The organism is Pseudomonas sp. Z1-12, assembly GCF_051132015.1.
Lineage (GTDB): Bacteria > Pseudomonadota > Gammaproteobacteria > Pseudomonadales > Pseudomonadaceae > Aquipseudomonas > Aquipseudomonas zanjanensis.
The window spans coordinates 2,697,167-2,812,509 of the sequence record NZ_CP071647.1 but is presented as its reverse complement, the minus strand read 5'-3'; the positions used below and the strand labels follow the sequence as shown (position 1 = coordinate 2,812,509).

Here is a 115,343-nt window from a genome sequence, read left to right as displayed (position 1 = left end):
CACCGCTTACCACATGCCCGCGTCCTTGCTGCTGCGCGGCAATCTTGACCGTGACGTGCTCAAGGCAGTCCTCGACCGTTTGGTGGCACGTCACGAAAGCCTGCGTACAACCTTCGAACGGCATGGCGAACAACCGGTGCAAGTCATTGCCCCCGCGGACTGCGGCTTTGCGTTGGCCGAGCAGGATTTGCGTAGCCTGCCTTACGAGCAGGCCAGTCTCAGCGCATCACGCATCGGCAACAGCGAGGCCGCGGCACCGTTCGATCTACGCCAGGGACCGTTGATTCGCGGGCGCCTGCTGCGCCTGGCCGAAGACGAACACATGCTGCTCATCACCCAGCACCACATCATCTCCGACGGTTGGTCGGTGGGGGTCTTGGTCAAGGAGTTCGCTGCGCTTTACCAGGCCTTCAGTCAACACCAGGACGATCCGCTGCCCGCGCTATCGATTCAATATGCCGACTACGCCGCCTGGCAGCGCCAGATCCTACACGACGAGCGCCTGGGCCAGCAGGCCGACTTCTGGCGTGAGCACCTTGGCGGGGCACCATCGCTGCTGCCCTTGCCCTACGATCGCCCGCGTCCCGCGGTACAAAGCTACCGGGGTGGCGACGTCAAGGTGAATATCGCCCCGGCGCTGCGTGAACGCCTGGAACACTTTTGCCAGGCCCACAACGTCACCCTGTTCATGGCGTTACTCGGGGCCTGGTCGGTCCTCATGGCACGCCTGGGTAACGAATCAGACGTAGTGATCGGCGTACCGACGGCCAACCGTGGCCGCACCGAAACCGAAAACCTGATCGGTTTCTTCGTCAACACCCTGGCCTTGCGGGTAGACCTTGGGCAAAACCCGAACGTGGCGCAACTGCTGGAGCAGATCAAGCAAACCACCCTGGCGGCCCACGAGCATCAGGACATTCCTTTCGAACAAGTCATCGAAGCCTTGCAGCCACCGCGCTCCCTGAGCCACAACCCGCTGTGCCAGGTCGCTCTATCGCTGAACAATACCCCTGGCGGCGTTGAGCTGAGCCTGCCCGGCCTGACCCTGGTCCCGGTGGCCCAGGCGCATGAAACCTCGCAGTTCGACCTGATGCTGACGCTGGGCAATGACGGTGGCGCGCTGGCCGGCGTCATCGAGTACGCCAGCGACCTGTTCGACCATGGCACCGTGGAACGCTTTGCCCAACACTTCCAGACTTTGCTGGAAGCCATGGTCGAGGATGCCACTCAACCGGTGCTCGCCTTGCCGTTGCTCAGCCCGGCCCAGCGCCAGGCCTCCCCGGCGACCCTGCCGCCCACCGCCACCTTCGCCACGCAACTGCTGATCCATCAGCGCTTCGAACAGGTCGCCGCCGCACAGCCCCAAGCCACCGCCCTGGTCCTGGGCGAACGCGAACTGAGTTACCGGGCGCTCAATCGCCGCGCCAACCGCATCGCCCGTGAACTGCTCGCCCAAGGCGTGCGTCCCGATGACCGCGTGGCGATCCTGGCTCGGCGCGGAGTGGAAATGGTCTGCGCGGTGCTCGCCGTGCTCAAGGCCGGTGCCGCCTACGTGCCGCTGGATCCAGCCTACCCCAGCGAACGCCTCGGCTACCTGCTGGCCGACAGCACCCCGGTCGCCTTGCTGGCCCAGCCTGACTGCCTCGACGTGTTGCCCGAACACGCCGTGCCGGTGGTCAACCTCAAGGATTACGTCGCCGAAGACGACCTGGCGGACGAGTCCCTGGACTACAACCTCGAAGCCGGCGCCCTGGGCCTGACGCCCCGGCACCTGGCCTACGTCATCTACACCTCGGGGTCCACCGGGCTGCCCAAGGGCGTGCTGGTGGAACACGGCAATGTCGCCCGGCTGTTCGACGCCACCGCCGGCTTGTTCGACTTCGACCACAACGACGTATGGACGCTGTTCCACTCGTTTGCCTTTGACTTCTCGGTCTGGGAAATCTGGGGCGCCCTGAGCTACGGCGGCAAGCTGGTGATCGTCCCGAGCGACGTCGCCCGTTCGCCCGATGACTTCTATGCGCTGGTCTGCCAGCAGCACGTCACGATCCTGAACCAGACGCCGAGCGCCTTCCGCCAGTTCATTGAAGCCCGCGGGCGCAGCGACCAGGAACACGCCCTGCGCGAAGTGATCTTCGGCGGCGAGGCCCTGGACTTCCGCAGTCTGCGCCCCTGGACCGCACACACGGCGCTGTCACGCACCCGTCTGGTGAACATGTACGGCATCACCGAAATCACCGTGCACGCCACTTACTACCCGATCAGCCAGCTGGAAATCGACACCGGCGCGCCCAGCCTGATCGGCCCGCCACTGCCCGACCTGTGCCTGCGCATTCTCGACGAGTACCAGCAACCGGTGCCGGTGGGCGTTAATGGCGAAATCTACATCGGCGGCGCGGGCGTGGCCCGGCATTACCTGAACCGCGAGGCGCTCAATGCCGAGCGGTTCATCAGCGATCCCTACGCCGTTGAGCCCGGCGCAAGGTTGTACCGCACCGGCGACATCGCTCGCTACCGCGCCGATGGCGGCGTGGTGTACGTCGGGCGCAACGATTCGCAGATCAAGATCCGCGGCTTCCGCATCGAGCTGGGGGAAATCGAAGCGCAATTGCTCAACTGTGCCGAAGTTCGCGAAGCGTTGGTGATCGTGCGCGAAGACCAGCCCGGCGACAAACGCCTGGTGGCGTACCTGATCGCTCATGAAGGGGCGGTCCTTGAGTCTTCGGCCTTGCGCAGCCAACTGGCAAGCGTGCTGGCCGAGCATATGGTGCCCAGTGCTTTCGTGGCCCTGGCCGCCTGGCCCCTGACCACCAACGGCAAGCTCGACCGCGCCGCCCTGCCGGTACCGGACTTGTCTGCCGCCGCGAGCCAGCACTATGAAGCCCCACTGGGGGATATCGAGACGACGCTGGCCAACGCCTGGCAGACGTTGCTCGGGGTTGAGCGAGTGGGTCGTCAGGATCACTTTTTCGAACTCGGCGGTCACTCGTTCCTGGTCATCAGCCTGATCGAGCGCTTGCGGCAGGCCGGCCTGCAACTGGATGTGCGCACGGTCTTCTCCGCGCCGACACTCAAGGCCATGGCCGCCGTCCTCGCCGGTGGCAGCAACACCCAACACGTGATCCCGGCGAACCTGATCCCCGCCGACTGCACGACCATCGAGCCGCAGATGCTGCCGCTGGTGACCCTCAGCCAGGGGGAAATCGAGCAGATCGTTGCCGACGTCCCCGGTGGCGCCGGCAATGTGCAAGACATCTACCCGCTGTCATCGTTGCAGGAAGGCATCCTGTTCCACCACTTGTTGCAGTCCGAAGGCGACGCCTACCTGATGCGCACCGTGGTGACGTTCAGCCATCGCCAGGTGCTCGACGACTTCCTCGCCGCCGTGCAAGTGGTCATTGACCGTCATGACATCCTGCGCACCGCCCTGCGCTGGCACGGCCTGCCGCAACCGGTGCAAGTCGTGCATCGCCAGGCGCAACTGCCGGTCGTGACCCTGGACGTCTTCCCCGGCGAAGACGCCATGCAGACCCTCCGGGACCATACCGACACCCATCACCTGCGACTCGACTTGCAACGGGCTCCGCTGATCGCGGCGTACATCATCTACGACGAGCCCCAGGCACAATGGCTGCTGGCGTTGCTCGACCATCACCTGGTCAGCGATAACGTCACCTTGCGCCTGATCATGCTGGAAATTCAGGCGATCCTGGCCGGCCAGGCCAACAGCCTGCCGCCCTCCCAGCCTTACCGTAACTTCATCGCCCAGGCCGCCAGCGTTTCCCAGGCCGATCACGAAACCTATTTCCGCCGCTTGCTGGCCGATGTCGACGCCACCACCGCGCCTTACGGCGTGCTGGATGTCAGGGGCAACGGTGCGGGAATCAAGCGTGCCGTGAAGCACTTGAGCGACGACCTCAGCGCCCAGGTGTATCGAACGGCACGTGCTCAAGGGGTCCCGACTTCCGTGCTGTTCCATGCGGCCTGGGGCCTGGTGGTGGCGGCAACCAGCGGACGCGACGACGGGATTTTCGGCACGGTGCTGTCGGGCCGCTCCCAAGGCACCGCCGGTGCCGACCACGCATTGGGGATGTTCATCAACACCCTGCCGATGCGCATTCGCCTGCAGCAAAACACCGTCAGCGACATTGTCCGCGACGCCTACCAGCAACTCAGTGAACTGCTGACCCACGAACAGGCGTCCCTGGCCCTGGCCCAGCGTTGCAGCGCGGTGGATGCCTCGCTGCCGCTGTTCACGGTGATTCTCAACTGCCGCCATGGCGACTTGGTGAACGCATCCGGGGAAATCGCCGAAGACATGGGCGACCACGAAGGCATGCACTTCATCGCCTCCGAAACCCGCACCAATTACCCCATCGAGATTGCCGTGGCGAATGTGGGCAGCGGGTTCTCCCTGACCGCCCAATCCATCACCGGCATCGACCCGCAACGCATCGCCGCCTACCTCGCCCAGGCCGTTACCGCCTTGGTCGAAGCCCTTGAACACGCCCCGGACCGCCTCGCCAGCCAGCTGGACGTGGTGCCCGCCAGCGAGCGGCAACTGCTCCTGGAAGACTTCAACCGCAGCGCCAGCGACTTCGGCACCGCGCAACCGATCCACCACCTGTTCGAAACCCAGGTCCAGGCCAACCCCGACGCCGTGGCCCTGGTTTGCGAACAGCAACAAATGACCTATCGCCAGCTCAATCGCCGCGCCAACCACCTGGCCCGCCAGTTGCTCGCCCTCGGCATCGAACCCGACCAGCGCGTGGCCGTCTGTGCCGAGCGCAGCCTGGACATGATCGTCGGCCTGCTCGGCGTGCTCAAGGCCGGTGCCGCCTACGTGCCCATCGACCCAGCCCATCCCGCCGAGCGCATGGCCTTCATGCTGCAGGACAGCCAGCCTCGGGCGCTGTTGACCCAGTCGGCCTTGTCCTTGCCCTCCGGCGATCTGCCCCTGCTGTGGCTCGATATCCGTGAGTCGCTGCACGCGGCGGATGACGCTGGGTTTGACGTCAACCCGCAGATAGCGGGCCTGACAGCCGATCACCTGGCCTATGTAATCTACACCTCCGGCTCCACCGGCCAGTCCAAGGGTGTGATGGTCGAGCACCGTTCGGTGTTCAACTTCTGGCAAGTGCTGACCCGCACCACTCACCAGCATTGCCCGAGCCCGGCCACCGTGGCCCTGAACGCCGGGTTCTTCTTCGACATGTCGATCAAGGGCATCTCGCAACTGTTCTCTGGCCACCGGCTGGTGATCATCCCGCAACTGATCCGCGCCAGCGGCCACGAGTTGCTGGACTTCCTCGAACAGCATCAGGTGCACGCCTTCGATTCCACGCCATCGCAGCTCGACACCCTGCTCGCCGCCGGCCTGCTGGAACGCAGCAGCTACCAGCCGGTGAGCGTGCTGCTCGGTGGCGAGGCCATCAACGCCGCGACCTGGACGAAACTGCGCGACTGTCCGAGCATCCGTTTCTACAACATGTACGGCCCCACCGAATGCACGGTGGACGCCACCATCGACCTGATCCGCGACCTCGGCGAACGTCCGAGCATTGGCCGGCCGATTGCCAACGTCCAGGTGCACGTGCTCGACGCCCGCGGCGAACCGACGCCCTTGGGCGTGGCCGGTGAACTGCACATCGGCGGTGCCGGCGTGGCCCGGGGTTACCTGAACCGAGCGGAACTGAGCGCCGAGCGTTTTATTGCCGACCCGTTCAGCACCGAGCCGAACGCACGGTTGTACAAGACCGGCGACCTCGGTCGTTGGCTGGCCGACGGCACGCTGGAATACCTGGGGCGCAATGACTTCCAGGTGAAGATCCGTGGGTTCCGTATCGAGTTGGGGGAGATTGAAAACGCCCTGGTGGCCTACCCGGGTATCCGCGAGGCCGTGGTCATCGCACGGGAGGATAGCCAAGGCGATTCGGACAGCAAGCGACTGGTCGCCTATGTCTGCGGCGAACCGGTCCCGGCCGAGCAACTGCGCAGCGCGTTGTTGAGCGGCCTGCCGGAATACATGGTGCCCAGCGCCTTCGTCCACCTCGATGCCCTGCCCCTGACCGCCAACGGCAAGCTCGACCGTCGCGCCCTGCCGGCCCCCGGCCAGGATTCGCTGGCCAGCAAAACCTACGAGGCGCCCCAGGGCGACACCGAAATCGCCATTGCCGAGATCTGGAAAGGTTTGCTGCACCTGGATCAGGTCGGCCGCCATGACGGCTTCCTCGAACTCGGCGGCCACTCGCTGCTGGCGGTGCAATTGCTGTCGCGGCTGCGCCGCAAGCTGGGCGCGCGGGTTACCCTGCGCGAACTGTTCGACGCGCCGACCGTGCGAGGCCTCGCCGCCCTGGTCCAGGGCGCATCGACAACCGAGGCGACGTCAATTCCGTTGGCCAATCGCTCAGGCCGACTCCCGTTGTCCTTCTCCCAGCAGCGGTTGTGGTTCCTCGATCATCTGGATCACGCGGCAGGGGCCGCTTATCACCTGCCACTGGCCTTGCGCTTGAATGGAGCGTTGGACACAGCGGCGCTGCAAGCAACCCTCGATCGCCTGGTGGCGCGTCACGAAACCCTGCGTACCCGGTTCGAACTGGTGGACGGCGAACCGTTGCAGAAAATCGCACCCGCCGACCACGGCTTCCAGTTGGAACAGCAGGATCTGCGCGCGATTGCACCCGATGAACAGAAGGCCACGCTGGAGCACCTCGGCCGGATCAACGCTACGCAGTTGTTTGACTTGACCCTCGGGCCACTGATGCGCGGCCGCCTGGTGCAATTGGCGGATGAGGAACATGTGCTGTTCATCACCTTGCACCACATCGTTTCCGATGGCTGGTCCAACAGCGTGCTGGCCCGTGAGGTCAGTGTCCTCTACAGCGCATTCACCCAGGGCCTGAAGGATCCGTTACCGCCCCTGCCGCTGCAATACGTGGACTACGCCGCCTGGCAGCGACAGTCCCTTGAAGGCGCGGCGCTGCAGGCGCAAATCGACTTCTGGCGGCAACACCTGGAAGGCGCCCCCGCGCTGTTGAACCTACCGCTGGATCGATCGCGCCCAACGATACAAAGTTATGCTGGCGGTATCGTCAGTTGCGCATTCTCACCCTCGCTCAGTGCCGATCTGCGCGCGTTCAGCCAAGCCCAGGGCACCACGCTGTTCATGGTCTTGCTGGCCGGTTGGTCGGTGTTGATGAGCCATCTGAGCGGCCAACGCGACGTGGTGGTCGGCACACCGGTGGCCAACCGTCAGCGTCCGGAGCTGGAGACGTTGATCGGTTTCTTCGCCAACACCCTGGCGCTGAGAGTCGCCACCGAGCAAGACACTCGCGTCGACGAACTGCTGGTGCGAATCAAGGACCTGACCCTGGCCGCCTACAATCACCAGGACCTGCCTTTCGAACAGGTGGTGAGCGCCCTGCAACCGACGCGCAGCATGAGCCACAGCCCGCTGTTCCAGGTGATGTTGAGCCTGGACAACACGCCGCCGGCACCGTTGCAATTGCCTGGGCTTGCGGTGCAAACCCTGGCAAGCCCCCACAACACCACGCAGTTCGACCTGTCACTGTCCCTGATCGACAATGGCGAGCGCATCGGTGGCAGCCTGCAATACGCCAACGATCTGTTCGACATTGCCACCGTGCAGAATATCGCCGGATTGTTTGCCAAGGTCTTGGAAAACCTGGTGACCGACGCACAACAATCCATCGGCCAGTTGTTGGAGAGCACGCCGGCGCTGGTGCGCTCGGCCAATGCCGTCGTCCAGCCCGTCACCGCTGAAGACGGCCCTGCGCCGCTGCCCTACGAAGCGCCCCAGGGCGACACCGAGATCGCCATCGCGGCCCTCTGGCGGGACCTGTTCAAACAGGAGCGGATCAGCCGCCACGATGACTTTTTCAGTCTCGGCGGCATTTCGCTGATGGCGGTGCAAATGGCCTCTCGCCTGCGCAAAGTCCTGGGTAAACCGATCGCCGTGCGCGACCTGTTCGTCGAGCCGACCATTGCCGGTTTCGCCCGGACCCTCGACGGCCAGGCCCGCCCCGGAGCCCAGCGCAATCTGGTGCCGATCCGCCGTACCGGTTCCCAACGGCCGCTGTATCTGGTCCATCCGCTGGGCGGTGAAGTGCAATATGCGCGGGACCTGGCGCCGGTGCTCGATCCCCAGGTACCGGTCTATGGCTTGGCCGCCAGTGGGTTGGTGGCGGGAGAGGCACCGCTGTCCGATGTACCGGCCATTGCAACGCGTTACCTGACGGCCATCCGTCAGGTCCAGCCACAAGGTCCGTACCGGATCGCCGGTTGGTCGGCCGGGGGCCTGATCGCCTACGAAATGGCGCGTCAACTCCAGGCCGGTGGCGAGGGCGTGGAATTCCTTGGCATCATCGATGCGTCGGCCCGCCCGGATCCAGTGCCCGAACCAGCGATCAGCGAAGCGCAGTTCCTGATGGCTTGGCTGCCCGAGGGCATCGACCCTGATCTGCTCCAGCAATTGACGGCGCTGGCGGAACACACCGCCATCGAGGCGATGCTGGCGCTGTGCATGACCCATCGCCTGCTGCCGGAGGAGTTGCCCGATGACATCGACGCCACCCTGCTGCGCACTCACCTGGGCGTCGCCTATGCCACACGCCTGGCCATCGGCGCCTACGTCAGCCCGCCCAGCCCACTCAAGGTGTCGTTGTTCACCGCGAGTGAACAGCAACGCAGCGACCCGACCCTGGGCTGGCGTGGGTTGTTGCAGGATCGGGTGAGCGTGACGGCCCTGCCCGGCAACCACAACACACTGGTCAAGGCGCCCCATGTGGCCCGGTTGGGCGAGGCGATTTCCCAGGCTTTGAAAACCATTACCACGTCATAGACCACCTTGGGCTGTCCCGCGAGCGATCCGCTGGGCAGCCCAGGATGTGGAAGCCGACCCACCGTCATCGCGAGCAGGCTCGCTCCCACAGGGAATCTGGGGCGTTGGTGAGTTTTGCATTCACCACAACCCCCTTGTGGGAGCGAGCTTGCTCGCGAAGGCGGCGGCACATTCAGCATCGTCGCAAGCTGACCCACCGCTTTCGCGAGCAAGCTCGCTCCCACAGTTTTGATCTGTGGTTGACCTGGGTTTTTCTGACACAACACGAATCCTGTGGGAGCGAGCCTGCTCGCGAAGGCGGCGGCACATTCAGCATCGTCGCAAGCTGACCCACCGCTTTCGCGAGCGCTCCCACAAGGTTTCACCCCCCTGATCTGCGGGCTGGAATGTCCCCGTTTTCCGCTACAGACGTTTCCTACCTGCAACCGCTTAAATAACCCCTCAAGCTGAATCGTTTCTGTGGATGGAATCCACAGGCGATGTCCGATCGCCCGCCGGTCAGGACTGTCACCCATCGCACGATCACTCTAAAAGGGAGCCTTATGCATGTGATCATTACGGCCATCGGCTCAGCCGGTGACGTTCACCCATTTATCGGGATCGGCCGCACCCTCGCCGCGCGCGGGCATCGGATAACCTTTTGCGCCAGCGCGGTGTTCGCGCCGGTGATCGAGCGCTGCGGCTTCAAGTTCCTGCCCCTGGGCACCCGCGAGGAATATCAAGCCGTCATGGCTGACCCGGCGTTGTGGCATCCACGTACGTCACTGCCTACCCTATGGAAAACCGTCGGCGGCACGTTGCGCGAACAGTATCGGCTACTGGAACAGGCGTGCGACAACGACACCGTCATGCTGGGTTCGTTGTGGGCGTTTTCCGCCCGCCTGCTTCAGGAACGGCACGGCATCCCACTGATTACGGGCCAGGTCACACCGTTCGCCATCTGGTCGCCCCTTGCGCGCCCCGTCCATCCACCGGGAACGAACCTGCCAACCTTCGTACCGTATCCCTTGAGGCGCTTGCTGCTGGGGGTCATCGAGCACACCGTCCTCGATCGACTCATGAAGCCTGAGCTCAACGGCTTTCGCCGCGAACTGGGCTTACCCCCGGTCAAGCGCATCATCAGTCGGTGGATTTCCTCGCCTGACCGGGTGTTGGGATTGTTTGCGGACTGGTTCGCCCCGATCCAACAAGACTGGCCCGCCCAGACGGTGCTCACCGGGTTCCCGTTATTCGATGAGTCCGGCTTCGAGGCGCCAGACGCCGAGCTGGAGGACTTTTTGAGCGAGGCCCCGCCGGTGGTGTTTACCCCGGGTTCGACGACGGTCAATGCCGCACAGTATTTCGCCGCTGCGGCTCAAGCGCTGAAGTCGATCGACCGCCGAGGCGTGTTCCTGACCAGCCAGGCGGTAGACCCAAGTTTGTCCAGCGACGGCAGGATCCTGGTCAGGCCTTATGTCCCCATGAGCCGCATCCTGCCCCACACAGCGGCCCTGGTGCATCACGGCGGCGTCGGGACCACAGCCTTGGCAATCGCCGCCGGGGTGCCACAGATCGTCACGCCATTTGCCCATGACCATTTCGACAATGCAGCGCGAATGCAGCGCCTGGGGTGCGGCTTGCAAGTCTTCGCACCGGCCTGCGCCGAGTCATTGGCGACGGCCCTGGACACGGTGCTCAACAGTCATGAGGTACGCGCCAGTTGTGACCGCTACAGCCAGCTGATGCCCCCTGGCGACAGCGCTCGCGAAGCGGCAGCGCTGCAAGTGGAGGCCATTGCTCGCAGAGCCGCTACGTATCGCGTCGCGTAATCACGATTCGATGAGTGGCCTGTGGCGAGGGAGCTTGCTCCCGCTGGGCTGCGCAGCAGCCCCAAGGAAGCTGGCCACAATCAACCTGAAACACCGCGATGGCCGTTTTGGGGGCCGCTTCGCAGCCCAGCGGGAGCAAGCTCCCTCGCCACAGGATTAGCACTTTTCTCGAGTGAACAGCATCACGGCCTGACGGCATCTTTTTTCATTCGTTTCATCGGGCCACCGGATCGGCCCACGGAGAGCACCATGCCCCAGACCCTGCCCGCGTCGAACGCAGAGCGCGTACTGTATCCCCTCACCACTCCGCAACTGGACATCTGGCTGGACCAGGTGCTACACGCCGATAGCCCGCTGTACAACATCGGCGGTTATGCCCGTATCAACGGGGAGGTCGACGCCGCGCTGCTGCAGACGGCCTTCAACCAGGTCGTCAACGGCCACGATGCCCTGCGGACCCAACTCGTGCCGGGCTCGGCCGAGCACCCTCTGCCGCGCCAACGCTTCCTGGGGCCGGTAGACGTCCCGCTGGGGCTGCACGACGTGTCGGGCCATGCCAACCCGGAGGCCAGCGCATTGGCCTTGCTGCAGGCCAAGCTGCAGACCCCGTTTTCCTTTGACGATGGGCTGCTGGTGCGCGCGGACCTGGTCAAGGTCCGGGAAGACCTCCACTACTGCTTCGTCAATTGCCACCACTTGATCATCGATGGCTGGTCCTTCGCCATGATTGGCCGAACACTCAGCCAGGCCTATACCGCCCTGCACGAGCAGGCGAAAAACACGACAACGGCACCGACTTATCAAGCCTATGTCGAGCAGCAAGTCGCCAGCAAAGACTCGGTTTCGTTCCAGCGCCAGCGTCACTACTGGCTGGAGAAATACCGCACGCTGCCCGCCCCCCTGCTCGCGCCCCGTCACCCGGGTCGATTCGGCCAGCGCCTGGCGCCCAGCCAGAACCATGCCTGGCGCTTGCCGCGGGCGCTTTACAACCGCCTCGGCGGAAACGCCAAGGCCACGGGCCAGGCGACGGTCTTTCACGTCATGCTGGGGGTGTTGTACAGCTACTTTGCGCGCACCGAGCAACGGGATGAAATCGTCGTCGGCCTGCCCATCCTCAACCGCGCCAATGCCGCCCACAAGGCCACGATGGGCTTGTTCGTCGGCATGAGCCCAGTCCGCCTGAGCCTGGGCACCGACCTGAGTTTCAGCGACCTGGTCGGCAAGATTGCCCTGACGCTCAAGCAGGATTATCGCTACCAGCGCTTTCCGCTGAGCGAGCTCAACCGCGAACTCGGCTTGCAGAACCAGGGCCGGCGCCAGTTGTTCGACGTGGTGGTGTCGTACGAACAGGACCAGGACACCTGGTACGGGCCAGCGCCGGCACAACCGGTCAAGCTCAGCAATGGCTACGAACAGATCCCGCTGGCGATGCACGTGCGTGAGTCCGCGCCGGAAGACGATGTGTGGATGCACTTCATCTACAACGAGGCGTATTTCGACGCGCCGCAGATCGAAGCCTTGCAACAACGCTTCATGAACATCCTGGAAGGCGTGGCCGCTGATTTCGACGTGTCGGTCATGGCCCTCGACCCGCTGCCGCCCGCCGAGCACCAACTGCTCAAGGAGTGGAATCGCACCGCCATCGACTACCCCAAGGATGTGCTGCTCCATCAATTGATCGAAGCCAAGGTCGCCGCTCGCCCCGACGCGATCGCGGTGCGCTTCGCGGACCAGGCGCTGACCTATGACGCGTTGAATCGCCAGGCCAACCGCCTGGCCCATGCCCTGCTGGAAACCGGTGTTGGCCGCGACGATCGCGTGGCCATCTGCATGGAGCGCAGCCTGGAGATGGTGGTCGGCCTGTTGGGCATTCTCAAGGCGGGTGCCGCCTACGTGCCGCTGGACCCAGGCTATCCGGCCGACCGCTTGAGCCATATGCTCAGCGACAGCGCGCCCTGTGCGCTGATCACCAGCCAAGGCTTATTGGCCAGCCTGCCCGCCGTGACGGTGCCGGTGTTGTGCCTGGATGCCGAGCCTGAAGCACTGTCCCGACAACCGACGCACAACCCGGACGCCGCCGCGCTCGGGTTGACGCCTCGGCACCTGGCCTACGTCATCTACACCTCCGGTTCCACCGGTTTGCCCAAGGGCGTGATGAACCAGCATGACGGGGTGGTCAATCGCTTGCTCTGGGCCCGCGATGCCTATGGCGTCGATGAACACAGTCGGATCCTGCAAAAAACCCCGTTCAGTTTCGATGTGTCGGTCTGGGAGTTTTTCCTGCCATTGCTCAGCGGTGCGCAACTGATCGTCGCCGCCCCCGACGGGCACAAGGACCCGCGCTACTTGATGGACATCATGGCGAGCGCCGGCATCACGCTGCTGCATTTTGTCCCATCGATGTTGCAGGTCTTTCTCGACCAGGTGGAGCCGCAGCGCCTATCCGCGCTCCAGAAAGTCTTGTGCAGCGGCGAAGCCTTGCCCCATGCCTTGCAGAAGCGCTTTTTCGAATACTTGCCAAGGGTGCAGTTGCACAATCTTTATGGCCCCACCGAAGCGGCCATCGACGTGACGGCATGGCATTGCCGACCCGATGCGCACGACGGCATCGTACCGATCGGCCGGCCCATCGCGAATATCCAGATGCATGTTCTTGATGGGAACCTGCATCAGCTGCCGCCGGGGGTGGCCGGCGAGTTGCACATCGGTGGCATCGGCGTCGCCCGGGGCTACCTGAACCGTCCCGAACTGACGGCCGAACGGTTCATCCACGACCCCTTCCGCAGCGAGCCTGAGGCCCGGCTGTACAAGACCGGTGACCTCGGGCGTTGGTTGCCCGATGGCAGCCTCGAATACTTGGGACGCAACGATTTCCAGGTGAAAATCCGCGGCCTGCGCATCGAACTGGGCGAGATCGAAGCCCACCTGCTTGCGTGCGAAGGGGTCAAGGATGTGGTCGTGATCGCCCGCCAGGAGACCGGTGATGCGTACCTCAACGCCTATTGGGTGAGCGAGCCTGGATGCTCGCCCTCCCCGCAAGCGCTGCAGGAAACCTTGCGCCAACGGGTCCCCGACTACATGGTGCCCAGGCATCTGATGGAGCTCGAGCATTTCCCGCTGAGTGTCAACGGCAAGCTGGACCGCAAGGCCCTCCCCGAGCCTTCCGCCACCCAGGGCTGCGATACGACAGCGCCACGCACCGCCTTGGAGCAGCTGCTCGCCGAGCTGTGGCGGGACAACCTCAAGCGCTCGACGCTGGGCATCCATGACAACTACTTCATGCTCGGTGGCGACTCCCTGAAAGTCATTCACTTGCAGATCAACGCCCGTGAACAAGGCATTGCGTTGACCCTGGCGCAGGTTTACCAGTCCCCGACCATCGCGCAGTTGGCCGAGGTCCTGCAGGCTGGGCAAACATCAGCCAGCGGGCTCGAACCCTTGACCCACGTGAAGCCTTTCGCCCAGGTCCCGGCAGCGATCCGCCTGGCCAGTGAAGGCGTGTTCGATGACGTGTTTGCCGCTTCGCAGCTGCAAGTCGGGATGATTTATCACTCGATGATGCACCCGGACTCGGCGATCTATCACGACATTTTCCGCTACCGCTTGCGCCTGCCTTGGGATGCGCCGGCCTGGGAACGGGCCTGCGCCGCCTTGATCCGCCGTCATCCGGCCTTGCGTATGTCGTTCGATATCGGTCACGCCGAGGTGCCCATGGCCCGGGTGCACGCGACGGTCGAGCCTCCCGTGCAGGTCATCGATACGCGCCTGCTGAGTCCCGATGCCCGGGCCCAGGCCATTGCCGCCTACGTGGAGGAACGCAAGCGCTACCGCGAAGACTGGCATCGGGCACCGCTGTATCAGTTCTGTGTGTTCGTCGCGCAGGACGAGATCGATCTGGTCTTCAGCTTCCACCATGCGATTCTCGACGGTTGGAGCGTCGCCACCTTGATGCGCGACCTGATCACGCTCTACACCGCGGCGCCTGGCGCCGACGCACTGCCTGCCCTGACCACCACGCCGGCAGACTTCGTGGTCCTGGAGCAAGAGGCCACGGCAACGCAGACCCACCGCCGGTTCTGGCGCGAATACTTGGATGAGGCCCCCGCCGCCGCCATGACCAGCTGGATTCATGCCGTGGCGCCAGACTCGACGCCGCACCGCTCGGCTTACCGTGAACTGCCCGCCGCGGACCTGGCCCGCCTCGAAGCGTTCTGCCAGGCCCACGACCTGCCCTTGCGCGCGGTCCTGCTGACAGCCCACGGTTTCGCCCAGGCGATCATGTCCAATCAAAAGGAAGTGCTGTGTGGCGTGATCAGCCATGGCCGGCCGGAATTCGAAGATGCCGCCTCGGTCCTGGGCCTGTTCCTCAATACCCTGCCGGTACGTTTCAGCAGCCAGGGCCCGAGCTGGCTGGCGTTGATCCGGGCAACGATTGCCCAGGAGCGACAGGTGTTCCCCCACCGGCGCTACCCGTTCGCGTTGATTCACCGCGAGACCGACGTCGCCTTGAACGTGGTGTTCAACTACGTCGACTTCTATGTGCTCAAGGACCTGCTGGCCCAAGGCGAAGAGGTCCTCACCGATTGGGAAACGACGGAAGCGAGCAACTACGACCTGCTGACCACCCTGGGTCGCCACCCGGCCAACGGTTCGCTGATGTTGAAGATGGACTACCGCACCGCCCGTGTTGCCACGAGCCAGGTCGAAGCCTATGCCGATTACCTGCTGCGCACGCTGGAACTGATGATTGCCATCCCTGAGGCCAAACCAACCATTGCAGCCTGGCTGCCGCCCATCGAACGAACCACGCCCAGGGCCACGACGGCCTTGCCCCACGACAACCTGTCGAGCCTCTTGCTGGACAGTTTCGCCCGGCATGGCGAGCAGACTGCCGTGAGCCTTGGCCAGGCCTGCCTGTCCTATCGTCAATTGCAGGACGCTTGCGCTCAACTGGCGAGCTGGCTGCACCGCCACGGTATCGGCCAGGGTGATCGGGTCGCGATCATGATGCCGCGCTCGCCCGACCTGGTCGTCGCCTTGCTCGGTGTCGTGCAGGCCGGCGCCGCTTACGTGCCGATCGACCTGAGCTATCCGGACGAACGCATCCAACTGATTCTCGAAGACTCGCAACCGCGACTGGTGCTGTTCGCCGATGCCTCCGCGAGCCTGGCGATGAACCTGGCCGGCCAGGCCGATACGCGCCATTGGGACAGCGTGGTCGCCGGCTTCGACGACAACCTGGCCGGCAGTCATCAACGGGTGACCGCCATTGCCGCAGGCGTCATGGCTGAAGACAACGCCTATGTGCTCTATACCTCGGGCTCGACCGGCCGCCCCAAAGGCGTGGCCATGCCGCACCGGGCCTTGACCAATATGATCCTCTGGCAAAACCGCCAGCAGGCGCAGGATGTCGATACGCTGAAGACGCTGCAGTACGCGCCCATTTCGTTCGACGTTTCGTTCCAGGAAATTTTCTCGACCCTGTCCAGCGGGCATGAGCTGGTGATGATTGACGAAGGGCTGCGCTATGACTTCATCCGCTTGCTGAGGTTTATTGACGCGCAAGAGATCAATCGCCTGTTCCTTCCGTACGTCGCCTTCCAGGGCCTGGCCGAGATCGCCCTGCAGCTCGGTATCTACCCGGCATCGCTACGCCAGATCAATGTGGCTGGCGAGCAGCTGAAAATCACCGGCGAAATCCGTGACCTGATCGATCGCCTCGGCGACTGCCATGTCGAGAACCACTATGGCCCGACCGAGGCCCATGTGGTCACGAGCCTGCGACTTGAAGGCGCGACCGCGACCTGGCCGAGCATGCCGCCGATCGGCAAGCCTATCGACGGCGTGCGCATGCATGTCCTCGACGGGGCGGGCAACCCCTGCCCGGTCGGCGTGGTGGGCGATCTGTTCATCGAAGGGGCCGGCCTTGCCAATGGCTACTGGAATCGCCCCGACCTGACCGACGAACGCTTTATCTATCGCCAGCTCGAAGGCCAGACCCGACGCTTGTATGAAACCGGCGACATCGGTTTCTACCTGCCCGACGGCGATCTGGTGTACCAGGGCCGCAGCGATGCCCAGGTCAAGATTCGTGGCTACCGCGTCGAGCTCGGCGAGGTCGAAGTGGCCATGCTCGGCTCGGCACGGTTCAGGGCCGACATCGAGCAGGTGGCGGTCATCGACAAGCTGGCAACCGATGGCAGCCGTTACCTGGTGGGGTTCGTCCAGGCCCTGCCGGGCTGCGAGCCGGACCTGGACCAGCTCAAGGCGGAAATGCGCCTGGCACTGCCCGACTACATGGTGCCGAACACGCTGGTCAAGATCACGAAGCTGCCCATCGGACCCACGGGCAAGATCGACCGACAGCGTTTGCAGAAGATCGACGTCCAGACCACCTTGCAGCGTCCGTTCATCGGCCCGCGCAATGCCATGGAGGATCTACTGCAAGCCTACTGGCAGGAAACGTTGGACCTGGACAGCATCAGCATCCACGACAACTTCTTCGAGCTGGGCGGCAATTCGCTCAAGGCGGTACAACTGGTGGCCATGCTCGCCAGGCATCAAGGCCTGGAGCCTTCGCTGTCCGACTTCATCCAGGCGCCGACCATCGCCGAATTCGCCCAGGTGCTGCAAAAGACCGCAACCGGACACCCTGGCGCCGGCGCGCTGGTGGACTTCAAGAATGCCACGCGCCGTCCGACGTTGTTCCTCGTCCACCCCATCGGCGGACATGTGCTGTGCTATGCCGCACTGGCGCGTGTGCTCAAGGACCAGGTCCACCTGTATGCCCTGCAAGCGCCGGGTACCTGGGATGCCCGTGAACCCTTGCAATCGGTGCAGGCCCAGGCGGTGTACTACGCGGACGCCATCGAGCAGGTCGCGCCGCAAGGCCCCCTGAACATTGGCGGCTGGTCCTATGGCGGCGTCGTGGCGTATGAACTGGCGAGCGAGTTGCAGCGCCGCGGACGGCGCCTGCATAACGTGTTCCTGCTGGACACCATCGTGCGCGTCAGCCAGGGCGAGGTGCAGATTGAACGCAGCGAGTTCATGAACTGGTTCATGTGGGAACTGCTCAGCGGCGACGGCCAGAAGGAATACGCCTACCACGCCCTGGACTTCGCCGCCCTGGACGACCCTCAGGCCTTCACGGCGATCCGGCAGCACGGCATCGACCAGGGCATTTTCGATGCGAGCATCACCCTGGCGACGCTCGATCAACTGTTCCGCGTGTTCCATGCCAACTGGCAAGGGCTGCTGGACTATCGCTTCCCGCCACTGGATTTGCCTATCACGCTGTTCGCGGCGGATGTCGAACTGCCCGATGTGCTGCAAGCCCCCCACGAGTTGGTGGGCACAGCCTTCCGCGACCCGTACCGCGGCTGGCGTTCGATTGCGCCGCACGTGCAGCGCGTCGCCGTCGAGGGCGACCATCTGACCATGATGCGCGAGCCGCACATCGAGCGAGTGGGTCATTGCATCCAGTCGCGGATGGACCTGGCCCGGGCCAGGAACACCGAATCCATGGGCGCTTTGGCTTGACCATGACCGACGATCACGGGGCCGGATTGACGGCCCCGCATGACTCCTTCGCCCGGTCGTTCCGGGCTCGATACAGGTGAAACAACATGACAGTACCCAGAAAAGCCATTGTCGCCGGTGCCGGGATCGGCGGGTTGACCGCCGCCATCGCACTGCAACGAGCGGGCTGGCAGGTCAAGGTCTTCGAAGCGGCGCAGACACTGCGCACAGGTGGCACCGGCTTGTCCGTCATGGCCAATGCCATGGCGGCGTTGCACTCGATTGACGCCCATGTCCCGGTGGAACAGGCCGGCCAGGTGATCCGCGACTTCTTCTTCAAGAAACACCAGGGCGAAGCCATCACCCGCATGCCGATCCACGAGATCGGCGAACAGCTGGGGCATCCCAGCGTGAATATCCAGCGCCCGCTGTTGCTACGTGCATTGGCGCAGCAGCTCGCGCCCGACACCTTGACGACCGGGTTGCGCTGCACCGGGTATGAACCTCGCCCCGATGGCGTCACGGTGCGGTTCGAAGACGGCAGCCTGCAGGAAGCGGATCTGTTGATTGGCGCCGATGGCCTGAACTCGGTGATTCGCCAGCAGATGCTCGGCGAAACCCCAACCCGCCCATCGGGCTATGTCGCCTGGCTGGCGGTGACGCCCTTCAGCCATCCGGTCATGACCGAAGGTTACGTGGCGCATTACTGGGGCCGCGGCAAGCGCTTCGGGCTCTGCGATGTCGGCAACGGCCAGGCGTATTGGTGGGGCACCTGCAATCATGAAAACGCGGCGGACGCTGCCTTGAACATCAGCAAGCAGGAAGTGCTCGCGGCCTACGCCGGCTGGGCGCCGGAAGTCGTGGCCGCCATCGAGGCCACCCCTGAGAGCGCGCTATTGAAAATGCACGCCAGGGATCGCCATCCCGTCGAGCAATTCTGCGATGGGCACGTGGTGCTCTTGGGCGATGCGGCTCACCCCATGTTGCCCAGCCTGGGCCAAGGTGCCGCACAGGCGATCGAGGATGCCGTGGTGCTGGCCGATCGATTGGCGCGAACGCCGGACCTGCGCAACGCACTGCTGCACTACCAGGCCCATCGGCACCCCCGGGCCAACGGAATCGTCAATGCCGCGCGCTTCATGAGTGGTATCGAACAAGCCGAGTCGACACTCGCCTGCTGGGCTAGGGAATGGTATATGCGCCTGTCGCCACAGAGCAGCCTGCGTAAAAAGAACATCGACCTCCTCTCGTTCAAGCCCCGCCCATAACCTTGCAAAAACCGTCGCTAAGCAACCTGGGCGGGACGTCGCGAACCCCGCCTTGTTACCGACGGCGCCAAAGCGTCAATGACCGAAAGCGACTCCTACATAGACAAAAAACGACACGCATCGGGATAAAAATCGATAAACGAGAAGTCTTCACCATACTGGGAATCCAGAATCTGGATACTACTGTCAGATAGATCCTACATTGAGGACGGGCATCCGAGAACCGAACCGCGAACCCAACCCTTTCATTTATTTGAATATTTTCCAGACGCCTTGCTGAAAGCCAACCCTGTGGCGTGCGTCGCCAGGGAAAAAAACCTTTGACCCAACGTGTTTTTGCCCGGAGGTATCCAAAAACCGACAACCCCTGCCTGACCCGGAATGTCCCTGTTTTCCCTTACAGACTTTTCCTACATGGAAACGCTTAATAGCTCCACCGGGCTAAACCGTTTAAGTCGATAGGTTCACAAGACCGATTGACCCCCAGTATCAACTCCAGAAGAAGCTTCAGCATTTTGGAAGCGGTCGGATTTTTTCCGTCAACAATCAGCGATGCGGAGCTTTTTCGAGTAAGCAGGAAATAAGGATCATGAATCGACATGCGTGTATTGAGGGTGCAGAAAAATCGCACCTCTACGTAGAGCTAGGAAAGCTGATTTCAAGTGTCGGACACGAGAGCTTCTTGACCAACATGCACCAGATGATCGAAACAACGGTGCCTGTCAGTCGGCTCGAATTGAGTGAATGGACAGCCGACGACACCCAGTCGAATGTCCTCGATGTACAACTGTTGGGGTATGCGGGTGCGGAAAAAAACCTGCACATGCAGTCCCCCTGCCCCACGACGGCGATACAGCGCAATGATCACCCTTTGGTAAAAAGGGTACTGGAGGTGGATGACGCCCTGCTGATCCATTTGAATGCACGCATGAAGGACGAAAGAGGCAACGACTGCCTCGGCACCTCCCACCAGTGCATTCTGATTTCACGCAAGGCCAACCGTCGCTGTGTGATCTCGTTGCAACGCCCTCAGGTACAGCGCGACTTTTCCCTCCAGGAACTGTCCTTTCTGAAGTACCTTTCCGAAACGCTGCTGCCGCTGGCCGAGCGTCATGCGCACCTCAATCGCCAATGCTTCAAAACCCCTGGCAGCGCCACGAGCCATCCGCTCGATAGCGCCGAACAGACCCAGCTGCAACGTGACTTCAATGATCGATTGAGTCCCTGCGACGTCACCCTTTCCGTGCGGGAAAAAGAGGTCTGCCTGGGCCTGCTGGCCGGAGGCACCGTGCCGGAGATCGCCGAAAAGTTGCAGGTCAAGAACAGTTCCATCGAAACCTACCTCAAGCGTGCCGCCGCCAAGCTGGGCGTGAGTGGCCGGCATGGGTTGGCGAAATGGATGATCGGCTCATGACGGCTCGCCGCGCACGGCCGGCCAGAACCCGCCTGCCTGCGCCTGCGGTGCCTGGCCAGGCACCACGATGAGATAACAGGTCAATGCTTAAACTCTTGAGCCCACTGGCAGCCGCGGCATTCATGTTGGGCGGTTGTTCGCTTATCCCGGACTACCAACGTCCCGACGCACCGGTCGCCGGGCAGTATCCGCAGACCTCGGCCTACGCCCCGGCGCTGTCGGGGCCCATGGCGGCCGAACAGGGTTGGCGTGACCTGTTCCAGGATCCGGTGTTGGCGCAACTGATCGAGGGCGCCCTGGCCAACAACCGCGACTTGCGGGTAGCGGCCCTGAACGTCCAGGCTTATCAGGCGCAATATCGAATCCAGCGGGCGGACCTCCTCCCGGCGATCAGTGCCAATGGCACCGGTTCGCGTCAGCGCATGCCGGCCAGCCTCACCGGTACCGGTGAGGCCGTCACCAGCGGTTCGTATTCGGCAACACTGGGGATCAGCGCCTATGAGCTGGACCTGTTCGGGCGAATACGCAGCCTCAGTGACGAGGCGTCCCTGATTTATCTGTCCAGCGAAGAAGCCCGCCGCAGCAGCCAATTGAGCCTGGTGGCCAGCGTGGCCAGTGCCTACCTGACCTGGCGTGCCGATCAGGAACTGCTGGCGTTGACCCAGGACACGCTCCAATCCTATGAGCAAAGCCTGCGCCTGACCGAACGCAGCAACCAGGTCGGCACCGCCTCGGCCTTGAACCTGAGCCAGTCGCGAACCTCGGTGGAAGGCGCCAAGGCCAGCCTGGCCAAGTTCCAGCGCCAGGTCGCCCAGGACCTCAACAACCTCACGCTGCTGGTGGGCACTTCGGTCGCCGATGACCTGCCCGGCCGCCCACTGGCATCGGACCTGCTCAGCGAAGTACCGGCGGGCCTGCCTTCGGACTTGCTGCAACGCCGGCCGGACATCCTTGGGGCCGAGTACCTGTTGCAATCGGCCAATGCCAACATCGGCGCGGCCCGTGCCGCGTTCTTCCCGAGCATCAGCCTGACCGCCAACGCGGGCAGTTCCAGCAACGAGCTGTCCGGGCTGTTCAAGGGTGGGTCGGGCGGCTGGCTGTTTCAACCGCAGATCAACCTGCCGATTTTCAACGCCGGCAGCCTTCGGGCGAGCCTGGACTACTCGAAAATCCAGAAAGACATCCGCGTGGCGCAATACGGGAAAGCCATCCAGACCGCCTTCCAGGAAGTGTCCGACGGCCTGGCGGCACGCAAGACCTACAAAGAACAACTGATCGCCCAGCGCGACCTGGTGCAAGCCAACCAGGACTACTACCGCCTGGCGGAACGGCGCTATCGCATCGGCGTAGATAGCAGCCTGACGTTCCTCGATGCCCAACGCTCGCTGTTCAGCGCCCGGCAAAACCTGATTGTCGACCGGCTGTCGCAGCTGCTCGCCGAAGTCAACCTGTACAAGGCCCTGGGCGGGGGTTGGGTAGAACGCACAAGCAACGTGACTGTGAGGTGATTGCAGATGGGCACATTCGAACCCGGGGCACTGGTGCGCTTACGTTCGGGAGGGAAGACAATGGTGGTCAAACACGCCTCGTCCATCTCCCAGATGCCGGATACCTTGCTGCTCCTGTGCGAGTACCGGGCCAAAAATCGCCTGGTGCAGGGCTTCTACGCGACACGCGACCTGATCCCGGCCTCCAGCAATCCGGATACCGAGCGGTCGTAGGCCCGTAGCGAGGCTCCTTTTTGTGGCAAGGCTCCTTTTTGTGGCAAGGGAGCTTTTGTGGCGAGGGAGCTTGCTCCCGCTGGGCTGCGCAGCAGCCCCCAAAACAGCCATCGCGGTGTTTCAGGTTGATTGTGGCCAGCTTCCTTGGGGCTGCTTCGCAGCCCAGCGGGAGCAAGCTCCCTCGCCACAAAAGCCCTATCAGACCGTGCGCGAATACTGGACCGTCTGGTCCGCCCCCAGGTACGCGTCGAATGCCATGGCGACGTTGCGCATCATCAATTGGCCTTGGGGCAACAACACCAGCTCGCTGTCACGGATGTCCAGCAACCCGTCGCGCACCAGCTCCTGGAGCCGGTCCAGGGCATCGGCGAAGTATTCGTTGAACCGGATGCCATGGGCACTGTCGATCCGGCCGAAGTCGATGCGCCCATGGCACATGAGTTCGCTGATGACCTGGCGCCGCAGTCGGTCATCGTCGCTCAGCCGATAGCCGCGCTGCACGGGCAGCAGGCCTTGATCCAACCAGGCGTAATACTGGGAAAGCTCCTTGACGTTCTGGTTGTAGCTGTCACCCACCTTGCCGATCGACGACACCCCCAGGCCAATCAGGTCGCAATCGGCGTGGGTGGAGTAGCCCTGGAAATTGCGCTGCAGGGTACCCTGGGCGCGGGCGCGCACCAGTTCGTCATCCGGCAAGGCGAAGTGGTCCATGCCGATGTAGACATAGCCGGCTTCGGTCAAGCGATGGATGGTCAGCTCCAGCAGCTCCAGCTTGCGCTCGGGCGGCGGCATGTCTTCGGGGCGGATCATCCGCTGCGCCCGCACCCGTTGCGGCAGGTGCGCGTAGCTGTAGGCCGCGATCCGATCCGGACGCAGTGCGATGATCTTGCTCAAGGTGACGTCGAAACTGGCGATGGTCTGCAGCGGCAGGCCATAGATCAGATCGACGCTGACGGACTTGAAGCGCGCCCGGCGCGCGGCCTCCACCAGCTCGACGACCTGGGCTTCGCTTTGCACCCGATTGACCGCGATCTGCACCTGGGCGTCGAAGTCCTGGACGCCGAAGCTCAAGCGATTGAAGCCCAGCTGGCGCAGGCCTTGGATCTGCTCTGCATCGATGGTCCGTGGATCGACCTCGATGGAAAACTCGTGGGCGTCACTGTCGTCCATGTCGAACGCCTGGTGCAGGCAGTCCATCAGGTCCGCCAGTTGCTCATGGGTCAGGTAAGTCGGCGTGCCGCCACCTAAATGCAGCTGGGTCAATTTGCGCGAGCGGTCGAACAACGCCGCTTGCAGGGCTATTTCACGCTTGAGGTAAGTCAGGTATTCAGCGGCGCGATGGGTCTTGCGGGTGATGATCTTGTTGCACGCGCAGTAATAACAAAGGCTCTGGCAGAACGGAATGTGGATGTACACCGACAACGGCTTTGGCTGTGGCGCCTGGTGGCTGCGCTGGGCGGCCTGGCGGTATTCATCCATGGCAAAGGCCTGGTGGAACTGCGGGGCCGTCGGATAAGAGGTGTAGCGCGGTCCCGGGCGGTCGTATTTCTCCACCAGGGCACGATTGAAACCGGAGGCAGTTTTCATGAGGGGATCAACTTTTCAAAAGCGTGTGGGCTCGCGTCATCCGGTGCCGGGTCGAACAGGTTGCAGATCGCGTCCACATTCAAGCGCCCGGCGGGCAGGATGCCGATGAATCGGCTCGACAGTTCGATCAATCCCTGGTCATGCAACGCTTCCAGCAACGGCCAGGCGGACGCGAAGTGCTCGCGAAACACCAGGCCGAAGCGCGCCTCGATGGCTTGTATATCCAACTCCAGGTCACAGGACAGCTGTTCGGTCACGCTCGCCCTGACCTGGTCCTGCGCCTCACAACGCCAGCCACGACACACCGGCAATTGCCCGGCGTCCAGTTGCTGGCAATAGAGAAGCAGGTCGTCGGTGTTCTGTACGTACAGGTGCTCGATCTGCGTGATGGCCGACAAGCCGAAGCCCACGTGATCACAGCAACCGTGACGGGTAAAACCCTGGCAATTGCGGTGCAAGCGTCCATGTTCCTGAGCCACCGCCAGGTCATCGTCGGCCCTGACGAACTGGCCCAGGCCGATGTAGTGATAACCGGCACCGATCAACTGTTCGCAACAGATGCGCCGCATGGCGTCCTTGTCGGCTGGGCTGCAAAAGGTTCCGGCCAGCCCGGCGTTCTTCGAGCGATAACGATAAGGCGCGCGGGCGTAGTCGAAAACGTGCAACCGGTCCGGCTCCAGTTCGATCAGCGTCGCCAGTTTCAGGGCGAAACTGTCCGGTGTCTGCCAGGCGTGGCCGTAGCCCAAGTCGATGTTGATGGAGCGAAAACCAAACGTGCGTGCCGCATCGATCAATGAATGGATCGGCGCCGGGTTCTGGTAGCAATCGACCGATAGATCGCTGTCAACGCCAATGTCGGGCACGCCGATGCTGACATGGGTGAAACCCTGGTCACGGATCAGGCCCATGGTCGACCAGTCGGTGTGATGCAGGTCCACCTCGATACTGTGGTCAGCACCGTCGAACTCGCAGAAGTCGAAGCGCTTGCGCAGGTCATTCATCAGCTTCTGCAGATGGGCGATCACCGGTGTGCCGCCCGTCAGGCAAAACTGTTCGACGCGCCGCCCGGCCCCCAGGTGGCAACCGACCAAGCCCATTTCATAGGCCAGGCGTTGCAGATAGCCCTCGATCTCGCCGCATCGGCAGTCGCTGGCCAGGGGCGAACACGACGCCAGCCGCAAGCGCGAAGGCAGGTGCACCGCCAGGGACAGGGGCCGTCGTTTCTGGCGGCTGGTACGTAATCCTCGAAGCAGGTCGAGGGAGCCGATACCGGCATGGAACCTCCGCGTGCCGACCGGACAATCGAAATCAGCCACCACCGGGGCACGTCCCGAGGGTCGCTCACCGAGGGTATGGAACGGGTCGAACATGACAATCTCCGAGTGGCGGTGCGGGGCCAGTTTGCACGCCTGCGCGCCGGGGCACCTTGACCTGTATCAAGCGCCCTGCAGCCCGCCGCCAACGCTTACCAGGTGACGTAGAACATGGCCTTGGCCAGCAGCACGATCGCGACCATGTGCAGGAACACGCTGACATGGATGACGTGCACGTAGCGGGCGTTCATGCGCCCGCCCCGGAACAGCCACATCGCCCAGAGGAAATGCCCCAGCACGCTGCCCGCCAACAGGACCTTCAGGCCCAGCAGCACACCGAAGGACGATTGCAACGGCGACGACAGCGCCGGCCAGTATCGCAACCAGACCATGCCGCCGCCCGCGCCGAACAACACCAGCAGTACCCACGGCATCAACTGCCGGGCACGGCGGCTGATGCCCTGCTCCAGCAGCACCATGACCTTGGCGGGCAGTTGCTTGCGGATGTTTTCAAGAAACAGGACTTCGAAGAACACCGTGCCAATGAACACCAGCGCGGCAAACAGGTGCAAGGTCAGGAACAGCGGATAACTCATGTAGGTCCTCGACGCCCTCTTCAGCGGGGCGATGGTTTATCCGAGGTTATCCCGTAGCCCTGGAAGGGGGGTTGATGCCAATCAAGGAAACCGCCTGTCCGCCACACCACCGCCCCCACATTTTGAAGGGTGGTCGTCTGGATTTTTTTACACAGCGCGAACCCTGTGGGAGCGAGCTTGCTCTCGATAGCGGTGTATCAGTCACATCGATGCAGCTGATCCGACGCGATCGCGAGCAAGCTCGCTCCCACAGGGGGGCGTCATGCGGCCTTGAAGCGTCAACGAAACGTTACTCCTGCCCACCCCGACAATACCGCTGATCAGTTAGTCCAGCTTTTTGACACTTTCCCCGATATGCGGTCACAACTTTTGCGCTCCGCTAGGTCATAACACCGAGGTCGTCGATGGAATATTGGCGTCTACCGAGGTTAAAGCCTGATACGGAGATAAGCTCATGATTTTCAACGTACAAGATTTTGGCGCCAAAGGAGATGGCATCACCGACGACACGGCAGCCATTCAAAGTGCGATTGATGCGGCGGCCGCGGCCGGCGGAGGCCAGGTGTACATGCCGACCGGCACCTACATCGTTTCGGGGGGCGAGGAACCTTCCGATGGCTGCCTGATGCTCAAGAGCAACGTCTACCTGTACGGAGACGGCATGGGCGACACCACGGTCAAGCTGGCCGATGGTTCCGACACCAAGATCACCGGTATCATCCGCTCGGCCTATGGTGAGGAAACCCATGATTTCGGCGTGAGCAACCTCACCATCGACGGCAACCGCGACAGCACCACCGGCAAGGTCGATGGCTGGTTCAACGGCTATATTCCCGGCGAAGAAGGCTACGATTCCAACGTCACCCTCGACAGCGTCGAGATCAAGGATTGCTCCGGGTACGGTTTCGACCCCCACGAGCAGACCGTCAACATGGTCATCAAGAACAGCGTGTCCCACGGCAACGGCCTGGACGGCTTCGTCGCCGACTTCCTCAGCGACAGCACCTTCGAAAACAACATCGCCTACAACAACGACCGCCACGGTTTCAACGTCGTCACCAGCACCCACGATTTCACCCTGACCAATAACGTCGCCTACGACAACGGTGGCAATGGCATCGTGGTCCAGCGCGGCAGCGAGGACATCCCCTCCCCCAGCAACATCACCATCACGGGCGGCGAGGTGTACGGCAACGGCGCCGAAGGCGTGCTGATCAAGCTCTCCAGCGAGGTCACCGTCACCGGCGTCGATATCCATGACAACGCCAGCGCCGGGATCCGCATCTACGGCAGCAACCACGTCGAGGTCATCGACAACACGCTCAACAATAATTCCCTGGGCGGCGCCGTACCGGAAATCATCATCCAGTCCTACGACGACACCCTGGGCGTGTCCGGCAAGTACTTCAACGGCAGCGACAACCTCATCCAGGGCAACATCATCAGCGGCAGCGACCTGTCGACCTACGGTGTTGCCGAGCGCAATGAAGACGGCACCGACCGCAACGCCATCATCGCCAACACCATCAGCCACACCAGCAAGGGCGCCACGCTGGTCTACGGCGACGGCAGCTACGTCAGCGCCACGGTGCCAATGACGACCGTGCAAGGTACGGCGGGCAACGACATCCTGACGGGCACCAGCGCCAGCGAGATTTTCTATGGCGTGGCAGGCAACGACACCCTCAACGCCGGGGCCGGAAACGACATTCTGGTAGGCGGCGCGGGCATCGACAAACTCACCGGCGGCACCGGCGCCGATACGTTCCGGTTCGTCGCGCAGTCGGACAGTTACCGCAACGCGACGACAAGCTTCGATGACACCATCACCGACTTCGACGTCACCCAGGACAAGATCGACCTCGCCGGCCTCGGTTTCACCGGCCTGGGCAACGGCCGCGGCGGCACCTTGCAGGTCAGCTACAGCGCCAGCAACAACCGGACCTACATCAAGGACTTCGACGCCGATGCCAGCGGCAACCGCTTCGAGCTGATCCTCACGGGCAACCTTGCCAGCACCCTGACCGCCAACAACTTCATCTTCAACCGGGTGATCACCGGCACCAGCGGCAGCGACTCGCTGTTGGGCAGCGATGCGGCCGACACCCTGCTCGGCCTGGCGGGCAACGACAGCCTCAGTGGCGGCGCCGGCGACGACAAGCTCGACGGCGGTGCCGGCATGGACACCCTCACCGGCGGCACGGGCGCGGACACTTTTGTGTTCGCCAATCGCCTGGACAGCTACCGCAACTACAACACCGGCGGCGCCAATCTCGGCGACCTGATCACTGACTTCAACATCAGCGCCGACAAAATCGATCTCTCGGCCATGGGCTTCACCGGCCTGGGAGATGGCAAGAACAACACCGTGTACCTGGTGCTCAACAGCGCCGGCACCAAGACCTACATCAAATCCCTGGAGGCCGACGCCAACGGCAACCGCTTCGAAGTGGCCCTGGACGGTAATTACCTCAACACCCTGACCAGCGCCAACTTCGTCTTCGCCACCTCGTCGCCGACCAACCAGGCGCCCGTGCTGGCCACGCCGTTGCTGGACCAGAACGCCACCGAAAACACCCCGTTCAGCTATGTGGTGCCGGCGACCAGCTTCACCGATCCGGACAACGACAGCCTCAGCTACACCGCCAGGCTCGCCAATGGCAGCGCCCTGCCCAGTTGGCTGACCTTCGATGCGGCCACCCGCACCTTCAACGGCACGCCACCCGATACGGCATCGGGCACCTACTCGATCCAGGTCACCGCGACCGATGGCAGCAACGCCACCGTCAGCGACAGTTTTACGCTCGCCGTGCAGGACGTCCCCGCCGCCATTGTGATCAATGGCACACCGAACAACGACACGCTGACCGGCACCGCTGCCAATGAGCAACTGTTCGGTGGCGCGGGCAACGACACCCTCAATGGCGGCGCCGGCAACGATATCCTGGTCGGCGGCACCGGGGTCGACAAGCTCACCGGTGGCACGGGCGCCGATGTGTTCCGCTACACCTCCAAGCTCGACAGCTATCGCACCAGTTCCACCAGCGCCAGCGACCAGATCCTCGATTTCGACGTGGCCGCCGACAAGATCGACGTTTCCGCGCTCGGCTATACGGGCCTGGGCAACGGGCTCAACGGTACCCTGCAGGTCACCTACAGTTCGTCGACCAACCGCACCTACCTCAAGGACCTGACGGTGGATGCCAACGGCAACCGGTTCGAGATCTCCATGGCGGGCAACTTTGTCAGCAGCCTGACGGCCAGCCACTTCGTCTTCGCCGACCAAGGCACCCCCACCAATGTGGCGCCCGTGGTGGTCACCCCGCTCCTGGACCAGAACGCCAGTGAAAGCACGCCGTTCAAATACACCGTGGCGAGCAACAGCTTCAGCGACGCCAACCAGGATGTGCTGACCTACACCGCAACCCTCGCCAACGGCAACGCCCTGCCCGCCTGGCTGAGTTTCAATGCCGCCAACCTGACCTTCAGCGGCACGCCCACCAGTACCGCGGCGGGCAACTACGACGTCTTGGTCAAGGCCACCGATCCGTCAGGCGCCTCGGTCAGCGACAACTTCACGCTGGTGGTCGCCGATGCGCCCGCCAACACCATCACTGGCACCGCCAATGCCGAGACACTCAATGGCACGACGGGCGCCGACCTGATCCTCGGCCTTGGCGGCAACGACACGATCAAGGCCGGCACCGGTGCGGATATCGTCGATGGCGGTGCCGGACGCGACGCGTTGTACGGCGGTGATGGCGCCGACAGGTTCCGGTACAACAACCTGTCCGACAGCTACCGCGACTACGACACCGGTGGTGTCACGGCCACCGACACGATTTACGATTTCACAGCCGGCGTCGACAAAATCGACGTCTCCGGGTTGGGTTTTCTCGGTCTCGGCGACGGCACCAACAGCACCTTGTACATGACGCTCAACGCGGCCGGCGACAAGACCTACGTCAAGTCCGCCGAAGCCGACGCCGATGGCAATCGCTTCGAGATCGCCCTCAACGGCAACTACCTCAACACCCTTACCGCCAACGACTTCGTCTTCGCCGAGCGCGCCCAGCAGGACATTCTCTACCTGCCAACCCTGGGTCAATCCAACGCGCGCTTGCTGCGCATGAGCGAGGACGATGATCAATCCGGCACCTCGATGCTGGTCAACGACCTCAACCGCTACACCACCTATGACGTGCGCAGCCAGTTCAACGATGCCGATGGCAACGGCATCGACATCGCGGTGGGCGGCAGCACGGTCAACGGCCTGTCCACCCTCAGCGCCGAGGAACTCAAGCTGTGCTGGTGGTTGACCGACACCAACCAACCCGGCCCGGCCCTGTTGCGAGCGGTGACATTGCTGCGCGACCAGCGCACCGAACTGCAGTCGATCGATAACGTCACCATGGGCATCATCTGGGGCCAGGGTGAAGAAGCCGCCCAGGAAATCGCCCGTGCCACGGACAAGGCCGCAGCTGCGGCGGCGTACAAGGCTGCGACCTTGAAGGTGTTCGATTACCTGCATGCCCAGTTCGGCAATTTCAGCGTGTACCTGATGGAAACCGGTCATTACTCAGAGGACGCGGCCCGGGCCCGGGGTTATTCGGAAGAGAAGATCGCTGCCATCGTCGAGGGCGTCGGTTATGTCCGCGCCGCCCAGGAAGCCATGGCCGCCGAACGCGCCGACGTCAAGCTGGCGGTGGACTATACCGACCTGCCGTTGCGCTACGAAGTCGATCCACTGGTGTATCCCGATGACGTCTGGCACCTGCACGAGGAATCGGCGGAAATCGTTGGCCAACGCCTGGCGGACTACATTGCCAATGACCTCGGCTTCCAGGGCAACCCCGACGACAATAACAGCGTGCAGGACATCTTCGACAAGGGCCAGAACCAGGGCGGGATGATCGCCGGCACCGACCAGGACGACACCCTGGTGGGCAGCACGGGTAACGACACCCTGGATGGCGACTTGGGCGCCGACACCTTGACCGGTGGCGATGGCAACGACATCTACGTGGTCGACAATGCGTTCGACAGCGTGGTGGAAACCAACACCTCGACCGCGCAGATCGATACGGTGCAAGCCTCGGTCAGTTGGACGCTGGGGGCCAATCTCGAGAACCTGGTGCTCACCGGCGTGTCGGACATCGACGGCACCGGCAACGAACGGCGCAACTTCATCACCGGCAATACCGCCAACAACGTGATCGACGGCGCCGCCGGGGCCGACAGCATGAGCGGAGGCGATGGCAACGACACGTATTTTGTCGACAATGCCGACGACAGCGTGATCGAGACCAGCACCAACGCAGTGACCGGCGGGATCGACAGCGTGCACAGCAGCCTGGCGGCCTACACCTTGGGCAGTAACGTCGAGAACCTGTATGTCGATAGCCCCGGCGCCGCCAATGGCACCGGCAACGCCTTGGACAATACGTTGTTCGCCAGTGCCGGTAACAATGTCCTGGATGGACGCGATGGCATGGATACGGCGAGCTATGAACGGGCACTGTCCGGTGTGACCGTCAACCTCTCGACGTCGGCGCAGCAGAACACCGTGGGTTCCGGACTCGACACTTTGAAATTCATCGAGAACCTGGAAGGCAGCGCCTCCGCCGACACGCTGTCGGGGAACAGTGCGGCAAACGTCCTCGACGGCGGGGCCGGCAACGATACGTTGGTGGGCGGTTCGGGCGATGACCGCTTGATCGGCGGCGCAGGCACCGACAACCTCACCGGCGGCACCGGCGCAGACACCTACGCGTTTGGTGCGCTGTCGGACATGGGCGTCGGGGCTTTGCGCGATGTGATCGGTGGTTTCAAGAGTGCCGAGTTCGACAAGTTGGACCTCACCGGCCTGGACGCCAACCCACTGACCGCCGCGGTCGACGCCTTCACGTTCATCGGCAGTAACGCCTTCGACGCCAGCAATGCTACCGGCCAGTTGCGCTTCGTCGATGGCATCCTTTCCGGCAGCACCAACGCCGACGCCACCCCCGAGTTCGAATTCGAACTGGTCGGCGTCAAGGAGCTGCACGCCAGCGACTTCACCGCCTGACCCAAGCCCCCTCCGGGGGGCTTGAGCTGAAAACCCAAGACAACCACAGACCAGAACTGTGGGAGCGAGCCTGCTCGCGAAGGCGCCGGCACATCCAACAGGAATGCTGACTGACACACCGCTTTCGCGAGCAAGCCCGCTCCCACAGAAGTCGTGTTGTGCCTGAAAAACCCAGGTCAACCGCAGATCAAAACTGTGGGAGCGAGCCTGCTCGCGAAGGCGCCGGCACATCCAACAGGAATGCTGACTGACACACCGCTTTCGCGAGCAGGCTCGCTCCCACAGGAATCGTGTTGTGCCAGAAAAACCCAGCTCAACCACAGAGGCCCTGCTGTGCCAGAAAAACCCAGGTCAACCGCAGATCAAAACTGTGGGAGCGAGCTTGCTCGCGAAGGCGTCGGCACATCCAACAGGGATGCTGACTGACACGCCGTTTTCGCGAGCAGGCTCGCTCCCACAGGAATCGTGTTGTGCCAGAAAAACCCAGGGCAACCACAGAGGCCCTGCTGTGCCAGAAAAATCCAGGGCAACCACAAATCAAAACTGTGGGAGCGAGCTTGCTCGCGAAGGCGCCGGCATATCCGGCAGGGACGCTGACTGAAACACCGCTATCGCGAGCAAGCTCGCTCCCACAGGGGACGTGCTGGGCCGGAAAACCGCAGGTAACCACAGGGGTGCACAAACTTGAACCCAGGCTTGTCTAGAACAGGCTTTGCACCTGCTCCAGCACTGCGCGGTTCATCTGGCCGGTGTGGGTGTGCAGGCTCACATAGCTTTGCAGCATGTCGAGCTTGGTGTTGAGCAGGTCCCGGCGGGCCTGGAACAGTCGCTGCTGGGCGTCAAGGATATCCACCGTGGAACGCACCCCGCCCTGGAAGCCTTTTTCCGTCGAGGTCAGCGCTCGCTGGTTTGACTCCACCGCCCGCTGCATCGCCTTGCTCTTGGCGAACCCGGCGACGACGCCCAGGTAATCGGCCTCGATGTCCTCGGCCAGTTGCTGGCGCTGCACGTCGTAGTCAGACTGCGCACCCGCCAGTTGCGCTTCGGCCTTGGCCACCGAGGCCCGTACCGCCCCGCCGCGATACAGCGGAATGTCCAACTGCACGCCCACATAATAGGTGTCCTGGCGCGGGTCGAGTTCCTGGTATTGACGGGTTTCACGGCGGGTCAACTGAGTGGTCAATGACAACGTCGGATAATGACCAGCACGCTGGCTGTCGGCCTGGGCCTCGGCGACTTTCACCGCTGCCAGCCGAGCGGCCAGCTCGGGGCTGGCCTGGCGGGCAATCGCGGTCCAGTATGGCAAGTCCTGCTCCGGCGGGATCGGGCTACCGGCGGCCAGTTCCTCGCGCATCGGCAGGATGTCATCGATGGGCACACTGGCCCGCCCGGACAACGCCCGCAATGCCGCCACGCGACGGGCCTGGGCTTCGGCTTCCTGGGCCTGCACCAGGTCGAGCCGCGCCTGGGCTTCGTCGATATCGGTAATCGCCCCCTGGCCGCCCTCATAAAGCTTTTTGCTCTGGATGACCAAGCCTTGGATCGCCGCCTTCTGCTGCTGGATCAGCTTGATCTCGTTCTCGGCCCGGGCGACGTCGAAATACCCCTTCGCCACTCGGTCATACAAGGTCTGGCCGGCCACGTCGAACACCTGGGTGCCCAGTTTCCCCCGCGCCTTGCCTTCCTGGTACGCCGCCCAGCGGGCCTTGTCGTAGAGCGGTTGTTGCGCCGCCAGGGTGACGTTGTTCGCCTGGTAATCGTTGCTGTTGACGTAACTGTTGTCGTCGCCGCCGTCGGTCCGCCCGCCGTAGCCATAACGCGAGGACAGCGAGACTTGCGGATAGAGGCCGCCGCGACCGATGTCCTCCTCGTGCCGCGAGGCTTCAAAGGCGTGGGCCGCCGCTTGCACGGTCGGATCGTTGAGGCGCGAGGCATCGTAGGCTGCGGTCAGGCTCAAGCCACTCTCCGCGGCCCACACAGGACTGAGCACCACCCAACCGGTCCACAGGCTTAGCAGTACACGCACGCAAGAGCGGCAACGGTCGACCATGCTCATTCCTCCTTGAAGGCTACCAGCAAGCGTTCACGCAACGGTTTCATCAGGTAATTCATCAAGGTGCGTTCGCCCGTCACCACCGTGACATCGGCGAGCATGCCGGGGCGCACCAGCAGGCCGGCGCTTTGCAACGCGGCCACGGTGTCGGCGGGAATCTCGACCTTGGCGGAGAAGTACGGCAGGTGCGTCCGCTCGTCGATCAGTTGGTCTGCCGACACGGTCGCCACGGTGCCGGTGACCGTCGGCGTATCCACCCGTTGCAGCGCGGTGAAATGCACGTGCACCGGCAGGCCCGGGCGCAGTTTGTTAGCCATCAGCGGCTCGAAGCGGGCGGTGATCGCCATCGGCGCATCCAGCGGCACCACTTGCATCAGGGTCTGGCCAGCCTGCGCCACGCCGCCGACCGTATGAATGCTCACGTCCATCACCTGCCCGGCCACCGGTGCGCGGATCGCACCGTTGTCGACTTCGAACTGCAAGGCCCGGATCTGATCGGCATAACCGGCCGCCTCGGCCGAGACCTCGCTGAGCTGCGTCTCGGCATCGCGGCGAAACTCCTGCTGCGCCTGCAAGGCCTTGAGCCGGCTTTCGTTGATCGCCTGGCGAGTCCTGCCGACATCCCCCACGCCGGAGGCGATCTGCCCCGCCAACTGGGCCGCGTTGCGCTCGGCCTCGAACAGTTTGTTGCGCGGAACGTAGCCTTCCCGGGCCAGGTCACGCAGGCCTTCAAGCTCCTGCTGCTGAAAACGCATCTGCGCATCGTAGTTGCGCTTGACGCCTTCGTAGCCCAGCAACTGTTGCTGCAACGCCGCGACTTCGTGCTCGATGATCTGCAAGCGACTGCCCAGCTCCGCGCGACGTGTGATGAACAACTGACTCTGCAAGGCCATGGCCGCCTTCACTCGTGGCTCGTCGGCGCGCGCCAGCAACTCCGCAGGCCATTGGATCTCGGCGCTGCCCAGGCGCTCGGCAATCAGGCGCGCCTCGATGCTGCGATCATTGAGCAGCTTGCCCAGGGTCACGTCCAGTTGCGACTGCGCTTGCACCGTGTTCAGTTGCACGAGCAATTGCCCCTGGGTGACCCGGTCGCCATCGCTCACCAGCAGCTTTTCCACCACTCCGCCAACCAACGACTGCACCGCCTTGCGCTCCCCCGCCACCACCACGGTGCCGCTGCCCACCACTCCCTGGTCGAGTGGCGCCAGGCAGGCCCAGAGCAGGAAACCGCCCAGCGTCAGGACCAGGAATCCCACGCCATAACGCGCCGCACTCCCGGCATCAGTCCGAGCGCTGGGTAGTGTCGTGGTGCCGCGCACGCTCAACCCCTGCTCGCTGTAGGTCTGTGCCTCAGGGATCAGATCACGCATCGCCGCCCGCCTCCCGGACCGCGGCCGGTCGCGGCCCCGGCATCAATGCCTTGAGCACCCGGTCCCGAGGGCCGAACGCTTGTTGAGTCCCGTCCTTCAACACGAGGATGTGATCGACCACCGCCAGCACACTGGGCCGGTGCGTGATCAAGACCACGGTGCTGCCGGCCGCCTTGAGGGCACTGATGGCCTGGACCAGCGCCAGCTCGCCGGCGTCATCGAGATTGGAGTTGGGTTCATCGAGCACGATCAACGACGGCCGCCCGTAGAGCGCACGCGCCAGGCCCAGGCGTTGTTTCTGCCCACCGGACAAGCCAAGCCCGCCGGGGCCCAGCGGCGTGTCGTAGCCCTTGGGAAACCGCAGGATCATTTCGTGGATACCGGCATGCCGTCCGGCTGCAATGATCTGGTCGGCGTCCTGCTCACCGAAACGGGCGATGTTGTCGGCGACCGTGCCGTCGAACAACTCGATGTCCTGGGGCAGGTAGCCGAGGTGCGGGCCCAAGGCGTCGTGGGACCACTGGCTGATCTCGGCATCGTCCAGGCGCACCGACCCGCCCATGGCCGGCCAGACCCCGACCAGGGCACGGGCCAGCGTCGATTTGCCACTGGCACTGGGCCCGACCACGGCCAGCACGTCGCCCTTGGCGAGGCTGAAGTTGATCCCGCGCAGGATCGGTTGCGAAGCCCCCGGCGGGCCGACATACAACTGCTCCAGGCGCACCGCCCCGGTGGGCGGTGGCAACGGCATGCGCAAGCGATCACGAGGGTGCTGCGCCAACAGTTGGCTCAGGCGCTGGTAGCTCTGGCGCCCGGAATTGAATTGTTTCCACGAGCCGATGGCGATTTCCACCGGCGCCAGGGCTCGCCCCAGCAACAGCGACATCGCAATCATCATGCCCGCCGACAGTTGGCCTTCCAGTACCAGCAAGGCCCCCAGCCCGAGGGCCAGGGATTGCCCGGAAATCCGCACGAAACGCGTCGCCGAGGTGATGCGCGCACCGCGATCGCTGGCATGGGCCTGGGCGGCAATGATGCGCTGCTGCAACAGGCTCCAGCGCTGGCGCAACGGCCCGAGCATGCCCAGGGCCTGGATGACTTCAGCGTTGTGCAACGTGCTGTTGACATAGATCGACGACTGCACCCCCAGGCGATTGGCCTCGCCCAGGCGCGTACGTGTCGCCAGTTCGCCCCACAGCGCCAAGCCGATCAGCACCAGGGCGAGTACCAGCGTCAACACGCCGAACCAGGGATGAAAGATGAACGCCACCAGCAGGAAGATCGGCAGCCAGGGCGCGTCGAGCAACGCGATCAGGCCCTGCCCGGTGATCAACTGCCGCAGTGTCGCCAGGTCAGTGAGCACCTGCGCCGGGTTAGCGTTGTGTTCCCGCAGGCTGCGGGCGAAGGCGGCGTCGAAAACCCGCTCGCCCAAGGCATCGTCCAGCCCCGCGCTCATGCGAATCATCACCTCGCCGCGCACCCACTCGATCAGGGCACTGAACATGAACAGTCCCAGGGCCATCAAGGTGAGCATGAACAAGGTGGTTTCGTTACGGCTGGTGAGGACCCGGTCGTAGACCTGCATCATGTACAGCGACGGCACCAGCACCAGCAAATTGATCACGCCACTGAACAGCGCCAGGGCCCAGAACACCCGGCGGTAGCTCAATAAGGCAGCATCGATGTCATGACGCGGATCGAGTAGAAACCCCATGGGAAAAATCGCCTGCAAGAGAAAGGGTCGGTCCAGGACGCAATCCATCGCAAAGCTCTTTTCCCCGAAAGTGCTCGAGAAAAACCATCCAGCTGATATGCCGATAACAGGGACGATCCTCATCCCCACAGACGCCAATTACTGACAACGCGACCGCAGGTTAGTGCCGGTTCGCAGGGCTGGGTTTGCAAGTGGGTGACAGGCGGAAGGGCCGCGCTTCAAGACTGAGGTTTTTGCGTCTTGAATGGGCTGAAAAGAGGGTTTGTTGACGCCAGTAACGTGGCGTCAACAGGGTAAAAAATCAGGGATTAGCCGAGGGAAGCGACACTCTCCGGCTGGGGTGGATGCCGCGACGTCGCCAGGCCGATAAACGAAATGATCAGCGCCAGGCCCAGGGTCGTGCTCACCTCGCTGCGGTGCTCGGGCGAGATCATCATGACCGCCAGCGCCGCCGAGATGAACACGATGACCAACCAGGTCAACCAGGGAAACAACCACATGCGAAAAGGCAGCTCGATGTTCTGTCGTTGCAGCATCCGGCGCATGCGCAGTTGCGAGATGGCGATCACCAGGTACACCAGCAAGGCGATGGCACCGGAGCTGGCGAGCAGGAACTGGAACAGGCCGGCGGGCATGAAGTAGCTGAACAAGGTGACACCCGCGCCCAGCACGGTACTGGCAATCACCGCGGACCGTGGCACTCCGGCCGAGGACGTCACCTTCACGGCCTTTGGCGCATCGCCGCGACGGCCCAGGGAGTACAGCATCCGCGAGGCGATGTAGATCGAGGAGTTCATGCAACTGGCCACGGCAATCAGCACCACCACATCCACCAGGAATTTAGCGTGGGGAATGTTCATCAACTCCAGCGCCCGCTGGTAGGAGCCCACTGAAGCCAGGAGCGGATCGTTCCACGGCACCACGGAAATGACCACGAAGATCGACAGCAGGTAGAACACACCGATGCGCCAGATCACCGAACGGGTGGCCTTGGCAATGTTCTGCGCGGGGTTGTCGGATTCAGCCGCCGCGATGGTCACCGCCTCCGTACCGATGAAGCTGAACATGATGGTGATGAACGCGCCCACCACCGCCGACAGGCCATTGGGGGCGAACCCGCCGTGCTCCTCCATCAACCGGCTCAGGCCGCTGGCTTCGCGCTCGGGAATCCAGCCCATCAGCACCGCGAAACCCAGGGAGATAAAACCAATGATCGCCACGACCTTGGCCATGGCGAACCAGAATTCGAACTCACCGTACTTCGACACGCTGAACAGGTTCGTCACCGCCAGCAAAACGATCGACACCGAGGCGAACAGCCAGGCATCGACGGCGGGAAACCATTGGTTGAGCACATGGCCGGCGGCCAACGCTTCGATGGGAATCACCAGCACCCAGAACCACCAGTAGAGCCACCCGATGGTGAAGCCGGCCCAGCGCCCGATGGCCTGGTCGGCATAGGTCGAGAAGGAGCCGGTGTCCGGATTGGCAACCGCCATCTCACCCAGCATGCGCATGACCAGGACCACCAACGTCCCGGAAAACAGATAGGCCAGCATGACGGCCGGGCCGGCGGCGGCAATGGCATGACCCGACCCCACGAACAGACCCGCACCGATGATTCCGGCAATGGACAGCATGGTGACGTGTCGAGGCTTGAAGCCCTGTGCCAGATGGCCGTTCGAATCCTTGAAGCTGGGGCTGGTCATTTTCTTATTCTCTTGTGATCGAACATTGAGGCGCGCGCAGGGACAGTCGGTGTTTCGGTTTTTCCGCCCCTCCTGGAAGCGGCACCATCAGGTTTGTATTGATCCACCCTGGGCGAACGTGCGCACTTGCGGTGAAAAGTCGCGCCACGTTACCCGCCTTCCCTCCCGAGTTAGTTACCTGAACGCGCCACCTATGTGCCTGATTTCGCCAAATGAGGCATGGCGTTTTGCCCATTGTGGCGAGGGGATTTATCCCCGTTGGGCTGCGCAGCAGCCCTAAAAAACTATCGGCTCGGTGTATCAGGTCAACGGCACTTTGGGGCTGCTACGCAGCCCAGCGGGGATAAATCCCCTCGCCACAAAAGCTCCCGATCAGATCCCAGAAATAAACCCTTTAAAAACTTTACTGGGTTAAGTATTTTGCATGCCTATGCCCGGCCCGCCGGTAGCCCGCAACCCTGTGGGAGCGAGCTTGCTCGCGATAGCGGTGTATCAGTCGACTCCAATGCTGCTGACCCGACGCCATCGCGAGCAAGCTCGCTCCCACAGGGTGGGTGCCAAGGCCTTTAACCTTCTTTGCGACAAGGACCTCCCGTGAGCGGACTGCGTGAACGTCAAAAAGCCGAACGCCGCCAAGCCATCAGCAAGGCGGCGGTCGAACTGTTCGAGCGCCAGGGTTTCCAGAACACCACCATCGAACAGATCGCCAGCCAGGCCGGCGTGTCGGCGCCCACCGTGTTCAAGTACTTCGGCAACAAGCAGGAGATCATCCTGGAGATCCTGCACGACGCCGACCAGCGCGCTCTCACGGACACCCGCAGCCAGATGCCTGAAATCGACGACCCGGTGGAAGCGCTGTGTTATCTGGAACGGCTGTTGACCGGCTACGCGCTGGAGGTCATGCACCCGAGCCTGTGGCGCGAGTTGCTGCCGCTGATCCTGTTTGGTGGCGACAATGGGCTACCCGAGGGGTATCGCGCCATGAACGATGCGCTCAGGGCTGAAATCAGTGGGCTGATCAGGGAGTTGCAACAAGCCGGCAAACTACGCGCCGATCTGGACGTCGACCTCGCCGCGTTCCTGTTGAACGACTATTCGCACTTGCAGCTGTTCAGGTTGGTCAACCAGGAACAACCGGACATCGAGGCACATTCCGCCCAGGTCCGGCGCATCACCGAATTGCTCTTCCTGGGCATGCGCACCTGAACCACTGAGACGGACCCGGCGCCGCAACGCCGGGTCACGCCGATCAGCGATGGGTCTTGATGCCCGTCCAGGTGCGGGTACGAATCCGCTCCACGGCGGCCGGCACCGGTTCCAAGGCGAACAGGGTCTTGCGCGCCTCGTCCGGCACATACATGGCGGGGTTGTTGCGGATTTCAGCATTGACCAGTGCCGTGGCTTCCCTGTTCGGGTTGGGGTAGCCAATCTTGTTGCTGATCCGCGCAATGACATCCGGACGCAAGATGTAGTTGATGAAGGCGTAGGCCTCCTTGGCATGAGGCGCATTGGCGGGCACCATCATGACGTCCGACCACATCGGTGCGCCCTCCTTGGGCAGCGCCATCTCCACCTTGACCCCCTTCCCGGCGTCTTCGGCCAGTCGCTTGGCCAGGGCCACCCCACCGGACCAACCCACCCCGACACAGATCTCACCGTTGGCCAGGTCCATGCCATAGCGCGATGAATTGAAGTAGGTGATGTACGGCCGAACCTTGAGCATGGCTGCCTGTGCCTTGGCGTAATCCTCACGTTTCTGGCTGTTGGGGTCCAACCCTTCGTAGTGCAAGGCAATGGGCACGATCTCGTTGGCGGCGTCCAGCAGACCCACGCCACAACTGGCCAGCTTGGCCATGTTCTCTTCCTTGAACAGGATGTCCCAGGTATTCATTTGCACATCGGCCCCCAGCACCTGGCGCACCTTGTCGACGTTGTAGCCGATCAGGGTCGTGCCCCACAGGTACGGCGCGGCATAGCGGTTGCCCGGATCGCCCACCGCTTCCAGGGACTTCATGAATTCGGGGTCCAGATGCTGCCAGTTCGGCAACTGGCTGCGGTCCAGGGGCTGGACGGCGCCGGCGGCGATCAGATGACTGACGTTGGAACTGCTCGGGTAGACCACGTCATACCCCGAGTTGCCGGTTAGCAGCTTGGACTCCAATGTCTCGACGCTGTCGAAGACGTCATAGATAGGGCGAATGCCGGTTTCCTCCTCGAAACTCTTGAGGATTTCCGGCGGCAGGTACTCGATCCAGTTGTAGATTCGCACCGTCCGCTCTTCGGCCAGGCTCGCGCCACTGACCAGCATCGAAACGACAGCGCCCAGCAAGGTGTTGCGCAAAAACAGGCTCATGATCAAACACTCCAGCGCGGCCGCGAAGGCTCGCGACACTTAATAGCGGTAGGTGAAGAAGAGTTCCAGCGCGCTGAATTTCCGGTCGTCGCCGAAGACCTGTTTGGCCGCCGCCATGGGCTTGACCCAGTTGTAGGACAGCGAGGTGGACAGCGACTTCGAAGGTGCCCAATCCAGGAAGACTACACTCTCGTCGGCAAACCGTTTATCGCTGACGGCGGTGCCCATATAGTTTTTTTCGTCCAGCCAGAACTGATAGTGGATCGCACCGAGGGTGAGGGTTTCGTTGAGGTGGGTCTTGAGTGAGAACTGCTGGACGTCTTCGTTGCTGTTGAACAGCAGGTAGTTGCCGACGACATCGCCGATCAACCAGGTGCTCCAGTCGACGAAGCCCTTGGTCAAGGGATCCCAGGCTTTCTGCCGGTTGTCGGTGAGGTTGTCGTCGCCGGAAAAACTCGCGTAGCGGTAGCCGATCACCGGGGTCAGCGGCAGTGTGCTGAAGGTGTAATCGGCCTGGCCGTACCAGGCCTTGGCATCGTAGTCCGCACCTTCGCCGCTGCCTCGCTCCACGGCATATTCGGCGTTGAGGGCCAGGTCCGGGAGACCCGGGAGCCGGGCGTTCAAGGCCCTGACGTTGTACACCAGCATGCCATCGCGACGACGCGGCAACGTGCTGCCCTTGGGCCCCATGGCCTTGACCTTCAGCGCGGTGGCACCCAGCGTCACCTGGTCGTCGAGGTTGTAGTCCAGGTTCACGCCGCTCAGGCGAAAGTCACCCAGGTCGCTGTCGGTTCCCAGGCTGAAACCCTGGACTTTCAACGCGCCATGGTCCCAGGCGACCACCGCCGAATCCTTGAAGGCAGTGCGTGGGGCGAGCCAATAGGCGCCGTCATTGAACTGGTCGAGGTTACCATCCATGACGATGAAACCATTGCCGATCATGTAGTTCTGGCGACCGCCCGTGACCGTCCACTCCCCGGCCCGGAAACCGCCATAGAATTCTTCGGTAGACACCTTGCCATCGGAGCTGCGGGTGAAGCCACCGGCGTCGCCATCACCGAAGGTGGTCGCTCCCACCAGGGAGCCGCCGGCCAGCAGGCTGAAATCCGGCTGCACGGCGTATTCCAACTTGACGCCCGGCTTGACGTAGAACTCCTGCCAGTCGATTTTCGTGCCGCCATTCTTGCCGCTGCGCAGGTCCACCACGCCGCCGCCAAAATTGACGTTGCGGGTGGACACGGCTGCGCCACCGGCCGTCAGGTTGACCTCGCCCTTGAGGTTACCCTCCTCGAAGGTGTAGCCCGCCCAGGCAACCTGGGCGGTCAAGGGTAACCCGAGCACGAGGCACGTTCGGGACAAACGCATCATGGAAACCATATGGAGCTCCTGTTGATTATTGTTGTTACAGGGCAGTGAATGGCGGCGCAAACCCGCGCCAACACCTGGCCGGGCCAGATGAGCGGAACGAAATTGTTGTGTTTATCGGATGAAGTCAGGGCGTCAGTTGCGCCGCGATGGCTCGCAGCATGCGCACGCTGTCGCCGTCGAACGGGCTGACGGCCTCGCCCAGGGATGACTGCTTGACGATCACCACGCCGGAGGGTTTGTCGATGAACAGGTATTGGCCATGGATGCCACCGGCCATGAGCGCCTGGCTGTGGTCGTTGAAGACATACCATTGGCTGCGGTAGGACGCGCCCGGGGTCCAACTGGAAAAGTCGGCGCAGGCGGCATAGATCGCCGGGTCGGCCCCAGCGGCAATACCGGCGAGGGCCTCGGCCGAGAGCAATTGGCGCCCGTCCTGGCGGCCGTCATTGGCCAGCAGGCGGCCGAAGCGCGCCATGTCACGCAGGGTCGCGCTGAACCCGGCACCGGCCACGCTGCGGCCCCAGGGATCGGCCAGGAAATAGCCGTCGCGCTCACAGCCCAACTGGCTCCAGACCGCCTGCAGCAACTGGTGACAGGCCTTGCCGGACGCCCGTTCCATGACCCAGGCCAACGCCTCGGTGGTGGCCGTCACATAATGGAAAAAGCCGCCGTGACTGCCGCGTTTGCGCAGTGACGGCAAGTATTGGTACAGGGATTCGAACGTCGTGTACTGCGCCGGTGCCGGCTGGAAACCGCAGGCGTAACCGTATTGGGAACTCTCCGAATCCGGATCCTCATAGACCTCGCTGTAATCGACGGCCACGGCCATGTCGAACAGCTGGCGCACGGTCGCATCGCCGAACGCACTGCCGGTCAGTTCCGGTACGTAATGGGCGGCCGCCAGCGTCGGGTCCAATTGGCCTTCGCAGACCAGTTGTTCACCCAGGGCCCCGATCAGCGACTTGGTCACGGAAAACATGATGTGCCGATCCTCGGGGCGCTGGCCGTTGAAGTAACGCTCGAACAGCACGGTGTCGCCCTTGAGGACCAGGAACGCATCGGTCTGGCTGGCGATCAGGTGGTCGATCACGCTGATGCTCAAGCCACACTCGCTGTCGAAGTGCAGCGCATCCAGCGGCTGGAGCGCCTGCTTGAACGCGCTGACCGGCCCGCTGCCAGCCTGTACATCGATGGAGGGACGCAAGCGCGCCAGGTTGCGGAAGCCCCATTGGTTGAACGGCGGGCTCATCCAGTTGTGCCAGGTGACACGGCGGAGGGGTTCGGCGGGAAAGCCTTGCATCAGCGAAGGCGCCAGGCGTGCGTCGGAGGGCGATTCGTGAGTCTCGACGTAAAGACTGGCCAGCGAAGGCACGGTGTTCTGATTCATTGGGTTGCCCCTGCGAAATGACTCTGCGTGAAAGCAGATGCAGGAGAATAATTACTCGATGTAATTTTTTAGTCAATAAAACTTTTTATCGACATCGCTTACCAGCATTGGCCCAGTGAAACCAGTCAACGTGGTTTGCCTGTAGGCATTGCAGGGGCCTGCTTCGCAGGCCAAAGGGAGCACGCTCCCTCGCCACAGGGGATTGGGTTGGCTCGAAATTTCAGTGTTGGGGCTGAGCGGGCTGTGGCGAATGAGTGATCGCCATCGCGAGCAAGCTCGCTCCCACAAGGGACCTGCGCCGAATTCAGAACGCCTGAACACACCCGATTCCCTGTGCTCCTGTGGAATGCAAAGCTCATGAACACCCAGGGTTCCCTGTGGGAGCGAGCTTGCTCGCGATGGCGCCAGCCCAGACATCGCTGCCCCGTGGCGAGGGAGCTTGCTCCCGCTCGGCTGCGCAGCAGTCGTGATCGCTCACCGACCCTGCCCGGCGCCCAAGGCTTCGGCCATCCGGACCAGGTCCGCAAACGACTTGGCGCACATTTTTTTCATGGCATGGGCGCGATGGATCTTCACGGTGATTTCGCTCAGGTTCATCTGCCCGGCGATCTGCTTGTTCATCAGCCCCGTGACCGCAAAACCCATGACTTCCTTTTCACGGACGGTGAGCGTCTGGTAGCGGGCATGCAGATCGGAAAATTGCTGCTCGACTTGCCGTCTCCGGACATCCGCCTGAAGCGCCGCGGACACCGCATCCAGCAGGTTCTGTTCACGGAAAGGTTTCGCCAGGAAATCCACGGCGCCGGCTTTCATCGCCTTGACCGACATCTCGATGTCGCCGTGGCCGGTGATGAAAATGATCGGGATATTCGAATTCGACTCCGCCAACTGCGCCTGGAAGTCGAGGCCACTGGCGCCTTGCAACCGTACATCAAGGACCAGGCAACTGGGGCACTCGGTCTTCGGTTGCCGAAGAAAGTCCGCCGTGGAGGCGAACGTCTCGACGCGGATCCCGACCGAGCGTAGCAGGTTGCTCAACGCATCGCGCATGGAGGCATCGTCATCCACCACGAACACAATAGAACCTTTGAGACCCGCCTCATTGGATGAAGCATTACCGTTCATTCACGACCCTTCCGGCGAGTGAAACGAAAAAAAGTGTAGCACAGCGACCTTGCGCGACCCGCCCCTAGGCAATCAGCTGCGGCTCCAGCGTCGAAATAAAAGCGAAAAGATCACGGGGACGCTGGAAATAAGCGTCGACCTGAGCGCTGTAGTGTTTTCCGCTGATGCACCAGTTGCAAAAGTGCTCGCAGTTGTTGGACAGGATCCGATATTTATTCTCACCGAGCCGTGAGCGCGCCCGCCTGACGACTTCATCGTTGGAGTATTCATACGGCTCCTGCGCGATCCATACCGGTTTGCCATGGGCGAAATGTTCAAGGTCGATCACTTCGATGGGGCCGGATCTCAGCGAACCGCTGAACCCGGAGTAGTGGGCGACTTTCAGGTCGCCCAGGTAAATCCCGTGATGCAAATAGAATCCCCGTGGGCTGATCAGGTGCGCGCCGATCGGCAACGTGGCCCCAGACTGTTCGACATGCACCCATTTCAAGGCGATATCGGACAAGCCACGATTGCGGGCCGCTGCGCACCCCTGCCCGTCCATCATCGGCGCACCCAGGCGATAGAAAGCGCTCGCCGTGACGAGCGCCATCAACACCAGCGCGACCGAACGAAGCGCAGAAAGTCCATCCATTGCCCGGTGGGTTAAATCGATCATGGCTCACACTCCGCAACCCTTGGGGCCAATCTATCGCCCGGGTTGCGACGTTGCATTTGTACGTGGGAGTGGAACCGGTGATCTATTGATATGCGGCTTTTAAACCTAAGTATGAATCGAACGCCGTCGAGTCCTCAGGCAGGCGTTTCCCCCTGGACGATGGGCAACGTGAATTGAACGGTAGCGCCGCGAGGTTGATTGGCGCAGGCCTTCAGACAACCGCCGTGGGACTCGATGATCGAACGACAGATCGATAACCCCAAGCCCAGCCCGGTGGGTTTGGTGGTGTAGAACGACGTGAACACCTGATCGACGTTTTCCGAGGCGAACCCCGGCCCCGAATCGCTCACACTCACCAGCACCCAATCGGCCCCCTCTAACGTTGCGCAGATCCACAACTGCCGTTCGCCCTCGTTGACGCAGCTCATCGCTTCGAGCGCATTCATGATCAGGTTGAGCAGCACCTGTTGCAGCTCGACCCGGTCACCTTGGATGAGCGGCAAACCGTTGGCCAGTTGCGTCTGGATCGAGACGCCGCTCTTGATGATCTGGCCGCGGGTAAACTCGATCATTTCGCCAATGGCAACGTTGATGTCCACCGGGCCTTTTTGTGGCGGCGCCTTGCGGATATGCCCACGGATCCGCCCCAGCACGTCCGCCGCCCGATTGGCGTCGTAGATGAGGCGCCCCAGTACCTGACGGACTTCCTCGATCTCGGGTGGCTGGGTGTTCAGCCAACGCAGGGCGGCATCGGCATTGAGAATCGTCGCGGCAATCGGCTGGTTGACTTCATGGGCGATCGAAGCCACCAACTGCCCCATGGTCGCGACTCGGTTGGCGTGGGCCAGCTCGGTTTGCACCTCGCGATAACGTCGCTCGCTTTCGCGGATCTTTTCTTCCGCCTGACGGCGTTCGGTCAGGTCCAGCACGAAGGCCACCCCTTCCCTGCTGTTGGCCTCGAACAGCGCCAGGCCGACGATGACCGGCAGGCGGCTGCCATCCTTGCGAAAATATTCCTTTTCATAAGGCCGGGCGTGCCCGGTGAGCAATGCCTGGGCCAGAGAACGTTCGCTCAGTTCGCGGAACTCCGGCACCGTCAGGTCCCGCCAGCCCAGGCGGCCCAACGCCAGGTCATCGCGCTCGTAGCCGACCATGCGCAGAAAGGCATCGTTGGCTTCGATAATGTCGCCATCGGCATTCCAAAACAGAATGCCAATGATGTTGGCGTCGACCAGGCGCCGGATCCTCGCTTCGCGCTCGGCGACTTCGCGATACAAGCGGGCATTTTCCAATGAGATGGCTGCACGGGACGCCAAGAGTTTCAATACGGCGATCCGGGTTGGGTTGAACACATGGGCAGCCAGATTGTTTTCCAGATAGAGCGCGCCGACGAGCTTGGCCTGGTTCAGCAACGGCACGCAGAGAATCGAGCGGGCATGCTGCTGGCGGATATACGGGTCCGCGGCAAACGGCGCCGCGATCAGGGCATCGTCAAGAAAAACGCTCTCCCCGGTGCGCAGGACGTGATAGAGAATCGACTCCGGCAACAGTGCCGCGCTCACCGGGGCATTGTGGATTTGCGTTACGTGGTTGCCGGTGGTCACCTGCGCCGCGACTCGGTACTCGCCGTCGCTGGACAGGATCAATAATCCACGTTCGGCGCCGGCCTGTTCGATCGCCGTGCACATGACCATGTCGATGAGCTTATCCAGCACGATTTCCCCCGACACCGCCTCGGAGACCTTGAGTACGGTGGCCAGGTCCAGGTGCTCGACCGGCGTCGTCATCGTCGTCGTTGGACCGGGCACAGGCGCTTCGGTCCTCAGCGATGGATAGGTCTGCTCCAACTGCCGCACTTTGCCCTCAGCGCCCCAACGCTGGTAGGCGTAACGAGCATCCTGGAGATAGACGCGGGCGATCTTGCCGAAACCACGAGCGGCATAGAAGCGCGCCGCGAGCTCGTTGGCCAGCGCCTCGATATGGACAAAACCGCTTTCCTGCGCGGCTTGGATGGCTTGCTCGTACAGCAACTCGGCATCGATTACGCGCCCTTCGACCCGGGCCATTTCGGCACCCACCAGCGCGGTACGGCTGGCGAAGTTCTCCGGACATTGCTGTGTCCATGCTTGGAGCTGACGGTAATTGGCCGCCATCTCCATCCGGTGAAATTCGCGCTCGTCCACCGGCACACGGTCACAGTAGGCCGCCCGCGCCAGCGCGCCGTAGAAATGGTATTCGGCTTCCTCGAAAAACGCCTGGCAAACCCAGAGCAGACCCTGGGCCTTCGCCGCCGCAGCCATGGCCGCTTCGGGATCGTCGGCCAGGTAGCGGGCCTGCAGTTTGCGGACCCAATACAAACATTCAGCCAGGACCAGATCCGGGTTGCTGGACAAGTGGGTTTCGATGGCCGGTTCGTCCAACTGGCCGTCATCCAGGCTACCGAACGTCCGCGTCACGCCCCGAAGCATCCGGATCAGCGCCAACTGGGCGACGATAAAATCCGTCACCAGCCCGAAGTGCACACTCCTGGCATAGGCCAGGCCCCGCTCGGCTTCGTCTTGAACATCGGCCAACGGCTCGCCCGCGAACAGCAGATCGGCGGTGAGGTTGTTGCCGGCGTAAGCGCCATACGGCAAGTCACCGATCCGATTCGCCGCCGCGAACGAACGACGCAACAGGTCCCGGCATTGCCCCACGGGCTTCATCCAACGCACGGCAAAGCACGAAAAACACAGATAAGTACTGGCCTCGAATCGCCGCAGTCCACGTTTTTCAATGAGGTCGCAACCCAGCTGGCCGAAGCGGAATCCCATCTGGTAGTCACCGAACCGCCGGCCGGCGACCCGGAACAGATTGGCGTACAGCACGCAGGACGCATCGCAGTTGCCCTGCTCCAGGCTCAAGGTGACCGCCTTGCAGATCAACAGATCCGCCAGGTTCGCTTCACTCTGCAAGGCGGGCGCAAAGAGCTTGCCCAGCGCGTTGAGCGTCGCCAGGGAGGTGGCATCCTTCATCAGCGGCAGATCGATGAGGTCCTCGATGGCCCGGCCTTCAAGCAGTTCCCCGATGCGCTCGTACTCGCGACGAACATCGTCGTCGCTCGGGTGGGCCGACCACTCGATCCCCACATGACGCAGGTAGTCGAGGCAGACAGCCACCGCGCCATCGCTGCGATCCAGGAGCAAGTAGACATCCATCAGCAGGCACGCCACGTTGGCCCGCTCGATCACCGTCACGGCGCGGTCGGCCAGGGCCTTCAGGCGTTCGTCCGCGGCACCGAGTTGCCCGGTAAGGAACTCGCATTCGGCCCGGTTCAATTCCAATCCGAAGATCAAGTCATGGCGCCCTGTCCAGCAGTCTTCATCCAGCAACTGCACGCCGGTGGCCAGGTAGTTGAGGGCCGAAGCATAGGCCGTCGAGGCCTTGGCCCTTTGGCCGGCCAGCAGGTTGAATTCAGCCAACTGCTCCCGCTCAGCCCGGTCGGTGAGCAATGCCGCGCCACGATTGAGCTGGCCGGCAATTTCAAAGATCGCCTCTTCAAGCGCCTGGGCGTCCGTTTGCGCCGCGAGCAGCCGTCCGATGCGCAGGTGCGTCTCGGCACGCGCAGCCTGGGGAATCAGCGAGTAGGCGGCCTCATGAATGCGGTCGTGAACGAATCCATAGGCATCGTCCAGCCGCTCGACCAGTTCCTGGCGGACCGCCTGCCACATCACCGCCCGGACCTGCGTCGGGGAGATGTCCAGAACGGTGGAAAGCGCCTTGAGCCCGGCCACGTTGCCCAGGCACGCCAGTTGCTGCAACGCCTGCTGCGTGTCGGCCGGCAAGCGGACCAATTTGCCAACCATCAGGTCGACGACATTGTCGGTGTAGCCCTTGGCGTGAATGCGCTGCGGATCCCACCACCACTGCCGCGCCTCGTGATCGAAGGTCAGCAATCGCTCGTCAGCGAGGGCCTGCAGGAACTGGATCACGAAGAACGGATTGCCCGCCGTCTTGTCCAGCACCAGTTGCGCCAGCGGCTCGACACGATCAACGGCGTCATGCAGGGCCTCGGCGATCAACTGCTCGACGTGCACCTTGGCAAGGGGCGCCAGGGTGATCTCGCTGATCTTGCCTCCCGCGTTCCGAATGGCCTTGAGCTTGCCCGTCAACGGGTGCGTGGCATCCACCTCGTTGCTGCGGTAGGCGCCCACCAGCATCAGGTGGCGCACATCGGCGCTGGTCAGCAGGTCCTCCAGCAGGTCGAGCGTTGCTGCGTCCAGCCATTGCAGATCGTCGAGAAACAGCGCCAGCGGATGATCCGCGCGGGCGAACACACCGATGAAGCGCCTGAACACCAGCAGGAAGCGGCGTTGCTCCTGTTGGGGATCAAGCGCCAGGACCGCTGGCGGCTCGCCGATGATGAGCTTGAGTTCGGGGATCAGATCGGTCATGAGCCGCGCGTTGGCATCCAGCGCTTCCAGCAATGCCTCGCGCCAACTCGCCAGTTCCGTGTCGCTCTTGCCCAGCAACGTGCGCACCAGGCTCTGGAAGGCCTGCACCAGGGTCGAATAAGGGATGTCACGCCGGTACTGGTCGAACTTGCCACTGGCGAAAAGGCCCCGCGGCGGAACCAGGACTTTGTGCAACTCATTGACCACCGAGGATTTGCCGATACCGGAGTAGCCCGTCACCAGCACCAGTTCCGGCGCACGGGTTTCGACCACCCGGCCGAACGCGGCGACCAGCGTCTCGACGTCACGCTCACGGCCGTAGAGTTTTTCGGGAATCAGCAGCCGATCGGAGGCGCCCTGCTCGCCCAGGGCAAAGACATCGATGTGCCGCGATTGTGTCCAGTGCGCCAAGCAACGACGCAGATCATGTTCGACACTCGCGGCGGTCTGATAGCGCTCCTCGGCGGTCTTGGCGAGCAGTTTCATGACGATCCGGGACAGCATCTCGGGGATGGTTTCGACCCGCGTACTGGGCGGTGAAGGCATCTTGGCGATATGGCAGTGGACCCACTCCATAGGGTCGGACGCAGTGAACGGCAGCGAGCCAGTCAACATCTGATAGAGCATTATGCCGAACGAATAGAGGTCACTGCGCGAATCGATCGAGCGATTCATCCGGCCGGTCTGCTCGGGCGCCATGTAGGCGAGCGTGCCGGCCAGGGTTTCGGGGGCCTGGCGCTCCCGCGGCAGCCGCGAAGCCAGGCCGAACCCGGTGAGCCGCGCCTGGCCATCGTCGCAGTTCACCAGGATGTGGCTGGGCTTGATGTCCTTGTGAACGATGCCGCGCTGGTGGAGCTTGCCCAGCGCCATGGCGATGCTCACCGCAAGGCGCAGGAACGTCGCCGTTTCCATCGGTGCGATCAGCAACTGCACGAGCGGCACGCCGCCGGGATCCTCGAGCAGCAGCCGCACCTGGGCCCCTTCGCGCACAATGTCGAGGGGTTGTACCGACCAGGCGCCATCAAGCTCATCCTTCAGGCCAAACTCATGGGCGAGCCGGTCAAGGCAACCAGGGCGAGGCTGTTCGGTCGCGGGCCGGGCCACCAGGACCGTGTCGTCGCCGTCCACACCCGAGCGCAATTCCCGACAGAAGATACGCTCACCATCGTCCCATAGTATTTGCATGCTGTTATTCCATCGGCACAGGAGCACTATTTTGTTTGGTCTGCCGCACTTTGCCGTCGGCTGTCGTCCAGTGTCATGTCGCACTTGCCGATGTCGTCGCCAGGTGGCGACTTCCGTGGCTGCGCTGGATGCCTGAGGGTAAAGCATGTGCCGGGATCCAGGACGGGGCGTGTTGCGCTCTTTAGATTAGCGCTTACCGAAAGCGCTTCACAATTTTTTCATGGCCTGGCGCAGCACCGGGCACAAGGCACCAACCCTTAGGTCTTAGGGCGTTATACGTAGGTATACTTCTGCCCCTTATGGGACCGCGTATCGTGTAGTCACGACAGGCGCTGTTACGAGCGACCCCTATGACGCAAGCCACGCAGATACGCAACACGACGACTATCGCCGTTGTTGACGATGACGAATCCGTTCGGACAGCCCTGGATAGCCTGTTGCGTTCCAGTGGTTACAAGGTTCGAACTTATTGCAGTGCCATCGAGTTCCTGGACGACAATGCCCCGGCCAGTATTCATTGCCTGATTTCCGATATCCAGATGCCAGACATGAGTGGCCTGGAGCTGCATGAACAGCTCGGTGCCATGGGCTTGCGGATTCCCACCATCTTCATTACCGCTTATCCGGACCTGGGGGCGCATACGCCGGGGTTGGTCGCCTGCTTGCCCAAGCCTTGTGATGCCGACAAGCTGCTGGAGTGCATCGAGACGGCCCTGGGCCCACACTGAGGTTGCTGTATAAAACGCCCTAATACGAAACAACCGTGGGAGCGAGCTTGCTCGCGATGGCGCCAGCTCAGTTGGAACAGGTGTCGCCAGTCCTGCCCACCATCGCCACGATACTGGCCAGCAGCTCGTCCTTCGCCTCGCCAGGGCTGATTTCCCCGGTGGCGGCCGCATTGGACAACGCCTCCGCCGCCCCCAGCATCGCTCGCAAACCCGCCTGGCCGATGCCTTTCGTACCCGCAAACGGCTCCAGCACCGCGCGGCACTTGTCGAGAAAAATCCCCTCGTATTCGCGCTTGATGCGCGCAAGCTCCGGCGAACTGGTCAACGCCGCGATCACCCCGGGAATCTCCCGACCTTGCAGCAGCACGCACTCGACGTAGGACGAAGCGATCACCGCCGCCCGGCTTTGCAAGGTGGCTTCGCTGGCCTCCAGGGCAGCGTCCATCAGCGCGGTCTGGCGGGCATCGAAATCCTGGTACAGCGCCGCCAACAGCCCGGATCGGGTGATGAAGTGGTCATAGACGATGGGCTTGGTCACCCCGGCCTGGTCCGCCAGCCGCGCCAACGTCAGAGCATCACTGCCCTCCTCGCGCACCAGACGCCAGGCAACCTCCAGCAATTGACGCTGCCGGTCTTGCCGGGACAAACGACGACGAGGTGAAGGCGGCGAATGTTCATCAGTGCTTGACATGCTAACTTTACCAACCGTAACTTACTAAGCGTAACTTAAGCATACCTGTCTTCAAGACCTCGTGACCAGAAGGAGTTTCGCCATGCATGCACTCATCGTTGTGGCTCACCACGATCCACGCTCCCTCACCCACAGCCTGGCCCGGAAAATCGCCGAGGGCATTACCCAGGCCAACCCTGTAGATACGTTTGAGATTGCCGACCTGGCCGCTGAAGGCTTCGATCCGCGCTTCAGTTTCGCCGACCATGCGGTACACCACCGCGAGGCACTGCCGCCCGCGGATGTGCTGGCCGAACAAGCCAGGATCGACCGAGCCGACGCGCTGGTATTGGTCTATCCGATTTATTGGTGGTCCATGCCGGCATTGCTCAAGGGCTGGATCGACCGGGTGTTTTCCAACGGTTGGGCGTTCGATTTCAGCCTCGACAAACCGTTTATCCAGAAGCTGCAACACTTGCGGGTTCACTTGGTGGAAGTCGGCGGTGCCGATGCCGACAGCTTTCAACGTCACGGCTACGATCAGGCGATGACCACGCAGATCGACCATGGCATTTTCGGTTATTGCGGCGCCCAAGTGGTGAGTTCCCAGCGTTTGCTCGACTCGGAAACCGCCGATCCGCAAGAGCTTTTGCGAGCCGCCGGCGTTATCGGCCAGCGGTTGTTCGCAACGCTTGATGAAACCACACAGGCGCCCGCTATTGCATGCGCCTGAGCTCAGAACCAAGCGTTCACAGCGCGCGACCATGGGCGGCGGACAGCGTTGCGTCACGCCCGTAGATATCCGGGATGTACACCGCCTGGCCCTGGCTGTCCGCCTGTGCCGTCCAGTAACCCAGCAGGATCGGCATGGGCCGGGCCAGCCTGAACTCGTGGGTCGATTCACTGGCCAGCAAGGTGTCGGTGCGTGCCCGTTCAGCCGGGCTGACCAGCAGGTCGCGCAGGTGCATCACCTGCTCGATCCGCACGCAGCCTGAGCTGAAGGCCCGCGGACCTTTGCTGAACAGCGACTGGCTCGGCGTGTCATGCAGGTACACCGAGAACGGATTGGGGAAGCGGATCGCCATTTTGCCCAACGGGTTTTTCGGGCCTGGATCCTGGCGCAGCATGAGGTTGCCTGGGTGCTCCCAGTCGATGTCCTCCGCCAGCAACGGCAGGCCTTCACTGTCGAGGATCCGTAGGTTGTGGCGGGTGAGAAACTCCGGATCACGGCGGATCTCGGGCAGTTTGTCCTCACGCATGATGGTCGGCGGAATGGTCCAGGTCGGGTTGAGCGTCAGCCGGGTGACATGGGATTTGAGCAACGGCGTCTGCCGTTGCGCCCGGCCCACCTGGGTACGGGTTTGCCAGACCGGCGCGCCGCCCTGGTAAACCGTCAACTGCGCCGCGGCCACGTTGACCAGGACGCTGTCGGTTTCCACGTCCTGGGCCAGCCAACGCATGCGCTCCAGATTGATGCGCAACTGCTCTCGGCGCATAGCCGGGCTGATGTTCAGCTCGGTGACGGTCCACGGCCCGACCACGCCATCGGCCTGTAGCGAATGCCGGGCCTGGAAGCTCTTCATCGCGTCCACCAGCGCGGGACTGTAATGCTCGTCGGACACAAGCGGCGGTGTAGTGAGGTACCCCTCATTGAACAGGCGCTGGGCCAGGGCGGGGACACGGGCGTCCTGTTTGTCCGGTTGCAGCAACGGCCCGCCTGGCACCGCTTGCCATTCGCCCAGCGGTTGTTGCCGTAGCCGGGCATAGAGACCGCGCAGGTTGCGGTAAAGGTCCAGGTTCGGCCGCGCCTGCTCAAAGGCGTCGGCAAGGTTTTGCAGGCCCAGTCCGGCGATGGCCAGCACCACGGCCGGGTGATCCTGTGGCGGTGGGTTGGCTTTCCATACCGGCTCCAGTCGGTCTTGGGGCAGGTAGCCGAAACGCAAATCATGCAAGGCTTGCAGGTAGCGCTGGCTGATGGCGATGTCGGCGCAATGAAGGCCTTGGGCCGCGTCCCCGACCGGCAGGCTATAACGAGCCGGATCCAGGCCGTCGTCGGCCAGCTGCTGCAACTGGACCTGCAACGCTCCCCGTCGTTCGTCGTCCGCCCAGACCTCCTGGCCTGCGTTTTGCTGGTAGAACGCCTGCAAGTCGAGCTGCGTCGGAAAATCGACGCCCACCGCGACGCTCGGGCACGCGACCGCGAGTTGCGCCAGCGTGGTCTGCACCAGAGCCGGGTCGCCGTCCTCGGCTTTGGCGACCAATGGCGCCGTGAGCAATAAAAGGCTCAGGTAACATGCGGACTTTTTGAACAACTGCTTTACTCCAATCCATGGCCGTCTCGTTGACGGTGAATTTTGCGACAGGTACGACCCGCCATCATGCAGACAAACGAAATCGGACGGGATGCCGCGAACGAACACCACGCTGGAAACCCTTCGCCTGTATCGGGCTTTTTGCGCCGATTCTGCCTGGTCATGCTGGGCCTGGGTATCATTTGCAGCCCGGCACTGGCGGAAAAAAAGGCCAAGTCGAAAACGCTTTACCACAGCCTCGCCCAGGCAGCGCCGGAACTCAATCCCCTGGCGCTCAAAAGTGCCTTGAGCGCCATGCAATGCGCCGTCGCCAATGGTGCCGGCCAGGCTCGCCACCTGGCGGTCATCGACTACTCGCAACCCTCCACGGCCCGGCGCCTGTGGATCTTCGACCTGCGCCAGAAGAAGTTGGTATTGCGCGACCTGGTGGCCCATGGGCAAAAGTCCGGGGAAAACTTCGCGACGCAGTTTTCCAATCGCCTGGGCAGCTACCAATCCAGCCTGGGCCTGTTTCGTACCCAGGAAAGCTACCAGGGCGCCCACGGTTATTCACTGCGCATGGATGGCCTGGAGCCGGGCTTCAATGACCTGGCCCGCGACCGGGCGATCGTGATCCATGCCGCCGACTACGTGAACCCGTTGTGGAGCGTGCGCCAGGGTCGCATCGGGCGCAGCCAGGGCTGCCCTGCCGTACGCCCGCAAGTGGCGCGCCAGGTGATCGACAAGCTCAAGGGCGGACAATTCATGTTTTCCTGGTACCCGGACCCGAGCTGGCTCAAGCGATCGGCCTATCTCAACTGCCAGCCGCAGCAGGTTGCCAGCATCTTGGCTACCAGCGGCAGCTAGGGGCACCTTTTGTGGCGAGGGAGCTTGCTCCCGCTGGGCTGCGTAGCAGCCCCAAGCATGTGAGTGCTTCGCACTCAAGCGGGAGCAAGCCTCGCCACAGGGATTGCGTCGGGTTCGCCTGCGGTTAAAATGCCGGCCTTTCGAATCCCTGGCGTTGCCTGAATGAATTGCGTAGCCCTTCAAACCCTTCACGATCATTTGCTGGCAGCCCTGGAATCAGCGCCGGTAGAAACCCGTCGCTTGTTCCATGGCCGGGGGCGCTGCTGGCCAGGCCTGGAGCAGATCACGGTCGATTGGTTGCAAGGGGTGGTGCTGGTTTCGCTGTTCAAGGAACCGGACCCCAAGCCGCTGGACGATTTGAGCGCAATGCTGCTGGCGCTGACCACGTCGCCGGCCTGGCAACACAGCAAGGCCCACACCCTTGCCGTACAACACCGTTACCTGCCGCAGAGTCTCACCCAATGGCTGGTGGGCGAGCCCATCGATGAATGGACCCTGACCGAAGGCGGCCTGTTTTACCGGATCGACCTGGGCAAGAAGCAGAACAACGGCCTGTTCCTCGACATGCGCTACGGTCGCGACTGGGTGAGGGCCAACGCCCAGGGTAAACGGGTCCTGAACCTGTTCGCCTATACCTGTGGTTTCTCCGTGGCGGCCATCGCCGGGGGCGCGCAGCATGTGGTCAACCTGGACATGTCCCGGGCGGCCCTGAGCCGCGGCCGTGACAACCATCGGCTGAACGGCCATGACCTGGGCCAGGTAAGTTTCCTCGGCCACGATTTGTTCAAGTCCTGGGGCAAGGTGATCAACAGCGGTCCATATGATCTGGTCATTATCGACCCGCCGACGTTCCAGAAAGGCAGCTTCCTGCTGACCAAGGACTATCAACGAGTACTGCGCCGCTTGCCGGAACTGCTGGCCGCCCACGGCACGGTACTGGCTTGCAGCAACGACCCGGCCACCGGCCCGGACTTCCTTATCGACGGCGTCATGCGTGAGGCGCCAGGCCTCGAATTCGAACAGCGGCTGGCGAACCCTCCGGAGTTCCCAGACGCCGATGTGACTTGCGGGTTGAAGGTACTGGTATTCAAACAGGCTGCGTCCACCAGGCTTTAGGCCGCTTTCGAGCAGAAGCCTGCACCTGCATCGCGACCGGCCAAGCGCCTGTCCTCCAGGACCAGCGCTTGGCCAAGCCACGCCAATCAGGCGGCCATTCGCTCACACGCCTCGGCGCATGACCGGCAAGCTTTTGCACACGCCTGGCAGTGCGCCGGTTCGTGTTTGCCACACTCCTCGCCACACGCTCGACAAATTGCCGCGCACACATTGCACAGTTGGACGGCGACGCTGCTGTCGCGCTTCATGAGCGTGGCCGCGAGCCGACATAGGTCAGCGCAGTCACGGTCCAGCTCTATGCACTTAGCCATCATCTGCACGCTCTGCTCACGCAGGCAGGCTGCAGCGCAGATTTCACAGGCCATGGCGCAGGCGGTGCATTCGGCTATACAGGCCTCGTAACGACTGTTCATGGGAATCTCCTGTTGCAAAGGTCGATTGGGTACCGCCCATGAAAACAGGGGCGGTATAAGGTCCGACTCGGCCGTCAATCCGGAGGTTTCGAGAGAAAAATTACAATTTTGTCAGCCGCTCAGACCACCAGCGTCAACCACGCCGACGCCAGCAGCAGCACGGCCATGACGCGGTTGAAACGCCCCATCGCCACGGCAGAACGACAGAACCTTGCGGCGCCGCGCCCAAGATAGGCCCAGGCGGTCATGCAGGGGATCGAAATCGCAAAGAATGCGAGGGACAACCAGAGCACCCTCTGCGTACGGTCCGCCTCGGCACCGGCGAATACGCTCACCACCGCCAACGCCATCATCCAGGTCTTGGGGTTCACCAACTGCAACCCGGCCGCCCCCGCCAGGCCCAGGCGCGGCCCCTCGACCGGGCGGTCCGGGTCGACGGCCTGGGCCGGAGCACGGAAAATCTGCCAGGCCATCCAGCTCAGCCAGGCGATGCCCGCCCAGGAGAGCAACGTCTGAATCGTGGCATGGCGCGCCAGCACGTCCCCCAATCCGGTGCCGACCAGAAGCACCAGCAAGGCCGCCGCCGCACAGGCACCGAGGATGATCGGCAAGGTGGTGGCCAGGCCGAAGCGCGAGCTATGGCTCAGGACCAGGATATTGGTCGGGCCCGGCGTGATGGAGGCGACAAACGCGAACAAGGCAAACGGCAGTAACTGGTCCATGGAGCGATTTCTCGGTGAAGGATCGATCGCTTGATCATCCCCGCCAAGCCGTGGTCAGTCTGGAACAATTGAGCAGCGCTTGCGGTAGTCCGCCGGGCTCAGGCGATAGGCACGCTGGAACCAGCGGCCCAAATGGCTTTGATCGGAAAAACCAAGCATGGCCGCCACCGCCACGGCGCTCTCGCCACTGGCCAGCAGGTGCCGGGCACGGGCCAGGCGCAACTGGATCAGATAAGCATGGGGCGCCAGGCCGAAAGCGGCCTTGAAGGCCCGGGTCAAGCGGAAACGATCCACGCCGGTGACCTGCGCCAGGTCATCCAGGCCGATGTCTTCGCTCAGGTGACTGTGCAGATAATCCCTGGCCTGCTGCGCCACCAATGGCAGCCGCGGATCCGGGTTGATCCGCGCCCGCCAGTGCAGGTGCTGGGTCAGGTTGGCCAACAGGGTGTCGAGGGCCGTCTGGCGCACGATGCGGATCTCCTGCTCATGCAGGCTCTGGAAGGCCAACGCCGTGGCACTCGCCAGCCGCGCATCGTCCGTCAGGGTGGCGGCGAACCCCAGCTGGGCGTTGTCCGGCGCCACATCGAACAAAGAGCGCAGCTCGCGCTCCAGCCATTGGGGCTCCAGGTACAACGTGCGATAGGTAAACCCGTGATCGTGGGGCGCGTTGCCGTCATGCAACTCACCGGGCTCGAGCAGGAACACCTTGCCCGGCGTACTGTTGTGCTGCTGGCGGCGACAATGAAACTGCTGCACCCCCTGCTCGGTCACGCCCACCAGATACGTGTCATGCCAATGGGGATCATAGGCATGCCCCTCGAAATGCGCGCGCACGGTCTCGATGCCGGACGTGGCGTCCTGCTTGAGATCGATCCAGTTGCGCGCCGTCATGCCCTGTCCCGTCTAGTGAATGTGCTCTTGGCAGATTAACTGCTGGTGAGGCGTGTGTCTGGAAGATTTGTGCAGGCCCTGTGGGAGGTGTTCGGTCTGTAGTGCGATGTCGACTGGCGTACCGCTATCGCGAGCAAGCTCGCTCCCACATGATCTTTTGGTCGTTTAGAAGATCAGCGTCCACCGCCGATCCCTGTGGGAGCCGAGCTTGCTCGCGATGGCGGTGGGCCTGCTTGCATCAATGCTGAATGTGCCGCCGCTTTCGCGAGCAGGCTCGCTCCCACATGATCTTTTGGTCGTTTAGGAGATCAGCGTCCACCGCCGATCCCTGTGGGAGCCGAGCTTGCTCGCGATGGCGGTGGGCCTGCTTGCATCAATGCTGAATGTGCCGCCGCTTTCGCGGGCAAGCTTGGCTCCCACAGGGAAATTCCATAGCTTCATGACCGCTTCAGGCATCCGGCGTAATCACCGGCAACACCGTCTCAACCGCCAAACGAGCCAACTCCGCGTCCTGCTCAGCCTTGACCCCCGACACGCCAATAGCCCCAATGCATTGGCCGTCATGACGAATGGTCACCCCGCCTTCAAGCATGCCCTGCAAGTGCGGAGCGCTGAGGAAAGCGTAACGACCACCGTTGATCATGTCCTCGAAAACCTTGCTATCACGCCGCCCCATAGCGGCCGTACGCGCTTTTTCAGTGGCGATATAGGCCGATAACGGCGAGGCATCGTCCAGGCGCAACAGCCCGAGGGGATGACCACCGTCGTCCACCACACACACCGACACCGCCCATTGACGCTGGTGAGCCAGCTCCTTGGCCGCCACCAGCAATTGCGCAACGTCCTGCTCAGTGAGTATCGCTTTGGTCTTCATGAATGACTCCGTGTTGTGCAACAGCAAGCCCGCAAGACAATCAGGCGCCCGCCCGGCAGGTCGAGGAATTTTCGTTCTGCGAACCATAGCGCACATGCGGCGGTTCATTGAAGCCCGGTTGCTGGCGACCTGCTGCGCCTGATACGAGCCCCTACGCCCACACCAATGGATCCACTAATGCAACCAGTCGTCCACATATCCAGCAAAACCGTTGACAACTAAATTAGTTAAGAGAGTTAATGGATCCACAAACAAGAACAATCCGCCTGGAGATCCGTCATGTACCCCAAGAACGCCTGGTACGTTGCCTGCACCCCCGATGAAATCGCCGACAAACCCCTGGGTCGCCAGATCTGTGGTGAGAAGATGGTTTTTTACCGGGGGCACGAAGGCAAGGTCGCAGCCGTGGAAGACTTCTGCCCCCACCGCGGCGCCCCGCTTTCCTTGGGCTACGTCGAAAACGGCAACCTGGTGTGCGGCTACCACGGCTTGGTGATGGGCAGTGATGGCAAGACCGTCGAGATGCCGGGGCAACGGGTACGAGGATTTCCCTGCAACAAGACCTTTGCGGTGCAGGAACGGCATGGCTTCATTTGGGTCTGGCCCGGTGACCAGGCGCTGGCCGATCCGGCACAGATCCATCATCTGGAATGGGCCGAAAGCGATGAATGGGCCTACGGTGGCGGTCTGTTCCATATTCACTGCGACTATCGCCTGATGATCGACAATCTGATGGACTTGACCCACGAAACTTATGTCCACGCCTCGAGCATCGGCCAGAAGGAAATCGACGAAGCGCCGCCGGTAACCACCGTCGAGGGCGATGAAGTAGTCACCGCCCGCCATATGGAAAACATCATGGCTCCGCCGTTCTGGCGCATGGCCTTGCGCGGCAACAACCTGGCCGATGACGTGCCGGTGGATCGCTGGCAGATCTGCCGTTTCACCCCGCCCAGCCATGTGCTGATCGAAGTGGGCGTGGCCCATGCCGGCAATGGCGGCTATCACGCTGCACCGCAATTCAAGGCGTCGAGCATCGTGGTGGATTTCATCACACCGGAAACCGAGACCTCGATTTGGTACTTCTGGGGCATGGCCCGGCACTTCCAGCCGCAGGATGAAGCCCTCACCGCGTCCATTCGCGAAGGCCAGGGCAAGATTTTCAGCGAAGACCTGGAAATGCTCGAACGCCAACAGCGCAACCTGCTGGACCATCCGCAGCGCAACCTGCTCAAGCTCAACATCGATGCCGGCGGCGTGCAGTCCCGGCGGGTGCTGGAGCGCTGGATCGCACGGGAGCGCGAGGCTCAAGCCGGGTTGATCGCCAGCACTCATCAGCCGCAACTGGCGGAGCAACGGCCATGATCGAAGTCCAGGTCACGGCGCGAAACAGCGAAGCCCTCGATATTTGCAGCTACGAGCTGACCCGGGTCGACGGCGAGCCATTGCCCGCCTTTACCGCCGGTGCCCATATCGACGTGCACTTGCCCGGCGGGCTGATTCGCCAGTACTCGCTGTGCAACCATCCCGAGGAACGGCATCGCTACCTCATCGGCGTGCTCAAGGACCCGGCGTCCCGCGGTGGTTCGCGCAGCTTGCATGAACTTATCCAGCCCGGCATGCGCTTGCACATCAGCGAACCGCGCAACCTGTTTTCGCTTGCTCCTCACGCCCGGCGCAGCCTGCTGTTTGCCGGCGGCATCGGCATTACGCCAATCCTGTGCATGGCCGAGCACCTTGCCCAGAGCGGTGCGGCGTTCGAGTTGCATTACTGCGCCCGTTCGCGGGACCGTGCGGCCTTCGTCGAACGCCTGCGCCAGGCCCCTTACGCCGACCGGGTCTTCCTGCATTTCGATGAAGAACCCGAAACCCTGCTGGACGCCGCCAAGGTGCTGGCCGTTCCCGATAGCGACCTGCACCTCTACGTGTGCGGGCCCGGAGGTTTCATGCAGCACGTCCTCGACACCGCCAAGAGCCAGGGCTGGCAGGAAGACTGCCTGCACCGCGAATACTTCGCCGCCGCCCCCACCGACACCCGCGCCGATGGCAGCTTTGCGGTCAAGCTCGCCCGCAGTGGCCAAGTGTTTGATGTACCGGCGGACCGCAGCGTGGTGCAGGTGCTGGAGAGCCACGGCATCGAAATCCCGATCTCCTGTGAACAAGGCGTGTGCGGCACCTGCCTGACGCGGGTGCTGGAAGGTGTGCCGGAACATCGGGACATGTTTCTGACCGAAGCTGAGCAGGCCTGCAACGACCAGTTCACCCCGTGCTGCTCCAGGTCGAAGACACCAGTGTTGGTCCTCGACCTCTAACATCCAGACAACACGGAACCCTGTGGGAGCGGGCTTGCTCCACAGTGTTTACCGTGGATCAATCTGTGCCGTGATGGCTGGGAAAGCTTTTGTGGCGAGGGAGCTTGCTCCCGCTTGAGTGCGCAGCGCTCATCACTTTTTTGGGGCCGCTGCGCGCCCCAGCGGGAGCAAGCTCCCTCGCCACAGGACCGTGCGATTCCCAATACCTTGTGGGTATCCAACATCACCGCAAACTGACCCTCCGCCTTCGCGAGCAGGCTCGCTCCCACACAGGTTTTGGTCATTTATAAGATCGTCCACCGCCGATCCTGTGGGAGCCGAGCTTGCTCGCGAAGGCGGTGGGTCTGCTTGCACTAATGCGTGAGCAAGCGAAGGCGCCGGAACATTCAGCATGGATGCAAGCTGACCCACCGCTTTCGCGAGCAGGCTCGCTCCCACAGGGGATTTGGAGTGGATACGAATATTGCAATCACCAGCCGCCGAGGCGGTCACTCCGAACGCAGGATCACCTTCATTCGCTCATCAGCCAGTGTCGAGCCGAACACCTCGGCGTAGCGCAGGGTCGCATTGGCATGTTCGCGCATGATCGCCTCGGCGCGGCCGCTCTGGCGGTTGATCAGTGCGTCGAACACGGAGTGGTGTTGCATATGGGCATAGTTGAAACGGCGAAACTCACCTGCCATGTTCTGGCGATCCACCGCCAGGGCGGTGACTGAGGCGAATGGCAAATGATCGTTGCGGGCCAGGGCATCGGCGATCGCCGGGTTGTGGCTGCCTTCGACGATCACTTGGTGAAAGCGCATGTTGAGGTCGTGATAGACCTCCAGGTCGTCCTCGGTGACATAGCCTTTGGCGAACAGTTCATCGCCCTGTACCAAGCATTGCTCAAGCGTCGCGCGGGCTTCTTCGGACAAACCATGCTCGGCTGTCTGCCGTGCCGCCAGACCTTCCAGCACGCCACGCACCTCCACGGCCCCAGCGATTTGCTCGGCGCTGACCGAACGCACCTGGAAACCGCGCCCGCCAAAACGCACGAGCAACCCTTCCTGCTCCAGGGTGCGGAACGCCATGCGCACCGGCATGCGCGAAACACCGAACAACTCGGCCGTAGGGATTTCCATCAAGCGCTCGCCGGCGGCCAACTCACCCGAGGCGATCATCTTGCGCAGCGCAACCAGCACCGTTTGGCCGGGCTTACTCATCCAGGCGATTCCAGAAAAAAGAAGCCGTCATAGTAGAAGGCTTGGCCCAGCGTGTCACGGCAAGGCACGGGTCCGCGATAAAGCGGGAGGCAACCACCTTGGCTGCCACCGCCGGGGCTCAAATGCCCGCCAATTCCCGCAACTGCGTCAACGTCTGCTCATCCAAGGTAATCCCCTGTTCATTGGCCTTGCTGCGCTCGCGATGGCGCCGGTCCCCAGGCAACCGTCGCAACCCGACGCCATGCATCTGCCTGACCAGTTCCCGGCTGCGCTCGGCGAAGTCTTGCCCGGCGGTCTTGCTGGGGTCGATCACGATCAACAGCTGGCCGGTCCATGGTGTCTTGGCGCCCGGATGGTTGCTCCAATCGAATTCGAAAGAAAAATTGCCCCCCGTCAGCGCCGCCGCCAGCAACTCGACCATCATCGACAACGCCGAGCCCTTGTGCCCGCCAAACGGCAGCAGCGCGCCGCCTTCGAGGATCGCCTTGGGGTCGCGGGTCGGTTGGCCAAGGCTGTCCACGCCCATGCCCGGCGGCAACAACTCGCCCTTGCGCGCGGCAATCTGCACGTCGCCGTGGGCGATGGCGCTGGTGGCCAAGTCGAAGACAATCGGCTCACCGTCGGCCCGTGGCGCGGCGAAGGCAATGGGATTGGTACCGAATAATGGACGGTCCGCGCCATGGGGCACCACGCACGTCATGCTGTTGACCACACTCAGCGCCACCAGGCCTTCGTAGGCAAACGGCTCGACATCCGGCCAGAGCGCCGCGAAGTGATGGGAGTTGCGAATGGCCAGGACGGCGATACCGGCGCTGCGGGCCTTTTCCACCAACAATGGGCGCGCGGCGGCCAGGGCTGGCTGGGCAAAGCCGTTGCCGGCATCCACCGCGACGAACCCAGAGGCGACGTCTTCGACCACCGGCACGGCCTTGCCGTTGACCCAGCCGCTGTTCAGCGTCGAGACATACCCGGGAAGGCGAAACACCCCATGACTGTGGGCGCCGTCGCGCTCGGCCCCGGCGCAGTTTTCGGCCAGGCACCGGGCGACTTCGGTCGAGGTGCCATGACGCAGGAAAATCTTCTCCAGCAAACTCACCAGAGCATCGAAAGACAGGGTGCGAGAAGCAGCATGATCGGATGGCGCAGACATCTGAAGCTCCGGAATGATTGTTGGAGGTAGCAACAGCGTGAAGGACCCGCCCGGTGATTAAACACCGTTTCAGGCGCGCGCTGTCAATCCTTGACCGTGGCGGCGGCCCGGCCAGTCAGGAAACCAGTGTGCGGTAACTATGTACCACCTTTGCTCGTTCGTCGTTGCCTAGTCTGGCGGCTCCCTCCTTGTTCGCACCGCTGCACGGTGCCTTGATCGAGATGCAACGATGCTGACTGAAGACATGCCACTTTTATTTCCCGAAGTATTGGCTGCCGCCACGCTGGACGACTTGATCGCAACCCACGGCTTGACGCAGGAAGACCTCGACTGGCTGCAGCATGTTTCCCTGCCCAGCCACACACTGCGCACCGCACAAACCCCACCGATGGCCGCCGAAACGATCCTGCTTGCGGCCGAGGGTAAGTCCCCGATTCCGCTGGCCGGCTGTTTTATCCTCAGGGTCTCGACAACGGCTGGCGCAGCGGACACCGAAGCGGCGTACCTCTATACGCCCCAGGGTGGAATTACAAAGTTCGACAATCGGCAAGCCGTCGAGAAAAAAATTGACGAGATGTTGCGCAACCCTACGGCGCGCGACGACCTGTTTCGGTTCCTGTCGCTCTCCCAGCGCAGAGAACTCAACAGCACACCCACCATCAGCCAGGACAGGGGCACGATCAGCGGCGACGTGTTCAAGGCTCAGATCGAATCCATCGAACACGCCCAAGACCTTAATGCCCGATCCATGGTGAATGAGCTGATCCAACTGCCCTCGCTCGCCTCCATGTTGGATCAGGTACTCAGCGAGATCCTTCCGGACCTGGATCATGGACGGGCCCGCGTGGCGCTTCGAAAGCGCGGTCACCTGAGCGATCCGACGGCGATACCGGTCACTGAAAGCGTTTCATTGAGCGACGCGGTCCTGCTCTATTTCCACAATCAGGGCTGGCCTCCCGGGTATGAAGCCGACCTGTCGCATCCCGATACAAGCGCTTCGTCCCACAATGCGCAGCAGTGGGAAAACATAGTCAAGACCACGGCCGCCAAGCTGATCCCTGCGTTTACGGAATGCCTCAATGCCTATTGGCAGGCGCGTAGCGCCTTCTATGTTCCTCGCTGCAAATTACTGTCTCTGTTCATCGAGGAGGCGTTGCGGGCAACCATTTTGATCCAGCGGGAAAAAAAACAACTGACCGAAAGGCAAAGTCGAGAACTGCTTCGGCTATTCCGGCCGTCTCGCCGGGATGAGGCACTTTTATTTATCGAAACGATCCGGCTCTGGGAATATGAGCCCAATGACGTGGAGCTCGCGGGGTCCTTGATGATTAGCGGCGAGGGTCATTATCTCTACACCCCCGGCTACCCTCTTCAGAAAGTGGAAAACCACCTGGGGTTCAAACAGGCATTGCTCGGTATGCCGGTTACGATCGAACGAAAGGAAACGCTCTATAGCCTTCTCAGCCTGGAAGACCGTAACCGTTTCCAGCGTTTTGACGACCCGCAGGTTTCGGGTAAACCGGTGGCCTTGCCGGTCGCCGAATCCCTGGCCAACGCCATCATCGACAAACAGGTGGGGAACCTGCACTACGCACTGGAAATGTCGCGCCAGGCCCCTGTCGACATTCACTCGCTTATCGACAAGGCGCTGGATATACGTGCGTTCATCAACAAAAGCCTGTTGAGTCAGCCAACGGCCGGACATTGGGGGACGCATCCCGCGTTTCATGGCGACCTGCGCCCATCCAACTTCCTGGCCGATCAAATGGAAAGGAAAATCAAGAGCTATACCGATGTCGAGGACGCTTTCGACGGCCTTTTTAGTCAATTACCGACATCTGCCGACGTTTCGCTGCTCAACCCCCTAAGGCAGCTGCTGGATAAACTGACCAATGTTTTTTCCTTGGGTATCCGCGCCGAGGCCGAACTCAGGGCGCTTGATTCGAGCCTGCCGCCGATTGCAAATGATCTGATCAAAACGGTTTTCGCCTACGACCCGGACTACCCGGACCGTTCGCAACGCACAACCGTCAGGGGCTTTCGGCCAGACGTCTATTCGTTGAAGCTCGCATGCAGCGAAGAAGGTCGAACGGTTCAGTTGCCTCTCGCCAGTTGTTTTCTATTGACCGAGCGTGGCGGACTCGATACGCCCCACTCAGGCATGGCCATTCTCTGGACGCCCGCCGAGGGCTTGCAGGCTTTTTCGTCCGTTGATAGCGCCACTGAGAAATTGAATCGACGTTTGCTCGACTCCCAAAGACGCTTTGGCTTGCTCGAAAATCTCACGGCCCCTCAACGCTTGCCCCATAGGCGCTACCAGCTCCTTGCTTATGAACTGATCGAAGACAATGTGCTGGTCAATCGGATGCGTTCATTCATCAAATACTTCGAGGCCGAGTACGGCTATCTGAGCACATTGAAAGCCGGCGATTGGCGACTTACCGGGCCGGCCTTGATCAAAAGTCTTCAGGCGCTCCTGCACAAAGGAGCGCCCACCAACCTGAAGCGCGCCACCTCCCTTGCCCAGGCAATTAAACGCCAGCAGAAACTGCCTGCCTGGCTTGGCACGGCCCCCCTTGAAGAAAGGCGTGTGCACGTAGAAGTGATTGAGCAATATAAAAACAGCGTGTCCGATGGCAAGGATTACCTGGACGGCATCGAGCCCCTGGGCACCTATGTGCGCAAAAAACTGCAAACGCTATTGGACGCGCGCTTTCCTGGAAAAAACCTGGACCCCGACAGCGTCCGGATTACGCCCAACCTGGCGATCGTTGGGCCAGCCAGCTCATTGACCGACTTTGCGTTGAATCACATCGATGTGACCGAGAAGGGTTTCAAGGTTTCGTCAACATCCACCCAGCCATTGCCTGACGGTTTTAACGAAATGGCGGTACGGCAAATCTTATTGTCCCTGGAAATCCCGACCACTTATAAAAACGACGTAACCGAAGCCCTTTCTGGGCCAACGGCAGCCGTGCAGTCCAGAAAGCGGCGCTTTCACCAACAACTGCCGTGGCAATTGTTGCAGTACGCGCACGCACGGTATCTGCAGCAACACCTTTCCCCGACGGCATTCGACCTGTTTCGGCAAGTCATGGATATGCCGGACGCCATCGCTCGCCAAGCAGTCGAGGGCTTTAGCGCCTACTTTCGCCCTGTGGAGCTGATCAAGACCGAAGGCGGTGCCGCGATCAAAGCGTTGGGGCTTTACCTGTTCAGCTCGGTTAACGATGCAACCAGCCCTCATGTTCTGTATTCGCCCTACCATGACGGTGATCTGTTGCAAGAGTTCGAAAGTGAAGAGCGCATCGTCGCTGCATTCAATACCCCCGGCGCGCTCCAGGACTTGCTGATTCGCCGGCTTCCCAAGGCGCAACAAGCCACGTTTAAAAATCTCTTTGCGTCCACCCGGGGGAAATCATCGGAGGTGACCCTGGGCTTCAGTCCCATCAATACCAATGTTCTGCACACGCTGTATGACGACAACGCCGTGTTACTGGCAGATATGTTGACCGCGCAAACCCAGAACCACCGTCAGTCTGATTGGGCAACAGCCCTCCATCTGTTCAGCACCGGCGTCAGGATGCTGGGGAAACAGTTACCGGCAAAATTATCCTTTCTGGACACACTTTGGGAAAGCTACCAGGACTTCAAGGATTCCGCCGAAGACTTGCAGCAGCATGATTGGAAAAGCGGATTGCACAACTTCATCGCTGGCGCCGCGGAAATGGTTTCACTTGGCTTTTTGAATCGCGCCGATACATTCGGCCTTCTTGACCCCATCGAACCGGTTTCGGCGAGCGCCCCGTCACCGCAGAATTGGAAGGACATCGCCTGCACGGCTTCGGCCCGCACCGACCTGCAAGTCTTCGAAGCGTTGGACGTCAGTCTCTCGGACCTTCAACTCAATGTGATGGACGGAACCTACAGGGCAGTGGAAACCGGCAAGCGCTACATTCCCCTCGCCGGCAAGGTCTATCAAGTGGCAAAAGCCGGCCTGGCCTGGCGAATCATTCATGACGACGGCGAAGGGCCGTTACTCAAGTATTCGCCTGATGACTGGACATGGGCGATTGACCCGCAGCGCCAGACGATTCGCTTCGGTAAGGCCGGGTCGAAATTAGCCGTCACCTACAGCGACTTCCAGGCCAAGGGGTCATTGAATATCGAAGCGCGGGGCATGGCGGAGATACGGCGCAAATACCCTTATCGTGCCAACGTGATCGTGCAGGCACTGGAGACGGCACGGTTCTATTGCTCCAATGCCCTTTCCAACCTGGAACGACTGAAACGCCAGGTTCGTCCAGGCTCGCGACTGGATACCTACCTGAAGGCATTTTTTGGCGTAAGCGTCGTCGACGCCCGCCTTATCGGCAAAATAGACGCAGCGATTTCACCGATATGCCAGGCCCTGGCCAACCCCTTATGGGAGCAGCAGAATGGGGAAAACATCGTTATCGGCAGTCTTAAACATCTAGGGGAAAGGCCAACAGCCTTTGTGCTGGAACCGGCCAGAGTCGAAAGAATTTACCTCACGCAATATTTTTTCGACTTGGGACTGGGTTGGTATAAGACTGCCGTACCTGATTTCTTCAATGTCGACGCGCATGGCCAGGCAGCCACTTTCATCCACGAAGTTTCCCATCTACTGTTCAATACGCTCGATATTATTTACCTGAATGCGGCGTATCCATTTCTGGACTTGATTCCGACAATCACCCATTCGGGACGAAAGCAATACGAAGCGCTAAAAGTCATGCAAGAAGAGGGGCTTTCATTGGCCACTCCAAAATCAAAACTGTTCATGGAATGGAATGAGTCAGACAACAGTTATACAAAGATCGAGCTATTGCCTCTCTATAAGCGCATCGTCCGAGAAATCCTGAAGATCACTGGCGCTGAAGACATGGACGGTGCACGTGACGCATTTCTCGACCCGACGCTGCCTGACAAGCGCATCGATGTCATGCTGCGTAACGCCGACTCGCTCACGCTCTTGATTTGTGAATTGGGACGGCAACTCGATGAGAGTCCCACCCATGAACGCGTGGCGTGATCTGGGCGGGGGATTGATCTTTTTTTCACGCGCGGTATGCGACGATAGCCGATGACAGGTGAAAAAAACGGCTCATTGATGTGCAAACGACATGACGGCAGTTCTCGGCAGTTCATGCCGAAGGTTAGAATGCGGCAAATCAGGACAAATCAATGACCGAACATACCCTCTCGGAAGCCGAATACGACGCCATTACCGATGCCGCTGCCCATTGGTGCATGCGTCTGCACGCCGTCGACTGCACCGATGCCGAACGGCAGGCGTTCCAGCAATGGCACGATGCCGATCCGCTGCATGCGTTCGAATACCAAGCCATGTTGGAAATCTGGGAGGTGGCCGATCATCTGCCGCGCGTCGAGCCCGCAGCCCCCGCCCCAGCGTCCAGGCCCCGGTCGCGCTGGAGCCGGTTGGCTGTCGCTGCCGCGGTGCTCGTCGTGGGCCTTCCCGTGGCCGCCTACACTGGTTGGAATCTGGGCTGGGTTGCCAATTCCTACGAGCGATTCGAAGCCGGCACGAGCGTCCGCCAGATCACGCTTGACGACGGCAGCCAGGTCGAACTCAACCTGGGCAGCGAGCTAACCTTCGCCAACTACAAAAACGAGCGCCGGGTGACGTTGGAAAAAGGCGAGGCGTTTTTTGACGTCACCCATGACAAACAACATCCGTTTGTCGTGCGCGCCGGCCAAGGCCAGGTGCGGGTGACCGGGACGCGCTTCAACGTCTGGATGTACCAGGACCAGGTGCGGGTCACGCTGGTGGAAGGTTCGGTCAAGGTCATCAGTAACCAGGCGCTCACCCATAACGGCCTGCAACTTTCGCCGGGCATGCAAGCGAGCTACAAGGCGGGCGACCACCAACCGCAAGTCCGCGAGACCGATCCCAACGACAGCTCGCTGGCGTGGCGCAACGGCAAGTTGGTGCTGGATAACCTCGCCCTGAGCGACGCGCTGCCGCTGATCAACCGCTATCTCGAGCGTCCCGTCATGCTCGCTGACAACAGCACCGGCGGCCTGCGTGTCGGGGGGGTCTACAACATCGGCGAAGTACAGAACCTTGTGGCTTCGTTGCCGAAAGTCCTGCCGGTCTACCTGACGCAGAACAAGGACGGCAACCCGGTGCTCAATTCCATTGGGCAGCGGCCGGTTCAATAACTGAAAAGGTCCCTTTGGGAACAAAATTCTGTTCACTTAAAGGGAATGACGAACCTGTGGCGAGGGAGCTTGCTCCCGCTGGGCTGCGCAGCAGACCCAATTTGTGAGCGCTTCGCGCTCAAGCGGGAGCAAGCTCCCTCGCCACGGGTTTGCCGAACCCCTCAGGTACAACAGCGGCTATTGCGTCGCCACCCTGCCCGCCTCATCCCGCTCACGAATAATCAGGACCTGATACTGTGGATCAGCCTTGATTTGCTGTTCGGTGAAGGGCAGCACACTCCACTGCTTCTTCGAAAACGCCTGGGTCTGGTCGGCCGAATAAGGCGAGGCAGGGTCGCTGGAAATGGAGAACGCCAACAGCCCCTGGGCTTGTGGACCTTTATCGTCAAACGTCACCACTTGCAGGTAGCTGGTGCCGCTGACCACCTCTCGCTTGCCGTTCGCCCCCGGCACGCTCTGGATCGCGTTATAGATGCCCAACTCCCCGGGGCCGCCGTGGATCGGTGTCTGTCGGGTGCCACTGCTGGCCACCTGGACGTCTTGCCATCGGCTGTCCTTCGACAACCCGGCAGCCTTCACCGTCTCCACCGAAGCCAACATGGCTTCGCGCACGGCCTTGAGCACGGGCGGGCGTTCGGTTGCCAGGCCACGCGGGGTGTGTTGCGGGTCCTTGGGATCGAACGCGACGCGCCATGAGTCAGGCAGCGCCTGCAACTGGTCCATGATGTGCTGGAAATGCACGAACCCCAGGCCGCTATCCAGGCCGGCCTTGCGATCCCAGGCCTTGAGGCTGGCACAGGCTTCGGCCAACGTCCGCGCATCGCCCCCCAGGTCACCGGCGCATACGCCGAGCAGGTCCGGCATCACCTGGTCAGCCAGGTACACTTGATCGTCCATGACCATGTGTTGCAAATCCTCCACCTTCACCGGCCCGGCCTTGGCCAACTGGCCCATCCGCTCCAGCGCAAAACGCGCGCGCAGCCCCAGCGGCTGGCCGTGCTGGCTGATCAACGGGGAATAACCGGACAAGGGTTGCGCCGGGTTGACCATCCAGGCCGAATCGTTGGAGTTCTGCACATAATCACGACGCAGCAGCTGCGGGAGCTTGTCGGCGGCATAAATGCCCTCCTGTACCGCTTTGGCATCGCTGCCCCAGGCACATTCGCTGCGAGAACCATCCAGCACGATCATCTGCAACCCGGCCCTGGGATCGCTGCACCGGGCCAGTTTGTCGGCATCGACGTTCGGCACCACCGACACATTCATGTAGAGGCTTTGCCCCTGGTCGTCCACCGCCAGGGTATTGACCCAGGGAATGCCCTGGATCTTATGGACGGCGGCCTGCAAGTCCTTGAGCGTGACCGCCTTGTTCATGGCGTACCACTGGGCCAGCACCCGATCGTTTTCCAGGTTCGCGTCCCGCAGGCTGTACGCGAACCGGTTGTCCCAGTCCAGCCGGCCGGGCCATTGCACGATCGGGCCGAACTGCGAGCCATAGACCACGCGGGAAACCGTCTGCACCTGGCCGTCGGGTTGCTGGATGTCCACTGTGACCGTCTGCTGGCTCATCGGTACGGACTTGCCATCGAGCAAGTAGCGGGTCGGGTCCTTCGGGTCGAGTTGCAGGCGGAACAGGGTGAAATGCTTGGAACTGTCGACGGTGTGGGTCCAGGCCAAGTGCTGGCTGAAACCGATGTTGATCATCGGCAGGCCTGGCAGCGCCGCGCCCATGACGTCCAGCTTGCCGGGAATGGTCAGGTGCATCTGGTAGAAACGCATGCCGCCCACCCACGGAAAATGCGGGTTCGCCAGCAACATCCCTCGACCGTTGAACGAGCGCTCACTGCCGATGGCCAGGGCATTGCTGCCGCGCTCCAGGGCAAACCGCTGCTGCCGGGTCGCGGCGGCAGCGAAACTCGCAGCCGGAGCGGCGGCGAGCGCGGTCGCCTGGGGCGGTTGCGCACCTGCCAGGGCTTCGGCGAATTGGCCGACGCCGCCTTCCACCAGCAACCGACGGGTCAACTTGACCAAGTCCAGCGCAGTGATTGGCCGTACCCACTCGCTGGCGCACTGCTCGGGCAGGCCCTTGGCCTTGTGCTCGGCCAACGCGCGGTTGTAGCCCGCCGCATAGCCTTCGACCAATTGCTGCACTTGAGGCGTCTGGGCCTGCCAGAAACCGGAGACCGCTTGCGGCGTGTTGAGCCAGCTGAAGAACAGGTCGCTGACGCGGTTCTCCCGCTGTTCGACCGTGACCTGCTCGGGCCCGAAATAACGCGAGCGCTGGGCGTTGACCGTGACGATCTCATTGGCCAGCAGGCACAGGTTGTCCTGGGCGTAGGCATAGCCGATGCCATAACCCAGCCCACGTTCATCCTGAGCCCGGATATGCGGCACGCCAAAACGGGTGCGCCGGATCTCGGCACTGGCCTGCGCCCCATCGTCCTGCGCATTGACCACAGGGCTGAGCCCGAGGGCGATCCCTAGAAAAGCGCCTGCAAGGCCAACCCTCGATAACTGCCCGGACATTCTCACGTTCACTCCTGATGAAAACCGCAGAAACCAGGACGGCTACCGCTGCGCCTGTAGACAAACACTCGGCCCGCCTGGGAAATCACACACCGCATGCTGAATCGGAATGTGCCTACCTTGAAAACGAACCGGATAAAAAAAAATTAATGGCCTGGCGCCGCTTGAGCATGGGGGTTTGACGAAGCCGGGGCAATTTTTTCACATCACCGCCTTCATGATTGCCCGTCCTCGTTCGTCCTATAACAGGAGAGTATTCGTGACCTTTTCTGATCAGGCTGGTAAGGAGTTTCTGCATGCGTAACGCGCAACTGCCCATGGAGGGCAAGCCAAGGCCGACCGGCGTCTCGCTGAACGCCACCCACCGTGAATTCGACAGGCCGCCAGAGCGCGGCGGCAACGACCACATCAGGCGCCTGCTCAAGAGCTTCGGGCTCAGGACCAGCCTGATTCGCCTCAAAGTCATCGATGCGCTGCTCAAGGCCGCCCAAGAAAACCGCTGCCTGGGCGTGCGTGGTGTGCACAGCCAGTTATTGGGGCTGGACATTCCGTTGTCCTTTCTCAGCGTGCGCGAGGTGTTGAAGCGCCTGTGCAGCGAGGGCGTCGTGACCCTCAACCCCGATAAAAGCTACCGCCTGCACCCCAGCGCGATGGCCGTGCTCGAAGCCGAGGGTTGAGCCCGGCGCTCAGGGCTTGACCTTGCGCCGCATCACGCCGTTGATCACCACCACGATGACCGCCACGGCAATGGCGATGTATTGAAACAGCTGCTCGCTGATCATGCCCTGGCCCTGCATCCAGGACAGCCCCAGCATGATTGCCAGGACGACGAGGACGATCAGAATCGAGTATTTCAAACGTTGCGAATGAGTCATTGCCAATTTCCTGAATGTAACCGTTCTGTATCCGAAGGCTGCCAGGTCCATACCGTATTGCCGGAATGACAGGCTGCCAAGGGGGCATCATGGTACAGCCGAAGGCAAGTCTTCGTGCAATCCCCTCGTTTTATTCCTTGACCGACAGACCTCTAAAGCTGCATCACCCCAGGCCGATACAATCAGGACTGCCCATCCGCTTGCTTTAGAAAGTCGCCTTCGTGCAAGGATTTCCACATGCCCTCATTCCGAACGATTCAGGCTCGCTACACTCTGTTCCTGGTCATTTTCATGCTGGTGTTGTCGCTCCTGACCGTGGTGGGCATCAGTTACCTGGTCGCGCCCAAGCTGCGCCAGACTGAAGAGCAGGTGGCGCTGAACCGCATCGCCGAGGTTGCCGAGCAGATCCAGGGCGAATTGAACAAGGTGCAGGCGCAGCAACGCAGCATCACCCAGACCATCCCGTTGCTCGACAGCGATGCCATCGACAAAGTATTGCCGGGGCTGGTGGACCAGTACGGCGAGTTGAAAGTCTTCGGCGGCGGGATCTGGCCGCTGCCCAACCAGCGGGCCGAGGGGCGTAGCAAGTTCAGCACGTTCTGGCACCGCGACGCGTCCGGCAAACTGGTGGTCAATACCTTCTGGAACAGTGACGCCGCGCCCAACTATTACGAGCAACCCTGGCACAAGGGCGGCATGGCCACCCCACCTGGCAAGTGCGCCTGGGCAGCAGCCTATAAAGACGACGCCAGCGCCGAGCCTCGCACCAACTGCGCCATGGCCATCCAGAAGAATGGCGTGCCTTACGGCGTGTCCACCATTGACGTGACCCTGGGCTTCTTCAACGACCTGATTGCGCGCAAGGAAGCCGACCTGAGCGCCGAAATGCTCATCGTCGAAGGCGACGGCAAGATCATCAGCAACAGTTCGCGCATCAGCGGGCCGATCGTGTTGAAGAATATCAGCGACTTGGCGGCGTCCTCACCGTTCGCTGCCCAGGTCAAGGCAGGCCTGGCCAAGCGTGACCAGCCGTTGCAGCGGGTCGAGTTCGACAACAAGGGCGAGGCCAGCACGTTCTTCATGCGCCCTATCGAAGGTTCGCCGTGGTTCCTTGCCACTGCGCTGCCAACCCGGCTGATCACCGCCCAGCGCGACGACGTGCTGAACACCTTGAGCCTGCTGCAGATCCCAATGGTAATCCTGCTGGTGTTGATGCAACTTTACGCGATCCGCCAATTGACCCACCGCATGAAGGTGCTCAAAGGCAACATCGACGCTTTGTCTACGGGCGATGCCGACCTGACCCGACGCATCATCATCCGGGCCGAGGATGAATTGGGCGCGATCGGTCATTCGGTTAACCGCTTCATCGCTTACCTGCAAGGCATGATCGGTGAAGTCACCCAAGCCACCGGCGCCATGGCGTCAAGCCTGGGCGATCTGCAGCGGACCTCGGCCCACACCAGCGAAATCCTGATGCGCCACGCCTCGGAAACCGACCAGACCGTGACCGCCATCACCCAGATGAGCTCCACGGCCGAAAGCGTCGCGCAAAACGCCGCCGAGACTGCGGCGTTCACCCAGCGCGCCAACGAGCATGCCGACCGCTCCCGCGTGGTCGTCGGCGAGGCCTCCAACAGTGTGGTGGCGCTGATCGATGAAGTGGCCAGCGCGACCCGCAAGGTCGAGAGCATGCAACAGGATGCCCAGCGCATCACCGAGATCCTTGGCGTGATCGGCGCCATCGCCGGGCAGACCAACCTGCTGGCCCTCAACGCCGCCATCGAAGCCGCCCGGGCCGGTGAGCAAGGCCGTGGTTTCGCCGTGGTGGCCGACGAGGTCCGCGCCCTCGCCGCTCGCACCCAGGCCAGCACCTCGGAAATCAATGAAATGCTGACCCGCCTGACCCAAGGCGTGAGTTCGTCGGTCTCGGCCATGGAAAACACCCAGGCCAGCTGCCAGTCGGCCGCCGATGCGACGTCACGGGTGAACTCGGGCCTGGACGAAATGGCCGGCTCGGTCAGCCAGATCAACAGCCTGAGCACCCAGATCGCCACCGCCGCCGAGCAACAGAGCGCGGTGACCGAGGAGATCAATCGCAGCATGGTGCAAATCCGCCACATGGTGGAGGAACTGGTGGAAAGCGGCCTGGCCAGCGAGGCCAATACCCGGCAACTGCTGGAAGCCAACACGCGGGTGAATGCGATCATGGGGCGGTTCAAGGTGCGCTGACGCGGACACAGCCCCAACATCCGCCCCTGATCTGTGGGAGCGTGCTCCTACAGGTTGTTTGCTCACAAACCGTGGCGAGGGAGCTTGCTCCCGCTGGGCTGCGCAGCAGCCCCCTTGCCCAATACCTCAATGTGTCAGGTATTTTGAGCAAGCTGTCTTGGGGCCGCTTCGCGCCCCAGCGGGAGCAAGCTCCCTCGCCACAAAAGCGATGGATGATGCCCTCTCAATTGGGGAGGGCAGCTTGTTTACTCTCCCAACCTGACAATTCTGTAATCCCCGCCTCAGCCCCCTGTCAGCTCGTGCTCGCTACTCTGTTATCCTCCCTCCAAACCGTACGACACGAGACCACCTCCATGGCCAACCCCCTGCACCTGCTCGCCTTGAGCGCCCTGTTCCTCACCTCCCTGGCCCAGGCCGCCGAGCCGGTGACTATTGATGTGCACCGCGATGCCAATTGTGGCTGCTGCAAAAAGTGGATCTCGCACCTGCAAGAAAACGGCTTCAAGGTCAACGACCATGTCGAGGCCGACATGAGTTCGGTCAAGCAACGCCTGGGCGTGGCGCCGAACCTGCGCTCCTGCCACACCGCCGAAATCAACGGCAAATTCGTCGAAGGCCATGTCCCGGCCGACCAGGTGCTGGCGTTGGGCAAGCGCGATGACTTGCTCGGCGTCGCCGCCCCAGGCATGCCCATGGGCTCGCCCGGCATGGAAATGGATGGCATGAGCGACGCTTATCAAGTGATCGGCCAGAAAAAAGACGGGACCCAAACCGTGGTGGCGGATTACCCGGCCCACTGATGGGCGAAGCCTATATCGGCTTGTTCCTGGCGGCGTTCGGCGCGGCGACCTTGTTGCCGCTGCAGTCGGAGGCCTTGTTGGTCGGCCTGTTGCTCAGCGAGCGCCACGAAACCTGGTTGCTGCTCGCGGTCGCCACGGTCGGCAACGTCCTGGGTTCGCTGGTGAACTGGTGGCTGGGCACGCGCCTGGAACACTTCAAGGACCGCCGCTGGTTTCCAGTCAGCCCGGCCCACCTGGACAAGGCTCGCCTGCATTACCAGCGCTTCGGCCGCTGGTCGCTGCTGCTCAGTTGGCTGCCGATCATCGGCGACCCGTTGACCTTGGTGGCGGGGGTGATGGGCGAGCCGTGGCGGCGTTTCCTGCTGATCGTGACCCTGGCCAAAGGCATGCGCTATGGCGTGCTCGCCCTGGCCACGCTGGGCTGGATGGGTTGAACGTTCGGGCCGTTCGGTTGCCTGTGGTTAATGTCGCCATAATCGAGTCGCGCCAGGATCGGCGGCGGCCACAAGGAGATCGACCATGTCCCGAATCATGCCCCGTTGGTTGCCCAGCCTGTTCCTCACCGCCGCCCTGCCCCTGCTCGCCCAGGCCGCCACCCCCCCGGAAGGCCCGGCCTACGGTGCGCAGCTGGAAGGCTTCGAATACCCCTACACCCTCAAGCATTTCGCCCTACAGTCCCAGGGCCAATCCTTGCAGATGGGCTATATGGACGTGCCGGCCCAAGGCAAGGTCAATGGCCGCACGGTAGTGCTGATGCACGGCAAGAATTTCTGCGCTGCCACTTGGGGCGATTCGATCAAGGCCCTCAGCGAGGCCGGCTACCGGGTCGTCGCGGCAGACCAGATTGGCTTCTGCACCTCGAGCAAACCCGAGTATTACCAATACAGCTTCCAACAACTGGCAACCAACACCCAGGCCTTGCTCAAGGCCCTCGGCGTACAGAAAGCCATCGTCCTCGGCCACTCCACCGGCGGCATGCTCGCCACCCGCTACGCGTTGCAGTTTCCCGATCAGGTCGAACGCCTGGCAATGGTCAACCCCATCGGCCTGGAAGACTGGAAAGCCTTGGGCGTGCCCTACCGCACCGTGGACCAATGGTACGCCCGTGAGCTGAAGGTCACCGCCGAGGGGATTCGCAATTACGAGCGCACAACCTATTACGCCGGCCGCTGGAAACCTGAGTTCGACCGTTGGGTGGACATGCTTGCCGGCTTGAACAGGGGCCCGGGTCATGAGCAAGTGGCATGGAACTCGGCGCTGATCTACGACATGATCTTCACCCAGCCGGTCTACTACGAGTTCAAGGACCTGACCGTGCCCACCCTGCTGCTGATCGGCACCTCGGACACCACCGCCATCGGCAGCGACATCGCGCCGCCGGCGGTCAAGGCCAAACTGGGCCACTACGAGGTACTGGGCAAACAGGTGGCTGGGCTGATTCCACGCGCGACCCTGGTGGAGTTCCCCAATCTGGGGCATGCCCCGCAAATGGAAGAGCCGGATCGGTTCCACAAGGCCCTGCTCGGCTGGCTGGACAAACCCATTCCCTGACGAGGTGATCCATGGCGGTGCAAATAGCAGTCATAGACGATTGGCAAGATGTGGCACGCGGCGTGGTGGATTGGTCGGTGCTCGACAGCGTCGGCCAGGTGACGTTTCTCCATGACTATCCCGCCGACCGCGACACTCTCGCCGAACGCTTGCAGCGCTTCGAGGTGATCTGCGTGATGCGCGAACGCACCGTGTTCGACGAAGGCCTGCTGCGCCGCCTGCCCAATCTCAAGCTTCTGCTCACTGGCGGGATGCGCAATGCCGCCCTGGACCTGAAGGCCGCCGCCGAATTGGGCATCCAGGTCTGCGGCACCGACAGCTACAAGCACGCCGCGCCCGAATTGACCTGGTCGCTGATCATGGCCCTGACCCGCAACCTGGTACAGGAGGCCAATGCCTTGCGCGCCGGCCTGTGGCAGCAAGGCCTGGGCGGCGACCTGCACGGCAAGACGCTGGCGATCCTCGGCCTGGGCAGCATCGGCACACGGGTAGCGCAGTTCGGTCAGGTGTTCGGCATGCGGGTCATCGCCTGGAGCCAGAACCTCAGCGCCGAGCGAGCCGCGGAAGTGGGCGTGACCTATGTCAGCAAGCAGGCGTTGTTCGAACAGGCCGACGTGCTCTCGATCCACCTGGTGCTCGGCGAACGCACCCGCGGCCTGGTGGATGCCCAGGCACTGGCCTGGATGAAACCCGAGGCGCTGTTGGTCAATACCTCCCGCGGGCCCATCGTCGATGAAACCGCCCTGATCGACGCCCTCCAGCACAAACGCTTGGCCGGCGCCGCCCTGGACGTCTTTGCCCAGGAGCCCTTGCCTGCCGCCCATCCGTTCCGGACCCTGGACAACGTACTGGCCACGCCCCATGTGGGTTACGTCAGCCGACAGAATTACCAGAAGTTCTATTCCTTGATGATTGAAGACCTGCTGGCCTGGGCGGCTGGCACGCCGATTCGGTTGCTGACGCCGGCGGGCTGAGCAGGAGCATCACTGTTCCCTTTGTGGGAGCGAGCTTGCTCGCGATAGCGGAGGGTCAGTTGCAGGGTTGGTGACTGGCACACCGCTATCGCGAGCAAGCTCGCTCCCACAGGGGACAGGGGTGTTTCCAGTGGGCGTGATTAGCCATCAAAACGCCGCTATTTCACCCGCCCCCCGATGGTGCGTCGCGCCATCCCATCGCGCACATCAGTGAACCAACCCCCTCCCCCTACACTTTTTTCTTTTCAGGCATGTGCACTTCGTCGGTGCGTATTCCCCGACGTCGTGTAAGACATTGCCGCTAAAAAACGTGATTGTCGGACAATGCGACGAACCGAGCCGCACCGCTCTAGGATCTGACCTAGACTGCCTAACCGGGGGGAAAACCGACCGGTCATCCAGACGAAAAAAAGTCGAAACTTTTCGCAACGGCGACAGGTCAGGTTAGAGGTAGGGCAACAGCGACTGGTGCAGTCCTTGCACTGGTCATTGCAACAGCTCCTTCAGCTGCTTCGCTTCGCCGCGTTTGGGTAGCCGTTCGCTTTCCTTCGTAGCGCTTGTGCGCCTGGCCGCAGGATTCGGCCAATGAAACAACAGCTCTGGCGCTTGCCGGAAACAGATCGAGAAAATGGGAGATATTTATGATCAGTGCTGCCTTGGAACCACAACAAGTCCGTTCTCAACTACCGCCGGCGGCCGAATCGCCGACGGCCCCGGTGTTGGCCACCGGCGGCAAGGCACTGCTTCCCGTCGCTCGACAGAACCCCAATCGCAAGAAAATTCTGTTCGTCACCTCGGAAATCGCCGATCTGGTCAAGACCGGCGGCCTGGGCGACGTGTCCTCGGCACTGCCCCGGGCCATGGCCGGGCTGCATGATGTCCGGGTGCTGATCCCCGGCTATCCGCAAGTGATGAACAGCGGCAATCCGATCCACATCATCGGCGAACTGGGCGGCCACGCCGCGCTGCCGCCCTGCAAGATCGGGCGCATGGACATGGCCGATGGCCTGGTGATCTACGTCCTGATCTGCCCGGAACTGTTCGCCCGCGAAGGCTCGCCCTACGGTGCCAACAACGGCCGCGACTGGCCCGACAACCACATCCGCTTCGCCCGCCTGGGCCTGGCCGCCGCCGACATCGCCGCCAACCTCGCGCAGATCCACTGGTGCCCGGACCTCGTCCACGCCCACGACTGGCCAGCCGGGTTGGCGCCCGCTTATATGCACTGGCGCGGGCAACGCACCCCGACCCTGTTCACCATCCACAACCTGGCGTACCAGGGCGTGGTCAGCCTGGCGTCCTGCCCGGAACTGGGCATTCCCGAGCACGCCCTGCAACAGGAAGGCATGGAGTTCTACGGCAAACTGTCGTTCCTCAAGGCCGGGATGGCCTATTCCAGCCATATCACCACCGTCAGCGCCACCTACGCCCAGGAGATCACCACCCCGGCGTTTGGTTGCGGGCTAGATGGTTTCCTCGCGGCCAAGACCCAACAAGGCTTGCTCAGCGGCATTCCCAACGGCATCGACGAAAGCTGGGATTCGGCCACCGATTCGCACCTGTTCCGCCAGTTCGCCATCGGCGACTGGGACGGCAAGGCGGTCAACGCCAGCCATGTGCGGGAGCTGTTCGGACTCGACGACTCCACGGGCCCGCTGTTCGCCGTGGTGTCGCGCCTGGTCTACCAGAAAGGCCTGGACCTGACCGAAGCGGTCGCCGAGTTCATCGTCGAGTCCGGTGGCCAGATCGCCATCATCGGCCGTGGCGAACCGGAGGAAGAACAGGCCATGCGCGAACTGGCGCTGCGCTTCCCCGGCCGCATCGGCGTACGCATCGGCTTCAACGAAACCGATGCCCGGCGGATGTTTGCCGGCAGCGATTTCCTGCTGATGCCGTCGCGCTACGAGCCTTGCGGCTTGAGCCAGATGTATGCCCAACGCTTCGGCTCGCTGCCGGTGGCGCGCAATACCGGAGGCTTGGCGGACACCATCGAAGATGGCATCACCGGTTTCCTGTTCGATGAGTCCACGGTGGAGAGCTACAAACAGGCCTTGAGCCGGGCCTTCAAGGTCTTCGAGTTCCCCGACCTGCTCAACGCTATGCGCTGCCGGGCCATGTCGGCGCCGTTCAACTGGTGCAAGGCCGTGGAACCCTACGCCGAACTCTATGAACAACTGGTGGCAAAGTCCCTGGGAAAATCGGCCAGACAATGAGGTAACAATGACGTCAAGGACGCCTGAAACATGGACCCACGGCGCGGTGATGCTGGATGACGAGCACACCCGCTTCGCCCTCTGGGCCCCGGATGCCTTTTTTGTCAGTGTCGAACTCGACACTGGCGATTCAATACCGCTACTGCCCCAAGCCGACGGCTGGTTCATGATCCAGACCCGTTGCCCAGCCGGCACCCGCTATCGCTACAACATCGATGGCGAGCTGGAGGTGCCGGACCCAGCTTCTCGCGCCCAGGCCGGCGACATTGACCGCCACAGCGTGGTAGTCGACCCCCATGCCTACTCCTGGCGGCACACTCAATGGTCCGGTCGCCCCTGGCACGAAGCCGTGATCTACGAACTGCATGTGGGCGCCCTCGGCGGTTTCAACGGCGTCGAACAGCATCTGGCGCGCCTGGCCGGGCTGGGCGTCACCGCCATCGAGCTAATGCCGCTGGCGCAGTTTCCCGGTGATCGCAACTGGGGCTACGACGGGGTGCTGCCCTACGCGCCCCAGGCTTCCTACGGCACACCTGAACAACTCAAGCATCTGATCGACAGTGCCCACGGTCATGGCCTGTCCGTCATCCTGGACGTGGTCTACAACCACTTCGGCCCTGACGGCAACTACCTGCACCGCTATGCCAAGGGCTTCTTCCGCGAAGACAAGCACACGCCCTGGGGCGCGGCGATCGATTTCCGCCGCCGTGAAGTGCGGGACTTCTTCATCGACAACGCGCTGATGTGGCTGTTGGAATACCGTTTCGACGGTCTGCGCCTCGACGCGGTGCACGCCATCGAAGACCCGGACTTCCTTCAAGAACTGGCAGCCAGGGTGCGCGAACAGGTGGACCCGGTCCGGCATGTCTGGCTGACCGTGGAAAACGAACACAACCAGGCCAGCCTGCTGGAACAGGGCTACGACGCCCAATGGAACGACGACGGCCACAATGCCTTGCACGTGCTGCTGACCGGCGAGACCGACGCCTACTACGCCGACTATGCCGAGCAGCCGACGGAACAACTGGCACGCTGCCTCAGCCAGGGTTTTGTCTTTCAGGGCCACATCAATCGCCATGGCGAATCCCGGGGCGAGCCCAGTGGTCACCTGCCGCCGAGCGCATTCGTGCTGTTCCTGCAAAACCATGACCAGATCGGCAACCGTGCCCTCGGCGAACGCCTGCATCAACTCGCCGCCCCCCAGGCCCTGCAAGCAGCGACGGCCTTGTTGCTGTTGTCACCGATGATCCCGCTGCTGTTCATGGGCGATGAAGCAATGGCCGAACAACCGTTCCTGTTCTTTACCAGCCACCATGGCGAGCTGGCGGAACTCGTGCGCGAAGGCCGACGCAACGAGTTCAAGGCCTTCAGTGCCTTCGCCGACCCGCAGCAACGCGAACGAATTCCCGACCCCAACGCGGCCGGTACCTTCGAGGCGTCACGTCCGAGCCTGGAACCACAGCGACCGGAGCAACAGGCCAGCGAGGCGCTGTATCGCCAACTGCTGAAAATCCGCCGTGAGGACATCGTCCCGCGCCTGCCCGGCGCTCAAGCCCTCGGGGCCGATGTGCTGGGCCATGGCGCCGTCAGCGCACGCTGGCGACTGGGCGATGGCAGCGTGTTGCGCATCGACCTGAACCTTGGCGAACGCCCCGTCGAACACCAGGCCCCGGAAGAGGCACGCATTCTTTTCGAACATCCGCAGCAGGCCATGGGTCTGTTGCAACAGGGCGTCCTTGCGCCCTACAGCGCGCTGGTCAGTCTGACGCAGGCGACAACCTTGCCCACCATCACTGGAGAGCGCCTATGAGCGATGCGCAACTGGAAATCCTCGCCGGCCGAGCGGGCCTGGCGGTGGATTGGATCGATGCCAATGGCAGGGCCCAGAAAGTCTCGCCGGCCGTCCTGCGCTCGGTCCTCACCGGCCTGGGCCATCCCGCCGGCAGCGCCCAGGAAATCGACGCCAGCCTGCTGCAGTTGCAGGAAGATCAACAGAACCATCAACTGCCACCGCTGATCACCGCCGATGTCGGGGCCAGCCTGGACTTGAGCCGCTACTTCGAGGCCGGGACGCCCTGCGAAATCAAACTCGAAGACGGCGCGACACTGCACCTGAACCTCGATGCCGAGGCCAGGCTGCCAGGGATGGTCCCGGTGGGCTATCAGCACGTCCATATCCAGAACCAGCATTTCACCCTGGCCGTCGCACCGGCCCGCTGCTACAGCGTGGCCGATGCGGTGGACGACCCGACGCCACGGGCCTGGGGATTGAGCGCGCAGTTGTATGCCTTGCGGCGCCCCGGCGACGGTGGTTTCGGTGACACCCAGGCCCTGGAAGAACTGGCCCGGGTGGCCGGCGAGCGCGGTGCCGAGGCCATTGCCATCAGCCCGATGCACGCCATGTTCAGCAGCGACACCGGACGCTACAGCCCTTATTCGCCATCCAGCCGATTGTTTCTCAACAGCCTGTACGCCGCGCCCGGTACCATCCTCGGTGAACGTGCCCTGCGCACCGCCATCGACGCCACCGGCTTGACCAATCAACTGCGCAACCTGGAAGAACAGTCGCTGATCGACTGGCCGGTCGCCGCCCAGGCCAAGCAGAAAATCCTCCGTGCCCTGTATGACGGGTTCAGCCAGGGCGCGCACCCGTTGCACGAAGACTTCAGCAGTTTTCGTCACAGCAGTGGCGAAGCACTGGAGAACCATTGCCGCTTCGAAGCCTTGCAGGCCGAACGCGCGGCCCGGGGCGAAAGCCTCGACTGGCGGCAGTGGCCGGAAGAACTGCGTGATCCACGCAGCGCGGCCCTGGCCCATTTCGCCGAGGAAAATGCCGATGAGATCGGCTTCTATGCCTTTTGCCAATGGCTGATTGCCCGTTGCCTGGAACGCGCCCAGAGCGCCGCCAAGTCCAGCGGCATGGGCATCGGCCTGATCGCCGACCTGGCGGTGGGCGCCGACGGTGGCGGCAGCCAGGCCTGGAGCCGCCAGGACGAACTGCTCGCGTCACTGACCGTGGGCGCGCCGCCGGACATTCTCAACCGCTCCGGCCAAGGCTGGGGCATCTCGGCATTTTCCCCGGAAGGCCTGGTGCGCAACGGCTTTCGCGCCTTCATTGAAATGCTGCGGGCCAACTTTGCCCACGCCGGCGGCTTGCGCATCGACCATGTGATGGGCTTGCAGCGGCTCTGGGTGATCCCTAACGATGCCCCACCCAGCGATGGCGCCTACCTGTATTACCCAGTGGACGACCTGCTGCGCCTGCTGGCGCTGGAATCCCATCGCCACCAGGCCATCGTGCTCGGCGAAGACCTCGGTACCGTGCCGGATGGCTTGCGGGAAAAACTCATCGCCCGCTCGATCCTGGGCATGCGCGTACTGTTGTTCGAACAGGACAACACCCACTTCAAGCCCATCCTCGACTGGCCGGACAACGCCCTGGCGACCACCAGCACCCATGACCTGCCGACGCTCAACGGCTGGTGGCACGGTCATGACATTGACTGGAACGCCCGGCTGGACCTGATCGATTCCCCCACCGAGATGGACTGGCGTAAACACCGCGAGCGCGAACGCGAAGGCCTGCGTCAAGTGCTGAACCAGGACCCGCAGAATTTCCGCGAAGAACATCGCGAGACCGACCAGGTGCTCGATGCCAGCGTGCGCTTCCTCGGCCACACCCGTGCGCCGCTGGTCTTGCTGCCACTCGAAGATGCCCTGGGCATCGAGGAGCAAGCCAACCTGCCCGGCACCATCGACACCCACCCCAACTGGCGCCGCCGCCTGGCCCAACAGAGCCAGGCGCTGCTGGACCACCCGGACGCCGCCCGGCGCCTGGAAATACTCGCCTGCGCGCGACTTCAGGCGAACGAGCGTGACCGATGAAACAGACGTTGATCCAACCCCTGCGGGCAACGTTGCGCCTGCAGTTCCATAAAGGCTTCACCCTGGACGATGCCATCCCCCAGGTGCCGTACTTCGCCTCGCTGGGCATCAGCCATATTTATGCGTCGCCGCTGCTCAAGGCCCGGGCCGGCTCCATGCACGGCTACGACGTTGTCGACCCGACCCTGGTCAACCCCGAACTGGGTGGCGAAGCCGCGCTCAAGCGCTTGGTTGCAACGTTGCGCGAGCACCGGATGGGCTTGATCCTCGACATTGTGTCCAATCACATGGCCGTTGGCGGCAATGACAATCCCTGGTGGCTGGATTTGCTGGAATGGGGACGCCTGAGCCCCTACGGCGAGTTTTTTGACATCCAATGGCATTCCCCGGACCCGCTGATGGAAGGCCAGTTGTTGCTGCCGTTCCTGGGCAGCGACTACGGCGTGGCCTTGCAGGAAGGCACCTTGCAACTGCGCTTCGATTCCGCCCACGGCAGCTTCTATGTCGAGCATTACGAACACCGCTTCCCGATTTGCCCGATGCACTACGGCGAGCTGCTCAAACCCGCCGAAACCCTGCCCGTCGAACAGGCCGAACCGCTCAAGGCCCTGGCCGAGCGCTTCACTACACTGAATTACCAGACCGACGCCCACACCCTCGCCCGCCCGCTGCAAGCAGAGTTGCAGGACTTGGCGGCACACGCTGGCATTCTCTCTGCCATCGAGGACAACCTGGGTGCCTACGACTCCACCCAGCCCCAGGGTTTCGAGCGTCTGCATCAGTTGCTGGAGCGCCAGAGCTACCGGCTCGCCAGCTGGCGCACAGCAGCGGACGACATCAATTGGCGGCGCTTTTTCGATGTCAACGAACTGGGCGGGCTGCGGGTCGAGCGGCCGGCGGTATTCGAGGCCACCCATGCCAAGATTTTCGAACTGATCGACGAAGGCTTGGTGGATGGGCTGCGGATCGATCACATCGACGGTCTCGCAGACCCTCGCGGTTACTGCCGCAAATTACGCAGGCGTCTTGACTCGTTGTCGCCGTCGCGGCACCTGCCGATCTTCGTCGAGAAAATTCTCGGCGATGGCGAAACGTTGCGGCGGGATTGGAACATCGATGGCAGTACCGGTTACGAGTTCATGAACCAGGTCTCGCTGCTGCAGCACGACCCGGCCGGGGCCGCCCCCCTCGCTGAATTCTGGAGCCGGCACAGCGAGCGGCCGGCACACTTCATTGAAGAAGCCCGCCTGGCTCGCCAACAGATTCTCAATGGTTCCTTGGCCGGGGATTTTGAAAGTGTCGCCCAGGCCCTGCTGCAAGTGGCCCGGGACGATGTGATGACCCGCGACCTGACCCTGGGCGCGATTCGGCGGGCCTTGCAGGCGTTAATCGTGCATTTCCCGGTGTACCGCACCTACATCACGCCCATGGGACGCTCCGCCGAAGACGAAGTGTTTTTCAACCAAGCCCTGGAAGGTGCACGGCAAACCCTCAGCGAAGCCGATTGGCCGGTGCTCGATTGCCTGGCCGACTGGCTCGGTGGGATGCCCTGGCGGCAACGTCCGCGGGGCAGCCAGCGTAAACGCCTGCGTCACGCCTGCGTGCGCTTCCAGCAACTGACTTCGCCGGCGGCCGCCAAAGCCGTGGAAGACACCGCGCTCTATCGCTCGGCAGTGCTGCTGTCGCGCAATGACGTCGGCTATAACACCGAGCGCTTCAGCGCCCCGGTGCAAGAGTTCCATCAGGCGTGCCTTGAACGACTCGAACATTTTCCCGACAACCTGATCACCACCGCCACCCACGACCACAAGCGCGGCGAAGACACCCGCGCCAGACTGGCCGTACTCAGCGAGCGGGCCGATTGGTACGCCACCTGCGTCGAACAATGGCGCATCCTCTCGCCTTCGCTGCACAGCGATCCGTCTGCGCCCTCGGCCGGTGATGAACTGATCCTCTACCAAGCGTTGCTCGGCAGCTGGCCGCTGGACCTCGATCTCCAAGACCACAAGGCACTGGCCGAATACAACGAGCGCCTATGGCAATGGCAACGCAAGGCCCTGCGCGAAGCCAAGCTGCAAAGCAGTTGGGCGGCGGTCAACGATGCTTATGAACAAGCCACCCAGATGTTCCTCGAACGCTTGCTGCTGGGCGATGAGGGGCTGCCCTTGCGTAGCGCCATTGCCGAGGCGGTCCACGCCGTGGCGCCGGCGGGTGCGCTCAACAGCCTGGCGCAAACTTTGCTGCGCATGACCGTACCCGGCGTGCCGGACCTGTACCAAGGCAACGAGTTCTGGGATTTCAGCCTGGTGGACCCGGACAACCGCCGCCCGGTGGATTTCCAGGCGCGCCGCGAGGCAATGCACGCCGACAATACGCCGGCCGCGCTGGTACGCGATTGGCGTGACGGCCGAATCAAGCAGGCATTGATCGCCAGGACGTTGGCCATGCGGGCCGAGTACCCGCAGCTATGGCGCCAGGGCCGCTACCAGCCGTTGGAAGTGCTCGGCGAGCAGGCCCACCGGGTGCTGGCTTTCATGCGTGAGGACTCGCAGCAGCGAGCGATCATTGTCGTACCTGTCCATGTGGCGCAGTTGCTGGAAAACAGTGCCGTGCCGCTGGTGGTTGCGTCGGATTGGGGCGATACCCGCGTGTCGTTACCGTTCGCCGCCAAGGATGAAAAACTGAAGGGATTTTTTTCAAGCGCAACAGTCACACCCCAAAGGGAGCTGCTGATCAGCGCCGCGCTGGGGAATTTCCCGGTCAATGTCTTTATCCAATCTTGAGTTGAATCAGGAGCACTGCGATGAGTACCGACGATAAACGCATTCGTGAATTCGCCTATCAGATCTGGGAGTCCGAGGGTAAGCCCACCGGGCAGGAAAAACGCCACTGGGAGATGGCGCGCAAGCTCGCCGAAGCCGAAGCGCTGGCGCCGAGCAAGCCACCCAAGGCCGCGAGCAAATCGGCGGCCAGCAAGACCGACGGCGCCAAACCTGCTACCGCCAAGAGCACCACGGCCAAGACTGCCGCGAAGAACACCACGCCCAAGGTCAAGCCAGCGGCCAAGCCTTCCGCGGCGACTACGGCGACAGTGCCACCGGTCAATAAAGCCGCCGACAAGAAGCCGCGGGCACCGCGCAAGCCGCCGGCGGTTTGATTCGTTCTATCGGTCTCCTCGCTGGGTGGGAGCAAAGCTTGCTCGCGAAACAGGCACCCGTATGCCTGAAGGAACGCGTTGCTTGATCGCGGGCAAGCCTTGCTCCCACAGAGAAGCCACTTTTTGTCCCACATAACGGGATAAATCCCCTCGCCACAGGTGAAGGGTGGAACCTATCCCGCTCTAACGAATCGCATCGCTGTATCTGTCTGTTTTTTGCAGGAGCAACTATGACCCGTCCAAACAAAACCACGCCGCCGCCCGTTATCGAGGCTTCGCGGATTCGTGAAGGGCTGCCTTTTCCACTGGGGGCAACCTGGGATGGCCTCGGGGTCAATTTCGCGCTGTTTTCAGCCAATGCCACCAAGGTTGAACTGTGCATTTTCGACGATGCCGGCGAAGTCGAACTCGAACGCATCGAACTGCCGGAATACACCGACGAGATTTACCACGGTTATCTGCCGGACGCCCATCCGGGATTGATCTATGGCTACCGGGTCTATGGCCCATACGATCCGGAGAATGGCCATCGCTTCAACCCGAACAAACTGCTGATCGACCCCTACGCCAAGCAACTGGTCGGCCAATTGAAGTGGTCCGAAGCCTTGTTCGGCTACACCATCGGCCACCCCGATGGCGACCTCAGTTTCGATGAGCGAGACAGCGCCCCGTTCGTTCCCAAATGTAAAGTCATCGACCCCGCGCACACCTGGGGTCACGACCACCGCGTCAGCGTGCCGTGGGACAAGACCATCCTGTATGAAACCCACGTACGCGGCCTCACCATGCGTCATCCTTCGGTGCCTGAAAACGTGCGCGGTACCTTCGCCGGGTTGATGGTCGACGATGTGCTGGAGCATATCCGCAAGCTCGGGGTTTCCTCGGTGGAGCTACTGCCCATCCATGCCTTCGTCAACGACCAGCATTTGCTGCACAAAGGCATGACCAACTACTGGGGCTATAACAGCATTGCCTTCTTCGCGCCCGACCCGCGCTACCTGGCCAGTGGCAAGATCGCCGAGTTCAAGGAAATGGTCGCCCACCTGCACGAGGCCAACCTGGAAGTCATCCTCGACGTGGTCTACAACCACACCGCCGAGGGCAACGAACAGGGGCCCACCCTGTCCATGCGCGGCATCGATAACGCCTCGTACTACCGGCTGATGCCCGACGACAAACGCTACTACATCAACGACTCCGGTACCGGCAACACCTTGGACCTGAGCCATCCCTGCGTCTTGCAGATGGTCACCGACTCCCTGCGTTACTGGGCCACGGAAATGCATGTCGATGGCTTCCGCTTCGACCTGGCGACGATCTTGGGCCGTTACCATGATGGCTTCGACGAGCGCCACAGCTTCCTCGTCGCCTGCCGCCAGGACCCGGTGCTGCGCCAGGTGAAAATGATCGCCGAGCCCTGGGACTGCGGCCCGGGGGGCTATCAGGTAGGGCGCTTCCCGCCGGGCTGGGTCGAGTGGAACGACAAGTTCCGCGACACGGTACGGGCGTTCTGGAAAGGTGACGACGGCCAGCTCGCCGACTTCGCCAGCCGAATGACCGCTTCTGGCGAGATGTTCAACCAGCGTGGCCGGCGCCCGTACGCCTCGGTGAACTTTGTCACTGCTCACGACGGTTTCACCTTGCATGACCTGGTGTCGTACAACGACAAGCACAACGAAGCCAACGACGAAAACAACCAGGACGGCAGCAATAACAATCTGTCCTGGAACCATGGCGTCGAAGGCCCGACGGATGACCCTGAGATCAACGCGCTGCGCCATCGGCAGATGCGCAACTTCTTCGCCACCCTGCTGCTGGCCCAAGGCACGCCGATGATCGTCGCTGGCGACGAGTTCGCCCGTACCCAGCACGGCAACAATAATGCCTATTGCCAGGACAGCGAGATCGGCTGGGTCAATTGGGACCTGAGCGAGGATGGCGCGGCGCTGCTCAAATTCGTCAAGCGCCTGATCAAGTTGCGCCTGACCTACCCGATCCTGCGTCGTGGACGCTTCCTGGTGGGCAACTACAACGAGGACATCGGCGTCAAGGACGTGACCTGGTTGGCCCCGGACGGCAGCGAAATGACCATCGAGCAGTGGCAGGACAGCCATGGCCGCTGCCTGGGCATGCTGATGGACGGCCGCGCCCAGGAAACCGGCATTCGGCGCAAGGGTGGCGATGCGACGCTGCTGCTGGTGGTCAACGCACACCATGACATCGTCAACTTCCGCTTGCCGGAAGTCCCTGAAGGCAGTTTCTGGACTTGCATGGTCGACACCAACCAGCCCAACGTTCGTGGACAGGAGCGCTTCGATTTCGAATCCGAGTATTCCGTCACCGGACGCTCGCTGCTGCTGTTCGAGCTGCAACGCGAAGAAGAGGATTGAACGATTCGCAGTTAACCTAATGGGGCCGCAAGGATGCGGTTTTTCCCTTCAAACCGTCCAGTTAGCCGAAAAAAAACCAGTTCAGATACACATGTCACGAGACGAATGGGCTGACATGGTCAATACTTCCCCCGTGGTAGTCTCCAGGATTCGGAGCGCCGTGAATCGCAGCCATGCCCACATCGGTGCCACCGGACAGTAGGCCCGGTGCATGACTGAAAGATTGAACACCCACAAGGATGTCACTTATGAAGCCCGCCTCTCGCCTGCCTGGCCGGCAGCACCCGCAAATCTGGAACAGTGCTGCGCAACTGGCCGATATTCCGATCATCAGTACCCAGACGCTCATTCCCGCCGGTGCCCGCGCCGTCATTCTCGCCCCCCACCCGGGCGATGAGGTAGGGGCCTGTGGCGGCTTGCTGCAGTTGCTGAGCAACCTCGAACAGCCCATGTTGCTGGTTTCGGTCACCGATGGCGCCCTGGCCCACCCCGGCTCACCCTTGTGGACCGACGAGCGCCTGCGTACGCACCGCCCTCATCCCCAGGAAAGCGTCGACGCCCTGCACCGCCTGGGCATCGACGCCCATGGCCTGCAATGGGTGCGCGGCGGTTTTCCGGAAAAAGACCTCGAGGAACACGAAGCTGAACTGGCCACCTTCATTGCGCGACACCTGCGCCCCGGCGACGTGGTGTTCAGCACCTGGCGCCAGGATGGCGACAGCGACCACGACACCGTAGGACGCGCCGGAGCCTTGGCCGCCGACAGGATCGGGGTGGCGTTCAACGAACTGCCGGTGTGGGCCTGGCACTGGCCGGTCCGCGAGCAGAATAAAATCCCCTGGCACCGGGCTCGCAAGCTGCGCCTAGACGTCTGGACTACCGCCCGCAAGCGTCACGCCATGCACGCCTACGTCAGCCAACTCAGCGGCGAACCGGCGAGCGGCATCGCCCCACTGTTGCCCAGGGTCATCCTTGACCGGATGGGTTTGCCGTATGAGATTGTCTTTATCTGAACACACCTTTGTGAAAGCAGGCCCACCGCTTTCGCGAGCAGGCTCGCTCCCACAGTGTTTACCGCTGGGCGTGATGGCTTGAACGCTTTTGTGGCGAGGGAGCTTGCTCCCGCTCGGCTGCGCAGCAGCCGCAAAACCGGACGATACGGTCTGCCTGAAGGAATGCTGGGGCCTGCTTCGCAGGCCAGCGGGAGCAAGCTCCCTCGCCACAAGAGCGGTGTGTTGGTTGGAATGATCAGGAGTGAACAGCAGAAAAAACTGTGGGAGCGAGCTTGCTCGCGATGGCGATCAGCAAGGATATGAAAAATCCGGAACTGCCGGTGCCTTGGGTCAGTCGCATGAACAAGTACGTCTGATTCAGGAGCGAACGTGACTCAAGACCCCGATAGGCGAGCCGTCGAACCCATGCCATCGGACGCGCCTGCGACGGTTCATCGGCTGCGGGTCCTGACGGTCAACACCCACAAGGGCTTCACCGCCCTCAACCGGCGCTTCATCCTGCCCGAATTGCGCGAAGCGGTGCGCAGTACCGGTGCCGACCTGGTGTTCCTGCAAGAGGTACTGGGCGAACATGACCGCCATGCGTCACGCTACGACAACTGGCCCCAGACGTCCCAGTACGAATTCCTCGCCGACAGCATGTGGAGCGACTTCGCCTACGGCCGTAATGCGGTCTACCCCGATGGCCACCATGGCAACGCCCTGCTCTCCAAATACCCGATCCGCCAGTTCCGCAATCTCGACGTGTCCATCACCGGCCCGGAGCGGCGCGGGTTATTGCATTGCGTGCTGGATGTGCCGGGCCACGCCGAGGTCCATGGCATCTGTGTGCATTTGAGCCTGTTGGAAAGCCATCGCCAATTGCAACTCAAACTGCTCTGCCAACTGCTCGACTCACTGCCCGAGGATGCGCCGGTGATCATCGCCGGTGACTTCAACGACTGGCAACTGCGCGGCAACCTCGCCCTCGCTCGTCGTGGTTACCTGCACGAAGCCTTCGAGCATCACCTCGGCCGTCCCGCCAGGACTTACCCGGCTCGCTTCCCGCTGTTGCGCCTGGACCGCGTCTACCTGCGCAACGCCACCAGCCATTCCCCGCAAATACTGGGCAATAGACCCTGGACCCACCTGAGCGACCACCTGCCCCTTTCGGTGGAAGTGCACTTGTAGAACGGGCTCTCCCTCACGCTTTCTGCGCATTGACCTGTAAGTTCTGACAGTAGCGACGGCCTTTATTCGTTGCTAGGGTGCCATTCCATACAGCGAGCGTTGCCAGGCCCTGTGTGCCATCTGTTGTGCAACCAATGCTGGAACCGGTGTCCATGGGGATGCCGATGCAGAGGGATAGCACATGAATCGGCACGATAAAGGATTCAATTGGTTGTTCAACGCGTTGTGGGTATCGGCTCCCGTCCTGTTTTCCGCACCCGCTGCCATGGCGGCCTGTACGCTCACGCCCACCGCAGGTGATGATGCCTATGTCTGCGACAGCGGCACCAGCCCTGGGTTGACGGACCTTTCGGGTAACAACAGCCTGACCCTGCCGGCCAATGGCAGCGGCGTCATTACCGGCGACGTCACGTTCGGCGCCGGCGTCGACAGCCTCGTGATCAACGCCAACGGGGTGATCGACGGTGATGTCCAGCAAGGCTCCGGCATTGATGATTTCATCATGAACGGTGGCAGCATCCTGTCCTTGGCCCAAGGTGATGGCCTCGATACGTTCCTGATGACCGGCGGGACCATCGTCGGTGCATTCGAAGATGGCGACGAAGCCAAAATGACGGGGGGCACCATCGGCCGGGTCGACATGAAACTTGATGACAACGTTTTCGATATGTCCGGCGGCGAGATTCTCGGCAACCTGGTAACCGGCTTTGGCCAAGACACCATTATTCTTTCCGGAGGGCGCATTGGTGGCAACGTAAGTGTCAGCGGCGGCGACGACCGCGTCACCGTGATCGGCGGCGAAATTGTCGGCGAGGTCCGAACCAGTTTTGGCAATGATCAGTTGCAGTGGGGTGGCGGCGTCATTCGCTCTGCCATTTTGATGGGCGAAGGCAACGACACGGCATCCCTGAACAACCTCGATGAGGCCCTTCTCTCCACCACGCCCAGTCTGAACGGTGGGTTGGGCCAGGACGTCTTGACCTTCAGTGGCAGCACCTCCAGCACCGGCGCCCGTTACCTCAACTGGGAAACGGTCAATCTCACCCAAGGCTCGCAACTAGACCTCATCGACACACTGACCTTGGGTGACAGCGCCACCACCACCGGGACGCTCAACATCGAAAGCGGCAGCACGCTGACAGCGACCCAAGGCATCATTGCCCCTTTCACGGCCGGTCAACTGGCGACGCTCAATAACGCCGGCGCGATAGACCTTACCCAGGGCAACACCCGCACCAACGATACCCTCACCGTTCAAGGCAACTACGTCGGCAACAGTGGTCAGTTACGCCTGCAAACGGTACTGGGGGCCGACGACTCGCCCAGTGACAAACTGGTGGTCATTGGCGGCGCACTCTCCGGCAGTACCGCCATCACGGTCACGAACCTGGGCGGCACAGGCGGATTAACGACCCAGGACGGCATCGAATTGGTCCAGGCCCAGGGCGGCGCGGTCAGTGACATCAATGCTTTTTCCCTGGCGCAGTCCGTCTCGGCCGGTGCGTTCGACTACCGTCTGTTCAAGGGTGGCGTGACCGGAAATGAAAATAACTGGTACCTGCGCTCCACCGTGGTCGCCGGACCGGTACCAGCCCCGATCCCGACGACGCCTCCCGCGCCGGGCGCGCCACCCGTCCCGACGTTACCGCCCTTGCCAACCGCGGTGCCCGGCGCGGCGCCCATCCCGCTGTATCGCCCGGAAGTGCCGACCTGGTCGGTGCTGCCTCCGGCAGCGGCGCAACTGACGCTGATGGCCCTCGGCACCTTCCATGACCGCCAGGGTGACCAGCGCCTGCTCACGGAAACCGGCGCGTTCGGCGCGGGCTGGGGCCGGGTCTATGGCACAGATCTGAATAAAGCCTGGGCTGGCACGGTGGCGCCGAAGTTCGATGGCTCGATCAAAGGGTTCCAGGTGGGCAACGATCTGTACAGCTCGCTCCTGTCTGGCGGCCAGACCCAGCGCATTGGCTTCTTCGTCGGTCATGCGGAACTGAACGGCGATGTAAAAGGCTTCAACCTGGGTTTCAAAGACCGGCACGCCGGCAAGATCGAACTCGACGGCGACAGCTACGGGCTCTACTGGACGCTCATCGATCCCAGCGGCGGCTACTTCGACGCCGTGTTGATGGGCACGCGACTGAACGGCGACAACCGTTCCGAACGCGGCTTGAAGATCGACAATCGAGGACATGCCCTGACCGTTTCGGCGGAAGCCGGCTATCCCTTTGCGGTGACCTCCGACTGGGTGTTCGAACCCCAGGCCCAGATCATCCACCAGAAGGTTTCCCTGGATACGCAAGACGATGGGGTTTCCAAGGTCGAATTCGATTCCGACGGTGCCTGGACCGGGCGTCTCGGCGCTCGCCTCAAGGGTCGCTACCAGGTGAGCGGCATGCCCGTGGAACCGTACTTGCGCGCCAACCTCTGGCACACCTTTTCCGGCACCGATTCGGTGACCTTCGACGATACCGAGCGGGTCGAAACCCAACAGCGCGCCTCCACCGCAGACTTGGGTGTTGGCGTCATCCTGAGCCTGGCACCCGCGGTCAATGTTTACGCGGCTGTTGACTACAGCAACAACCTTGACAGCAACCAGCAACGGAGTACGAGTGGCAATATCGGTGTACGAATCAGCTGGTAGGCAGTCGCCGCGACGGAGCTTTGACGCCGAAACAGCTACCTCAATACCCAATTGAAATCAGCGTGTTATTGACGCTGATTTCATCTTGCCATTCGTCGTTCATTTTCTTGACGCACCGCCATCAGTCTTCTTGACTACACCGTACTACCCCCGGAAACACAGTCAGGGGCAGGCCTCTGGAACCCGCCGAGACGGGCCGCCAGAGGCTTGCCCCAATCCATTCGGTCGCCCCTCATTCGGGGTAGGAGAGACGCCAAAAAAGCGAGAAACGCATGCGATTGCAAGGCAGGCCCCCATGAAAACCTCCCACCGTCCGCAAGAACTCACCACTACTCTTCATACCGTCTCGACGTCGTTGCTGCTGCTTTCATCCATGGAGGTACAGGCCTGGCCTGCCGAGGAGACGACGCAGCCCTGGTATGGCCGAGCACCGTCTACCCACCTCGATAACGCACACTTTGCAAGCGAGCCGACTTCCGGCAAGAGCCCCGCCCTGTTCACCTTACGAAACGACAGCGGCCATACCCAGCGCATGGGGCTGATCAGCGGACAAAACCAGATCATTTCAACCGGCGGTGGCCTGCTAGTGATGCCCGCACTGGCCGAACCGGGTACAGATGCCCTCAACCTGAAAGGTTCGAGCCTCGGCGCCTATTGGAGCCTGACCGGCCCAGCGGGCTGGCACGTCGACCTGAGCGCCAGCGGCGGCCGGGTCAGCGGCTACAGCCGCACCGAACAAGGCCAGCGCCAGGCCGCCGAAGGCCATGCGATGACGCTGTCGGTCGAAGGTGGTTTTCCTATCGGGATCAGCACCCACTGGGTGGTCGAACCCCAGGCGCAACTGATCAACCAGCGCGTCACCCTGGACACGTCGAACGCCGAAAGCGGCTCCGGCGATGAACTGAGCAGTTGGAGTGGCCGTGTTGGCGCACGGCTGAAAGGGACCTATCAGGTCAACGGTCTCGGCGTGGAACCTTACGTTCGAACCAACCTGTGGCACACCGTCCAGAGCGCCGGTACCGTATCCCTGGACAAGGTCGACAAGATCAGCAGCAGCCGAAAATCCTCCACTGTCGAAGTCGGCCTGGGGCTGGTGGCTCGGGTCACGCCGGCGGTCAGCCTGTATGTCAGCGCCGATTACAGCAGCGACGTCGATGACAACGACCTCAACGGCATCATTACCAGCATGGGGGTGCGGATGCGTTGGTGATCTCGACGCTGTGGTCGATGATTCCGTGATCTGAGATTGCTCCCGTGCGCGCAAACAAGGGCTGCTGCGCAGCCCAGCGGGAGCAAGCTCCCTCGCCACGGTCCATTGACAGCTCCGCCCCTCTGCCCCCAAGGCACTTAAAAAACACCTCCATTAAGGCGTATAACGCTAAAAACGTTTTATCCCTGCTAGCCGTCCGACCCTGGCTCATTTCATTGATGGAGTAACGACATGACCACAGCCCCCTTCCTCGCCAACCTGTTCCCCAGTGCCGCCGACATCCCCGACGCCTACCGCCTCGAAGGCCGGATCGAGCAGCGCGAATACCTGGTCGACGGCGTCCTGAAAACCTGGCAAGGGCCGCTGGCCGTCGTCCGCAGCCCCGTCTACCTGACCGGCGAGCTGGGCGATGAGCAAGTGATCCTCGGCAGCACGCCACTGCTGGACGCCGAGACCGCCCTCACGGCCCTGGACGCCGCCGTCCGGGCTTACGATCGCGGCCAGGGCCAGTGGCCGACGATGCGCGTCGCCGAGCGTATCCGCCACGTGGAAACCTTCCTGGCGCGCATGCGCGAGCAGCGCGAGGCCGTGGTCAAGTTGCTGATGTGGGAGATCGGCAAGAACCTCAAGGATTCCCAGAAGGAATTCGACCGCACCTGCGATTACATCGTCGACACCATCAACGCCCTCAAGGAACTGGACCGTCGCTCCAGCCGTTTCGAACTGGAACAGGACACCCTCGGGCAGATCCGCCGCGTGCCCCTGGGCGTGGCGTTATGCATGGGGCCCTACAACTATCCGCTGAACGAAACCTTCACCACGCTGATTCCGGCCTTGATCATGGGCAACACCGTGGTGTTCAAGCCGGCCAAGCTCGGCGTCCTGCTGGTGCGGCCGCTGCTGGAAGCCTTCCGCGACAGCTTCCCGGCGGGCGTGATCAACGTGATCTACGGCAGCGGCCGGGAAACCGTCAGCGCGCTGATGGCCAGCGGCAAGATCGATATCTTCGCCTTCATCGGCACCAACAAGGCGGCCAGTGACCTGAAGAAACTCCACCCGCGTCCGCACCGCCTGCGTGCCGCCCTGGGGCTGGATGCGAAGAACCCGGGGCTGGTGCTGCCGGACGTGGACCTGGATAACGCCGTCAGCGAGGCGTTGACCGGCTCGCTGTCCTTCAACGGCCAGCGCTGCACGGCGCTGAAAATCCTGTTTGTCCATGAAGACGTGGCACCCGCATTCATCGAGAAATTCAACGCCAAGCTCGCCAGCCTCAAACCCGGCATGCCCTGGGAAGACGGTGTGGCGCTGACGCCGTTGCCCGAAGCGGGCAAGGTCGACTACCTGCATGCGCTGGTCGCCGATGCGGTTGCCAAAGGTGCCGAAGTGAAGAATGCCCACGGTGGCGAATCGCGAGGCTCGTTTTTCTATCCGGCGGTGCTGTACCCGGTGAACACGGCGATGCGGGTCTACCACGAAGAACAGTTCGGCCCCGTCGTGCCCATCGTGCCGTACCGCGACCTCAATACCGTGGTCGATTACGTACTGGAGTCCGATTTCGGCCAGCAGCTCAGCATCTTCGGCACTAACCCGGCACAAGTCGGCAAGCTGGTGGACACCTTCGCCAACCAGGTCGGGCGCATCAACATCAACGCCCAGTGCCAGCGTGGCCCGGACACGTTCCCGTTCAATGGCCGGAAGAACTCGGCCGAGGGCACCTTGTCCGTCCACGATGCGCTGCGCACCTTTTCCATTCGCACGCTGGTGGCCACCAAGTTCCAGGAAAACAACAAGGCGTTGATCAGCGACATTATCCGTGAGCGGGATTCCAACTTCCTGACCACGGACTACATCTTCTGATCACGCCCAAACGACGGGCTACGACAGGGCTGGGCGACGCCACTTGATACCCCAGCCCTGTTGCATGCCAGCGGCCGACAGCAGGATCGCCGCCACCCCCAGCCATTGCAGCGGTTCGAGGCGATGGCCGAAGGCGAACCAGTCGACGAAGATCGCCGCGATCGGATAGATGAACGACAACGCTCCGGTCAATGCGGTCGGCAACCGCTGAATGGCGCTGTACAGCAGCACGTACATCACGCCGGTGTGCACCATGCCCAGGGTCAACAGGCTGGCCCAGGCCTGGGCACCTTGTGGCAAGGCCGAGAAATTCGCCCAGGGTGCCAACAGCAACACGCCGGTGCTGACCTGGATCAGCGCGATCAGATGGGGTGGCGTGCCGGTCAGGCGCTTGATGATCAAGGCCGCGATGGCGTACAGCAACGCGGCCCCCAGTGCCAATGCGATGCCCAGCAGATAGTCACCGCCGCCCTGCCCCTGCTCACCATGGGCACTGACGATGGCCAGCATTCCGAGAAACGACACCGCCAGCCAGAACAGTTTTTGCGCGGTGATTTTCTCCCCCAGGAACAACGCCGCCAGCCCTACCAGCATGAACGGCTGGACGTTGTACACCGCCGTGCCGATGGCTATCGACGCACGGGAGTAAGAGGCAAACAACAACACCCAGTTACCGACGATCGCCACGCCACTGAGCACCGCCAGCAGGAACGTGGTACGGGTGAGGATGCCGGGGCGCAAAAAGCCAAAACCGGCGCAGATCAACAACAAGGTCACGGCGCCGAACACGCAGCGCCAGAACACTACATCCAGTACAGGCAGGCCGGAAACCAGTACGAACCAACCGATGGTTCCGGAAATCAGCATGGCGGCGGTCATTTCCAGCGAACCGCGGCGTAAGGTCTTGTCCATCTTCAGGCTCCTTCAGCAAGTGGGCACAGTATGCCGAGCAGGCCGGGGCCTTCTCCATGGCTTGAAAAAGGCTAAACTGCGTTTCGGCCTTTTTTATCAAGGCAACTTTCTGCATTTGCCTAACGGAGCTGAAAATGACTGACGACATTGACCAGATCCTCATCAGCGCCCTGATGGAAGATTCCCGGCGCTCGCTCAAGGCCTTGGCCAACCTCAGCGGCCTGTCCTCCCCCAGTGTCGCCGAGCGCCTTCGTCGGCTCGAAGAACGCGGGGTGCTCAGGGGCTACACCGTCGAGGTGGACCCAAAGTGCTTCGGCTATCAACTCCAGGCCATCGTGCGGATCCGCCCGCTGCCGGGACAGTTGCAGGAAGTGGAGCGGCAGATCCAGGCCATCGCTGAATTCACCGAATGCGACAAGGTTACCGGCGACGACTGCTTCATCGCGCGCCTGCACGTGCGCTCAATGGAACAGTTGGATACGTTGCTGGACAAGCTCAATGTCCATGCCGAGACCAATACCGCCATCGTCAAGAAAACACCGGTCAAGCGGCGGTTGCCACCGATGGCGTAGGTATCCGCCTGGTTTTGAGCCCCTGTGGGAGCGAGCTTGCTCGCGATAGCGGTGGCTCAGTCACATGGATGTTGGGCCTGCCGGCCTCTTCGCGAGCAAGCTCGCTCCCACAGGGGAATGCAGATTTGACCCGGCCTCGGCGCTTGTCCGAGGCCGGGAGCATGCTACTCGAGCTCTTCCAGTTCAGGGCTGCGCTGAACTTTGAACACCTCTTGTGCAGGCGCATCACTGGCCTTCATCAGGTTAAGCATTTTTACGTTGGTACACGCATTCTTGCCGTCCGCGTAGATGCCGCTGTGGTTGCATTTCCAGTCATAGAAGTTGGCCAGGGCGCCGGACAGTTGCAGGCTGTAGTCCGTGCTTTGGGCCTTGGGCGAAAAAGGCTGTCCGGCCGGGATGTTCTGGAACCATTTCATCCACTCATCGCTGCCCACCGCTGGCGGGTTGGCTTGGAAGGTCGGATTCATTGGCGCCAATTGCTGGTACTCGGCTGTCATGTGGCAACTCAGGCAGGACGCCTGGGGGTTGTCCACCGGCCCATTGAGTCGTCCGTTCCAACCCAGGTGAGTCGGTGGCAGCTCCTGGGTGTTGGCGTTGATTGCGGTCTGTTTCAGGGCCGGGTTGATCTTGGTGACCACCGGTTTGGGGTTGGTAAAGTCATTGCCGGTTTCCTGGGGATCATTGCCCCACATGATCCCCACCGGCACCAGGTTGTTCCAGTTCGCCTTGCCGGTCTTGGCACCATTGTATTGGAACGTACCGAACAACCAGCCGGTATCGCTCACGCGGGTGTCGCGCACGGCGATGTCCATCTGAATCAACGCTACCTTGGTGACAGACCGGTTTGTCGAGGTGAAGGTTTCGGTGGTGTAGGCGTTCCAGAGCAATGGGTTCGCGAGGAACGGCACCGTCTTGACGTCTATATCGGCGAACAGCGCCTTGCAGACCACCGTGCCGTTGGCAAAGCTCTTGGGTTTCGAGGTTTGGCTTGGGTCTGGATTATCCGGGTCTTTCCAGACCTGGCCGATGGTGTAGGCGCCTATGTCGTTATAGATACCCACCGCGTAGGTCTGCCCGCTGCCGGTCTGCGTACTTGCCAGTTGCCCGGGCTGAATCGGTGCCTCCTTGGTCAGCCCGCTGATGCCTTCACGACCGTTGGGTCCGTAATGTTGCCAAGGCATGTGATACCACCGGCGAATAGTGTTCTTTTGTACTTTCCAGGCGATTCCAGTATTGCCTTCCAAGCAGTATTTTTTCACTTCCTCCATGTACGGGCGCCAGGTTTCAAAGTCATTGGAGAATGACTTGGGCAAATGTTGGAAGAATCCCGGTATCGAGGATGCGCCCGGGGCCACCGTCGGATAGTCCTGGCTGAGCTGGAACGGTGCTCCGGAGTACTCACTCTTGGGCGGAGCGTAGCCGAAATCGGGGAAGACTCCGGCATGGACGCTAGCGGTGGACAAGGCCCCCGTCAGGGCCAGCCACGCAATGATCTTTCCTTGAGGCTGCTTCATCGATATCTCCTTATAGAGAGACGCCTGCCGTCCCATCGAATGACTGAGCGATGCGCAGGGTCTCCTTCTGTTATCAGGCTTCGGCACAATGCCCAAGCTTGTTCACGGTCCACGCTCAGTGAAGTGACACACCTCCTTGGCACCCAAAAAGTGGGCACGCTCAAACCTGGCTCTGTTAGCCGAATGCGAACGCTATCGAGGGAATGTGGCGAAGACTTCGCGCGGTGATCGATCGATCAGCCGCATGCCGACCTTGGCAATGCAATCCCTTGTCATAGGTGTAGATCATTTATTCAAAGGTGCCATCATGTTTCAGGCTTTTTGCGGGCCTTTGGCCACAATGCTGAATCGCGGATAGACCCGTACTCCGCTCCCATAGAAGGAACGCGGTCACCCCGAACCAGGCCGGTTATGTAGGGGGCAACCACCCTTACTGGCCCAAACACATACCCTCGTATACATACCCCCCACCGAGGTATGACTTGGCTGTACCGATGTAGAAGTGCCCTCGCCGCAACCGCTCAATACCATGACCCCACAGCGGACGACTCGCTATCCAGGATCGATCGAGCCCAGGCGCATGCTCGCGCAGCTGCGCTGCAACCTTGTGGGGAACTGCCCATGTCGGCTTTTTTCGAACGACTTCATCGCCGCTTGCCACCCATGGTCGTGCTCACGACACTCGCTCTCACCGGCTGTGCGGTAGGCCCCGACTTCATGACACCCAAGAACGAACTTGGCGCCGCGCAACTGACGCCCCGCCCCGAGCATGGACGCGACGCCTCCCTGCTCCCCGCCGCCGTACCCGGCCAATGGTGGCAACTGTTCAACGACCCGCTGCTCGCCCAACTGCAATCCCGTGCGCAGGCCGGCAACCTTGATTTGCAGGTGGCCGCCGAACGCATCGATCAAAGCCGGGCGCAACTGGGGATTACCGCTTCCCGATTGCTGCCCAGCGTCGGCGCCAATGCCAGTTACGCCCGGGAGGCGCTCAGTGAACATGGCAAGTTCGCCGCGCTGGGCGCCCCGACCGCCCCCAGCAATTTCTGGCAAATGGGTTTCGATGCCAGTTGGGAAATCGATCTGTGGGGCCGGGCCCGCCGCGCGCGCGAAGGTGCGGCGGCAACGCTGGAGGCAACGGTCCATGATCGCGAAGCCGCTCGGGTGGCCCTGTCCGCCGAAGTGGCACGGACCTACCTGCAACTGCGTGGTACCCAGGCGCAACTGGACATCGCCCAACAGAACCTGACGATCGCCGAGCGCACCCTGGGCCTGGCGGAAAGCCGCGAGCGCAATGGCGTGGCGACACGCTTCGAAACCGCCTCCGCACGCGCGCAGCTGGCAACGATCAAGGCCATGCTTCCCGAACTGGCCCAGCGTCGCAATGCCCAGATGAATGCCCTTGCGCTGTTGATGGGCGAACCACCTCGCACACTCGATGCACAGCTGCGCCAAGCCATGCCCCTGCCTTCGCTGCCCGCCCAGGTGCCAGTCGGGGTGCCGTCTGAACTGGCCCAGCGACGTCCCGACATCCTGCGCGCCGAAGCGCAGCTCCACGCCGCGACTGCGGCCATCGGCGTGGCCAAGGCCGACTTCTACCCACGTATCGGCCTGAAAGGACGAATCGGTGTGGAAGCCTTCGACAGCGGCGACCTGGCCAATTGGGACGCGCGCTTCTTTTCCGTCGGGCCCACCGTTTACCTGCCGATCTTCCAGGGCGGTCGTTTGGTACAGCGCCTGGCCTTGAACGAATCACGGCAAAAGACCGCCGCCCTCGCCTATCGGCAAACCGTATTGCGCGCCTGGCACGAAGTGGACGACGCCTTGGATGCCTGGGCCGCGCAACAGCGTCAACACGACGAACTGCTGGTTTCGTATGAGCAGAACCGGCAAGCATTGCACGCGGCCGAACGCGGCTATCAGCAAGGTGCCGCCGATTACCTGAGCGTTCTCACGGCGCAACTGAACCTGCTCGCCAGCCAGACCAGCCTCAATGCCAGCGCCACCAACGCCACGCTGACCGTGGTCAATCTCTATAAGTCCCTGGGTGGCGGCTGGGACCCGGAGCCGCAACCATGAACAGCATCGCGTTGTCGCCCGCCCAGGTCGCACCTCGCGCGGCCCCCTCGGCCACGTCGTCGAAACGCCAGCTGGTCGGTCTGGCCGGGATTTTCCTGGCGGCCATGATGGCGGGGCTGAACACCCGCGTTGGCGCGTTGGCGCTGGCGGACGTGAGAGGCGCGCTGGGCTTTGGCTTGGACGATGCGTCCTGGCTCACCACCGCGTATAGCGCCGGGGAGCTGATCGCCATGCCCTTTGCCGCGTGGTTTGCCCTGACGCTCTCGCTCCGGCGCCTTGAGCTGTGGACGCTCGCCACGTGTATATCGCTGGCGCTGCTCCTGCCTTTCGTCCATGACCTCGATCTGCTCCTGGGCCTGCGTTTTGTGCAAGGCATCGCCAGCGGCACGACGATCCCGTTGCTGATGATGGCGGCCCTGAAATTCCTGCCGCCCCCCATACGGTTATACGGCCTGGCGATGTACGCGATGACCGCGACCTTCGCGCCCAACCTGGCCATTTGGCTGGCGGGGCATTGGACAGACCAACTGCAGGACTGGCGCTGGGTGTATTGGCAGATCGTCCCTCTGGCCCTGATCGCGGCCGGCTTGATCGCCTGGGGGCTGCCACGGGAACCGGTCCAGTTCCCACGCTTTCGCCAGGCCAATTGGGCCGGCATGGCCTGCGGTGTCCCGGCGCTTGGTTTGCTGAGCGTCGCCCTGGATCAAGGCATTCGACTGGATTGGTTTCATTCACCGCTGGTCACTTCGACACTGGTCGCGGGCCTGGCCTTGCTGGCGATCTATCTGTTGACCGAATGGTTTCATCCCTCGCCGTTCATCAAGTTGCAGATCCTGGGGCGTCGCAACCTGGGTCTGGGTTGCATCCTGTTCGTCTCGCTGCTGGTGGTGCTGCTTTCCGGTTCGTTGCTACCGGCCAGTTACCTCGGGCCGCTGCAGGACTATCGCCCGTTGCAGATGGCCGCGATCGGGCTGATCGTCGCACTGCCGCAGTTATTCCTGGGAGCACTGGTGGCGCTGCTGCTGTACCAGAAGTGGGTCGATGCGCGCTTCATGTTCGCGTTGGGATTGTGCCTGATCGCCCTGGCCTGTCTTTGCAGCGCGCAATTGACCAGCGACTGGAACCGCGACCAGTTCGTCGTGGCGCAAACGCTACAGGCCTTTGGACAACCGATGGCCGTGGTGTCGATGCTGTTTTTGATCACCAGCGTGGTGCAGCCAGCCGAGGGCCCGTATGTGTCCGGCACCATCAATACCCTGCGCGCCTTCGGGTCGTTGTTCGGCGCGGCCCTGGTCGGACAGCTCGTGGTCGTGCGCAGCCGCTTCCATGGGGAAATGTTGCTGGACCAGGCGGCCCTGGCCAGCAATGCCCTGGCCTCGGCGCCGCCCCCCTCAGAACTGCTGGGCATCATCAGCCAGCAGTCGCTGGTGTTGTCGATCGCCGATGCCTATCGCGCGTTGGGCCTGCTGGCAGTGCTGCTGATTCCCCTCGTGCTGCGGCTGACCTACATCCCGGCGCCTGCCAGGCAAGCCGCCTCATCCTCATCCTCACATGGGTAATTCATCATGGCCTTATCGAAGAAAGCCCAGATCATCAGTGTCGTGCTGCTCGCCGTGGCAGCCGCCGGGGTGCTCTACGTCAATCGCCCTGAATCCAGCGCATCGACGCAGTCGACGGACGACGCTTATGTCCACGCGGACTTCACCACAGTCGCGCCGCAGGTGTCCGGTACCGTCGAGACGGTGTTGATCGAAGACAACCAGCGGGTCGAGAAAGGCGATTTGTTGGCGACACTGGACGACCGTGATTTCGTCGCCGCGGTGAACGCGGCCAACGCCCAGGTCGCCAGTGCCCGGGCCAGCATCGCCAGCCTGCAAGCGCACCTGAGCCGACAGCAAACCGCCATTCGCCAGGCTCAGGCGGCGGTGGCCGCGGACGAGGCGGCGCTGAAACTGGCCAGTGCCAACCAAGCGCGGTATCGCAATTTGGCCAACGATGGCTCGGGCACCGTGCAAGCGCGACAACAGGCCGAAGCGCAATTGAGCATCCAACGGGCGCGCCGGGACAGGAGCGAGGCGGGCCTGCAGGCGGCCCGGCAGCAAGTGGATGTCCTCAAGGCCGATCTGGAAAAAGCCCAAGCCACCCTCGCCCATGCCCAAGCCACGCAGGCCATCGAGGAACTGAAGCTGTCCTATACCCGCATCACGGCGCCGATCGCCGGCACCATAGGACGGAAATCCGTGCGCATCGGCGCATTCGTGAGTACCGGGCAACCGTTGCTGGCGATTGTGCCGCTCGACGCCGTCTACATCACCGCCAACTTCCGCGAGACGCAACTGGCGCGCGTCGCGATGGGCCAGGCCGTGGACATCACGGTCGATGCGTTGCCGGGCGAGTCGCTGCTTGGCACCGTGCAAAGCCTGGGACCTGCCAGCGGCGTCAGCTACTCCGCCATTGCGCCGCACAACGCCACCGGCAACTTCACCAAGATCGTCCAGCGCTTGCCGGTGCGCATTCGCATCGACCCCGACCAACCCGCCGCGGCGAAACTGCGGGTGGGAATGTCCGTGACCCCGCATATCCGCATTGATGGATAAATGCCAAGCCTGTGGGAGCGAGGCTTGCTCCCACAGTCGCCTAAGCAAATAACTTAAAGTTATTTATTATCATTTTTTTAGATCATTTAGATTAAGCCTTAAGCCCAATGGCTTCGCGGTATTGCCTTCAAGGAACGTTGGCATTCACCTACCTTCAGTCACGGCAATCTCATTAACGGGCCACCGTCATGCAGCTTCTAACACTACCTCCCTCCCCCGGCCTGGCCACCTCGATCCGTGCCACCGCCCAGGTCTTCGAAGACCCCACCTCCCGCGCCTTGCTGGCTCACCTGCAACAAGTCGCGCCCAGTGAGGCCAGTGTATTGATCATCGGCCAGACCGGGACCGGCAAGGAACTGGTGGCGCGCCACGTCCACAACCTCAGCGCCCGTCGCCACAAGCCCTTCGTTGCGGTCAACTGCGGGGCGTTTTCCGAGAGCCTGGTGGAGGCCGAGCTGTTCGGGCATGAAAAAGGCGCCTTTACCGGCGCGTTGACAGCCAAGGCCGGCTGGTTCGAGGAAGCGGACGGCGGCACCCTGTTTCTCGATGAAATCGGGGATTTGCCGTTGCCGATCCAGGTCAAGTTGCTGCGGGTATTGCAGGAACGCGAAGTGGTCCGGCTGGGTTCGCGCAAAAGCATCAAGATCGATGTTCGTGTGTTGGCGGCCACCAACGTACAGCTGGAAAGAGCCATCAATGCCGGACATTTTCGCGAAGACCTCTATTACCGTTTGAACGTGGTCAGCCTGGTGCTCAAGCCGCTGCGCGAACGTCCTGGCGACATTCTGCCGCTGATACGCCATTTCATTGCGCAGTACAGCCACAGGCTCGGTCACGGCGAGGTGACGCTGGATGCCCAGGCGCAGCGCAAGTTGCTCGATTATTCCTGGCCGGGGAATATCCGCGAGCTGGAAAACGTCATTCACCACACGCTGCTGATTTGCCGTAACAAAGTGATTGGTGTGCAGGACCTGCACCTGTCGAACTTGCGCATCGAGCGCCAGGACAACCTGCCGGAACCTGTACCCCAAAGTGCAGAGGCGCTCTTGCAGAAAGCCTTCGAGAAACTGCTCGAGCAAGGGCATGGCGATGTGTATGAAAAGGTCGAGGCCGAGTTATTGCGCACCGCCTACCGATACGCCAATTGCAATCAAGTCCATACCGCAAGCCTGCTGGGCCTGAGCCGCAACGTCACCCGCACGTTGCTGATCAGGATTGGCGAGTTGGTGGTCAATCGACGCCGCCCGGCACTGGACACCCGGGATGGCCGGGTGGTCAACCTGTCGACCTGACGCCCACACCTTTGTGGCGAGGGAGCTTGCTCCCGCTGGGCTCTGTAGGAGCTGGCGAAGCCTGCGATCTTTTAATCTTTCGCTTGAAACTCAAGCGTCTGGGCAAAGATCGCAGCCTCGCTCCGCTCGACAGCTCCTACAGGCCCAGCGGGAGCAAGCTCCCTCGCCACAAAAGCGGTTCGGCGATGGCTCATTCATGGGAGCGCAGTGCTTAAATCCCAGCACCTTGTCCGCCCCTCGTCCGCCCATGCTGCCTCCCGCGCCTAGGCGACCGCCGCCGTTTTGGCCGTCACTTTGCGTTGCTCCAGCTCTCGCACCAACGGCAGGACCTTACGGCCGAAATACTCGACTTCTTCCTGGAAGTGCAGGAAACCGGCGAGTATCAAATCCACACCCACGGCCTTGAGCGCGACGATGCGTTCGGCGATCTGCTGGGGGGTACCGATCAAGTTGGTCTTGAAGCCATCGTTGTACTGCACCAGGTCTTCGAAACTGGACTTGGCCCAGTTGCCTTCACCTTCCGGGCTGGACTTGCCGGCCTGTTTCGCCGCGTCACCAAAGGCATTGACGGCCTCGGGATCGGCCTGGTCGATGATTTGGGCAAGGACCGCCCGCGCCTCTTCTTCGGTGTCGCGGGCAATGACAAAGGCATTCACGCCGACCTTGACCTTGTGGTGGTTGGCCGCGGCTTTTGCCTGGAGATCATCGATCTGCGCCTTGACGCCTTCCACGGTATTGCCGTTGGTGAAGTACCAGTCCGATACCCGGGCGGCCATATCCCGAGCCGCACGTGAGCTGCCGCCCTGGAAAATTTCCGGGTGCTGCTGGAGGGGTTTTGGCTTGAGGGTGTAGTCGTGGAAGCGGTAGAAGTCACCGCGCAGCGTGAAGTTGTCGGTGGTCCAGATGCCCTTGAGGGCGGTGATGAATTCTTCGGAACGGCGATAACGCTCGTCGTGCTCCAGCCACGGCTCGCCAATGGCAGTGAACTCGCCCTTGAACCAGCCCGACACGACGTTGACCGCCACTCGGCCACCCGTCAGGTGATCGATGGTTGCGATCTGCTTGGCCAACACTGACGGCGTCCACGGCCCCGGCAACACCGCGGCGATGACTTTCAGGCGCGTGGTGGCGGCCAGCAAGGCATGGCTGAACGCTACGGACTCGTGCTGGTATTCGGCGCCGTAGCCGGCGGTAAAGCGCACCTGAGACAAGGCGTAGTCAAAGCCGGCCGCTTCAGCGATCTGCGCCAGCTTGCGGTTGTAGTCGATGCCCCAGTCGGTGCGTTGTTCGATTTTGCTGACCACCAGTCCGCCGCTGACGTTGGGCACCCAGTAGGCAAATTTGATCGTGTCCTGGCTCATTGCATGTACTCCACGGCTCGTTTTGAAAGGGAAAAGGGATCAGGCGGCACTGGCGTCGCGTCGAGCGCTCGGGACCAGGCTCAGCAGCGCCGACTCGACGGCGCGCTCGATACGCTCCAGCACCTGTGGGCTGGAAATGCGGTATTGGCTGAAATCGGTTTCGCTGGCATAGACGCCCACCGGCAGGCTGAGGGCTTGGAAGAAGCCGAACAGCGGCCGCAACTGGTGATCGATGATCAAGGCATGGCGATCCGAGCCCCCCGTCGCGGCGAGCAGCACCGGAACATTCTTGAGGGCTTCGTGATGGACAAAATCGAACAGGTGCTTGAACAAGCCGGTGTACGAGGCTCGATAGACCGGGCTGGCGGCGATCAGCAGATCGGCCGACTCGATGGCGTGCAGGTCGTCCTGTACCGCGGCCGGCAACGCCTCGCGACGCAACACCCCGGCAAACTGCGGACCGACCTTGGCCAGTTCGATCAAGCGCACCTCGATCGGCAGTTGCTGCGCGAGCCTGTCCACTATCGCCTGGAGCAGGGCCAGCGTGCGTGATGGGTGTTGCACGCTGCCTGACACCGCCACCACTTTGAATTGCTTGCTCATCAGTTACCCCATGCCTGGAGACGCCACCTCAGCGTCTGCACAGGGTGTAGAGCAGCAACCGTGCCACGTTGATATACCTTTAATAATCAAGGCGTTAGAAGTACCGCCTAATCACTTTGCTGTCGCTCGACGGACAAGCTGTTGTTCCACTGTTGCCTGGTGAACACCTGCGTTTCGATGCCTGTCGCGACAACTGTTGCCGGGCATACAGTTGCGCAACAGATTGTCCGCAGCCAGGACAGCCCTATCACCGACGAGCGTGGTACAGACCCGCATTCATGGGCGTCGCGGGTCGGGCATGGACCGTGCAATGACCGTTGGCACCGGCAGGTTTTCCCCCTGCCCGCCTACTCGCCATCAAGAAGGAACATCAACATGACCGCACAGCAACAACACCTGCCGCCAATCCTTTCCACCGGCACCGACTACGAGCCCTTGGCCGAACGCTTCCGGCCGATCTTTGCGCGCATCCAGGCCGGCGCCCTGGAGCGGGAGCAGACCCGCAGCCTGCCCTTTGAACAGGTGAAATGGCTGAAGGAAGCCGGCTTTGGCGCCATTCGCGTACCGCTCGAACATGGCGGTGCTGGGGCCTCGTTGCCGCAGCTGTTGCAACTGCTGATCGAACTGGCCGAAGCCGATTCCAACCTGCCCCAGGCCCTGCGCGGGCACTTTGCATTTGTCGAGGACCGCCTCAATGCCCATGCCAGCAGCCCGCAGGACATTTGGTTCAAGCGTTTCGTCGAGGGTGAGTTGGTGGGCAACGCCTGGACGGAAGTCGGCGCGGTGAAAATCGGCGAGGTCGTCACCCGGGTTTCCCGCCAGGGCGATCAATGGGTGGTCAATGGCGCCAAGTACTACAGCACCGGCAGTATCTTCGCCGACTGGATCGACGTGTATGCCCAGCGTGACGACAACGGTGCCGACGTGATTGCCGCCGTGCGCGTGCACCAGCCGGGCGTCAAGCAAAGCGATGACTGGGACGGCTTTGGCCAACGCACCACCGGCAGCGGGACATCGCTGTTCGAGAACGCCTTGGTCGAGGCGGAAAACCTCATCGACTTCTCCACCCGCTTCAAATACCAGACCGCGTTTTATCAACTGGTCTTGCTCGCCGTGCTGACCGGCGCCGGCCGTGCCGCGGTCCACGACATCACCGAGCAAGTGCGCAAACGCACCCGGGTCTTCAGCACCGGCAATGCCAGCGAAGTGAGCCAGGATGTGCAGGTGCAGCAAGTGGTCGGCCGGGCCTCGGCCCAGGTCTATGCCGCCGAAGCCACTGCCCTGCGAGCCGCGAGCGCTTCCCAACGCGCCTATGAAAGCCGCTTCAGCCAGAACGCCGAGACTGAACACACCGCCAACATTGCCGCCGAGTTGGAGTCGGCCCAGGCCCAGGTGGTGATCTCCGACCTGGTGCTACGCGCCACCAGCGACCTGTTCAATGCACTCGGCGCCTCAGCCACCAGCACCAGCAAGGCCCTCGACCGCCACTGGCGCAACGCCCGTACCGCCGCTTCGCACAATCCGTTGATCTACAAGGAACGGATTATTGGGGATTGGGAAATCAATGGGACGGAACCGCCGTATGTTTGGCAGATTGGTGGGGGGTCGAAGCAGTTGTGAGTAGATAGGTCGGTATGGATATCCGTTGCTGCGGTAACGGCGGCTTAGGGTTCCGCCCTGCTTCGTGTCCGCTGGAGATCAAATGTGGGAGCGAGCTTGCTCGCGATGGCGGTGGTTCAGCTACATGGATGTTGAATGTGCTGGCCCCTTCGCGAGCAAGCTCGCTCCCACAGTGGTTCTGTGTTGTACATGAGCTTCGTGTCCACTGGAGATCGGATGTGGGAGCGAGCTTGCTCGCGATGGCGGTGTGTCAGTTTGCGGTGATGTTGGATGTGCCGGCGTCATCGCGAGCAAGCTCGCTCCCACAGGGGGGGCCAGGTGCACATGGATTTTATGTCTGCTGAAGATCCAGCGTGGGAGCGAGCTGCTCGCGAAGGCGGTGTCACAGTCGATGACGATGTTGAATGTGCTGGCCTCTTCACGAGCAGGCTCGCTCCCACAAGTTTTACGGTGTACATGAGTTTGTGTCGGCTGAAGATCCAGTGTGGGAGCGAGCCTGCTCGCGAAGGCGGTGGTTCCGTTACATGGATGCCCGCGCCTTACACCACAAGCTCGACGTAGTGGGATTCCCCACCTCCAGTCGCGCCCGACAACCAACCCCATACGAAACTCAAGGTAGTACGCCCTTCGTGATCGACACCCACCGTCCCACGAGACCAGCCGGAAAGAATCTCACCCTCCGTAGTCAAGCATTGGAAGAGAAGCTCAATGGTATCGGGGCCCGTCACGCGTCCGACTTGATTGCCCAGGCGAATTCGGCCGCCTTGGTAGGTACTCGAAATGGCACCCTCCTGGACATGGTAATGGAATACCGTGCCTGTCCCGGAGAGTCCTTGGGCGTTGTCCGCCACCGTAAACCGGCGATTGTGCAAACGCTCGTTGAGAGAAGAAAAGGGAGTTTCCATAAGTGTCGCGTCCTTTAGTCGAGATGTTCCATCGCAGCCGTTGATGACCCTAAACCATTTTTGTCGCCACTGATAAAGCCCTTCGGGCAAGTACCCAGCTGCAGATCCAATTGCCGACCTCTCCACAAAGCCAATAGGAACTCATCCCAGCCGATCAAAACACTGGCATCATGCCTTTTTCCTTGCACTCACGGAGTGACTGTGACGAATCTAAGTGCCGCCCCTGCGTTTGCACCTGCCTCCACTCTATCGCCTTACCGCTTCTTTCCCCGGCTCGGGATGTTTGTGCTGGCCACCGTGGTCGTCTTCCTGGCGGCGATGCCCGAGGTCCTCTTCGTCCCCGCAGACATGCAGGCCTATCTGACGTTCACGACAACCTCCGGTATCACCGCGCTCCTTCTCTTCGCCCTTTTCGCCTTGCAATATCGCGCTGATTTACGTTCACAGTGGCGAGGTCGCTTCATCCGCAAACCCCTGCAATGGGGAGCGATGGGCACCATCGGGGCCTACCTGCTTTTCGGGGTCGCCGTCCTCGTACTCGGGTTGCCGCGTGAAGTGTTCATGGCCGAGCTTCTGGACGGGCTCAACAATTGGCAGGCCACGATCAAGATCGCCTCGCTGATCGTGCTGCCGCCCATCGCCGAAGAATTATTCTTCCGCCATTACATGCTCCGGCTGTTTCCCTACGAAAACAGCCGTGCCTGGACATGGATCGCGATCATCGTGACGTCGGCCATTTTCGCCGGCATGCACATCCAATACGGAAACTGGCTGACGGTCGTGCTGATCTTCGCCTGTGGCGGCGTATTCGCCGTCGCCAGAGTGGTCAGCGGTGGCCTGCTGGTGCCGGTGCTCCTGCATTCGCTGGCCGAGATTGTCGCACTGACAACGGACAAGTCGTTCTCGTTGATGGGGCTTTACGGTTGAGTCAGGCGAAGGCGCCATGCGACGCTATGATTTTGCGAACACCAGCATTTCAAACAAGGGCAACGATGAATACTCACGCAACATGCCTCGGACTGCTTGCCCTGACGCTTCCCTTGCTGTGCGAGCCCGTCCAGGCCTCCACATGGCAGATCTGTGAGATGGAGCTGCGTGTCGTCGAGGTGCTGAAACGACCCTATCCGCAGCTTCAGGCCCAGGTGGTGAAAGTCAGGCCGAAATCCGCCTCGGTGGAATGCCCGCAGCCAGGCTCGTTGCTCACCTTCACCCCGGAAACCCCGGACTATCAAGCCACGCTCCCCCGCCGCCAATGGCCCGGGAAAGGGCAGTCGGTACGGGTGGACTACCGCTATCTGGATGGTGTCTGTAAAGGCGACGGCAACTCGTATGCGTGTCGGATCAAACATTACCCGGTGGTGGGTCGATAAGCGGGCAGCCGGCGACCGGGGCTTTGTTCAATTTGGTGAAATGACTGATGGCCTCATCGCGAGCAAGCTCGCTCCCACAGGGGGTGTGAATGTTCACAGCATCCCGATTCACCCCAAAACCCTTTGTGGGAGCGAGCTTGCTCGCGATGACGTCGGCACATCCAACCCCAAGGCTCAGGCCAACAGCTCAGAGATCCACCGAACCTGCCGGGCAATGTCCTGCTGCTTTTCTTCAGGCACGGCCTGCCGTGCCTGGGCGAAACTGGCGAGGGTCTTGTGTTTCTGGCGCAACAGGCGCTGCCACTTGGCCAGGAAGATCGGGGTTCGGGCTTGCAGCTGCAGCGGGCCGAAATACAGCTCCTCGGCGGTGTACGCCACCGGCCCGGCGCGCTCGGCCACGATGATCTCGTAGTAGAAGCGGTTTTCCCGCAGCAATTCCTCCCAGAGGATGCGGTAGCCGTTTTCCATCAGCCATTGGCGCAGCGGTTGTTCGCCGCCGTTGGGTTGCAGGATCAGGCGCTCCCGACCGCTCAACCGCGCTTTGCCGCTGTCCAGGATGTCGCGGATCGTCTCGCCGCCCATGCCGCAGAGGCTGATCGCCGTGATTCCGTCCTCCGGCTCGATTGCCGCCAGGCCGTTGGCCAGGCGCACGCTGATCCGCTGCTCCAGGCCATTTTCGACCACCGTACGTTCGGCGGCGCGCAATGGCGTCAGTGCCACCTCACCGGCCACCGCCGTCGCGATGACGCCACGGCGCAGCAAGGCCACCGGCAGGTAAGCGTGATCCGAGCCGATATCGGCCAGGTGCGCGCCCGCCGGCATGTGCGCCGCCACGCGCTCCAGGCGCATGGACAATGTGTGTTCGTTCAACTGCAATTCCCTGGGTTAATCGTAGAACGGCTCGACCGCCTTCCGACTGCCGACAAAGAAGCTGTCGGCGACCAAGCGCAGTGGCTGCAGGTCCATGTCGCTGGCTTTGTCGTTGATCAGTTGTTGAAAATGCCGGTACACCGCCGCGTACTCGCCCTCCTCGGATACCGCCTGGCGCACGCCGTCGATGCTCAACAGCGCACC

Annotated in this window: 72 protein-coding genes (2 of these 72 running past the window's edge); 42 read left to right on the top strand and 30 right to left on the bottom strand. The window is 62.1% G+C overall.

Features of this window, described 5'->3' with window-relative positions:
* The 7 genes from J3P85_RS12320 to J3P85_RS12290 all read left to right on the top strand — a co-directional run.
* On the top strand, positions 1–8,860 hold the 3' portion of the coding sequence (locus J3P85_RS12320; RefSeq protein ID WP_434706007.1) for an amino acid adenylation domain-containing protein. Its footprint begins 4,724 nt before the window's first position; only the last 8,860 of its 13,584 coding nucleotides appear in the window; the start codon falls outside the window, past its left edge; its stop codon occupies positions 8,858–8,860.
* Between the two features lie 542 nt (positions 8,861–9,402).
* On the top strand, positions 9,403–10,668 hold the full coding sequence (locus J3P85_RS12315) for a glycosyltransferase (protein ID WP_434706006.1): 1,266 nt from the start codon (positions 9,403–9,405) through the stop codon (positions 10,666–10,668).
* Positions 10,669–10,917: 249 nt separating this feature from the next.
* The gene (locus J3P85_RS12310; protein ID WP_434706005.1) at positions 10,918–18,207 is read left to right on the top strand and encodes an amino acid adenylation domain-containing protein; all 7,290 of its coding nucleotides are present in this window, start codon (positions 10,918–10,920) and stop codon (positions 18,205–18,207) included.
* A gap of 86 nt (positions 18,208–18,293) precedes the next feature.
* Positions 18,294–19,454, top strand: a complete 1,161-nt coding sequence (locus J3P85_RS12305) for an FAD-dependent monooxygenase (RefSeq protein ID WP_434706004.1) — start codon at positions 18,294–18,296, stop codon at positions 19,452–19,454.
* A gap of 589 nt (positions 19,455–20,043) precedes the next feature.
* Entirely contained in the window at positions 20,044–20,868 is an 825-nt protein-coding gene (locus tag J3P85_RS12300; RefSeq protein WP_434706003.1) for a helix-turn-helix transcriptional regulator, read from the top strand.
* Between the two features lie 83 nt (positions 20,869–20,951).
* Positions 20,952–22,376 (top strand): efflux transporter outer membrane subunit, encoded by a 1,425-nt coding sequence (locus J3P85_RS12295; RefSeq protein ID WP_434706002.1) that lies wholly within the window; start codon positions 20,952–20,954, stop codon positions 22,374–22,376.
* A gap of 60 nt (positions 22,377–22,436) precedes the next feature.
* Positions 22,437–22,589 (top strand): hypothetical protein, encoded by a 153-nt coding sequence (locus J3P85_RS12290; RefSeq protein ID WP_434706001.1) that lies wholly within the window; start codon positions 22,437–22,439, stop codon positions 22,587–22,589.
* A 198-nt stretch (positions 22,590–22,787) separates the two neighbouring features.
* On the opposite strand, the gene hemN is transcribed toward J3P85_RS12290, so the two are convergent.
* From hemN to J3P85_RS12275, 3 genes are all read right to left on the bottom strand, one after another.
* Complete coding sequence (gene hemN, locus J3P85_RS12285) at positions 22,788–24,176, bottom strand: oxygen-independent coproporphyrinogen III oxidase (RefSeq protein WP_434706000.1); 1,389 nt, start codon at positions 24,174–24,176, stop codon at positions 22,788–22,790.
* Positions 24,173–25,546, bottom strand: coding sequence for a coproporphyrinogen III oxidase (locus J3P85_RS12280; protein ID WP_434705999.1), 1,374 nt, complete (start codon positions 25,544–25,546; stop codon positions 24,173–24,175). Before J3P85_RS12280 ends, hemN begins: the two co-directional genes overlap by 4 nt.
* 95 nt (positions 25,547–25,641) lie before the next feature.
* Positions 25,642–26,085, bottom strand: coding sequence for a CopD family copper resistance protein (locus J3P85_RS12275; protein ID WP_434705998.1), 444 nt, complete (start codon positions 26,083–26,085; stop codon positions 25,642–25,644).
* Between the two features lie 454 nt (positions 26,086–26,539).
* Between J3P85_RS12275 and J3P85_RS12270 the strand changes: the two genes are divergently transcribed.
* Complete coding sequence (locus J3P85_RS12270; protein WP_434705997.1) at positions 26,540–32,152, top strand: putative Ig domain-containing protein; 5,613 nt, start codon at positions 26,540–26,542, stop codon at positions 32,150–32,152.
* Between the two features lie 700 nt (positions 32,153–32,852).
* Here the strand turns inward: J3P85_RS12270 and J3P85_RS12265 are convergent.
* The 4 genes from J3P85_RS12265 to gabP all read right to left on the bottom strand — a co-directional run bounded on the left by J3P85_RS12265 (position 32,853) and on the right by gabP (position 38,998).
* On the bottom strand, positions 32,853–34,202 hold the full coding sequence (locus J3P85_RS12265; RefSeq protein ID WP_434705996.1) for a TolC family outer membrane protein: 1,350 nt from the start codon (positions 34,200–34,202) through the stop codon (positions 32,853–32,855).
* Positions 34,203–34,204: 2 nt separating this feature from the next.
* Positions 34,205–35,575 (bottom strand): HlyD family type I secretion periplasmic adaptor subunit, encoded by a 1,371-nt coding sequence (locus J3P85_RS12260; protein ID WP_434705995.1) that lies wholly within the window; start codon positions 35,573–35,575, stop codon positions 34,205–34,207.
* Positions 35,568–37,289 (bottom strand): type I secretion system permease/ATPase, encoded by a 1,722-nt coding sequence (locus J3P85_RS12255; protein ID WP_186731086.1) that lies wholly within the window; start codon positions 37,287–37,289, stop codon positions 35,568–35,570. Before J3P85_RS12255 ends, J3P85_RS12260 begins: the two co-directional genes overlap by 8 nt.
* A gap of 308 nt (positions 37,290–37,597) precedes the next feature.
* Complete coding sequence (gene gabP, locus J3P85_RS12250; RefSeq protein WP_434705994.1) at positions 37,598–38,998, bottom strand: GABA permease; 1,401 nt, start codon at positions 38,996–38,998, stop codon at positions 37,598–37,600.
* A gap of 594 nt (positions 38,999–39,592) precedes the next feature.
* Between gabP and J3P85_RS12245 the strand changes: the two genes are divergently transcribed.
* Positions 39,593–40,204, top strand: a complete 612-nt coding sequence (locus J3P85_RS12245) for a TetR/AcrR family transcriptional regulator (RefSeq protein WP_434705993.1) — start codon at positions 39,593–39,595, stop codon at positions 40,202–40,204.
* Positions 40,205–40,247: 43 nt separating this feature from the next.
* On the opposite strand, the gene J3P85_RS12240 is transcribed toward J3P85_RS12245, so the two are convergent.
* The 6 genes from J3P85_RS12240 to J3P85_RS12215 form a co-directional block, all read right to left on the bottom strand.
* A complete protein-coding gene (locus tag J3P85_RS12240; RefSeq protein ID WP_434705992.1) occupies positions 40,248–41,351 on the bottom strand; it encodes a polyamine ABC transporter substrate-binding protein in 1,104 nt (367 codons plus the stop codon).
* A gap of 39 nt (positions 41,352–41,390) precedes the next feature.
* Positions 41,391–42,728, bottom strand: a complete 1,338-nt coding sequence (locus J3P85_RS12235) for an alginate export family protein (protein WP_434705991.1) — start codon at positions 42,726–42,728, stop codon at positions 41,391–41,393.
* Between the two features lie 115 nt (positions 42,729–42,843).
* Positions 42,844–44,106, bottom strand: coding sequence for a serine hydrolase domain-containing protein (locus J3P85_RS12230; protein WP_434705990.1), 1,263 nt, complete (start codon positions 44,104–44,106; stop codon positions 42,844–42,846).
* Between the two features lie 474 nt (positions 44,107–44,580).
* Positions 44,581–45,231 carry a response regulator transcription factor gene (locus J3P85_RS12225; RefSeq protein ID WP_434705989.1) on the bottom strand — a complete coding sequence of 217 codons (651 nt, stop codon included), beginning with the start codon at positions 45,229–45,231 and terminating at the stop codon, positions 44,581–44,583.
* Between the two features lie 64 nt (positions 45,232–45,295).
* A complete protein-coding gene (locus J3P85_RS12220; RefSeq protein WP_434705988.1) occupies positions 45,296–45,889 on the bottom strand; it encodes a lecithin retinol acyltransferase family protein in 594 nt (197 codons plus the stop codon).
* 134 nt (positions 45,890–46,023) lie between these two features.
* Positions 46,024–51,507 (bottom strand): trifunctional serine/threonine-protein kinase/ATP-binding protein/sensor histidine kinase, encoded by a 5,484-nt coding sequence (locus tag J3P85_RS12215; RefSeq protein WP_434705987.1) that lies wholly within the window; start codon positions 51,505–51,507, stop codon positions 46,024–46,026.
* Between the two features lie 350 nt (positions 51,508–51,857).
* On the opposite strand from J3P85_RS12215, the gene J3P85_RS12210 reads away from it, so the two are divergent.
* Positions 51,858–52,235 carry a response regulator transcription factor gene (locus J3P85_RS12210; protein WP_434705986.1) on the top strand — a complete coding sequence of 126 codons (378 nt, stop codon included), beginning with the start codon at positions 51,858–51,860 and terminating at the stop codon, positions 52,233–52,235.
* Between the two features lie 67 nt (positions 52,236–52,302).
* Here J3P85_RS12210 and J3P85_RS12205 read toward each other — a convergent pair whose 3' ends face one another.
* Positions 52,303–52,926 carry a TetR/AcrR family transcriptional regulator gene (locus J3P85_RS12205; protein WP_434705985.1) on the bottom strand — a complete coding sequence of 208 codons (624 nt, stop codon included), beginning with the start codon at positions 52,924–52,926 and terminating at the stop codon, positions 52,303–52,305.
* An 82-nt stretch (positions 52,927–53,008) separates the two neighbouring features.
* Here J3P85_RS12205 and J3P85_RS12200 point away from each other — a divergent pair, with 82 nt between their 5' ends.
* Positions 53,009–53,638, top strand: coding sequence for an NAD(P)H-dependent oxidoreductase (locus J3P85_RS12200; RefSeq protein ID WP_434705984.1), 630 nt, complete (start codon positions 53,009–53,011; stop codon positions 53,636–53,638).
* Between the two features lie 16 nt (positions 53,639–53,654).
* Here the strand turns inward: J3P85_RS12200 and J3P85_RS12195 are convergent, their stop codons facing one another.
* Positions 53,655–55,217: a L,D-transpeptidase family protein gene (locus J3P85_RS12195; protein ID WP_434705983.1), complete on the bottom strand. Its 1,563-nt coding sequence runs from the start codon at positions 55,215–55,217 to the stop codon at positions 53,655–53,657.
* 162 nt (positions 55,218–55,379) lie between these two features.
* Here J3P85_RS12195 and J3P85_RS12190 point away from each other — a divergent pair, with 162 nt between their 5' ends.
* A complete protein-coding gene (locus tag J3P85_RS12190; RefSeq protein WP_250962091.1) occupies positions 55,380–56,063 on the top strand; it encodes a murein L,D-transpeptidase catalytic domain family protein in 684 nt (227 codons plus the stop codon).
* A 162-nt stretch (positions 56,064–56,225) separates the two neighbouring features.
* Positions 56,226–57,179, top strand: a complete 954-nt coding sequence (locus J3P85_RS12185) for a class I SAM-dependent methyltransferase (RefSeq protein ID WP_434705982.1) — start codon at positions 56,226–56,228, stop codon at positions 57,177–57,179.
* Between the two features lie 86 nt (positions 57,180–57,265).
* On the opposite strand, the gene J3P85_RS12180 is transcribed toward J3P85_RS12185, so the two are convergent.
* The 4 genes from J3P85_RS12180 to J3P85_RS12165 form a co-directional block, all read right to left on the bottom strand.
* Complete coding sequence (locus J3P85_RS12180) at positions 57,266–57,592, bottom strand: four-helix bundle copper-binding protein (protein WP_434705981.1); 327 nt, start codon at positions 57,590–57,592, stop codon at positions 57,266–57,268.
* A gap of 119 nt (positions 57,593–57,711) precedes the next feature.
* Positions 57,712–58,314: a LysE family translocator gene (locus J3P85_RS12175; protein ID WP_434705980.1), complete on the bottom strand. Its 603-nt coding sequence runs from the start codon at positions 58,312–58,314 to the stop codon at positions 57,712–57,714.
* A gap of 54 nt (positions 58,315–58,368) precedes the next feature.
* Complete coding sequence (locus tag J3P85_RS12170; RefSeq protein WP_434705979.1) at positions 58,369–59,205, bottom strand: AraC family ligand binding domain-containing protein; 837 nt, start codon at positions 59,203–59,205, stop codon at positions 58,369–58,371.
* Between the two features lie 448 nt (positions 59,206–59,653).
* On the bottom strand, positions 59,654–60,079 hold the full coding sequence (locus J3P85_RS12165) for a GlcG/HbpS family heme-binding protein (protein ID WP_434705978.1): 426 nt from the start codon (positions 60,077–60,079) through the stop codon (positions 59,654–59,656).
* Between the two features lie 279 nt (positions 60,080–60,358).
* On the opposite strand from J3P85_RS12165, the gene J3P85_RS12160 reads away from it, so the two are divergent.
* Both J3P85_RS12160 and J3P85_RS12155 read left to right on the top strand, forming a co-directional pair.
* Positions 60,359–61,444: an aromatic ring-hydroxylating oxygenase subunit alpha gene (locus tag J3P85_RS12160; protein ID WP_250962081.1), complete on the top strand. Its 1,086-nt coding sequence runs from the start codon at positions 60,359–60,361 to the stop codon at positions 61,442–61,444.
* Positions 61,441–62,391 (top strand): PDR/VanB family oxidoreductase, encoded by a 951-nt coding sequence (locus J3P85_RS12155; RefSeq protein WP_434705977.1) that lies wholly within the window; start codon positions 61,441–61,443, stop codon positions 62,389–62,391. Before J3P85_RS12160 ends, J3P85_RS12155 begins: the two co-directional genes overlap by 4 nt.
* Before the next feature lie 488 nt (positions 62,392–62,879).
* On the opposite strand, the gene J3P85_RS12150 is transcribed toward J3P85_RS12155, so the two are convergent.
* A complete protein-coding gene (locus J3P85_RS12150; protein ID WP_053125475.1) occupies positions 62,880–63,593 on the bottom strand; it encodes a GntR family transcriptional regulator in 714 nt (237 codons plus the stop codon).
* A 118-nt stretch (positions 63,594–63,711) separates the two neighbouring features.
* A complete protein-coding gene (locus J3P85_RS12145) occupies positions 63,712–64,743 on the bottom strand; it encodes an Ldh family oxidoreductase (protein WP_434705976.1) in 1,032 nt (343 codons plus the stop codon).
* 229 nt (positions 64,744–64,972) lie between these two features.
* Here J3P85_RS12145 and J3P85_RS12140 point away from each other — a divergent pair, with 229 nt between their 5' ends.
* Both J3P85_RS12140 and J3P85_RS12135 read left to right on the top strand, forming a co-directional pair.
* Positions 64,973–69,799 (top strand): dermonecrotic toxin domain-containing protein, encoded by a 4,827-nt coding sequence (locus tag J3P85_RS12140; RefSeq protein ID WP_434705975.1) that lies wholly within the window; start codon positions 64,973–64,975, stop codon positions 69,797–69,799.
* Positions 69,800–69,951: 152 nt separating this feature from the next.
* Positions 69,952–70,950: a FecR family protein gene (locus J3P85_RS12135; protein WP_434705974.1), complete on the top strand. Its 999-nt coding sequence runs from the start codon at positions 69,952–69,954 to the stop codon at positions 70,948–70,950.
* Positions 70,951–71,127: 177 nt separating this feature from the next.
* On the opposite strand, the gene pvdQ is transcribed toward J3P85_RS12135, so the two are convergent.
* Positions 71,128–73,476, bottom strand: coding sequence for a bifunctional acylase PvdQ (pvdQ, locus tag J3P85_RS12130; protein ID WP_434705973.1), 2,349 nt, complete (start codon positions 73,474–73,476; stop codon positions 71,128–71,130).
* 296 nt (positions 73,477–73,772) lie between these two features.
* Between pvdQ and J3P85_RS12125 the strand changes: the two genes are divergently transcribed.
* The gene (locus J3P85_RS12125; protein ID WP_434705972.1) at positions 73,773–74,153 is read left to right on the top strand and encodes a fe2+ zn2+ uptake regulation protein; all 381 of its coding nucleotides are present in this window, start codon (positions 73,773–73,775) and stop codon (positions 74,151–74,153) included.
* A 9-nt stretch (positions 74,154–74,162) separates the two neighbouring features.
* On the opposite strand, the gene J3P85_RS12120 is transcribed toward J3P85_RS12125, so the two are convergent.
* Positions 74,163–74,351, bottom strand: a complete 189-nt coding sequence (locus tag J3P85_RS12120; protein WP_186705709.1) for a hypothetical protein — start codon at positions 74,349–74,351, stop codon at positions 74,163–74,165.
* 237 nt (positions 74,352–74,588) lie between these two features.
* Here J3P85_RS12120 and J3P85_RS12115 point away from each other — a divergent pair, with 237 nt between their 5' ends.
* From J3P85_RS12115 to J3P85_RS12040, 16 genes are all read left to right on the top strand, one after another.
* Positions 74,589–76,583 (top strand): methyl-accepting chemotaxis protein, encoded by a 1,995-nt coding sequence (locus J3P85_RS12115; protein WP_186730774.1) that lies wholly within the window; start codon positions 74,589–74,591, stop codon positions 76,581–76,583.
* Between the two features lie 353 nt (positions 76,584–76,936).
* On the top strand, positions 76,937–77,383 hold the full coding sequence (locus J3P85_RS12110; protein ID WP_186705711.1) for a DUF411 domain-containing protein: 447 nt from the start codon (positions 76,937–76,939) through the stop codon (positions 77,381–77,383).
* Positions 77,383–77,817: a YqaA family protein gene (locus J3P85_RS12105; protein ID WP_434705971.1), complete on the top strand. Its 435-nt coding sequence runs from the start codon at positions 77,383–77,385 to the stop codon at positions 77,815–77,817. The genes J3P85_RS12110 and J3P85_RS12105 overlap by 1 nt, the downstream gene beginning before the upstream one ends.
* A gap of 85 nt (positions 77,818–77,902) precedes the next feature.
* Positions 77,903–78,934 (top strand): alpha/beta fold hydrolase, encoded by a 1,032-nt coding sequence (locus tag J3P85_RS12100; RefSeq protein WP_434705970.1) that lies wholly within the window; start codon positions 77,903–77,905, stop codon positions 78,932–78,934.
* 11 nt (positions 78,935–78,945) lie between these two features.
* The gene (locus J3P85_RS12095) at positions 78,946–79,908 is read left to right on the top strand and encodes a D-2-hydroxyacid dehydrogenase family protein (RefSeq protein ID WP_434705969.1); all 963 of its coding nucleotides are present in this window, start codon (positions 78,946–78,948) and stop codon (positions 79,906–79,908) included.
* 641 nt (positions 79,909–80,549) lie between these two features.
* Positions 80,550–82,121: a glycogen synthase GlgA gene (gene glgA, locus J3P85_RS12090; protein WP_186705715.1), complete on the top strand. Its 1,572-nt coding sequence runs from the start codon at positions 80,550–80,552 to the stop codon at positions 82,119–82,121.
* Positions 82,122–82,128: 7 nt separating this feature from the next.
* Positions 82,129–83,931, top strand: a complete 1,803-nt coding sequence (treZ, locus tag J3P85_RS12085) for a malto-oligosyltrehalose trehalohydrolase (protein ID WP_434705968.1) — start codon at positions 82,129–82,131, stop codon at positions 83,929–83,931.
* Positions 83,928–86,006: a 4-alpha-glucanotransferase gene (gene malQ, locus J3P85_RS12080; protein ID WP_434705967.1), complete on the top strand. Its 2,079-nt coding sequence runs from the start codon at positions 83,928–83,930 to the stop codon at positions 86,004–86,006. The genes treZ and malQ overlap by 4 nt, the downstream gene beginning before the upstream one ends.
* Complete coding sequence (locus tag J3P85_RS12075) at positions 86,003–88,789, top strand: malto-oligosyltrehalose synthase (protein WP_434705966.1); 2,787 nt, start codon at positions 86,003–86,005, stop codon at positions 88,787–88,789. Before malQ ends, J3P85_RS12075 begins: the two co-directional genes overlap by 4 nt.
* Positions 88,790–88,809: 20 nt before the next feature.
* Positions 88,810–89,163, top strand: a complete 354-nt coding sequence (locus J3P85_RS12070; protein ID WP_434705965.1) for a DUF2934 domain-containing protein — start codon at positions 88,810–88,812, stop codon at positions 89,161–89,163.
* A gap of 230 nt (positions 89,164–89,393) precedes the next feature.
* Complete coding sequence (gene glgX / locus J3P85_RS12065) at positions 89,394–91,553, top strand: glycogen debranching protein GlgX (protein WP_434705964.1); 2,160 nt, start codon at positions 89,394–89,396, stop codon at positions 91,551–91,553.
* Positions 91,554–91,801: 248 nt separating this feature from the next.
* The gene (locus J3P85_RS12060; RefSeq protein WP_434705963.1) at positions 91,802–92,566 is read left to right on the top strand and encodes a PIG-L deacetylase family protein; all 765 of its coding nucleotides are present in this window, start codon (positions 91,802–91,804) and stop codon (positions 92,564–92,566) included.
* A 369-nt stretch (positions 92,567–92,935) separates the two neighbouring features.
* A complete protein-coding gene (locus J3P85_RS12055) occupies positions 92,936–93,736 on the top strand; it encodes an endonuclease/exonuclease/phosphatase family protein (protein WP_434705962.1) in 801 nt (266 codons plus the stop codon).
* Positions 93,737–93,917: 181 nt separating this feature from the next.
* Positions 93,918–96,377, top strand: coding sequence for an autotransporter outer membrane beta-barrel domain-containing protein (locus J3P85_RS12050; RefSeq protein ID WP_434705961.1), 2,460 nt, complete (start codon positions 93,918–93,920; stop codon positions 96,375–96,377).
* Between the two features lie 295 nt (positions 96,378–96,672).
* Positions 96,673–97,587 carry an autotransporter domain-containing protein gene (locus J3P85_RS12045; protein WP_434705960.1) on the top strand — a complete coding sequence of 305 codons (915 nt, stop codon included), beginning with the start codon at positions 96,673–96,675 and terminating at the stop codon, positions 97,585–97,587.
* A 231-nt stretch (positions 97,588–97,818) separates the two neighbouring features.
* Positions 97,819–99,444, top strand: a complete 1,626-nt coding sequence (locus tag J3P85_RS12040) for an NADP-dependent glyceraldehyde-3-phosphate dehydrogenase (RefSeq protein WP_434705959.1) — start codon at positions 97,819–97,821, stop codon at positions 99,442–99,444.
* Positions 99,445–99,462: 18 nt separating this feature from the next.
* On the opposite strand, the gene J3P85_RS12035 is transcribed toward J3P85_RS12040, so the two are convergent.
* The gene (locus J3P85_RS12035) at positions 99,463–100,356 is read right to left on the bottom strand and encodes a DMT family transporter (RefSeq protein ID WP_434705958.1); all 894 of its coding nucleotides are present in this window, start codon (positions 100,354–100,356) and stop codon (positions 99,463–99,465) included.
* A gap of 134 nt (positions 100,357–100,490) precedes the next feature.
* On the opposite strand from J3P85_RS12035, the gene J3P85_RS12030 reads away from it, so the two are divergent.
* The gene (locus J3P85_RS12030) at positions 100,491–100,928 is read left to right on the top strand and encodes an Lrp/AsnC family transcriptional regulator (protein WP_003202176.1); all 438 of its coding nucleotides are present in this window, start codon (positions 100,491–100,493) and stop codon (positions 100,926–100,928) included.
* Between the two features lie 164 nt (positions 100,929–101,092).
* Here the strand turns inward: J3P85_RS12030 and J3P85_RS12025 are convergent, their stop codons facing one another.
* On the bottom strand, positions 101,093–102,442 hold the full coding sequence (locus J3P85_RS12025; protein WP_434705957.1) for a hypothetical protein: 1,350 nt from the start codon (positions 102,440–102,442) through the stop codon (positions 101,093–101,095).
* Between the two features lie 621 nt (positions 102,443–103,063).
* Between J3P85_RS12025 and J3P85_RS12020 the strand changes: the two genes are divergently transcribed.
* The 4 genes from J3P85_RS12020 to J3P85_RS12005 all read left to right on the top strand — a co-directional run bounded on the left by J3P85_RS12020 (position 103,064) and on the right by J3P85_RS12005 (position 108,410).
* Entirely contained in the window at positions 103,064–104,521 is a 1,458-nt protein-coding gene (locus J3P85_RS12020; RefSeq protein ID WP_434705956.1) for an efflux transporter outer membrane subunit, read from the top strand.
* On the top strand, positions 104,518–106,080 hold the full coding sequence (locus tag J3P85_RS12015) for an MFS transporter (protein WP_434705955.1): 1,563 nt from the start codon (positions 104,518–104,520) through the stop codon (positions 106,078–106,080). Before J3P85_RS12020 ends, J3P85_RS12015 begins: the two co-directional genes overlap by 4 nt.
* Positions 106,081–106,086: 6 nt before the next feature.
* Positions 106,087–107,118, top strand: coding sequence for an HlyD family secretion protein (locus J3P85_RS12010; protein WP_434705954.1), 1,032 nt, complete (start codon positions 106,087–106,089; stop codon positions 107,116–107,118).
* A 188-nt stretch (positions 107,119–107,306) separates the two neighbouring features.
* Complete coding sequence (locus J3P85_RS12005) at positions 107,307–108,410, top strand: sigma-54 interaction domain-containing protein (RefSeq protein ID WP_434705953.1); 1,104 nt, start codon at positions 107,307–107,309, stop codon at positions 108,408–108,410.
* A gap of 263 nt (positions 108,411–108,673) precedes the next feature.
* On the opposite strand, the gene sfnG is transcribed toward J3P85_RS12005, so the two are convergent.
* Together sfnG and msuE are read right to left on the bottom strand one after the other, a co-directional pair.
* Entirely contained in the window at positions 108,674–109,771 is a 1,098-nt protein-coding gene (gene sfnG / locus J3P85_RS12000) for a dimethylsulfone monooxygenase SfnG (protein WP_434705952.1), read from the bottom strand.
* Positions 109,772–109,810: 39 nt separating this feature from the next.
* A complete protein-coding gene (gene msuE, locus J3P85_RS11995) occupies positions 109,811–110,374 on the bottom strand; it encodes an FMN reductase (RefSeq protein WP_434705951.1) in 564 nt (187 codons plus the stop codon).
* Between the two features lie 375 nt (positions 110,375–110,749).
* Here msuE and J3P85_RS11990 point away from each other — a divergent pair, with 375 nt between their 5' ends.
* On the top strand, positions 110,750–111,994 hold the full coding sequence (locus J3P85_RS11990; protein WP_434705950.1) for an acyl-CoA dehydrogenase family protein: 1,245 nt from the start codon (positions 110,750–110,752) through the stop codon (positions 111,992–111,994).
* Between the two features lie 539 nt (positions 111,995–112,533).
* Here the strand turns inward: J3P85_RS11990 and J3P85_RS11985 are convergent.
* Positions 112,534–112,899 carry a hypothetical protein gene (locus tag J3P85_RS11985; protein ID WP_434705949.1) on the bottom strand — a complete coding sequence of 122 codons (366 nt, stop codon included), beginning with the start codon at positions 112,897–112,899 and terminating at the stop codon, positions 112,534–112,536.
* Between the two features lie 201 nt (positions 112,900–113,100).
* Between J3P85_RS11985 and J3P85_RS11980 the strand changes: the two genes are divergently transcribed.
* Positions 113,101–113,826, top strand: a complete 726-nt coding sequence (locus tag J3P85_RS11980) for a lysostaphin resistance A-like protein (RefSeq protein WP_434705948.1) — start codon at positions 113,101–113,103, stop codon at positions 113,824–113,826.
* Between the two features lie 65 nt (positions 113,827–113,891).
* Positions 113,892–114,269: a hypothetical protein gene (locus tag J3P85_RS11975; protein WP_434705947.1), complete on the top strand. Its 378-nt coding sequence runs from the start codon at positions 113,892–113,894 to the stop codon at positions 114,267–114,269.
* Positions 114,270–114,443: 174 nt separating this feature from the next.
* On the opposite strand, the gene J3P85_RS11970 is transcribed toward J3P85_RS11975, so the two are convergent.
* Positions 114,444–115,139 (bottom strand): tRNA (adenine(22)-N(1))-methyltransferase, encoded by a 696-nt coding sequence (locus J3P85_RS11970; protein ID WP_434705945.1) that lies wholly within the window; start codon positions 115,137–115,139, stop codon positions 114,444–114,446.
* 15 nt (positions 115,140–115,154) lie between these two features.
* Positions 115,155–115,343: the final stretch of a Gfo/Idh/MocA family protein gene (locus J3P85_RS11965; protein WP_434705943.1), read on the bottom strand. 738 nt of this gene lie beyond the right edge of the window; only the last 189 of its 927 coding nucleotides appear in the window; its start codon lies off the right edge, out of view — the gene reads right to left on this strand; it ends in the stop codon at positions 115,155–115,157.

Excerpts from the sequence above, each read along its gene's own strand:
- J3P85_RS12315 (WP_434706006.1), top strand. The coding sequence starts at position 9,403 with ATGCATGTGATCATTACGGCCATCGGCTCAGCCGGTGACGTTCACCCA.
- J3P85_RS12310 (WP_434706005.1), top strand. The coding sequence starts at position 10,918 with ATGCCCCAGACCCTGCCCGCGTCGAACGCAGAGCGCGTACTGTATCCC.
- J3P85_RS12305 (WP_434706004.1), top strand. The coding sequence starts at position 18,294 with ATGACAGTACCCAGAAAAGCCATTGTCGCCGGTGCCGGGATCGGCGGG.
- J3P85_RS12300 (WP_434706003.1), top strand. The coding sequence starts at position 20,044 with ATGAATCGACATGCGTGTATTGAGGGTGCAGAAAAATCGCACCTCTAC.
- J3P85_RS12295 (WP_434706002.1), top strand. The coding sequence starts at position 20,952 with ATGCTTAAACTCTTGAGCCCACTGGCAGCCGCGGCATTCATGTTGGGC.
- J3P85_RS12290 (WP_434706001.1), top strand. The coding sequence starts at position 22,437 with ATGGTGGTCAAACACGCCTCGTCCATCTCCCAGATGCCGGATACCTTG.
- hemN (WP_434706000.1), bottom strand. The coding sequence starts at position 24,176 with ATGAAAACTGCCTCCGGTTTCAATCGTGCCCTGGTGGAGAAATACGAC.
- J3P85_RS12280 (WP_434705999.1), bottom strand. The coding sequence starts at position 25,546 with ATGTTCGACCCGTTCCATACCCTCGGTGAGCGACCCTCGGGACGTGCC.
- J3P85_RS12275 (WP_434705998.1), bottom strand. The coding sequence starts at position 26,085 with ATGAGTTATCCGCTGTTCCTGACCTTGCACCTGTTTGCCGCGCTGGTG.
- J3P85_RS12270 (WP_434705997.1), top strand. The coding sequence starts at position 26,540 with ATGATTTTCAACGTACAAGATTTTGGCGCCAAAGGAGATGGCATCACC.
- J3P85_RS12265 (WP_434705996.1), bottom strand. The coding sequence starts at position 34,202 with ATGGTCGACCGTTGCCGCTCTTGCGTGCGTGTACTGCTAAGCCTGTGG.
- J3P85_RS12260 (WP_434705995.1), bottom strand. The coding sequence starts at position 35,575 with ATGCGTGATCTGATCCCTGAGGCACAGACCTACAGCGAGCAGGGGTTG.
- J3P85_RS12255 (WP_186731086.1), bottom strand. The coding sequence starts at position 37,289 with ATGGGGTTTCTACTCGATCCGCGTCATGACATCGATGCTGCCTTATTG.
- gabP (WP_434705994.1), bottom strand. The coding sequence starts at position 38,998 with ATGACCAGCCCCAGCTTCAAGGATTCGAACGGCCATCTGGCACAGGGC.
- J3P85_RS12240 (WP_434705992.1), bottom strand. The coding sequence starts at position 41,351 with ATGAGCCTGTTTTTGCGCAACACCTTGCTGGGCGCTGTCGTTTCGATG.
- J3P85_RS12235 (WP_434705991.1), bottom strand. The coding sequence starts at position 42,728 with ATGGTTTCCATGATGCGTTTGTCCCGAACGTGCCTCGTGCTCGGGTTA.
- J3P85_RS12230 (WP_434705990.1), bottom strand. The coding sequence starts at position 44,106 with ATGAATCAGAACACCGTGCCTTCGCTGGCCAGTCTTTACGTCGAGACT.
- J3P85_RS12225 (WP_434705989.1), bottom strand. The coding sequence starts at position 45,231 with ATGAACGGTAATGCTTCATCCAATGAGGCGGGTCTCAAAGGTTCTATT.
- J3P85_RS12220 (WP_434705988.1), bottom strand. The coding sequence starts at position 45,889 with ATGATCGATTTAACCCACCGGGCAATGGATGGACTTTCTGCGCTTCGT.
- J3P85_RS12215 (WP_434705987.1), bottom strand. The coding sequence starts at position 51,507 with ATGCAAATACTATGGGACGATGGTGAGCGTATCTTCTGTCGGGAATTG.
- J3P85_RS12210 (WP_434705986.1), top strand. The coding sequence starts at position 51,858 with ATGACGCAAGCCACGCAGATACGCAACACGACGACTATCGCCGTTGTT.
- J3P85_RS12205 (WP_434705985.1), bottom strand. The coding sequence starts at position 52,926 with ATGTCAAGCACTGATGAACATTCGCCGCCTTCACCTCGTCGTCGTTTG.
- J3P85_RS12200 (WP_434705984.1), top strand. The coding sequence starts at position 53,009 with ATGCATGCACTCATCGTTGTGGCTCACCACGATCCACGCTCCCTCACC.
- J3P85_RS12190 (WP_250962091.1), top strand. The coding sequence starts at position 55,380 with ATGCTGGGCCTGGGTATCATTTGCAGCCCGGCACTGGCGGAAAAAAAG.
- J3P85_RS12185 (WP_434705982.1), top strand. The coding sequence starts at position 56,226 with ATGAATTGCGTAGCCCTTCAAACCCTTCACGATCATTTGCTGGCAGCC.
- J3P85_RS12180 (WP_434705981.1), bottom strand. The coding sequence starts at position 57,592 with ATGAACAGTCGTTACGAGGCCTGTATAGCCGAATGCACCGCCTGCGCC.
- J3P85_RS12175 (WP_434705980.1), bottom strand. The coding sequence starts at position 58,314 with ATGGACCAGTTACTGCCGTTTGCCTTGTTCGCGTTTGTCGCCTCCATC.
- J3P85_RS12170 (WP_434705979.1), bottom strand. The coding sequence starts at position 59,205 with ATGACGGCGCGCAACTGGATCGATCTCAAGCAGGACGCCACGTCCGGC.
- J3P85_RS12165 (WP_434705978.1), bottom strand. The coding sequence starts at position 60,079 with ATGAAGACCAAAGCGATACTCACTGAGCAGGACGTTGCGCAATTGCTG.
- J3P85_RS12160 (WP_250962081.1), top strand. The coding sequence starts at position 60,359 with ATGTACCCCAAGAACGCCTGGTACGTTGCCTGCACCCCCGATGAAATC.
- J3P85_RS12155 (WP_434705977.1), top strand. The coding sequence starts at position 61,441 with ATGATCGAAGTCCAGGTCACGGCGCGAAACAGCGAAGCCCTCGATATT.
- J3P85_RS12150 (WP_053125475.1), bottom strand. The coding sequence starts at position 63,593 with ATGAGTAAGCCCGGCCAAACGGTGCTGGTTGCGCTGCGCAAGATGATC.
- J3P85_RS12145 (WP_434705976.1), bottom strand. The coding sequence starts at position 64,743 with ATGTCTGCGCCATCCGATCATGCTGCTTCTCGCACCCTGTCTTTCGAT.
- J3P85_RS12140 (WP_434705975.1), top strand. The coding sequence starts at position 64,973 with ATGCTGACTGAAGACATGCCACTTTTATTTCCCGAAGTATTGGCTGCC.
- J3P85_RS12135 (WP_434705974.1), top strand. The coding sequence starts at position 69,952 with ATGACCGAACATACCCTCTCGGAAGCCGAATACGACGCCATTACCGAT.
- pvdQ (WP_434705973.1), bottom strand. The coding sequence starts at position 73,476 with ATGTCCGGGCAGTTATCGAGGGTTGGCCTTGCAGGCGCTTTTCTAGGG.
- J3P85_RS12125 (WP_434705972.1), top strand. The coding sequence starts at position 73,773 with ATGCGTAACGCGCAACTGCCCATGGAGGGCAAGCCAAGGCCGACCGGC.
- J3P85_RS12120 (WP_186705709.1), bottom strand. The coding sequence starts at position 74,351 with ATGACTCATTCGCAACGTTTGAAATACTCGATTCTGATCGTCCTCGTC.
- J3P85_RS12115 (WP_186730774.1), top strand. The coding sequence starts at position 74,589 with ATGCCCTCATTCCGAACGATTCAGGCTCGCTACACTCTGTTCCTGGTC.
- J3P85_RS12110 (WP_186705711.1), top strand. The coding sequence starts at position 76,937 with ATGGCCAACCCCCTGCACCTGCTCGCCTTGAGCGCCCTGTTCCTCACC.
- J3P85_RS12105 (WP_434705971.1), top strand. The coding sequence starts at position 77,383 with ATGGGCGAAGCCTATATCGGCTTGTTCCTGGCGGCGTTCGGCGCGGCG.
- J3P85_RS12100 (WP_434705970.1), top strand. The coding sequence starts at position 77,903 with ATGTCCCGAATCATGCCCCGTTGGTTGCCCAGCCTGTTCCTCACCGCC.
- J3P85_RS12095 (WP_434705969.1), top strand. The coding sequence starts at position 78,946 with ATGGCGGTGCAAATAGCAGTCATAGACGATTGGCAAGATGTGGCACGC.
- glgA (WP_186705715.1), top strand. The coding sequence starts at position 80,550 with ATGATCAGTGCTGCCTTGGAACCACAACAAGTCCGTTCTCAACTACCG.
- treZ (WP_434705968.1), top strand. The coding sequence starts at position 82,129 with ATGACGTCAAGGACGCCTGAAACATGGACCCACGGCGCGGTGATGCTG.
- malQ (WP_434705967.1), top strand. The coding sequence starts at position 83,928 with ATGAGCGATGCGCAACTGGAAATCCTCGCCGGCCGAGCGGGCCTGGCG.
- J3P85_RS12075 (WP_434705966.1), top strand. The coding sequence starts at position 86,003 with ATGAAACAGACGTTGATCCAACCCCTGCGGGCAACGTTGCGCCTGCAG.
- J3P85_RS12070 (WP_434705965.1), top strand. The coding sequence starts at position 88,810 with ATGAGTACCGACGATAAACGCATTCGTGAATTCGCCTATCAGATCTGG.
- glgX (WP_434705964.1), top strand. The coding sequence starts at position 89,394 with ATGACCCGTCCAAACAAAACCACGCCGCCGCCCGTTATCGAGGCTTCG.
- J3P85_RS12060 (WP_434705963.1), top strand. The coding sequence starts at position 91,802 with ATGAAGCCCGCCTCTCGCCTGCCTGGCCGGCAGCACCCGCAAATCTGG.
- J3P85_RS12050 (WP_434705961.1), top strand. The coding sequence starts at position 93,918 with ATGAATCGGCACGATAAAGGATTCAATTGGTTGTTCAACGCGTTGTGG.
- J3P85_RS12045 (WP_434705960.1), top strand. The coding sequence starts at position 96,673 with ATGAAAACCTCCCACCGTCCGCAAGAACTCACCACTACTCTTCATACC.
- J3P85_RS12040 (WP_434705959.1), top strand. The coding sequence starts at position 97,819 with ATGACCACAGCCCCCTTCCTCGCCAACCTGTTCCCCAGTGCCGCCGAC.
- J3P85_RS12035 (WP_434705958.1), bottom strand. The coding sequence starts at position 100,356 with ATGGACAAGACCTTACGCCGCGGTTCGCTGGAAATGACCGCCGCCATG.
- J3P85_RS12030 (WP_003202176.1), top strand. The coding sequence starts at position 100,491 with ATGACTGACGACATTGACCAGATCCTCATCAGCGCCCTGATGGAAGAT.
- J3P85_RS12025 (WP_434705957.1), bottom strand. The coding sequence starts at position 102,442 with ATGAAGCAGCCTCAAGGAAAGATCATTGCGTGGCTGGCCCTGACGGGG.
- J3P85_RS12020 (WP_434705956.1), top strand. The coding sequence starts at position 103,064 with ATGTCGGCTTTTTTCGAACGACTTCATCGCCGCTTGCCACCCATGGTC.
- J3P85_RS12015 (WP_434705955.1), top strand. The coding sequence starts at position 104,518 with ATGAACAGCATCGCGTTGTCGCCCGCCCAGGTCGCACCTCGCGCGGCC.
- J3P85_RS12010 (WP_434705954.1), top strand. The coding sequence starts at position 106,087 with ATGGCCTTATCGAAGAAAGCCCAGATCATCAGTGTCGTGCTGCTCGCC.
- J3P85_RS12005 (WP_434705953.1), top strand. The coding sequence starts at position 107,307 with ATGCAGCTTCTAACACTACCTCCCTCCCCCGGCCTGGCCACCTCGATC.
- sfnG (WP_434705952.1), bottom strand. The coding sequence starts at position 109,771 with ATGAGCCAGGACACGATCAAATTTGCCTACTGGGTGCCCAACGTCAGC.
- msuE (WP_434705951.1), bottom strand. The coding sequence starts at position 110,374 with ATGAGCAAGCAATTCAAAGTGGTGGCGGTGTCAGGCAGCGTGCAACAC.
- J3P85_RS11990 (WP_434705950.1), top strand. The coding sequence starts at position 110,750 with ATGACCGCACAGCAACAACACCTGCCGCCAATCCTTTCCACCGGCACC.
- J3P85_RS11985 (WP_434705949.1), bottom strand. The coding sequence starts at position 112,899 with ATGGAAACTCCCTTTTCTTCTCTCAACGAGCGTTTGCACAATCGCCGG.
- J3P85_RS11975 (WP_434705947.1), top strand. The coding sequence starts at position 113,892 with ATGAATACTCACGCAACATGCCTCGGACTGCTTGCCCTGACGCTTCCC.